The sequence below is a fragment of the Hymenobacter sp. R533113 genome (assembly GCF_056835965.1).
This window is the reverse complement of sequence record NZ_JAKWBD010000013.1, coordinates 1313962-1429304: the sequence shown is the minus strand read 5'-3', so window position 1 is coordinate 1429304 and position 115343 is coordinate 1313962. Positions and strand designations below refer to the sequence as shown.

The 115343-nt window shown below is 56.1% G+C and carries 107 protein-coding genes and 4 pseudogenes (2 of these 111 only partly in view); 55 read left to right on the top strand and 56 right to left on the bottom strand.

Annotated features, from left to right (window positions below; genetic code table 11):
• The 3 genes and pseudogenes from MKZ35_RS15560 to MKZ35_RS15550 form a co-directional block, all read right to left on the bottom strand.
• Positions 1-784, bottom strand: a pseudogene (locus tag MKZ35_RS15560) (DUF1800 domain-containing protein) (it extends 688 nt beyond the left edge of the window).
• Between the two features lie 503 nt (positions 785-1287).
• Complete coding sequence (locus MKZ35_RS15555; protein ID WP_482514129.1) at positions 1288-2445, bottom strand: S1C family serine protease; 1158 nt, start codon at positions 2443-2445, stop codon at positions 1288-1290.
• Positions 2429-3073 (bottom strand): RNA polymerase sigma factor, encoded by a 645-nt coding sequence (locus MKZ35_RS15550; protein ID WP_482514128.1) that lies wholly within the window; start codon positions 3071-3073, stop codon positions 2429-2431. The genes MKZ35_RS15555 and MKZ35_RS15550 overlap by 17 nt, the downstream gene beginning before the upstream one ends.
• A 132-nt stretch (positions 3074-3205) precedes the next feature.
• Between MKZ35_RS15550 and MKZ35_RS15545 the strand changes: the two genes are divergently transcribed.
• Positions 3206-3436 carry a hypothetical protein gene (locus tag MKZ35_RS15545; RefSeq protein WP_482514127.1) on the top strand — a complete coding sequence of 77 codons (231 nt, stop codon included), beginning with the start codon at positions 3206-3208 and terminating at the stop codon, positions 3434-3436.
• Positions 3437-4162: 726 nt separating this feature from the next.
• Here the strand turns inward: MKZ35_RS15545 and MKZ35_RS15540 are convergent.
• From MKZ35_RS15540 to MKZ35_RS15515, 6 genes are all read right to left on the bottom strand, one after another.
• A complete protein-coding gene (locus MKZ35_RS15540; protein ID WP_482514126.1) occupies positions 4163-5983 on the bottom strand; it encodes a hypothetical protein in 1821 nt (606 codons plus the stop codon).
• Between the two features lie 3 nt (positions 5984-5986).
• Positions 5987-8266 (bottom strand): hypothetical protein, encoded by a 2280-nt coding sequence (locus MKZ35_RS15535; RefSeq protein ID WP_482514125.1) that lies wholly within the window; start codon positions 8264-8266, stop codon positions 5987-5989.
• Positions 8263-9837, bottom strand: coding sequence for a BatA domain-containing protein (locus tag MKZ35_RS15530; protein WP_482514124.1), 1575 nt, complete (start codon positions 9835-9837; stop codon positions 8263-8265). The genes MKZ35_RS15535 and MKZ35_RS15530 overlap by 4 nt, the downstream gene beginning before the upstream one ends.
• Before the next feature lie 212 nt (positions 9838-10049).
• Positions 10050-10925: a DUF58 domain-containing protein gene (locus MKZ35_RS15525; RefSeq protein WP_482514123.1), complete on the bottom strand. Its 876-nt coding sequence runs from the start codon at positions 10923-10925 to the stop codon at positions 10050-10052.
• Positions 10926-11166: 241 nt separating this feature from the next.
• Positions 11167-12144, bottom strand: a complete 978-nt coding sequence (locus MKZ35_RS15520) for an AAA family ATPase (RefSeq protein ID WP_482514122.1) — start codon at positions 12142-12144, stop codon at positions 11167-11169.
• Between the two features lie 88 nt (positions 12145-12232).
• On the bottom strand, positions 12233-12856 hold the full coding sequence (locus tag MKZ35_RS15515; RefSeq protein ID WP_482514121.1) for a DUF4159 domain-containing protein: 624 nt from the start codon (positions 12854-12856) through the stop codon (positions 12233-12235).
• Positions 12857-13102: 246 nt separating this feature from the next.
• On the opposite strand from MKZ35_RS15515, the gene MKZ35_RS15510 reads away from it, so the two are divergent.
• Positions 13103-13747: a porin family protein gene (locus MKZ35_RS15510; protein ID WP_482514120.1), complete on the top strand. Its 645-nt coding sequence runs from the start codon at positions 13103-13105 to the stop codon at positions 13745-13747.
• 78 nt (positions 13748-13825) lie between these two features.
• On the top strand, positions 13826-14485 hold the full coding sequence (locus MKZ35_RS15505; protein ID WP_482514119.1) for a porin family protein: 660 nt from the start codon (positions 13826-13828) through the stop codon (positions 14483-14485).
• 76 nt (positions 14486-14561) lie between these two features.
• Here the strand turns inward: MKZ35_RS15505 and MKZ35_RS15500 are convergent, their stop codons facing one another.
• From MKZ35_RS15500 to MKZ35_RS15470, 7 genes and pseudogenes are all read right to left on the bottom strand, one after another.
• Positions 14562-15887 (bottom strand): TldD/PmbA family protein, encoded by a 1326-nt coding sequence (locus MKZ35_RS15500; RefSeq protein ID WP_482514118.1) that lies wholly within the window; start codon positions 15885-15887, stop codon positions 14562-14564.
• Between the two features lie 191 nt (positions 15888-16078).
• Positions 16079-17731 (bottom strand): TldD/PmbA family protein, encoded by a 1653-nt coding sequence (locus tag MKZ35_RS15495; protein ID WP_482514117.1) that lies wholly within the window; start codon positions 17729-17731, stop codon positions 16079-16081.
• Positions 17732-17747: 16 nt separating this feature from the next.
• On the bottom strand, positions 17748-18194 hold the full coding sequence (locus tag MKZ35_RS15490) for a DUF6896 domain-containing protein (RefSeq protein WP_482514116.1): 447 nt from the start codon (positions 18192-18194) through the stop codon (positions 17748-17750).
• 203 nt (positions 18195-18397) lie between these two features.
• Positions 18398-19734 (bottom strand): annotated as a pseudogene (locus MKZ35_RS15485) (TldD/PmbA family protein).
• Between the two features lie 217 nt (positions 19735-19951).
• Entirely contained in the window at positions 19952-21604 is a 1653-nt protein-coding gene (locus MKZ35_RS15480) for a TldD/PmbA family protein (RefSeq protein ID WP_482514115.1), read from the bottom strand.
• A 263-nt stretch (positions 21605-21867) separates the two neighbouring features.
• On the bottom strand, positions 21868-22899 hold the full coding sequence (locus MKZ35_RS15475) for a 5-methylcytosine restriction system specificity protein McrC (RefSeq protein WP_482514114.1): 1032 nt from the start codon (positions 22897-22899) through the stop codon (positions 21868-21870).
• A gap of 319 nt (positions 22900-23218) precedes the next feature.
• Positions 23219-24421, bottom strand: coding sequence for an McrB family protein (locus tag MKZ35_RS15470; protein WP_482514113.1), 1203 nt, complete (start codon positions 24419-24421; stop codon positions 23219-23221).
• A 372-nt stretch (positions 24422-24793) separates the two neighbouring features.
• Between MKZ35_RS15470 and MKZ35_RS15465 the strand changes: the two genes are divergently transcribed.
• From MKZ35_RS15465 to MKZ35_RS15455, 3 genes are all read left to right on the top strand, one after another.
• Positions 24794-26893: a M1 family metallopeptidase gene (locus tag MKZ35_RS15465; RefSeq protein WP_482514112.1), complete on the top strand. Its 2100-nt coding sequence runs from the start codon at positions 24794-24796 to the stop codon at positions 26891-26893.
• Complete coding sequence (locus MKZ35_RS15460; protein WP_482514111.1) at positions 26857-27282, top strand: hypothetical protein; 426 nt, start codon at positions 26857-26859, stop codon at positions 27280-27282. The genes MKZ35_RS15465 and MKZ35_RS15460 overlap by 37 nt, the downstream gene beginning before the upstream one ends.
• A 247-nt stretch (positions 27283-27529) precedes the next feature.
• Complete coding sequence (locus MKZ35_RS15455) at positions 27530-27907, top strand: hypothetical protein (protein WP_482514110.1); 378 nt, start codon at positions 27530-27532, stop codon at positions 27905-27907.
• 164 nt (positions 27908-28071) lie between these two features.
• Here MKZ35_RS15455 and MKZ35_RS15450 read toward each other — a convergent pair whose 3' ends face one another.
• The gene (locus tag MKZ35_RS15450) at positions 28072-29289 is read right to left on the bottom strand and encodes an alpha/beta hydrolase family protein (RefSeq protein ID WP_482514109.1); all 1218 of its coding nucleotides are present in this window, start codon (positions 29287-29289) and stop codon (positions 28072-28074) included.
• Positions 29290-29509: 220 nt separating this feature from the next.
• On the opposite strand from MKZ35_RS15450, the gene MKZ35_RS15445 reads away from it, so the two are divergent.
• From MKZ35_RS15445 to MKZ35_RS15430, 4 genes are all read left to right on the top strand, one after another.
• On the top strand, positions 29510-29911 hold the full coding sequence (locus tag MKZ35_RS15445; RefSeq protein ID WP_482514108.1) for a BlaI/MecI/CopY family transcriptional regulator: 402 nt from the start codon (positions 29510-29512) through the stop codon (positions 29909-29911).
• Complete coding sequence (locus MKZ35_RS15440; protein ID WP_482514107.1) at positions 29859-30929, top strand: M56 family metallopeptidase; 1071 nt, start codon at positions 29859-29861, stop codon at positions 30927-30929. Before MKZ35_RS15445 ends, MKZ35_RS15440 begins: the two co-directional genes overlap by 53 nt.
• Before the next feature lie 5 nt (positions 30930-30934).
• The gene (locus MKZ35_RS15435) at positions 30935-31246 is read left to right on the top strand and encodes an energy transducer TonB (RefSeq protein ID WP_482514106.1); all 312 of its coding nucleotides are present in this window, start codon (positions 30935-30937) and stop codon (positions 31244-31246) included.
• Between the two features lie 194 nt (positions 31247-31440).
• Positions 31441-32448, top strand: coding sequence for a hypothetical protein (locus MKZ35_RS15430; RefSeq protein WP_482514105.1), 1008 nt, complete (start codon positions 31441-31443; stop codon positions 32446-32448).
• Positions 32449-32639: 191 nt separating this feature from the next.
• On the opposite strand, the gene MKZ35_RS15425 is transcribed toward MKZ35_RS15430, so the two are convergent.
• A complete protein-coding gene (locus MKZ35_RS15425) occupies positions 32640-34211 on the bottom strand; it encodes a DHA2 family efflux MFS transporter permease subunit (protein ID WP_482514104.1) in 1572 nt (523 codons plus the stop codon).
• An 85-nt stretch (positions 34212-34296) separates the two neighbouring features.
• Here MKZ35_RS15425 and MKZ35_RS15420 point away from each other — a divergent pair, with 85 nt between their 5' ends.
• Positions 34297-34671: a four helix bundle protein gene (locus tag MKZ35_RS15420; protein ID WP_482514103.1), complete on the top strand. Its 375-nt coding sequence runs from the start codon at positions 34297-34299 to the stop codon at positions 34669-34671.
• A gap of 115 nt (positions 34672-34786) precedes the next feature.
• On the opposite strand, the gene MKZ35_RS15415 is transcribed toward MKZ35_RS15420, so the two are convergent.
• From MKZ35_RS15415 to MKZ35_RS15400, 4 genes are all read right to left on the bottom strand, one after another.
• Positions 34787-35896: an HlyD family secretion protein gene (locus MKZ35_RS15415; protein ID WP_482514102.1), complete on the bottom strand. Its 1110-nt coding sequence runs from the start codon at positions 35894-35896 to the stop codon at positions 34787-34789.
• 82 nt (positions 35897-35978) lie between these two features.
• A complete protein-coding gene (locus tag MKZ35_RS15410) occupies positions 35979-36401 on the bottom strand; it encodes a universal stress protein (protein WP_482514101.1) in 423 nt (140 codons plus the stop codon).
• Between the two features lie 106 nt (positions 36402-36507).
• A complete protein-coding gene (locus tag MKZ35_RS15405) occupies positions 36508-37551 on the bottom strand; it encodes a TolC family protein (RefSeq protein ID WP_482514100.1) in 1044 nt (347 codons plus the stop codon).
• Positions 37451-37834, bottom strand: a complete 384-nt coding sequence (locus tag MKZ35_RS15400) for a hypothetical protein (RefSeq protein ID WP_482514099.1) — start codon at positions 37832-37834, stop codon at positions 37451-37453. Before MKZ35_RS15400 ends, MKZ35_RS15405 begins: the two co-directional genes overlap by 101 nt.
• A gap of 215 nt (positions 37835-38049) precedes the next feature.
• On the opposite strand from MKZ35_RS15400, the gene MKZ35_RS15395 reads away from it, so the two are divergent.
• From MKZ35_RS15395 to pulA, 3 genes are all read left to right on the top strand, one after another.
• Positions 38050-40137, top strand: a complete 2088-nt coding sequence (locus tag MKZ35_RS15395) for a sigma-54-dependent Fis family transcriptional regulator (protein WP_482514098.1) — start codon at positions 38050-38052, stop codon at positions 40135-40137.
• Between the two features lie 100 nt (positions 40138-40237).
• The gene (locus tag MKZ35_RS15390) at positions 40238-40360 is read left to right on the top strand and encodes a hypothetical protein (protein WP_482514097.1); all 123 of its coding nucleotides are present in this window, start codon (positions 40238-40240) and stop codon (positions 40358-40360) included.
• A gap of 219 nt (positions 40361-40579) precedes the next feature.
• The gene (gene pulA, locus MKZ35_RS15385) at positions 40580-42604 is read left to right on the top strand and encodes a type I pullulanase (RefSeq protein WP_482514096.1); all 2025 of its coding nucleotides are present in this window, start codon (positions 40580-40582) and stop codon (positions 42602-42604) included.
• Positions 42605-42628: 24 nt separating this feature from the next.
• On the opposite strand, the gene MKZ35_RS15380 is transcribed toward pulA, so the two are convergent.
• From MKZ35_RS15380 to ruvX, 6 genes are all read right to left on the bottom strand, one after another.
• Complete coding sequence (locus MKZ35_RS15380) at positions 42629-43231, bottom strand: pentapeptide repeat-containing protein (RefSeq protein WP_482514095.1); 603 nt, start codon at positions 43229-43231, stop codon at positions 42629-42631.
• A 25-nt stretch (positions 43232-43256) separates the two neighbouring features.
• Positions 43257-45578, bottom strand: coding sequence for a patatin-like phospholipase family protein (locus tag MKZ35_RS15375; protein ID WP_482514094.1), 2322 nt, complete (start codon positions 45576-45578; stop codon positions 43257-43259).
• Between the two features lie 93 nt (positions 45579-45671).
• A complete protein-coding gene (locus tag MKZ35_RS15370; RefSeq protein ID WP_482514093.1) occupies positions 45672-46043 on the bottom strand; it encodes a DMT family protein in 372 nt (123 codons plus the stop codon).
• Between the two features lie 22 nt (positions 46044-46065).
• Entirely contained in the window at positions 46066-47034 is a 969-nt protein-coding gene (locus tag MKZ35_RS15365; protein ID WP_482514092.1) for a zinc dependent phospholipase C family protein, read from the bottom strand.
• 118 nt (positions 47035-47152) lie between these two features.
• The gene (locus MKZ35_RS15360) at positions 47153-47776 is read right to left on the bottom strand and encodes a peptide deformylase (protein ID WP_482514091.1); all 624 of its coding nucleotides are present in this window, start codon (positions 47774-47776) and stop codon (positions 47153-47155) included.
• Positions 47773-48183 (bottom strand): Holliday junction resolvase RuvX, encoded by a 411-nt coding sequence (gene ruvX / locus MKZ35_RS15355; protein WP_084445095.1) that lies wholly within the window; start codon positions 48181-48183, stop codon positions 47773-47775. The genes MKZ35_RS15360 and ruvX overlap by 4 nt, the downstream gene beginning before the upstream one ends.
• A 367-nt stretch (positions 48184-48550) precedes the next feature.
• Between ruvX and MKZ35_RS15350 the strand changes: the two genes are divergently transcribed.
• Together MKZ35_RS15350 and MKZ35_RS15345 are read left to right on the top strand one after the other, a co-directional pair.
• Complete coding sequence (locus MKZ35_RS15350) at positions 48551-50233, top strand: S41 family peptidase (RefSeq protein WP_482514090.1); 1683 nt, start codon at positions 48551-48553, stop codon at positions 50231-50233.
• 185 nt (positions 50234-50418) lie between these two features.
• Entirely contained in the window at positions 50419-51093 is a 675-nt protein-coding gene (locus MKZ35_RS15345; RefSeq protein ID WP_482514089.1) for a HEAT repeat domain-containing protein, read from the top strand.
• A 129-nt stretch (positions 51094-51222) separates the two neighbouring features.
• Here the strand turns inward: MKZ35_RS15345 and MKZ35_RS15340 are convergent, their stop codons facing one another.
• Together MKZ35_RS15340 and MKZ35_RS15335 are read right to left on the bottom strand one after the other, a co-directional pair.
• A complete protein-coding gene (locus tag MKZ35_RS15340; RefSeq protein WP_482514088.1) occupies positions 51223-51390 on the bottom strand; it encodes a hypothetical protein in 168 nt (55 codons plus the stop codon).
• Positions 51381-52238 (bottom strand): transglutaminase-like domain-containing protein, encoded by an 858-nt coding sequence (locus MKZ35_RS15335; RefSeq protein ID WP_482514087.1) that lies wholly within the window; start codon positions 52236-52238, stop codon positions 51381-51383. The genes MKZ35_RS15340 and MKZ35_RS15335 overlap by 10 nt, the downstream gene beginning before the upstream one ends.
• 263 nt (positions 52239-52501) lie before the next feature.
• On the opposite strand from MKZ35_RS15335, the gene MKZ35_RS15330 reads away from it, so the two are divergent.
• Both MKZ35_RS15330 and MKZ35_RS15325 read left to right on the top strand, forming a co-directional pair.
• A complete protein-coding gene (locus MKZ35_RS15330; protein WP_482514086.1) occupies positions 52502-53704 on the top strand; it encodes a homogentisate 1,2-dioxygenase in 1203 nt (400 codons plus the stop codon).
• Between the two features lie 63 nt (positions 53705-53767).
• Complete coding sequence (locus MKZ35_RS15325; RefSeq protein WP_482514085.1) at positions 53768-54292, top strand: hypothetical protein; 525 nt, start codon at positions 53768-53770, stop codon at positions 54290-54292.
• 184 nt (positions 54293-54476) lie between these two features.
• Here MKZ35_RS15325 and MKZ35_RS15320 read toward each other — a convergent pair whose 3' ends face one another.
• Both MKZ35_RS15320 and MKZ35_RS15315 read right to left on the bottom strand, forming a co-directional pair.
• The gene (locus MKZ35_RS15320) at positions 54477-54965 is read right to left on the bottom strand and encodes a hypothetical protein (protein ID WP_482514084.1); all 489 of its coding nucleotides are present in this window, start codon (positions 54963-54965) and stop codon (positions 54477-54479) included.
• A 308-nt stretch (positions 54966-55273) separates the two neighbouring features.
• Entirely contained in the window at positions 55274-56833 is a 1560-nt protein-coding gene (locus tag MKZ35_RS15315) for a hydroxymethylglutaryl-CoA reductase (RefSeq protein WP_482514083.1), read from the bottom strand.
• A 390-nt stretch (positions 56834-57223) separates the two neighbouring features.
• Between MKZ35_RS15315 and MKZ35_RS15310 the strand changes: the two genes are divergently transcribed.
• From MKZ35_RS15310 to MKZ35_RS15270, 9 genes are all read left to right on the top strand, one after another.
• The gene (locus MKZ35_RS15310) at positions 57224-57913 is read left to right on the top strand and encodes a hypothetical protein (RefSeq protein WP_482514082.1); all 690 of its coding nucleotides are present in this window, start codon (positions 57224-57226) and stop codon (positions 57911-57913) included.
• A 366-nt stretch (positions 57914-58279) separates the two neighbouring features.
• Complete coding sequence (locus tag MKZ35_RS15305) at positions 58280-59578, top strand: hypothetical protein (protein WP_482514081.1); 1299 nt, start codon at positions 58280-58282, stop codon at positions 59576-59578.
• A gap of 63 nt (positions 59579-59641) precedes the next feature.
• On the top strand, positions 59642-59887 hold the full coding sequence (locus tag MKZ35_RS15300; RefSeq protein WP_482514080.1) for a T9SS type A sorting domain-containing protein: 246 nt from the start codon (positions 59642-59644) through the stop codon (positions 59885-59887).
• A gap of 108 nt (positions 59888-59995) precedes the next feature.
• Complete coding sequence (locus MKZ35_RS15295) at positions 59996-60514, top strand: hypothetical protein (protein WP_482514079.1); 519 nt, start codon at positions 59996-59998, stop codon at positions 60512-60514.
• A 597-nt stretch (positions 60515-61111) separates the two neighbouring features.
• Positions 61112-62104, top strand: coding sequence for a hypothetical protein (locus tag MKZ35_RS15290; RefSeq protein WP_482514078.1), 993 nt, complete (start codon positions 61112-61114; stop codon positions 62102-62104).
• Between the two features lie 43 nt (positions 62105-62147).
• Positions 62148-62681, top strand: a complete 534-nt coding sequence (locus tag MKZ35_RS15285; RefSeq protein WP_482511684.1) for a helix-turn-helix domain-containing protein — start codon at positions 62148-62150, stop codon at positions 62679-62681.
• Entirely contained in the window at positions 62599-63033 is a 435-nt protein-coding gene (locus tag MKZ35_RS15280) for a transposase family protein (protein ID WP_482511683.1), read from the top strand. Before MKZ35_RS15285 ends, MKZ35_RS15280 begins: the two co-directional genes overlap by 83 nt.
• Before the next feature lie 69 nt (positions 63034-63102).
• Positions 63103-63465: a hypothetical protein gene (locus MKZ35_RS15275; protein WP_482514077.1), complete on the top strand. Its 363-nt coding sequence runs from the start codon at positions 63103-63105 to the stop codon at positions 63463-63465.
• A gap of 11 nt (positions 63466-63476) precedes the next feature.
• A complete protein-coding gene (locus MKZ35_RS15270) occupies positions 63477-63776 on the top strand; it encodes a hypothetical protein (RefSeq protein WP_482514076.1) in 300 nt (99 codons plus the stop codon).
• A 174-nt stretch (positions 63777-63950) separates the two neighbouring features.
• Here the strand turns inward: MKZ35_RS15270 and MKZ35_RS15265 are convergent, their stop codons facing one another.
• Complete coding sequence (locus MKZ35_RS15265; RefSeq protein ID WP_482514075.1) at positions 63951-64742, bottom strand: WG repeat-containing protein; 792 nt, start codon at positions 64740-64742, stop codon at positions 63951-63953.
• A 127-nt stretch (positions 64743-64869) separates the two neighbouring features.
• Between MKZ35_RS15265 and MKZ35_RS15260 the strand changes: the two genes are divergently transcribed.
• Together MKZ35_RS15260 and MKZ35_RS15255 are read left to right on the top strand one after the other, a co-directional pair.
• Positions 64870-66189: an amidohydrolase gene (locus MKZ35_RS15260; RefSeq protein WP_482514074.1), complete on the top strand. Its 1320-nt coding sequence runs from the start codon at positions 64870-64872 to the stop codon at positions 66187-66189.
• A gap of 367 nt (positions 66190-66556) precedes the next feature.
• A complete protein-coding gene (locus MKZ35_RS15255) occupies positions 66557-67438 on the top strand; it encodes an ATP-grasp domain-containing protein (protein WP_482514073.1) in 882 nt (293 codons plus the stop codon).
• 131 nt (positions 67439-67569) lie between these two features.
• Here MKZ35_RS15255 and MKZ35_RS15250 read toward each other — a convergent pair whose 3' ends face one another.
• Positions 67570-68367, bottom strand: a complete 798-nt coding sequence (locus MKZ35_RS15250; RefSeq protein WP_482514072.1) for an SDR family oxidoreductase — start codon at positions 68365-68367, stop codon at positions 67570-67572.
• Between the two features lie 270 nt (positions 68368-68637).
• Between MKZ35_RS15250 and MKZ35_RS15245 the strand changes: the two genes are divergently transcribed.
• On the top strand, positions 68638-71106 hold the full coding sequence (locus MKZ35_RS15245; protein WP_482514071.1) for a M4 family metallopeptidase: 2469 nt from the start codon (positions 68638-68640) through the stop codon (positions 71104-71106).
• Between the two features lie 97 nt (positions 71107-71203).
• Here the strand turns inward: MKZ35_RS15245 and MKZ35_RS15240 are convergent, their stop codons facing one another.
• Positions 71204-71935 (bottom strand): hypothetical protein, encoded by a 732-nt coding sequence (locus MKZ35_RS15240; RefSeq protein WP_482514070.1) that lies wholly within the window; start codon positions 71933-71935, stop codon positions 71204-71206.
• A 79-nt stretch (positions 71936-72014) separates the two neighbouring features.
• On the bottom strand, positions 72015-72734 hold the full coding sequence (locus MKZ35_RS15235; protein ID WP_482514069.1) for a tetratricopeptide repeat protein: 720 nt from the start codon (positions 72732-72734) through the stop codon (positions 72015-72017).
• Positions 72735-73056: 322 nt separating this feature from the next.
• Here MKZ35_RS15235 and MKZ35_RS15230 point away from each other — a divergent pair, with 322 nt between their 5' ends.
• Positions 73057-73989, top strand: coding sequence for an alpha/beta hydrolase (locus MKZ35_RS15230; protein WP_482514068.1), 933 nt, complete (start codon positions 73057-73059; stop codon positions 73987-73989).
• Positions 73990-74170: 181 nt separating this feature from the next.
• The gene (locus tag MKZ35_RS15225; RefSeq protein WP_482514067.1) at positions 74171-74815 is read left to right on the top strand and encodes a hypothetical protein; all 645 of its coding nucleotides are present in this window, start codon (positions 74171-74173) and stop codon (positions 74813-74815) included.
• A gap of 25 nt (positions 74816-74840) precedes the next feature.
• On the opposite strand, the gene MKZ35_RS15220 is transcribed toward MKZ35_RS15225, so the two are convergent.
• Together MKZ35_RS15220 and MKZ35_RS15215 are read right to left on the bottom strand one after the other, a co-directional pair.
• Positions 74841-76064: an amine oxidase gene (locus tag MKZ35_RS15220; RefSeq protein WP_482514066.1), complete on the bottom strand. Its 1224-nt coding sequence runs from the start codon at positions 76062-76064 to the stop codon at positions 74841-74843.
• Positions 76065-76128: 64 nt separating this feature from the next.
• Positions 76129-77064 carry a cation diffusion facilitator family transporter gene (locus MKZ35_RS15215; RefSeq protein WP_482514065.1) on the bottom strand — a complete coding sequence of 312 codons (936 nt, stop codon included), beginning with the start codon at positions 77062-77064 and terminating at the stop codon, positions 76129-76131.
• Between the two features lie 239 nt (positions 77065-77303).
• Here MKZ35_RS15215 and MKZ35_RS15210 point away from each other — a divergent pair, with 239 nt between their 5' ends.
• Positions 77304-78662: an APC family permease gene (locus MKZ35_RS15210; protein WP_482514064.1), complete on the top strand. Its 1359-nt coding sequence runs from the start codon at positions 77304-77306 to the stop codon at positions 78660-78662.
• Positions 78663-78820: 158 nt separating this feature from the next.
• Here the strand turns inward: MKZ35_RS15210 and hemB are convergent, their stop codons facing one another.
• The 3 genes and pseudogenes from hemB to rocD all read right to left on the bottom strand — a co-directional run bounded on the left by hemB (position 78821) and on the right by rocD (position 81814).
• Complete coding sequence (hemB, locus tag MKZ35_RS15205; RefSeq protein WP_482514063.1) at positions 78821-79813, bottom strand: porphobilinogen synthase; 993 nt, start codon at positions 79811-79813, stop codon at positions 78821-78823.
• A 145-nt stretch (positions 79814-79958) separates the two neighbouring features.
• The gene (locus tag MKZ35_RS15200; protein WP_482514062.1) at positions 79959-80339 is read right to left on the bottom strand and encodes a hypothetical protein; all 381 of its coding nucleotides are present in this window, start codon (positions 80337-80339) and stop codon (positions 79959-79961) included.
• Positions 80340-80570: 231 nt separating this feature from the next.
• A pseudogene (gene rocD, locus MKZ35_RS15195) lies at positions 80571-81814 on the bottom strand (ornithine--oxo-acid transaminase).
• 215 nt (positions 81815-82029) lie between these two features.
• Here rocD and MKZ35_RS15190 point away from each other — a divergent pair.
• Entirely contained in the window at positions 82030-82929 is a 900-nt protein-coding gene (locus MKZ35_RS15190) for an LEA/WHy family protein (RefSeq protein ID WP_482514061.1), read from the top strand.
• A 13-nt stretch (positions 82930-82942) separates the two neighbouring features.
• Here the strand turns inward: MKZ35_RS15190 and MKZ35_RS15185 are convergent, their stop codons facing one another.
• Both MKZ35_RS15185 and MKZ35_RS15180 read right to left on the bottom strand, forming a co-directional pair.
• Positions 82943-83434: a hypothetical protein gene (locus MKZ35_RS15185; protein ID WP_482514060.1), complete on the bottom strand. Its 492-nt coding sequence runs from the start codon at positions 83432-83434 to the stop codon at positions 82943-82945.
• Positions 83413-84429, bottom strand: coding sequence for a DUF6056 family protein (locus MKZ35_RS15180; RefSeq protein WP_482514059.1), 1017 nt, complete (start codon positions 84427-84429; stop codon positions 83413-83415). Before MKZ35_RS15180 ends, MKZ35_RS15185 begins: the two co-directional genes overlap by 22 nt.
• A gap of 130 nt (positions 84430-84559) precedes the next feature.
• Between MKZ35_RS15180 and MKZ35_RS15175 the strand changes: the two genes are divergently transcribed.
• From MKZ35_RS15175 to rimO, 7 genes are all read left to right on the top strand, one after another.
• Positions 84560-84742 (top strand): C1orf53 family protein, encoded by a 183-nt coding sequence (locus tag MKZ35_RS15175; RefSeq protein ID WP_482514058.1) that lies wholly within the window; start codon positions 84560-84562, stop codon positions 84740-84742.
• A 97-nt stretch (positions 84743-84839) separates the two neighbouring features.
• Positions 84840-85079 (top strand): 50S ribosomal protein L28, encoded by a 240-nt coding sequence (gene rpmB / locus MKZ35_RS15170; protein WP_084445221.1) that lies wholly within the window; start codon positions 84840-84842, stop codon positions 85077-85079.
• A gap of 96 nt (positions 85080-85175) precedes the next feature.
• Positions 85176-86834, top strand: coding sequence for an aminopeptidase P N-terminal domain-containing protein (locus MKZ35_RS15165; RefSeq protein WP_482514057.1), 1659 nt, complete (start codon positions 85176-85178; stop codon positions 86832-86834).
• A gap of 243 nt (positions 86835-87077) precedes the next feature.
• The gene (gene rpmG / locus MKZ35_RS15160) at positions 87078-87260 is read left to right on the top strand and encodes a 50S ribosomal protein L33 (RefSeq protein ID WP_084445215.1); all 183 of its coding nucleotides are present in this window, start codon (positions 87078-87080) and stop codon (positions 87258-87260) included.
• Between the two features lie 8 nt (positions 87261-87268).
• On the top strand, positions 87269-87430 hold the full coding sequence (locus MKZ35_RS15155) for a DUF4295 domain-containing protein (RefSeq protein ID WP_133271382.1): 162 nt from the start codon (positions 87269-87271) through the stop codon (positions 87428-87430).
• Between the two features lie 181 nt (positions 87431-87611).
• A complete protein-coding gene (gene ftsY / locus MKZ35_RS15150) occupies positions 87612-88589 on the top strand; it encodes a signal recognition particle-docking protein FtsY (RefSeq protein ID WP_482514767.1) in 978 nt (325 codons plus the stop codon).
• A gap of 278 nt (positions 88590-88867) precedes the next feature.
• Entirely contained in the window at positions 88868-90184 is a 1317-nt protein-coding gene (gene rimO, locus MKZ35_RS15145; RefSeq protein ID WP_482514056.1) for a 30S ribosomal protein S12 methylthiotransferase RimO, read from the top strand.
• A gap of 140 nt (positions 90185-90324) precedes the next feature.
• Here the strand turns inward: rimO and MKZ35_RS15140 are convergent, their stop codons facing one another.
• The gene (locus MKZ35_RS15140; RefSeq protein ID WP_482514055.1) at positions 90325-91503 is read right to left on the bottom strand and encodes an acyltransferase family protein; all 1179 of its coding nucleotides are present in this window, start codon (positions 91501-91503) and stop codon (positions 90325-90327) included.
• Positions 91504-91831: 328 nt separating this feature from the next.
• Between MKZ35_RS15140 and bshC the strand changes: the two genes are divergently transcribed.
• Positions 91832-93277 (top strand): bacillithiol biosynthesis cysteine-adding enzyme BshC, encoded by a 1446-nt coding sequence (gene bshC, locus MKZ35_RS15135; RefSeq protein ID WP_482514054.1) that lies wholly within the window; start codon positions 91832-91834, stop codon positions 93275-93277.
• Positions 93278-93331: 54 nt separating this feature from the next.
• On the top strand, positions 93332-93907 hold the full coding sequence (locus tag MKZ35_RS15130; protein ID WP_482514053.1) for a 5-formyltetrahydrofolate cyclo-ligase: 576 nt from the start codon (positions 93332-93334) through the stop codon (positions 93905-93907).
• Here MKZ35_RS15130 and MKZ35_RS15125 read toward each other — a convergent pair.
• The 4 genes from MKZ35_RS15125 to mnmC2 all read right to left on the bottom strand — a co-directional run bounded on the left by MKZ35_RS15125 (position 93904) and on the right by mnmC2 (position 97188).
• Entirely contained in the window at positions 93904-94476 is a 573-nt protein-coding gene (locus MKZ35_RS15125) for a GDYXXLXY domain-containing protein (RefSeq protein ID WP_482514052.1), read from the bottom strand. The genes MKZ35_RS15130 and MKZ35_RS15125 overlap by 4 nt on opposite strands.
• Positions 94477-94494: 18 nt before the next feature.
• Positions 94495-95700 carry a DUF2157 domain-containing protein gene (locus tag MKZ35_RS15120; protein ID WP_482514051.1) on the bottom strand — a complete coding sequence of 402 codons (1206 nt, stop codon included), beginning with the start codon at positions 95698-95700 and terminating at the stop codon, positions 94495-94497.
• Between the two features lie 73 nt (positions 95701-95773).
• Positions 95774-96460, bottom strand: a complete 687-nt coding sequence (locus MKZ35_RS15115; RefSeq protein WP_482514050.1) for an HNH endonuclease — start codon at positions 96458-96460, stop codon at positions 95774-95776.
• 29 nt (positions 96461-96489) lie between these two features.
• Positions 96490-97188: a tRNA (5-methylaminomethyl-2-thiouridine)(34)-methyltransferase MnmC2 gene (mnmC2, locus tag MKZ35_RS15110; RefSeq protein ID WP_482514049.1), complete on the bottom strand. Its 699-nt coding sequence runs from the start codon at positions 97186-97188 to the stop codon at positions 96490-96492.
• Positions 97189-97215: 27 nt separating this feature from the next.
• Here mnmC2 and MKZ35_RS15105 point away from each other — a divergent pair, with 27 nt between their 5' ends.
• Entirely contained in the window at positions 97216-97638 is a 423-nt protein-coding gene (locus MKZ35_RS15105; RefSeq protein WP_482514048.1) for a thioesterase family protein, read from the top strand.
• Between the two features lie 163 nt (positions 97639-97801).
• Here the strand turns inward: MKZ35_RS15105 and MKZ35_RS15100 are convergent, their stop codons facing one another.
• On the bottom strand, positions 97802-97999 hold the full coding sequence (locus MKZ35_RS15100) for a type II toxin-antitoxin system PemK/MazF family toxin (RefSeq protein ID WP_482514047.1): 198 nt from the start codon (positions 97997-97999) through the stop codon (positions 97802-97804).
• A complete protein-coding gene (locus MKZ35_RS15095; RefSeq protein ID WP_482514046.1) occupies positions 97996-98265 on the bottom strand; it encodes a hypothetical protein in 270 nt (89 codons plus the stop codon). Before MKZ35_RS15095 ends, MKZ35_RS15100 begins: the two co-directional genes overlap by 4 nt.
• Positions 98266-98361: 96 nt before the next feature.
• Between MKZ35_RS15095 and rlmN the strand changes: the two genes are divergently transcribed.
• Positions 98362-99429, top strand: a complete 1068-nt coding sequence (rlmN, locus tag MKZ35_RS15090) for a dual-specificity RNA methyltransferase RlmN (RefSeq protein WP_482514045.1) — start codon at positions 98362-98364, stop codon at positions 99427-99429.
• Between the two features lie 182 nt (positions 99430-99611).
• Here the strand turns inward: rlmN and MKZ35_RS15085 are convergent, their stop codons facing one another.
• Complete coding sequence (locus MKZ35_RS15085; protein ID WP_482514044.1) at positions 99612-100769, bottom strand: hypothetical protein; 1158 nt, start codon at positions 100767-100769, stop codon at positions 99612-99614.
• Positions 100770-100853: 84 nt separating this feature from the next.
• Positions 100854-101819, bottom strand: a complete 966-nt coding sequence (locus tag MKZ35_RS15080; protein WP_482514043.1) for a YihY/virulence factor BrkB family protein — start codon at positions 101817-101819, stop codon at positions 100854-100856.
• 188 nt (positions 101820-102007) lie between these two features.
• On the opposite strand from MKZ35_RS15080, the gene MKZ35_RS15075 reads away from it, so the two are divergent.
• Positions 102008-102244, top strand: coding sequence for a hypothetical protein (locus MKZ35_RS15075; RefSeq protein ID WP_482514042.1), 237 nt, complete (start codon positions 102008-102010; stop codon positions 102242-102244).
• A 74-nt stretch (positions 102245-102318) separates the two neighbouring features.
• Complete coding sequence (locus MKZ35_RS15070) at positions 102319-102837, top strand: hypothetical protein (protein WP_482514041.1); 519 nt, start codon at positions 102319-102321, stop codon at positions 102835-102837.
• An 85-nt stretch (positions 102838-102922) separates the two neighbouring features.
• Here MKZ35_RS15070 and MKZ35_RS15065 read toward each other — a convergent pair.
• Both MKZ35_RS15065 and MKZ35_RS15060 read right to left on the bottom strand, forming a co-directional pair.
• Positions 102923-103653: pseudogene (locus MKZ35_RS15065) on the bottom strand (DUF3891 family protein).
• A gap of 161 nt (positions 103654-103814) precedes the next feature.
• Positions 103815-104798 carry an NAD-dependent epimerase/dehydratase family protein gene (locus MKZ35_RS15060; RefSeq protein WP_482514040.1) on the bottom strand — a complete coding sequence of 328 codons (984 nt, stop codon included), beginning with the start codon at positions 104796-104798 and terminating at the stop codon, positions 103815-103817.
• Positions 104799-104978: 180 nt separating this feature from the next.
• Here MKZ35_RS15060 and MKZ35_RS15055 point away from each other — a divergent pair, with 180 nt between their 5' ends.
• The 8 genes from MKZ35_RS15055 (at position 104979) to MKZ35_RS15020 (ending at position 114413) form a co-directional block, all read left to right on the top strand.
• Positions 104979-105323, top strand: coding sequence for a patatin-like phospholipase family protein (locus tag MKZ35_RS15055; protein ID WP_482514039.1), 345 nt, complete (start codon positions 104979-104981; stop codon positions 105321-105323).
• Positions 105320-106063, top strand: coding sequence for a patatin-like phospholipase family protein (locus MKZ35_RS15050; RefSeq protein WP_482514766.1), 744 nt, complete (start codon positions 105320-105322; stop codon positions 106061-106063). The genes MKZ35_RS15055 and MKZ35_RS15050 overlap by 4 nt, the downstream gene beginning before the upstream one ends.
• Positions 106064-106120: 57 nt before the next feature.
• Positions 106121-107368 carry a glycine C-acetyltransferase gene (gene kbl, locus MKZ35_RS15045; protein WP_482514038.1) on the top strand — a complete coding sequence of 416 codons (1248 nt, stop codon included), beginning with the start codon at positions 106121-106123 and terminating at the stop codon, positions 107366-107368.
• 357 nt (positions 107369-107725) lie between these two features.
• Positions 107726-109015: a cation:proton antiporter gene (locus MKZ35_RS15040; RefSeq protein WP_482514037.1), complete on the top strand. Its 1290-nt coding sequence runs from the start codon at positions 107726-107728 to the stop codon at positions 109013-109015.
• A 343-nt stretch (positions 109016-109358) separates the two neighbouring features.
• Positions 109359-111455 (top strand): FecR domain-containing protein, encoded by a 2097-nt coding sequence (locus tag MKZ35_RS15035; RefSeq protein ID WP_482514036.1) that lies wholly within the window; start codon positions 109359-109361, stop codon positions 111453-111455.
• Complete coding sequence (locus MKZ35_RS15030) at positions 111337-113025, top strand: TonB-dependent receptor plug domain-containing protein (protein WP_482514765.1); 1689 nt, start codon at positions 111337-111339, stop codon at positions 113023-113025. Before MKZ35_RS15035 ends, MKZ35_RS15030 begins: the two co-directional genes overlap by 119 nt.
• Before the next feature lie 51 nt (positions 113026-113076).
• Entirely contained in the window at positions 113077-114087 is a 1011-nt protein-coding gene (locus tag MKZ35_RS15025; RefSeq protein WP_482514035.1) for a DUF4249 family protein, read from the top strand.
• A 50-nt stretch (positions 114088-114137) separates the two neighbouring features.
• Entirely contained in the window at positions 114138-114413 is a 276-nt protein-coding gene (locus MKZ35_RS15020; RefSeq protein WP_482514034.1) for an acyl carrier protein, read from the top strand.
• A 76-nt stretch (positions 114414-114489) separates the two neighbouring features.
• Here the strand turns inward: MKZ35_RS15020 and cdaA are convergent, their stop codons facing one another.
• A complete protein-coding gene (gene cdaA, locus MKZ35_RS15015; protein WP_482514033.1) occupies positions 114490-115332 on the bottom strand; it encodes a diadenylate cyclase CdaA in 843 nt (280 codons plus the stop codon).
• Positions 115329-115343 carry the 3' portion of a dihydropteroate synthase gene (gene folP / locus MKZ35_RS15010; RefSeq protein ID WP_482514764.1) on the bottom strand. The gene runs 546 nt beyond the window's last position, so 15 of the gene's 561 nt are visible here — the last part of the coding sequence; its start codon lies off the right edge, out of view; the stop codon is at positions 115329-115331. The genes cdaA and folP overlap by 4 nt, the downstream gene beginning before the upstream one ends.

Here is a 115343-nt window from a genome sequence, read left to right as displayed (position 1 = left end):
TGACCAGCTCCTCCGTCGACGCATCGATAACGTAATACACAAACCACCGGTAGAGGGCCCGGCAAAGGTTGCGCGCCGTTTCGGGCTGACTAAAGATCATGTCAATCAGCGTCTTGTACTCCTGGTCGCCCCCAGTGGTGATGCTACGATTCCCGAAGGCCGCCGAGAACTGTTTCGTACCCGTATCATGGCGGCTGGCCGTATAATAACCCGCTAGCGTGCCGGCATTATCACGCCAACCGGTGAGCACCCGGGCGGCGGCTTTCACGTCATCTTCGGTGTAGTTGGTGTAGTTGCCGGGGCCGATGAGCGGGCCTTTGCCCACGGTGAAAAGCTCCAGCAGCTCGCGGCCGTAGTTTTCATTGGGGGCCGCTGCCGTGCTCTGGTTGCCATTGAGGTAGCGCAGCATAGCCGGCGTTACTGTCACATCCTTGATAAGCTGTTTGCTATTGCCAAGGGCCTGTTGGCGAAGCAGAGCCGTGTACAGGTAGCCATAACGCGCATCATTGATATCACTTAGCTCAACAACGAGGCGATTGTGCCAGAACAGCGTCATCTTTTCCGTGAGAGAAGTGCCCTGCCCTACAAGTTGGCCCATCCACCACGACCGTAGCGAGGTGCGCCGTACGCCTTCCACTGCCTGATCAAAGGGTTTTGTTACCCAGGTTTCGCCCAGGGCCACACTGGTGTCGGTGGCGGCTACATTCAGCGGCGGGACAGGGGCGGGAGCAGGGGCAAGCAAGTCGCTTACTACCTGTAGCAAGCCCCGCCCGGTTGCCGCCATTATTTCGGTTCGTGTAGGTCCGAATAAGGTGCGGCGCAGCAAATGGGCTGCCTGTACTTCCGTCCACGGGCCGCTGTAAGTGCTAAGGCCAGTGGTGGTTGTAAGGGCAGGCGCAGGTAGCTTTTTGTTGGCGTATGGGCTGATCTGCTCCTCATCGCCAAGTACAGACAGGCAATTTGGCGAGGGTGCCACGGGTGCTGCTGGCGAAGTGGGAGCAGCTAGGACCCGCGCATTCTTTTCAAGAAAAGATCTTCGATTCATAGTAGCGCGAGGAAGTGGGAAAGAAGATCATAACACCTTTAAAAATAGCTGGTTATTATCATCTTTCCTAGCACATTCATTCGCGGATATTCGTGGGGTGGAGCCCGAAATAACGTATGCTGGTAGCAGCTAAACGTAAAAGCTGTTGGCAATGCAGCCGCTTCATCTTACTCAACTGAGCAGTAAAAAAGCCCCCTAGAATAATTTCTGGGGGGCTTTTTAATAAGTGAACTAAGTAATTCCTATTCGTAGACCTTTACTACGAACACAAAATCCTGGAGCTTACGCAGCTGCTGCGGACGGGTGTTGCCGGTCAATTGATTGAAACGAGGTAAGTTATACGGCTGCGCAGGCTTGGCCGTAGCCAGCGAATCGACCAGGCGCATCAGGTACGACGACTTGGTGGCGAAGGCGGCGCTTTGCACGTCCATCTGCCGCCCACTGATTATACCGATCAGGTTGCCGCGGTCATCGAGCAGCGGTCCACCGCTGTTGCCTGGGTTCACGGGAATAGAAATCTGATAAAAGCCGGTGTCACCTTCGAAACCCGAGCGGGCACTCAGCGAGCCATCATTAAACACCAGATCCTCACGCGGATAACCTAACGTGTATACTCTTTCGCCCAGCTCGGCCAGGCCGCGCTTGAATGAGTAAGGTAGGCGGCCAAAGCCCGTGAACTTGGGGTCGGTGATGCGTAGAATAGCTAAGTCGTGGGCTACGTCGGAGAAAACGGGCTCCGCGCGGAAGCGCTGCCGGTCGCGGCTCTCAATCAGCACGGAGTCAGCCCCCTGAATCACATGGTAGCTGGTTACCAGGTAGCCGTCGGTGGTGAGGGCGAAGCCCGTACCGCTGAATTTGCCCGGATTCGTTTCCTCGCTGGGGCGCGGCTCATCTCTTTGGGTAAGCGCTTTATTCATCGCGCGCTGGGTGCGCTTGATGCGCTCTACCTCCCGGCGCAGGACTGTGTAGCCGTATAGGGAAGGCTTTTGCTGGGCCGTGCGCCACATTTCCAGGCCGAGCAAAGTGGCAAATACGGCCAGCACCGCAACTGATGCGGCCACGGCAATGGTAGCGCGGTGCCCACTCCAGAACTCCCGCAAGTGCTGCTCGGTGCGCGAAATGCGCATGGTTGGCATAGTGGGGTGGCCGGTTTCAATAACGGCTTCGGTGGCTTCCTTTTCCGCGTCGAGGGCGGCCTGCATAGCGCGTAGCTTGCGGCGCGTCTTCAGGCGCTGCCCGTAGCCATGCAGCGTACCCGCTAGCTCGTCGAAATCAGCGAGCTGCTGGGCCAAATCGGGCTCGGCGGCCAGGCGCCGCTTCAGGGTAGCTTGCTCATCCGGAGCCAGTTGTCCGCTCCGGTAAGCATCAAATAAAGCGTAATAATCAGCTTCCGTTTTCATAGGGCAGAGCGAGCTTCCAGAACTGGAAACCAAGCGCAGTTTTAAAAGATTCTTCCTCCTTATAGTGAGTGAAAAACAACTTTTTTAGCCGCACCAGGCACTTATATTTTTGATTTTTGGCGTTGTCGGCGTTGGTATAGCCGAACTCAGCCGTGAGTTGCTGCATGGATTTCTCCTGCAGGTAAAAACCTTCAAGCAGCGACCGGCAAGGCTCTCCCAAGTGGTTGAGGGCTTCGGCCATGGTAGCGAAGCGCTGATTGCGCTCCTCCGCCTGATCTACATCCTCCTCCGCACCGGTTTCGAGGTAAGGCTCGTGGTCTTCGAGACGTCCGCTGAAGCGGTTTTTCTCAGCTAACCGTTTGAGCCATAGCCGGCGGCATACCGCGTAGAGGTAGGTTTTGATCTGGCAGCTGAGCTCCAATGAGCCTTCGCGCACCTTTTCATAAAACACCATTACGCCCTCCTGATACACGTCCTTGGCTTCGTCCTCGGTGCCGCTGTTTTGCAGCACCAGGTGCGAAATCATGGGCAGATGCAGGCGGTATAGTTGTGCCAATGCCCGGTCGTCGCCGGTCTGAATGGCGGCCACGAACTCTTCATCAGTGTAGGAAGGTTGACCCTTACCCATTCGCTTTGGTCTTTAATACAAAGAGGAGAACTTGGTAACCCTCCCCAAATTTATTTTCTGCCGCTGGGTTACCTTTTGGCTGAATGGGTATGAAGGACGTTTTTTAGACAATTTTTCAAACCTAACACCAAAATGAAGAACTTCCTGAAAGTATCTGCCCTGGCTTTTGTATTCGCTGCTGCCCTGACTTCTTGCGAGTCGAAGCCTGCTGAGACTACTGAAACCACTACTACCGAGATGAGCACCGAGACTACCACTCCTGCCATGGGCGATTCTACTTCGATGATGGCTGACTCTTCGGCTATGGCAGCTCCTGCTGACGGCACCTCGACTTCGACTACCACTACCACGACTCAAGAGTAAAAGTACGCAGCTACCGGCATAAACCGATTAGTTGCCAAACGGCCCGGCCTCTTATTCAGGGAAGCCGGGCCGTTTTTTTTATGGGATTTATATCAAAGTCATGCTTCTGGTATTACACTGAAAAAATACAAATTAATATTGCATTTTTTCAGTGTAATATAAACTTTGAAATTTTATACAAGTAGATGATTGTACGTTAGCGATAATTACTCGTACCGTTGATTCGCTTCTAAATCCATTTAACCTGTTTCATCTGCTCCGCCTGCGTCACAAGCTTGTATTATCATCGACGATAATGAGATCAATCGCCTTACGCTGGAGCATTTTGTAGAGCTGCACGATCAGTTGACCTTAGTAGCCTCCCTGGCCGATGGTACGCAGGCCTTATTGTTTTTCCGGGCAGGGGGGCACGCGGATGTTATTCTCCTAGCTAACCCAAGTTGCGCAGTAGCCGCGCAGCGGCGCCAAGTTTGTAGCCTCGATGCTGGACTAGTGCGGCAGCGCCGCGTAGTGGTGCCAGGAACAGCAGGCGGTTGCTGGCACCACTACGCAGCACTTGGATCTGCTTCCCTGTCCGTTCTACAAACCTGGCGCCGCTACGCGGCTACTCTGCAACTTGGGTTAGCTACTATGTTTAAGCACTTTTTTGGTTTAAAGCACATCTTGTGACCTTCAGTGCCAAGCAACCTATGAGCTGATACCCGCGCAGCTATAAGCTGCTTTCTGTTACAGCTTTTCCTCCAGCCACAAAAAGCCAGCGCCGAGCAAAAACAAACCGAAAAACCAAGCTGCCGGCCACGGTTGACTAAAGGTTTCAGGCGTGGCTGTATCAGCAGATGATAGGTTAGCCAGCCACGCTTGCGCCGCCTGCTGGCGTAATTCAATTTCGGGACCGAGCCAGTTTTGCCCCCCAAACACATAAAATGAATGTGCTGCCTTACTGGCCAGCGTCACGCGGTGCCACCCTGCGGAGTCGGGCCAAAACTGACCAGTGCTCCACTCCGGCAGGCGCGTATCCTGGCGCAGGGCAAGGCGCGTGGGCGTGCCCGCTGCGCCTTGCACGGTGGGCGCGGTGGCAGGAAAAGCGGCCGACGTTAGCTGTACTTCCACCAGGGTGTTGGAACGGGGCCAAGGTGTGGTAACGCGCCAAGCAGCAGCAGCTGGTTCGGGCCGGGCTACGGCAGTGAGCAGCCGGCTCCAGTAGGCATTGTACGTCAGCGAATCATTCTGTAGGGCCCAGCGAAAGGTTTCGGGCAGCAACGATACTACCATAGCTCCCATCCCTACCCGCTGAGAAGCTACCACTGCTTGTCCCTGACCCGTTGTTACAATCGGCCGCAAGTGGGCAGAGGGCCGCAACGTCGCCGGTACCGTGGCCGTGGTACGGCTAGTGGCACCCGGCCACTGCACAGGCTGAGGTCGGGCGGAAGCTGCCGTAGCCACGGGTAAAATGCTAAAGGCAGCGCGGGCGGGCATAAGGCGCGGCAACGGAGCCGCATCAGCTAACAGGATCAGGCCCGTCCCATCGGTGCGCAACGCGGTGGTAAGCTGCCGGATTTCGCCGCCTGAAAGAGCAGCAATTGTACCCACATCGGCTATGATAGCATCATAGCGGGCCAGCAGGGCGGGCGTAAGCCGGGAAATATCGTGGGCGGGCTGGTTGAGAAACTCGGTTTGCGTCAGGCCGCGGCTGATGCCCACGCGCAATGCCACCGCGTGCTGACGGGTGCCAAGCTGGTTTTTCAGGAATTTAAATTCAAAAGATGGTGTGTTGGCCAGCAGCAACACCCGCAGGGCGCGGGTGGAAACTACCTCCACGGGTACGGGCTCGGAGGCCAAAATTTGCCCCCCACGCCGCGCTACCAGCTCATACGCGGCCAAGCCAGCTGCTTTCGGTACGTAACTCAGCCGAAAAGCCCCCCGGCCACTAGTCAAGCGCACCGAGTCGCGCGGCGCACCTACCGCCCGCAGGTGCACCCACGTTGGCGTAGCATTACCAGTGCTGGGGGGCAGATTTTCGAAGAAGCCTGCTACCTGCACCGGCTGGCCCAGCTCCACGCGGGGCGTCCAGTTGGCCGTCCGGAAACCAGCTCGGGCGGGTGGTGCATGCCGAATCAGGCGGACCGGACCGAGCATAGGTAGGTCGGCAGCCGGCAAGCCCTGACCCAGCACGTGCAGGCGCCGCAGGTTAGGCTGTTGCTCTCTGATCTGTAGAAGATTAGCTGGTGTTACCGTGTCGGCTCCGGCTACGGAAGTGGTACGCCATAGGCGGGTGGCTGGCCCCAGGCGGCGCAGTAAGGCCCGTAGCGTATCAGGCTGGAAGCCTTCGGTAAGCAAAATGGTTTCGTGCTGCGAGCCAGCTACGCTGCGGGTGGGCGGAAAGGCGGTAAACCACAGCCCCGCCCCGGCTAGCATTCCTGCCAGCAAGCGTAGCACAAGACGCTGCCGGTTAGGCCGCCGCAGGGTGCTCCAGGTCAAGCCGATTACCAGCAGCACACAGAGCGCAAGCAGCGCGTAATAAAGAAGCGTGGGGGGAATTTTAAACAAAACTTACCGGCTTAATTCCTGAAAATACCGCTGAGCCAGCGGGTTAGCGGTCGGCACCCGCGTGGGCGCGGCCGCCGGAGCGGGCAGCAAGCCGGTAAGCGCCCGCTCCACCGACGGCACCAGCTCAACACGCAGTGGCCGCTTGGCACGTACGTCGGCTACCAAGCCGCGCAGGTCGCGCAGGGCAGTGAGGTAGGCGCCAGGCCGTTGCAGGGCGGCTTGGGCTAAAGCTTGCCCGGCCCGCTCCAGCACCGGCGCGTCGCCGGGCTTCACCCTCTGACCCCGGCGGGCAGTGCCCAGCCAGCGCAGGGCGTCGCGCACCACAGGTTGATTGTCCTGGGGGGCAATTTTCTGCTCCTTGCGCGGGGCGGCGGCGTTGCCCATCTCGCCGGTCAGGCGCAGGGTAGCCTCGGGCAATATGGGTGGCGTAAATCCTGATTTCTTGACGTAGGCGCGGGTTTGCTGCTGCACTTGCTTGAGCAAGCGCAGGGCGCGGTACTCGTAGGGCAACGCTTCCTTCAGCCGACTGGTACGCAGGCGTAGCTCGGCTTCCCACATTTGGGCCAGCACCCCGCGCAGCTTGGCCTTCACCTCGGGCTCCAGAAAATCGGCCGTTTCGCTGTCGTCGTGCAGGTGCATGTAGGGCTCCATGAGGGCGGCCGTGGCGGCCTCGCCGGGTACATCTCGGGCGGAAGGAAACTTGTCGCCGCTGTGGTCGTGGCCGTCGTCGGCCGTGTGTACTTCTTCTTTTTCTTTACTATCCTCTTGTTCGGCGGTGGCGGGGTTATCCTGTTCGGCTGCGGGTGGGCGGGTGGCCGTTTCGCCGATGCCCTGCTCAAACTCTTCGCCCAGAAACTTGCCGTAGCGCATGCGCAGAATTTTCTGGTCGAAGCCTAGGTTGTTGCCGCGCTCTGCCACAGTAGTGGCCGACAAACGCGGCTGCTCGGCTATCAGCTTTTCGGTGTCGATAATAATCTGGCGCTGGCTGCGGAAGTAAGCCGGCACCACATTCACACCCATCGCCAAATCGGAAGTGCCATCAACTACGGCCGTGTCTTCCCACTGCACCAAATAGGTGTCGGAGCGGGTGCTGCCGCGGGCGTTGTCCCAGGCCTGCACGTAGAAGTACACCTCGTCGCCGTAGGTGAGCCCGAGCTTGGGCAAGCTGAGCGTATGAGTGGTCGTGGCTTGCGCAGGCTGGCCGCGCAAGGGCCCGCTGAGGTCGGTGACCGTCTCCGTAAACTTTACGGCTTCCCCTTGGCCCTGGGCCACCGTAGCCACCAGTCGGGCCCGGCTCAAGCCGTAATCATCGCGCAAAGCAATACGCACCGCGATTTGCGGCTTGTCGCCAAACTCAATGAGGGTGTAAGGCTTGGGGCTCTGAATCTGGATGACGGGCGCCTGGTTGGGTTGCACGTCGATGGCATAATCATCAGACGCCTTACCCGCGAAGCGCACGCGGTACAGCACGGAAGCGGTCAGCGTTTGCTCGGCCACATAGGTGTTCGCCTGCCCTGGCACGGCCCGAAAAGCCACCCGCCGCGCCCCGAGCTCTAGTTGCGGCGGAGCATCAGCGGCCCGGTTTACGCGCACCGTCCAACGCACTTTGGAACCACTAGGACAGCGGAAAGAGGCCATAGCCACCGACGTAGCGGGCTGCCGCGTGTAGGCGGGCGGCGTCACGTTGATGCGGGTATTGGTAACGCGCGGTGCGGCCTGAGCCACCGGATTGATTTTTTCTTCGGGAAAATTGAGCGCTACGGCCGGGGCTGCGGCGGCCACCGTGGCGTCAGAAGTTGGCTTCAGCCACCAAGCCAAGCCGGCCAGCATCAGCAGCAAACCCACCCAGCCCAGCGCCGGCCGAAAATCGACAGGCAGCAAAGGTTTCTCAGTGCTTTGTAGTCCTTCCAACCGGCGACTTACCCGCTGCTGCTGAAGGCTTTCCAGCAGGTTCAGGGACGATGATTCGCGCAACAGCAAACCCGTGCTGTCTTCTAACTCCGGAAACCGCCGATCGAGGCGCCGGGCTACGGGTGTCAGATCGGAATGCCAGTAGCGCCGCAGTTGGATGAGGACCAAGGCTACTAAAAGTAGGGCTGCTCCGCCCACAACCCAACTGGGCAAGGGCCAGAAGCGGGCCAATACCACCAGCAAAATGCCCCCCGCCAGCACGGGCAGCAGCAAGGCTCCCGTGCGGCGCAAAGCGTAGCGACGCCACTCCGCCCGAAGGGCGGGCGAGGTAGCCACGGAGGGCGCTACGGCAGTTTGGGTTGAAGGTGTCATACGGGAGAAACAGGGGTTGAAACCGGACGACGTTGCGCCAACAGGCGTTCCAAGCCAAAAAGCAGTCCGGCCAGCAGCACGGCCCAGGGCCGCAAATCGGTGAACGTATCCGCCGCCGGCTTAGCCGCTTTCTGGGGGGCATTTTTGGCTGCGGCTGGCTTTGGCTGAATAGCTGCCTGCACCTGAGCGGGCGCAACCGTCCGGTAATCATAACGAGCTATGGCCAGTGCGGGCGTAGCTGGTTCCAACAATTCCAGAAGCAGCGCCGGCAGCGCCGGGCTATCCGCCAATCCACTCCAGGTTGGGTTTAGGCGCGTGTGCAGTCGGTAAAGCTGCCCGCCGCCCGCCGCCCGCCATGATAACACCGCCCGGCCCTCGCCATCGGCCCAAACCACCGTGCTGTGGGGCAAAATAGCAGTCGTATCCCGGCGCAAAACTGGGATAAGCGCGTCGGCTCCGGCGGTGCCAAACGAGGCGGCTGCTGCCGCGCCCGGCCCCGGAGCTTGTTGCCACCACACCAAGCCCTTCGTCACGCGCGATTTCCACGCAGCCGGCATGGGCGCATCACTCAGCCAAAACACCCAATCCAGGGAGTCGGTAAGGGCGGGTGCCGCGGCTGAAACGGTAATAACGGGGGACACCGGCAGGCCACTTCCCGCCGCCCGCAACGCCGCCGCTAGGTAGCGCGCATCCTCGGCCTGATCGGCGACATAATATATTCTTAGCCGCTGGGCCGCCTGCACGGGCGTCGCAGCAGTATCCACAGCTAGTCGTATCACGGGCTGCCTGGCTTGGCGATTTGCGTAGCGAAGCGCTGGCAAGCCGGGTACCGTCAGATGCCCGTCAGCGGCGGGCCGCGCCACAGTAGTGGCCCGAAACGTGGTTTTTTCCTCGTCGCTGCGCCCGATGAGCAGCCGCAGTTTATCGGGTCCGCTGCTAACGGCCGACTGCACCCAGGCACTGGAATCAGGAGTAGGGATGAGCTGCCAGGTAAGGTTGGGGGGCAAATTGGGTCGGCTACCTTGCAGATCGGCTAGCCGAGCGGGAGTCAGCAAGTGAACTGGGCGCTCGGGAAAGCGTTGCGCCGCCTGCGCCGCTCGGGCCCACAAAAAGCCTGATTCGGTGGCCGCCGCAGAATCAGCGGCGACTGGATTAGCCAGCAGAGCGGCCCATTCTTCTTCAGTAATTACTGGCAAGCCTGATGTCAAACGACTCAGCACGTAGCCTTTATGCCGCAACGAGTCGATTAGCGGGCGTACCGTGGGAAGGTTGGTTGAAGTCAATAAATCGGGGCTCACTAGCACCTGCCCGCGCGCAGGTGGAGCGGGCCGCTGCCACACGGGCCCCGCCAAAGCCACCGCCAGCACTGCCACCACGGCCGCCCGCAACAGCAGCAACAGTAGCTGCTCCAGCTTCAGGCTGCGCAGGCGCCGATTAGCGGAAGCCGCCAGCCACCGCACGCTGCCCACCTGCACCGTACGGCCCGGTCGCCGGTTCCAGAGGTGGATGGCCAGGGGCACCAGCAGCCCCAGTAAAGCCAGCAACGCAGATGGAGTGAGAAGAGTGAACAAAGCGGAGGTAAGAATTAGTGATTAGAAACCGAGTTGAACGTCATGCAGAGCGCAGCGAAGCATCTCGCCAGCGGTAGTGGGATTACTACTCTGGCATCAGCACGCGAGATGCTTCGCTCCGCTCTGCATGACGTTCTTGTTAATTTGAGTTAAAAAAGAAGATGATAGCATTTGAAATTATAGAGTAGTCAAGCAAAACGCCCCCAGCGTCATCACATCTGTGCTTCCCGGCGGTGCAAAAACTCACGCAGCGCCTGATCCAGCGGGTCGGCGGTGCTGAGCTGATGATAGTCGAAGCCGTGGCGCCGAGCCGACTGGGCCGTGGCGCGCAGCCATTGTTGATGGTTTTGTTGATACGCCGCCCGTTGCTGGTCGGCGTCGAGCTGGAGAATCTGGCCGGTTTCGAGGTCTTCGAAGGTGATAGAACCGCGGTAGGAAAACGTTAGCTCATTATTGGCCACCAAGTGCAGCACCAGCACTTCCCCGGCTACGGCTTGCAGGCGGGTAAGCAGGCTTTCCATCTCAGCTTCTTCCTCATACAAATCGCTTACAAACACCGTGAGGGCCCGCTGCCGTCGGGCCGTGAGCGGAGCCAGCATAGCCGTAGACGGAAAAAGCCCCCCAGCCTCGGTTTTTTCCAGCAAATGATACAGCCGCAGCAGCTGCCGCGATTCGGCTCTGGGGGGCAAATGCTGCACTCCTTCGGGCCGCAACACGCTCAGTGCCACAGCATCACCCTGATTGGTGGCCAGATATGCCATGCTGGCCAGCACTAGCCGCGCGTAGTCCAGCTTAGTCAGGCCGTTGTCGTCGCGGTGGTTCATGCTGGCACTGGCATCGAGCAGCAGATGCACCATCAGGCTCGTTTCCACCTCCGACTCGCGGATGTAGTAGCGGTCGGAGCGGGCGGCCAGTCGCCAGTCGAGGCGGCGCAGATCGTCGCCGGGCTGGTAGGGGCGATACTGGCTAAACTCCATCCCTACGCCCCGCCGCCGGCTCCGGTGATGACCGGCCAGAAAGCCTTCGGCTGCCTGTTTGGCGGCCAGCGGTAGGTTGCGCAAAGCGTGAAGGGTTTCAGGAGCCAGCATCTTTTAGAAGTGAGAGGTGAGAGAGCGTGTCATGCTGAGGAATCGAAGCATCTCTACTGGTTAGTAACTGATGTTACGCAGCAACTGCATCCATTAGTCGGTAAGGCTGTTTCTGAGCGTAGCAAAAGCCGCTTTTTGAAGCGCAGCAGCAAGTCGTGCGTAACATGAGTTAGTAATCAACACCGGTGTAACGAAGTGGTAGAGATGCTTCGACAGGCTCAGCATGACATGCTCTCTTACCCTACACTGCCACCGCTTTCAGCAATTCAGCCACGGCATCATCCGCCGTGATGTTCTCGGCTTCTGCGTTGAAATTCAATAGCACCCGGTGCCGCAGCACCGGTGGCGCCAGCGTCCGCAAATCGTCCAGCGTCACGGCGAAGCGGCCTTGTAGCAAGGCCCGAGCTTTGGCGCACAAAATCAGCGCCTGCCCGGCCCGCGGACCCGCGCCCCAACGCCCGTAATCCTTGATAAACTTCACCTCCGTAGTTGCCGGCCGCGTGGCGCGCACCAAGCGGTTCACAAAATCAAGCAACTCCGGGCTCAAACTGACCTGCCGAACGAGCTGCTGCAACTGCCGAATATCGGCGCTGCCCAGCACGGGCTTCACCTCGGGCCGTGCCGTGCCCGTGGTGCCGCTGAGTACGGCTAGTTCCTCTTGCTCCGAAGGGTAGCCAATGCGCACATACAGCAGGAAGCGGTCGAGCTGGGCTTCGGGCAATGGATAAGTACCAGCCTGCTCAATAGGGTTTTGAGTAGCCAGCAGAAAGAAGGGCTTGGGCAAAGCGTGCTCCTGGCCGGCGTAGGTTACGTGGCCTTCCTGCATGGCTTCGAGCAAGGCCGCCTGCGTCTTGGGCGGCGTCCGGTTTATCTCGTCGGCCAGGACTAGGCTGGCGAAAATTGGTCCTTCGTTAAACTTAAACGAGCGGTGCCCCGTGCCGTGGTCCTCCTCCAGTACCTCGGTGCCCAGAATATCAGTAGGCATCAAATCGGGGGTGAACTGAATGCGCCGGAACGACATATCGGTGGCGGCGGCTAAGGTGCGCACCAGCAGCGTTTTGGCCAGGCCCGGCACGCCTTCCAGCAGGGCGTGGCCGCCGGCCAGCAGCGCCACGAGTACCTCATCGAGCACTTCGCTTTGGCCTACAATGACTTTGGCAATTTCTTCTTTAAGCGGTGGTAGTTTGGCGAGCAGGCGGTGTACTTCTTGTTCGGTCATGCAGGGAGAAGTTTCTAGGATGTTCAGGCGTCATTTCCCGCAGTGTTTCGCAGTGTTTGGCGCAGTGTCTCGCAGTGTTCTTTCAGGGTTAAGCGGTCAGCGCATACATCAGGATGTTGACGCCAAACTTGGTGTTGTCTTCGGCCAGCCAGCGCTTGTTGCGGTAGTCGTAGTCCCACTCGCAGCCGTAGTCTTTGTTGGAGTACAGCACGCCCACGCGGCCGTTGATTTCCACCGCTTTCAGATAGTCGTGAACCAGGTCGTCGCCCCAGCCGTTGAGCTCGAACGAGGTGGGCGGCGGCCCGTCTTTAAAGGTGAAAAACGACTTATAAATTGGGTGGGTCTTCGGGATTTTCTTGAGTGCGCCGGCCCCAAAGCATTGGCGCATCTGCTCCTCGAAGGAGCGGGCAAAGAGTCCGTCGATGTCATGGTTGCAGTCGTCCACGAATACGAAGCCGCCGTTGCGCACGTACTGCGTGAAGTTCTGCTTTTCAGCCGCCGAAAACTGCACCAGCCGGTGGCCCGACAGGTAGCAGAAAGGGTAGCTAAATAGATCGGGGCTGTCGAGGGCCACTACTTTCTCTTTCTGATTAACGGGCACCGTAGTATACTGAATCAGCGAGTGAAGCAGATTGGTGGGCATTCTCTCATCCACAGAATCCCAGTCGCCGGAACGGTATTGAAGTCGTACGAAGGTAAACGGAGCGGGCATACAAGCTGATAGGCGACGAAAAAGAGACGGCGCAAGGCCAACAAAGTTGCCTGGGGGCAAATTCTCCTCGGAAAATACGGGCTTCTACCGACTCGCACAGCTACCCGCAAACTAAACGAGGTTAAAATACGTTTTCGATTTTGGCCTAATTAATGCAAACTAATCACCTATAAATAACACACTGCTCTTGGCAATAGACTACTACTATCCTACGTATTACTCATCTAATCTAACTTGCAACTTCCTATGAAACGCACTGTCCTATTGTTGTTTAGCTTCCTTTGCCTGGCGCTCAGCGCGCAGGCCCAACTTGGTTTGAAAGGCGGTATCAACCGCGCTGTGCTCAGCGGCAACGTCGGCGATAATGCCGAGTATCAAACTTCGTATCACGCCGGTATTTTTTATGAGGCCAAGATCCTCGGCCCGATTTCGTTGCAGCCCGAATTGCTGTATTCAATGCAGGGCGCCCAGGCCCGCAGCCTTATCCGCAACCAATCATTGGAGGAGTTTGACACCAAACTGCACTACCTCACGTTGCCGGTCCTGCTGAAAGCGACCATCGGCCCCGTATTCGTGGAGGCCGGCCCGCAGTTCAGCTACCTGGTGTCATCGCAGGATGAAGGCCGCACGCAGGTAGACCTAACCAGCTCCGGCCCCAGAGAATACCTTGACTTTAACCGCAACAACAGCGGCGACTACAAAAAAGGTGACCTGGGCGTAGCGCTCGGGGCCGGCATCAAGCTGCCGCTGGGCTTCGCCGTGGGTGGCCGCTTCACCACCAGCCTCAATAACATCGGCGACTACCGCAACATCAGCGGCGTCAACGACCCGGAGCTGAAGAATCGGGTGTTTCAGGCCTATGTGAGCTTTCAGCTGGGCAGAGACAATTAAGCATAGACAAGAAGGGAGCAGAATCCGCGGCATTTACTTTGCTTACTGGGTATTTTGCTCCTTTCTTGTCTATACTTTATGAAAAAAAATCTTCTCGTATTAGCCTCAATGCTAGGTAGCGTGGTAGCTGCTCAAGCACAAACAGGGGTTCATTTTGGTGCTAAGTCCGGCCCGAGTCTTTCTGTTATAAGCGGCAGTCTCAATCAGGCATCGGAGTACAAAGTAGGCTTTCAGGCGGGTGGGGTAATGCGGTGGCGCCCCTCAACCCGGGTTGCTATTCAACCAGAGCTGGTATTTTCTCAACAAGGTGCTAACCACCGCTTTCCGGCTGGTCCGGTTACGCTCGAAAGCAAAACCAAGCTATCGTACTTAAACCTACCGGTGCTGGTGAAAGTCTATATGGGCAACGTGATCAACGTCCAGGTAGGGCCCCAGTTCGGAATGTTGTTGGCGGCCCGGCATAAGGGCCAAGTATCTTATTATTCCGGATCCAACGGGGAGGGCTTCGTTACTGAAAACAGGGATGTCAAAGCGGACTATAAAGGTGATTTTGGTTTGTGTGGAGGCTTGGGCGCTGACCTGAAAAACGGCCTGCTACTAACGGCCCGCCTCAGTTATGGACTGACTGATATTAATAATAACGCTGCTGACAAGCAATTGCGTAAGCAATTTGGCATTGACGGCCTGTATAATCGGGTGTTTGAGTTTTCAGCAGGCTACGTTTTTGGGACTAAATAATAGTTCGCGTAGCCACCTCACAAAAAAGCCCCCCAGAACTGGTCTGGGGGGCTTTTTTGCATTAATAATCTGAATTCTACACCGCGTCGGAGAGGCTGGTAAAGGTGAAGTCGCGAATCTTGAGTGGCGGCACCAAATTGCCCCCCAGGCGTTGGGGCTTGCCAATGGCCTCAATATTATTCAGCATAATAATGGGCGACTCATTGAAGCGGAAGTTCTTCACCGGATGCTTGATCTTGCCATTCTCGATGTAGAACGTGCCGTCGCGCGTCAGGCCGGTATAGAGCAAAGTTTGTGGATCCACGTCGCGGATGTACCAGAGCCGCGTTACCAGAATGCCCTTTTCGGTGCTTTTGATCATGTCCTGCACCGTTTGGGTGCCGCCTTCCATGATGAATCCACTGGGGAAAGCCGTGGCGGGCACGTTGTTTTTCTGGGCCCAGAAGCGCGAGTAGTACATGTTCTTCATCACGCCCTTCTCAATCCAGGTCATACGCTTCACCGGCAACCCGTTGCCATCAAACACGCTGCCCGGCGCTTCCGCGTTCAGCGGGTCGGAGTAGATGGTTACGCGCTCATCGAACAGCTTCTGACCCAACTTGTTGCCACCGCCTTTTTTGCTCAAAAAGCTACGGCCTTCGTCGGCCGAGCGGGCATCGAGCGAGTACATCAGGTTGTTAAGCAGGCCTTCGTCGGAAACCAAGGCGGCGGGCTCCAGAATCACGGTGTACTTGCCCGGCTCAATGGCTTTAGCATTCACCGAGCCAGCCGCTTTATCGGCCGCAATTTTGGTGAGGACTTTGGCATCGAGCTTGTTGGCGTCGGTGAAATCGGCCACCGCGTAGCCGGAACCGGTGCCGTCCGGTGTGCGGACTGTGATGGAGAAATCAAGGTTCGTGTCCTGCTGATACGCTTCCAGCCCTTTGCTATTACGCATGGCCAGAAAGCTGGCGCCATCCTCCAGGTAGCCCGCCGCCGTGAGCTTGCGCTCCTGGCATAAGGCAATGCTGTCGGCGGCGGCTTTAGCCCGGAAGTCGGGCGTGATGCTGGCGGTGCTTTGAGCAAAAGCCACGGGCGTGAGATACTGCTGCGGACCCAGCAGCGGCACATAATCAGGGTCTTCGGGGGCCAATCGGGCAATTTCTTCGGCCCGCTGCACACAGCGGCGCAGCGTGGCTTCGTCGAACTCATTGCAGGTGGCCACGCCCGAGCGTTTGCCAAAACCTGACTCTACTACCAGCGACACGTTGTCGGTGGCCCCGGCGGTACTCACGTTGTTACGGGCGTAGCGGATGTTGCCGCTGCTGCGTCCGCGCAACGAAACACTACACTCGTCGGCCTTGCTATAGCTCAGAACTTTCTTGAGAATGGTCTGAGCTTCGTCTTTAGAGAGAATGGGCATTGCTGTCTTGATAATTTCGTGTGAGAATAGTAGCACGTTCAGCGAGTGGCCTCACCCCTAGCCCCTCTCCTAGGGGAGAGGGGGACTAAATTTTAAAACTAGCTTTCTAGAAAAAGTAGGTAGAAGAACTAATATCTAGTCTCCCTCTCCCTTAGGAGAGGGGCTAGGGGTGAGGCCACTCGTTGAGGCTTTTACCCAATCTTGCGAGCCGTATTAATCACGTTTACGCCGTTGAAGCGCGTGGTTGAGCTGCCGTGGCTCACGGCGCTGCTCTGCGAGGGCTGACCTTTGCCGTCGTTGAAGAAGCCCGAGAAGCGGTAATCCGACTCGTCGCAGATGGCGGCGCAGGAGTTCCAGAACTCCAGGGTGTTGGTCTGGTAAGCCACGTCTTCCAACATACCCGTGATTTTACCTTTGTCAATCTCGTAGAACACTTGGCCCCCAAACTGGGAGTTGTAGCGCTGCTGGTCGATGGAGAAAGAGCCGTGGCCGGCAATGTAAATGCCTTTGTCCACGCCTTTTACCATGTCGTCCACGCTCAACTTCGCCTTGCCTGGTTGCAGGCTCACGTTGGGCATGCGCTGGAACTGCACATCGCTCCACGACTGCGCGTAGCAGCACCCATCCGACTCATTCTGCCCCACCATCGCGGCCTGGTCGCGAATCTTCTGGTAGTCGATGAGCATACCTTCTTTAATAAGGTCCCACTTCTTGGTCTTCACACCTTCGTCGTCGAAACCCACGGCGCCGAGCGAGTTAACCTGCTGTTTATCAGCCACAATGTTGACAAGCTTGGAGCCATAGGGCTGCTTTTTAGCCTTCCATTCCAGGGTAGCGAATGAAGTACCAGCGTAGTTGGCTTCGTAGCCCAGCACGCGGTCCAGTTCGGTGGGGTGACCTACGCTTTCGTGAATAGTCAGGCCCAGGTGATGGGGGTCTAGCACGAGGTCGTATTTGCCCGGCGTCACCGACTTGGCAGTCAGCTTTTGCTTCACCTGCTTGGTAGCGGCGGTGGCATCTTCGAGGATGTCGTAGCTGTTTTTGTATCCTACTAAACCAGAACCACTGGGGCCGGCTACTTTATCAGCGGCTTTCGGCGTGAGGTATTCGTAGCCCATTCCCATCGGGGCGCTGAGCGCCTGGCGGCTGCGGAATTTACCCGAGGCGCGGTCAATAGCCGTTACGCTAAAGGTTGGCCAGATGCGGTGAATGTCCTGGTCGATGTAGGAGCCATCAGTCGAGGCAAAGTACTTCTGCTCATTCACTTGGAACAAAGCTGAGTTCACGAAGCTGGCGCCGTTGTCCAGGGCCTTCGCATTGGCACCTAACAGCAGATCTACTTTTTGGGCAATCGGCACCTCAAAGGCGTTCTGCTGAATCGGCGTTTTCCAACTCACTTCACCGTGGCCTTTCACTGGCGCTAGCTTCACCTGCTCTTTCTGCACTTTGGAGTTGGCTTTGGCAATCTGTACCGCTAGCTGCGCGGCTTTCGCTAGGCCCGCTTCGCTGACGGTATTGGTGGCGGCAAAGCCCCACGTACCATTAGCCAGCACGCGCACACCCGCGCCGTAGCTTTCGGTGCTGACAATATTCTGAACCTGCTTTTCACGGGTGAAAATGCCTTGATTCAGGGAGCGGCCAATGCGCACATCAGCATAGGAAGCACCGGCTGATTTAGCGGCATTGAGCGCGGCATCGGCCAGGCGCTTTTTCAGGGCTACGTCGGCGGCGGGCACCAACAATTGCTCGGGCGTCACCAAATTGCCCCCCAGGCCGGGGAAGCTGGGCAGGAACAGGGCGCCGGCCGCTAAGCTGGACAGCCCCACAAAATCGCGTCGTTTCATGAAGTAAAATTTGAGATCAAACAGTTTGGCGAATTTTATTAACTGTATATTCGTGTGTATCAATAGCTTCTTCGTATTTACTAATAATCTTATTTTTCTCTAATGACAAAAGTGTTTCATAAAAGAATATTTCATTCCTAAGGTCTGAGCTGTCTGGTAAAAAGCTTTCTATAAATAGAAAAAGTTTGAAAGCCTGAAAACCTTTGTATTCGTAATTACTGAAACTATAATCGAATTCAATGATTAATTCTTCGAAATCGAATCTGCAGCCTTGACCATGAAATCTATAGCTAAACTCATGATTTTCGATCTTAACTGAGTCGATGGCAGGAACCTTTCCGGCTCTCTTTGCTAATAGGGGAGACTCTATTAAAGCAAAACTTCTCTGCAATAGATTATTTAAATATTTTATCGTTGTCTCGTATTTAACTATTATGCTGAATAAACATTTTAAGTTTTCCATATCAATAAAATAAATAAGAGCGAATTCTAATAGTGAAATTAGTAGAACTCACTCTTATTTAATTATTCGGCGGTGGTCTAAAGCGTGGTGATAAGCCTAATGCATGACCAACTGAAAAAGGCGCTGAACAAGCTATTCAAGCTCCTTTTGATTCAACCTGAAACGGCACCATCACCACGCTTTAGACCACCGCCAATTATTCATTATACAGCATCTGACAAGCTGGTAAAGGTGAAGTCACGAATCTTCAGCGGCGGCACCAAATTGCCCCCCACGCGCTGGGGCTTACCGATGGCCTCCAGGTTGTTGAGCATAATAATGGGCGACTCATTGAAGCGGAAGTTTTTCACCGGATGCTTGATCTTGCCGTTCTCTATGTAGAAGGTACCGTCGCGCGTCAGGCCCGTGTACAAGAGCGTTTGCGGATCAACGGGGCGGATGTACCACAGGCGCGTTACCAGGATACCTTTTTCAGTACCCTTAATCATGTCCTGCACCGACTGCGTACCGCCTTCCATAATCCAGCCGCCGGGGCGAGGAATATCGGGCACGCCGGATTTCTGGGCCCAGAAGCGGGAGGTGTAGAGGTTCTTTACTACGCCCTTCTCAATCCAGGTCATTTTCTGCTGCGGACGGCCATCACCGGAGAAGGTAAGCGTCGGAATCTCAGCGTTCAGTGGGTCGGAATAGATGGTGACGCGCTCATCGAACAGCTTTTCGCCTTTTTTATTTCCTCCCCCTTTTTGCTCAGGAAAGAGCGGCCTTCGTCGGCGTTCCGTGCGTCGAGGGCACCCATTAGCGCCGCCAGCAGGGAAGCATCAGTGTTGGCCACCAACGCGGCGGGTTCCAGAATAACGGTATACTTGCCGGGCTCAATGGCTTTGGCACCTACCGAGGCAGCTGCTTTATCGGCGGCAATCTGGGTGAGGCGGGCGGCGTCGAACTTGCTCGCGTCATTGTAATCGGCGGTGGCGTAGCCCGAGCCGGTGCCGTCAGGCGTGCGTACCGTTACGGAGTACTCCAGGTTGGTGAGCTGCTGGTAGGCTTCGAGTCCTTTGCTGTTGCGCTTGGCAATGAAGCCAGCCTCATCATTCAGAAAGCCCGCCGAGCTTAATTTCTTCTGCTCGCACAGCTTCATGCTGGCCGCCGTTTGCTGGGCGCGGTAGTCGGGGGTAATGTTGGCGGTAGCCGCCGCAAACGCCGCGGGCGAAGGAACCAGGTATTTCTGGGCGCCGAGGAATGGCACGTACTCGGGGCTCTCAGGTGCTAAGCGGGCAATTTCTTCGGCCCGCTGCACGCAGCGGCGTAGCGTAGCATCATCAAACTCATTGCAGGTAGCGACGCCCGAGCGCTTGCCGAAGCGTGACTCTACGGCTAGCGACACGTTATCAACGGCACCGGCGGTCGAAATGGCGTTGCGCGCCGAGCGTACGTTGCCGCCCGTAGAACCGTTGAGCGTGACTTCGCACTCGTCGGCTTTGCTGTAGCTCAGCACCTTAGTCAGGATTGCCTGAGCTTCTTCTTTGGAAAGTATGGCCATTAGTTGGTATGGATGTACTGATTTTTGAAGTGTGGATTTTGCCCCCTAATGATTGCCTCAACCCCTAGCCCCTTCTCCAAGGGGAGAAGGGGGACTAGCTTCTAATCTTTCTAGCAAATTAGTACTGACTAGTAGGGTAGTTTCTCCTAAATCTAGTCCCCTTCTCTTCTGGACTCTGCGCTTAAAGCAGATGCGGGGCTAGGGGTTGAGGCAAACGTTACCCAATCTTGCGGGCTGTATTAATTACATTGACACCATTAAAGCGCGTGGTGGAGCTGCCGTGGCTAACGGCTGACACCTGCGAGGGCTGCCCTTTGCCATCGAAGAACGAACCGAACAAACGGTAGTCCGACTCGTCGCAGATGGCGGCGCAGCTGTTCCAGAACTCCAGGGTGTTGGTCTGGTAAGCCACGTCTTCCAGCATGCCGTCAATCTTGCCCTTATTGATGGCATAGAACACCGTGCCGCCAAACTGAGAATTGTAGCGCTGCTGATCGATGGAGAAGGAACCACGGCCGGCGATATAAATGCCTTTGTCCACGTTCTTAATCATCTCATCGACCGAAAGCTTGGCTTTGCCGGGCTGCAAGCTCACATTCGGCATACGCTGAAACTGCACCGAATCCCAGGAGTCGGCGTAGCAGCAGCCATCCGACTCGTTCTGGCCTACCATAGCGGCCTGGTCGCGAATCTTCTGGTAGTCTACCAGCACGCCATCCTTGATGATGTCCCACTTCTTCGTTTTCACGCCTTCGTCGTCATATCCGACGGCACCTAATGAGCCGGGCTGTAACTTATCAGCCACAATGTTGACGAGCTTCGAGCCGTAGGGCTGCTTTTTGGCTTTCCAGTCGAGTGTCGCGAAGCTGGTGCCCGCATAGTTGGCTTCGTAGCCCAGCACGCGGTCGAGCTCGGTGGGGTGACCCACGCTTTCGTGAATGGTCAGGCCCAAATGATTCGGGTCGAGCACGAGGTCGTACTTGCCCGGCACCACCGATTTAGCGGTGATTTTCTCCTTGGCTTGCTTGGCCGCCAGGGTGGCATCCTCCAGGATGTCGTAGCTGTCTTTGTAGCCGATGAGGCCAGTGCCCGCAGGGCCCGCAATCTTGCCGGCGGCCTTGGGGGTCATGTACTCGTAGCCCATGCCCATGGGGGCACTTAGCGCCTGCCGCGTCCGGAATTTGCCCGAAGCACGGTCGATGGCCGTCACATCAAACGTGGGCCAGATGCGGTGTACATCCTGATCGATGTAGGAGCCATCAGTGGAGGCGAAATATTTCTGCTCGTTAATTTGGAAAAGAGCGGAGTTGACGAAGTTAGCACCGTTGTCTAGTGCTTTGGCGTTGGCCGCGAGCAAGAGGTCTACTTTCTGGGCAATCGGCACCTCAAAGGCATTCTGCTGAATTGGGGTCTTCCAGCTCACTTCACCGTGGCCTTTCATTGGTGCTAGCTTCACCTGCTCTTTCTGCACTTTGGAGTTGGCTTTAGCAATCTGCACCGCGAGCTGCGCGGCTTTGGCCAGGCCCGCTTCGGTCACCGTGTTCGTGGCCGCGAAGCCCCAGGTGCCATTAGAAAGTACCCGCACGCCGGCGCCAAAACTCTCGCCGCTGGCAATGTTTTGGACCTGCTTTTCGCGGGTGAAAATGCTTTGGTTTAGATACCGGCCAATGCGTACATCAGCATAGGAAGCCCCCGCCGACTTGGCGGCATTCAGGGCCGCATCAGCCAAGCGCTTGTTCACTACGGCATCCATAACTGATTCAAGCAAACGCTCTGGGCTAACCAAAGTGCCGCCAAAACCAGGGAAGTTGGGAAGGAACACAGCCCCTGCCGCCAGGGCCGAGAGTCCTACAAAATCACGTCTTTTCAAGAGGGTAAGGTTTTGGGAAGGTGAGTGGAAAGTTAAGTTTAGAGAGAAATTGGGAGAAACTCAATTTTAAGGACGAAGAATGCCCCCAGGGATGCACGGAAAATAAAACGTTTGCAGGGCGTGGTGACCATCATACACCAAGCTGCTTTTGTCATCTGTCATCCTGACGAAGGAAGGACCTGATCACGGCAGAACAAATCGTTCAACTGCGGTAAGGTCCTTCCTTCGTCAGGATGACAGACGATATGACAGGGCTTTGAATCTCACTCAATCAACTTCAACAAATCAGCGGCAATACCCGGCCAGGGCTGGTTCAGGTCCAGGGTTACGACGCGGACGGGGTGGCCGCCGAGCGTATAGCGCAGGTCCACTTCGCGGGTGGCGGCGGGGTAGAGCAGAATGCCCTCCAACAGCTGGGTGGGGGGCGAAATTTGGTTCTGCAAATACGCGTACAACTGATAGAGGTGGGGCGAAATGAGGCGCTGCCGGTCGTAGCGCGGCCGTAGGGCGGCGCGGTAGTATTTGGTGTCGAGGATGATTTTGCGGTCGGGTGCCTCCAGCGTGGTGTCGGTAATCATGGCGGGCAGCAGGCTCAGATCCTCAGGCTCGTCAGCAGCAGCTTGCCAACTGATGGTTTCCGACAGCACCCGATACCGGCGCTGCTCGAGGCGGTAGAAGTTGCGCACAAAGGCTTCAAAAAGCTGCGCCATCAGCCGCTCATCATGCCGGAAATCAACGAAGCGGGTGCGGCCATCAGCGGCCGGCTCGGGAAGAGCACTGCGGTACAATAATTCGCACACATTCAGCAGCAAGGCTTCATGACCAGTAGGGCGGGTGCGGCGCACGGCCCGCAACGCATGACTACTAAGCGGCGTGGGGGGCAAATCGGGAGAAAAATGCCACCGCACGGCGCGTAGCTCCTGGCGCAAAGCCGCAGGGACCTGCCGCGACCGACTCAGCTGCTCTACTGCCCCGAGCAGCAGCCGAAGAAACGGCGTATCAGCTCCCAACTCATCATAAGCACACACTGCCCGCCCCCGCCGCAGCAAGTCACGCGACAGGGAAGCATCCAGCAGCACCCGCCCCCGCAGCTCGCCCAGCTCCTCTTCCCGCTCGGTATACGCCTGCCGCAGCCCCTGCCGCAACAGCCGTCGCGTGCCCGTGAGCAGCACATGGCTCAGTAGCTCCAGCGGCCGATGAAACGTCGTGGCTTCCGAGGCTAGCCACTCCTCTTGCTCCGGCAAGCGGTTCCAGGCGTAGCAAAGCAGATAATACAGGTTCTGGATGGGAATCATAGATGTGGGCCTCACCCCCGGCTCCCTCTCCCAAGGGAGAGGGGAGCCAAGCGCTCGGCCTACGCGGCTGCGTCGGCTAGCGCCTCCGCAACCGCTACCGTTTTAAGTGAAGGATAAACCGTATTTAACTTGGTAGCAGTTGCGGAGGCGCGAGCCGACGTAGCTGCGTAGAACTATTCGTTTAGCTCCCCTCTCCCCGAGGAGAGGGGCCGGGGGTGAGGCTACCGCAGCAAGCGCTTTTTATGAGCCGCCGCTTTTGCGGGCTGGTCTAACCAGTATTCATCCAGCAGCGGCGCGATTTCCTGCTCCAGAATGAGGGTTAGCCAAGAATCGGCGGCAGCGGAGTCGGCGGGGGCTGGCAGAAATAGCTGTGCCCTAGCTGAAAATCTTCGCCTAAGTCGGGGTCGTCGCTGATGGCTTGGTTTAGCTCAGTGAGCCGCGCTACCAGCCGCGCTGTGACTGCGGCCGGCACACCTTTTTGTGCCAAAAAACCTTGCAGGAGAGCGCCAAACTCCGGCTGCATTTTCACGAACGCAAATCGGCGCCGCAGGGCATAATCGAGCGGGGCCAGAGAGCGGTCAGCGGTGTTCATGGTGCCAATGACGTAGAGATTGTCGGGCACGAAAAATCGGGCTGCGTCGGGAGGCGAGTAGGGGAGGCGCACGGCGTTGGCCGGGCCGCGTTTATCGGCTTCCAGCAAGAGCAGCAGCTCGCCAAAAATCCGACTCAGATTGCCTCGATTAATTTCGTCGATTAGCAGGAAATAGGGTTTGGCCGGCTCGGTGGCGGCGCGCTGGCATACTTCCAGAAGCACGCCCGCCGTCAGCCGAAAGGTGCCCTGCGCATCGGGCCGAAATCCCTGTACAAAATCCTCGTAGCTGTAGCTGGGGTGAAACTGCACCAGCTCCACGCGGCCCGCATCGGTGGCGCCCAGTTCCAGCCAAGCCAGGCGGCGGGCCAGAAAGGTTTTACCTGTGCCGGGCGGACCGTGCAGAATCAGGTTGCGCCGGCGCCGCAAAGCCGCCAGCGTGTCATCCAGCATTTTCTCCGACACAAACAGCTCCTGCAAGGCCGCGGCGCGGTCGTAGGGCGCGCTGGGGGGCATTTTGTAGTGGGCGGCGGGCTCGTGTACTTCCAGCTTGTGCACCTTCGCCTTTTCAATGGGCGTCGAGTCGCTGGGCCGACCGGTGTACAGGTCCTGCATAGCCTGCTGGGCCGCCACGTCATTATCCAGAGGAGAGTTGGCCAGGCTAGGGCGCTTGGTGGCGACCGTAAAATCGAGGTGCTCCAGCAAGCCGTTGGTGGGGCCGCCGGCGGGCAAGGGCCAGTTGGCATCGGTCTGGCCGGTGGCCAGGCGGTAGGCCAGCTGCGCCACGGGCCGGGGCGGGTAGCGTCGGCCCCGATACACGAGGTCGTAGACGGTGCTGGGGGGCAGATTCAGCCCTTGCCGGTCGATGTGCCGGAGGGCGCGCAGCACATGGTCGCGGGTGAGCTGAGAAGGGTCGAAAGAAGGGGCAGGCATCCGGTTTGTAAGGTAGGCGCAAAACGGATACGAGGCTACAAAGGGTTTCGGGGTAGCAGGTAAAACTACCCGATGAAGTGCCTGCAAGCTTGAGTAATTTGTAGGATAATTAGATTAAGTAAAAATATAAGAAGTAAAAGGCAATCAACTTTTAGGTAACTAGCACAACAATAGAAATTAAGAAATATTATAAACCACCTGTAGTAGATCTGCGTGTCGAACGGGCCAAAGCATTTGAGTTACTGAGGCAAGTCAATATTCCCCAATTGACCATGCTTGAGACGCTGCGTCCGACTGCAAGGGTTCAATACTTCTTTCTTTACCTCCCCTGGATACCACCTTTTTTCAGCCTTATTCCCTTCTTTCCATTTCATGAAAAAACAGTACGCTACCGCAGCAGCCCTGCTGCTCACGGCCGTTGCCTTGGCCCAAACGCCTGCCCCTTCGCCACAAGCCGCCGCGCCCGCCGCTTATCAGGAAACGGCCCCCAAAATCAACGCTCTGGTTCACACTAAGCTCGACCTGCAATTTGACTACAAAAAGCGCTACGCCTACGGCAAAGCCTGGCTGACGCTGAAGCCCTACGCCTACGCTACCGATTCCCTGCGCCTTGATGCCAAAGGCATGGATATCAAGACCGTAGCCTTGATAAATGGCAGCAATCAGCAGCCGCTCAAATACACCTACGCCGACGGGCAAAACCTGCGCATTAACCTCGGCAAAACGGTAGCGCCCGGCACCGACTACACCGTCTATATTGAGTACACGGCCAAGCCCGATGAGCTGAAAACCAAAGGCAGCGCCGCCATTACCGATGCCAAAGGCCTGTACTTCATCAACCCCGACAGCGCCGTGGCCGGCAAGCCCGTGCAGATATGGACCCAGGGCGAGACCGAAGCTTCTTCGGTGTGGTTTCCAACCATCGATCGGCCCAATCAGAAAACGACCTCGGAAATCAGTCTGACCGTGCCCAGTAAGTACGTGACGCTGAGCAACGGCGCGCTCGTGAATCAGAAGCCGGCCGGTGCGGGTTTGCGCACCGATACCTGGAAAATGGAGCAGCCCCACGCGCCTTACCTGTTTATGCTGGCCGTCGGCGACTTTAAGATCTATAAGGACAAGTGGCAGGGCAAAGACGTGGACTACTATCTGGAGCCTAAATTTGCCCCCTATGCCAAGCAGATTTTTGGCGACACGCCCGAGATGATGGAGTTTTTCTCCCAGAAGCTCGGCGTGGCGTATCCGTGGAATAAGTACGCCCAGATTGTGGTGCGTGACTACGTGAGCGGAGCCATGGAAAATACCACCGCCACCCTGCACGGCGACTACGTGCAGCAGACGCCCCGGCAGATGCTCGACCGCGACTACACCTACATCCCCGGCCAGTCGGTGATTGCCCACGAGCTGTTTCACCAATGGTTCGGCGACTACGTGACGGCCGAAAGCTGGAGCAACCTGACCGTAAACGAGTCGTTTGCCGACTTCAGCGAAGGCCTCTGGGCCGAACACAAGTACGGGCAGGACGCGGCCGACGCCCACCGGTCCAACGCGCTGCGCCGCTACCTCAGTAGCCCCCGCGACGCGGCCAAGCCGCTCGCCCGCTTTTATTATGACGACAAAGAGGAAATGTTCGACCTGGTGTCGTACCAGAAGGGCGGGGTCATCCTACAAATGCTGCGCACCCACCTGGGCGACGCGGTGTTTTTCGCCGGTTTGAAGCAGTATCTGACCCAAAACGCGCTCGGCACCGGCGAAGCCCACCAGCTGCGGCTGGCCTTAGAAAACGCGTCGGGCCAGGATCTGAACTGGTTTTTCAACCAGTGGTATTTCGCGCCCGGCCACCCCGTCGTGACCATCGACTATGCCTGGGACGCGGCCCGCAAGATGCAGACCGTGACGGTGAAGCAAACCCAGCCGGGCACGCCGTTTATCCTGCCCATGGCCGTTGATTTGTACGTGGGGGGCAAAACTCTGCGCCGCGACGTGGTGCTGCGCCAGACCACCGAAACCCTGGAGTTCCCCACGGCCACCCAGCCCGACTTGGTGAACGTGGACGCTAACAAGGTGATGGTGTGGCAGAAAACCGACAACAAACCGTTGGCCGCCTTCGCCTACCAGTACAAAAATGCCCCCCGGTTCGTGGATCGGTACGAAGCTGTCGTTGCGGCGCAGGCCAAGCCTACCGAGGCTGCGGCCCGCGGCATACTGCTGGCCGGCCTGAACGATAAGTCCCCCGGCCTGCGCGCGCAGGTTATCGGCTCGCTGAACCTCGAAGACGCGGCCCTGCGCAAAGCCGCCGCGCCCACGCTGCGCAAGCTGGCTACCTCGGACAAGGAAGCGGTGGTGCGGGGGTGGCCCTACGGAACCTGGGCAAGCTCAAGGAAAAGCGCGATGAAAAGCTGTTTGCCCAGCAGCTCAAAAGTGAGTCGTACGCCGTGCAGGGGGCCGCGCTGCGGGCCCTGGCGGAAGTAAACCCGGCCCAGGCAATAACACAGGCCAAAGCGTTTGAAACGGACAATATGGGCTTACTCACTTCGGCTATCATGGAAGTGTACGGCCAGCATGGCGGCGCGGCGCAGTGGCCTTACGTTCGCAACCAATTCGATACGGGCAGTGTGCAAACCAAAGCCACAATCCTGCGCGGTATGGTCGCCATGCTGGCCCGCCTCGATGAGCCCGCGCCGTTTAACGAAGGTCTCGACCGCATCAAAGCCTTTACCATCCAGAACAAAAGCCGGGGCATCGACAAAGTTATAATTCCTTTGCTCCAAGCAGCAAAAGACAAAAAAACCGGCCCCAATGCCGCTCAGGCTAAGCAGGCGGTAGAAAAGGCCGTGCAGGAAATTGAGCAGGCGAAGTAAACAGGCATGCTAAATTTAAAAGGCGGTCATGCTGAGCGGAGTCGAAGCATCTCTACTGCTTCGTTGCAATGCTATATATTAGTAACCAGTAGAGATGCTTCGGCAAGCGGACGCCAGATCCAGCATGACAATATCATTGCACACAAGATGCTTCGCCACCGCTCTACGTGACCGTCAAAATGGATGGTTTCGTTTATCGTACGCCAGAGCTCTTCTAAGTACTTTGGCTCCCCTCAACCACTATTCTATGACTAGCTCACTCAAGCTGTTTCTGCTGATTCTCATCGTAGCTGCTGTCGCCCAACTAGTGCTGCCCTGGTGGAGCATTACGCCGGTGGCCTTTGCGCTGGCGCTGGGGCTGGGCCGCAGGAGCTGGGGGGCTTTTTGGGCGGGTTTTGCTGGGGTTGGACTGGGCTGGCTGGTGCTGGCAAGCTGGCTGAACCTGCAGAACGAAGGCCACCTCAGCCACCGCGTAGCGGAGCTGATTCCGCTGGGCGGCAGCGGCTGGCTGCTGGTGCTGGTGACGGCCGTGCTGGGCGGGCTGGTTGGCGGACTCGCTGCCCTGGCGGGAGTTTGGCTGCGCCAGGCATTATCAGCCAGGAGCAGCCAAGCGTCTTCAACCTAATCCTTTAGTCTCAGCCACAGATAAATAACGCGCTCCAAAAAAGCCCCCCGGCCTCTCTGTTAAGAAAGACCGGGGGCTTTTTTGGTGTGAATACATCAAAGGCAGGCCTGCTGGAACCACCCGTTAAAGCGACGTTGCTCTGCCGCCCGCCAAGCGGAAGCCGATCAGTTAATCTCCTGAAACTCCCCAAAAAAAGCCAGCGCCTCCAGCGTGTATTGGGGCACGGAAGAAAAGTGGTTGCCGTCTTGGATGGGGCGCAGCTCTACCTGCGTAGCGCCGCGGGCGCGCATGGCCTTGTAGGCGTTTTCGGAGTTGAAAAAGGGCACGTAATCATCGGCGGTACCGTGGAAAAGCGCCAGCGGGGCACGCGGCCGCCAATCGTAGATGTCGTTGGCGCGGAAGGCAGCCGTGATGGGCTGATCGGTTTTGTTGAGGACGCCCGCCCGGAAAGGCTCCGTGAATAGCTCCCTGGCCTGTTCGGGCACTTTCGCAAACGGATTGGCATGCAGCTGCGTGGCCCAGGGCTCCTGAAAATAACCGGCGTACGGCCGGTTGATGTTATACACCCGGTTATAGGTGTCCAATACCCAGACGTAGGAGCTAAGGAAGTTCAGCGGCTGATCAGACTTCAAAATATAGTCGGCGAAGGCTGACTTATTGTATGCTCCCGCGCCGGGCGCGCTGGCCGTCACCGTAAACTCAGAGGCGTGCTGCTCCTCAATCAGCTTGTGCAACGCCAGCGTAGCAAAGCCGCCTTCGGAGTAGCCCAGCAGAAAGTTTTTATCGTTTAGTCGAATCTTTTCTTGCTCACAAAACTCCCGCGTGGCCCGCAGCATATCCAGCGAGGCCGACGCCAACGAAGCCGCGTGCTCATAGGGGTGGGGCAAATTCTTGGAAGCGCCATACCCGATATAGTCGGGTGCCACCACCAGGTAGCCGGAGGAAGCCAGCACCGATATAGCCGTCCAGACTTCCCCGCCGGAGCGGTAGTAGGAGGGCGCCCGCGCTTCGTCTTTGGGCGAAATAGTGCCGTGCTGATAGCTCAGCAGTGGCAGCGGCTGCGAAGCCACCGGTACTAGCACCGCGCCCGAGGCCGTCACGGGCTGGCCGTCGGTATTAGGCGTGGTGTACGTCAGCTTATATACCCGAATCGAATACTTGGTCAGGGCACTGACGATAGGCAGATCGGGTACGCGGCCCGCCAATGTACTCGGGGTGTACTCCCCAATCAGGGTGCTGCTCAGCAGGCGGTTGCCGGCAACCGGGCTAATGGGCGCAGCTGGGGCAGCGGGCGCTACGGTTAGCACCGTCTGCTCTTTGGTGCAGCTCAAGCCGGGCGCCACCAGTAGGCTCAGCCAGAAAAGGAAAGTGAAATAGGGCAAGAGACGGCTATTAATTTTCAAGGACATTAGGAAGGTATTGGGTCAATCTGCCTTCATAACACCATTCTGCTCAAAAGATTTCGTGCCGCCGTTGAGAAAAGCGATATGCTCACTGAGCCAGGTTTTTCGGGTGAAAGCAAGAAGAAAGCATATTCACCTAATAAATTAGTTGTTTAACTAAAAAATTAGTTTTATATTTATTTCAACAAAAAAGCTCCCCATGCAAACCTTCCCTGAACTAACCCGCGCCGAGGAGCAAGTGATGCAGGTGCTTTGGCAGCGCGGTCCGTCCTTCGTGAAAGAGGTAGTGGCCGAAATGCCGGCGCCGCCACCCGCCTACAACACCGTTTCGACTATCATCCGCATTCTGGAGCAGAAAGGATTTGTGGGTCACGAAGCCTTTGGCCGTACGCACCGCTACCAGGCGTTGGTCGCTCAGGATGAATACCGGCGCTTCTCGCTGCGCAAGCTGCTGGGGGGCTATTTTGGCAACTCCTTTCCGCAGCTGGTGTCCTTCTTTGCGAAGGACGAAAACCTCGACGCCGCGCAGCTCGATGAGTTGCTCCGCCATGCTGCCCAACCTCCAACTCCCGATTCCGATGAACCCAATCAGCCTGCTTAAGTGGATGATGCTCAGTACGGTACTGCTGGGCGTGTGGTGGCTCTGCTACCGGATAGTCTTGCGCCGTGAGCGCAGCTTTGGCTACAATCGGGTGTTTCTGGTGCTGGGGCCGCTGTTGGCGGCGAGCTTGCCGCTGCTTCCCATAAGTTGGCCAAGCGTCTGGGGGGCAAATTCAGGCACGCTACTACCGGGTATAGCAACCGTGCTGCTGCCGACCGCCCAAGTAGGCGGACTCAGTAGCGACGCCAGGCTCGACTGGTCGCAGTGGGTGCTGCTTGGTTACGCAGGCGGTGCGCTGGCCGTGTCGGCGCGGCTGTTTTTTGGGCTGGTCAAGCTGTGGCTGACTACGCGCTTTCTGCCCCGCGAAAAACAGGCCGGCTACACGCTGGTGCACACGCACGGTCTGCTGCCAACCAGCTCGTTTGGGCGAGTCGTGTTTTGGGACGAGACCTTACCGCTCAGCAACGTGGAAGCCCAACAGGTGCTGCGCCACGAGTTGGCCCATGTGCGGCAAGGCCACACCTATGATAGGTTGCTGCTGGAAGTGCTACGCGCCGTGCTCTGGTTCAATCCATTCGTGCACCTGTGCGCCCGCGCCCTGACCCTTACCCACGAGTACCTGGCCGACGCGGCGGCGCTGAGCCCCGCTTCTTCCTTCTCTAAAACTGCTTCACCTTCTCATTCTTACACCCACCTACTGGCCCGGCAAGTGGCCACCCGCCTCGGGTTCTCCATTCCGTTTGCGCACTCCTTTTCTCATTCCCAAACCTTACGTCGCATTGCCATGATTCACCGAACTTCCCCCATCCGCCGCTGGAAACAGTGGCTCGTGCTGCCGCTGGTGGCTTTATTAACGTTTACCGTCGCTTGTGAGCGAACCACCGAGTCGGTTGCCCCGGCCACTCGTGCTTCTGCGCAAAATGTGCAGGTGCCACCGCCCCTCCGCCCCCACGGCTTGCACCCGATGCTGAGCCTGCACCGCCACTACCTCCAGCTGATAGGCTTTATACCTATGTAGAAGAAATGCCGCTGTTTCCCACGGGCAAAAACGATGATATCACGACTTTTCTGCTGAGCAAGCTTCAGTATCCAGCCGAAGCCGTGCGCAACAAGGTGGAGGGCAATGTTTTTGTTGCTTTTACAGTAGGTAGTGACGGACGAGTAAGAGATGCTGCCATCATGAAGGGTATCGGCGCAGGTTGTGACGAAGCCGCATTGGCTGCTGTGCGACAACTGCCACAATTTACCCCTGGGAAAAAGGATGGACAGCCCGTTGATATACGGTTTACAGTGCCCATTAAGTTTGCACTGAATGCTGCTGCAAAAAGCAAATAATTAGCTGGTCTAGCCGAATTTGGGAGTAGCCATCTTCGGCGCTTCAAGGCCTATTGCAAGGGGAAACCGCTTGAAAAGCTCCGAATTTTGTCGGGGCCTTTCTGCGTTTGGGGCAACAGTAACTGCCCGAAATGGCCTACCTTGCAGGTAGTTTTGGCCTTCTAATCAAGCTTTATTCAGTGTTGTTACCTTTTTTGCCGCGTCACGCCGTAGTGGCCGCCTCCTTAAGCCTCTTTTCTCTCTCCACCTTGCCCGGCTGCGGTACGCGCACCGACGGAGAAGCTACCGCCGCCAAAGCTTCCGTTGAGGCCGCCAAACCAGTTCCCGTCGACTCGGCGGCGCTGAAGCTGGCTGCCATGCGCAGCGACTCGCTCAAGGCCGACTCCATTGTAAAAGCCAATGGGCAGCTGCCGGGGGCTATTTTGCCCGGCAAGCGCATCGTGGCGTTTTATGGCAACATCCGGGCGAAAGGCATGGGTATTCTGGGCCGCGAGCCGAAGGATCAGATGTTCCGCAAGTTTGACAAAGTGCTGGCTGAGTGGCAGGCCGCTGACCCCAGCATTCCGGTGCAGGCCGCCATTCACAACGTAACCATCACGGCCCAGGCCGCGGCTGGCAAAGATGGTAAATACCGTCTGATGAACTCCAAAGCCACTATTGAGGAGGTTATCCAATGGGGCAAGGAACACAACTGCATTGTGTTTCTGGACGTGCAGGTGGGCCTGAGCAACCTGGAAAATGAGCTGCACAAGCTGGAGCCCTACCTGAAAGACCCGATCGTGCACCTGGGCATCGACCCGGAGTTTGCCATGGAGACCAAAGGCGTGAAGCCGGGCCGCAAAATCGGCACCTTCGACGCGAAGGACGTGAACTACGCCGTGAAGTTTCTGGCCCGCATCGTGAGCGAGAACAAATTGCCCCCCAAGGTGCTCACCGTGCACCGCTTCACCCAGGGCATGATTACGAACTACAAAAACATCAAGACCGACCCGCGCGTGCAGATCGTGATGCACATGGACGGCTGGGGCGACCCAACTTTGAAGGAAGATTCCTACAAGGCGTACATTCAGAAAGAGCCCGTGCAATACACCGGTTTCAAGCTCTTCTACGAGTACGACATTAAGCCCAAAAACTCCCACCTAATGACGCCCAAAGAGGTATTGGCCCTCACGCCCAAGCCGCTGTACATTCAGTATCAGTAGGCAAGTGGTGAGTGGTGAGTGGTGAGATGGTGAGTTTGCCGTTCACATTGACACAATAAAAAAGCCCCCCAGAAAGATCTGGGGGGCTTTTTTGTATGAGCGCAAATAGAAAACTCACCACTCACCACTCACCACTCACTACTCACTACTCACTACTCACTACTCACTACTCACCACTCACTATTTCACCACTAATGGGCCGCATTCAGGTCGACGGCTTCACCGGGACGGTTGCGTTTGATCATGAACATCAATGGCAGGCACAGCAGGAAGAAAGCGCCAATCAGTAGGAAAGTCTGGGCATAGGTGATGATGGCCGTTTGCTTCATCAGTGCGCCTTCCAGGGCGGCGTAGGCTTGCTGCTGAGCCTGCATGAGGCTGGCGCCCTTGGCCATGAAGCTCCCTATCAGGCCTTGCAGACGCTGCTGGGTTTCGGGGTCGTAGAGGGAAATATTAGGCAGCAGCGACACGCGGTTCTGGAACATGGTGCGTTCCAGATACGTGCCCACCAGCGCCACTCCAAACGAGCCGCCGAGTTGACGAATCATGCCCGTAAGACCCGCTGCCTGCCCGGCATCTTTCCCGCTAATACCCGACAGCGACATCGTGGTGATGGGCAAAAACAGTAGCGCCAGCCCGAAACCCCGCAGCATAAGGGGCCAGAAAAAGTCGCTTTCGCCGGCCAGCGGCGTGATGCGCATGCTCATCCAGTAAGAGAAGATAAAGAAGCTGGTGAAGCCCACCGGCAGAATGTACTTATGCGGTATGCCGCCCTGAATCATCTTGCCCACCACCGGCATCATAAAGCCTGAAAGCAAAGCACCCGGCAACAGCAAATAGCCCGTTTGGGCGGCCGTAAAGCCTAGAATGCGCTGGCAGAAAATCGGGAAGATGAACACCGATGCAAACAGCCCAAAGCCTAGAATAAAGGACAGAAAAGCGCCAATGGCCAGGTTGCGGCTGCGCGTGAGCACCCGCAGGTCTACGATGGGCTGCTTGGCCGTTAATTCTCGCCAAATGAAGCCGACCACCCCCACCACGGCCAGCACGGTGAACGTGACGATATACAGGCTCTCAAACCAGTCCTCAGTTTCGCCCTGCTCCAGCACGAGCTGCAAGGAGCCCACGCCCAGTATCAGCAGGAAAATACCGGACCAGTCAATCTCGCGCAGCGGCCGCGGAATAGCATTTTTAATGCGCTCGGGGTCGCGAATAAACAGCACCGTGAAGATGGAGGCAAAAATGCCCACCGGCACGTTCACGTAGAAAATCCAGGGCCAGTCGTAGTTATCCACGATATAGCCGCCCAGCGTGGGGCCGATGGTGGGGCCAATAATAACGCCCATCCCAAATATCGCCTGGCCCAGCGCCAGCTGCTTGGGCGGGAAAGTATCAATCAGAATAGCCTGGGAAGTAGCCATGAGGGCCCCACCGCCAACGCCCTGAATAAAGCGAAAGGCCACCAGCTCCCAGATGTTGGTGCTCTGCCCGCATGCTACAGAAGCCAGCGTAAACAGCACCACGGAGAACAGGTAGTAGTTTTTGCGGCCAAACTGCTCGGCCAGAAAGCCCGTCATCGGAATCACGATAACGTTGGCAATGCCGTAGGAGGCCACCACCCAGCTCACTTCCTGCTGCGTGGCCGAGAGATTGCCCATCATCTGGGTGAGAGCCACGTTCACGATGCTGGTATCAATCAGCTCCAGCAAGACGCAGAGGACTACGGTCACGACGATAATCCACTTGGTAAATCCGGTTTCCATGAGGGAAAGGTGAAATAGTGAGATGGTGAAATGGTGAGTTTGATGTTCTTACTTAGTGTAAGAAATCGTACTACATTATTCACTTATGGAAGAGAGGTTGATACCCAACGTGCCATTTAATGAAACGTACCGTGTGCGTACCAAAGTGGCTTCATTACGCGTCATTCGGTTGTTTCAGCAGCTTCCCCGCACGGGCGAGGCAGGTGTATTGGGCAAGCAGTTGTTGCGTTCTGCCACGTCGGTGGCGGCTAACTTTCGTGCAGCTTGCCGAGGACGCTCACCGGCCGAGTGGTATGCCAAGCTTTGCATTTGCGTAGAGGAAGCCGATGAGACACTATTCTGGCTTGAGCTTCTCGGAGACGCCGATATTATGCCTAAAACCCGCTTAAGCACCTTAGAGCAAGAGTATACAGAAATCCTATCTGTACTAGCCACCGCCCGCAAGAAGGCGAAGAGGTGAGTGTTATAGAGGTGAAATAGTGAGATGGTGAAATGGTGAGTTTGACGTTCAGGCGGCGCAAATAACACAAGGACTGCACTAGCCAGAACGTCAAACTCACCATTTCACCATCTCACTATTTCACCGCGACAGTGGTCGTCACGCTCATGCCGGCCCGCAGGGGGTGTTGCGGATCAACTTTGTCGAGGACGATTTTGACTGGTACGCGCTGGGTTACTTTCACGAAGTTGCCGCTGGCGTTGTCGGGGGGCAAAAGGGCGAAGCGGGCGCCCGTAGCGGCCGAGAGCGACTGGATATGGCCTTCAAACTCCTGATTGGGGTAGGCGTCAACTTCTACGGCTACCTTCTGGCCCTCGCGCATATTCTCCAACTGGGTTTCCTTAAAGTTGGCAATAACCCAGGTGTTGCCGCTGGCTACCAGGCCCATGAGTTGCTGACCGGGCGATACTACCTGGCCGGGCTGCACGCCCTTCTTACTCACGATACCGTCGCCGGGGGCGGTGATGGTAGTATAGCTGAGTTGCAATTTGGCATTGTCGAGGTCGGCTTGGCGCTGTTTTACTACGGCTTCGGCCACGGCAATCTGCTGCTGGGCGGCTGCTACCTGCTGGCGCGCTACCTGCACCTGGTCGGTAGCTATGGTGCGCTGGGCGCTGGTCGCCTTTAAGTTAGCCTGCACGGCATCGTATTCACTCTGCGGAATAATATCCTGCTGGCGCAGGAAGGTGCTGCGCTGCAAGTCTTTCTGCAAGCGGGCGCGGTTGGCCTCGCTCACGCCAATCGTCGATTGGGCGGTGCGCACATTGGCCTGGGCCGTGCCCACGCCGGCGCGGGCGGCCACTACGTTGGCCTGGGCTGCCGCTAGGGCAGCCTCAGCCGCATTTACGCGCTGCTGATAGTCGGCTTGGTCTAAGGTAATGAGCACATCACCCTTTTTCACCAACTGGTTGTCCTGCACTTTCACTTCGAGCACCGGCCCGCCCACACGGGGCAGAATGGGGTACACGTCGCCTTCTACCTGGGCATCGTCGGTTTCTTCGTGGGCTTGGCCAAATTGGTAGTGCTGCCAGCCAAAATAGCCCCCCACAAGGAGGACCAGGGCCAGAATAATGAGAATGATAGGACGCTTCGAACGGCCTTCCGGGGCCTCAGTTTCCGGCGTATAGGCTGGATCGAGATGAGGAGCCGGGGCTTCGGCCGGAGCTTGTTGAACGGGAGTTGCCATATAAATTACGTGGTTGTGCGTGGTTAATGTTAGGAGGAAGACCGCTGGGGGGCATTTTTAGCAACCTTCTTTATAAATGCTGTTAAGCCGATTGGCGAAGTTTTTCAGCGGGCCGACATTTCATCAGCAACGTGGCGCAGGGCGCCGTGCGCACCACCGACTCGGCCGTATTGCCCATCAGAAACCGCGTGAGCCCCGTTTGGCCGTGCGCCCCGATAACAATCATGTCGGTAGGACGCCGCTGGGCTTCGGCGATTATTTCCTGGGCGGCGCTGCCGTGTAAGAGGACGGTGCTTACCTGTGCACCAGCCACTTTTGCCGCCGCATGATGATGAGCCAGCTGGGCAGCAATGTCAAGGTCAGATACCGCCGTGGCCAAAGTCGGCTGCGGCTCCAGCACGTGCAGTAGTCGCAGCTCTGCTCCCATACCGGCCGCCAGCGCCGCCGCATACGCCACCAGACGCTCCGTAGCCGCCGAAAAATCAATTGGGCAAAGAATGGTCATGGGAGGTGAGATAGTGAAATAGTGAGATAGTGAGTTTGCTGTTCTGGTTGTTATCGTTCTCATGTGGTCCGCGCCGTCAACACATCAAACTCACCATTTCACCATCTCACCAAATCTGCTCACCCGTGGCGCGCTTGAGCTGATATCGACCGAGAGTATAGTTGTAGATAGCCTGCAAACGAGCCAGCCGAGCCTGCGCCAGGGAGGTTTCCGCGTCGAGCACATCGAGGTTGGAGCCTACGCCGTAGCGGTAGCGCGACTGGGCCCGCGTAAAAGCATCAGTAGCCTGATTGATCTGCTGCAAGGCATTGTCGTGGCGCGCCGCGCTGGATTCCAGGTTATTCAATGCCTGCCGCACGTCAGCCCTGATTTGCGCCTGCGTATCCTGGGTGCGCGCCTGTGCCCCCCGAATGCCCGCCAGTGCTTCCACGCGCTGATTCTTATTTTTATTGCCGTCATATATCGGCACTGAGAGCTGCACCACGCCTACCGAGTTCGGCCGAATCTGGTCGAGGTTGGGCAGGTAGCCGTTTTTAACGCCCAATTGCCCCCCAATCCCCAATATGGGCTTATTGCTGTGCTCAATGAGTTTGAGGTTGAGGCTGGCTGTATTTTCCGCGTCGCGGGCCAGCTTTATTTCAGGGCGGCTTTCACTGGCCTGAACCAGGGCTGCTTGCACATTCACGGCTTGGGGTTGATAAGTAAAGGCGCCGCGCACAGGTACATTCTCGTACTCGGGCTTGTGCAGAAGGCGGGCTAGCTGCACCTGTTGGTTGCGGAGCTGGTTTTGCAGATCGATCTTCGTGTTCTGGGCCTGCGTGATGCGCACCTGCGTAGTCGTCACGTCGAAGCGAGTACTCACGCCCCCTTCCACGCGCTTTTCCATTTCGCGCTGATGCTGCTGCAAGGAAGCAATCTGAGCATCCTGCACCTTAATGCTTTCGCGCACAAACAGGATATTGTAGTACACCTGCGCCGCCGAGTACGCCAGGTCGCGGCGCGTCATGTTTACTTGGTCGGCTGCCAGCACCCGGCGGCTTTCGGCCAGATTATACGTTGCATCCTTCTTGCCGAAGTCCAGAATGCCGTACTGCAGCGTGATGTGAGCGTCGTAATTGTTGTTGGGAGCAAGCTGGAACTCCGGGTGCATCGGGGGCAAGCTGAAGCTTAACTACCGGGTCGATGCGCGTGTAGGTGGCGGTGCCCGTCACCTGGGGCAGAAAACCGCCACGCGCCTGCGTCACGCGGCTGGTGGCGGCGTTCACTTCTTCTTCCAAACTGGTAATGGCCGGATTCGCGTCCAGCACCGCGCGGATTGTACCCTCCAGCGCCAACGAATCAGCAATAACGGGGGTTTGAGCGTGGGCCGCGCCAACTGTCAGTAATAGCCCAAATGCTACAAGTAGAGCGGTAAAGGTTAGTCGAGAAAGCATGGTTATAGTAACTGTTGTTACACCAAGCATTACTAACCTTGTGCCAGACGATTAAAATTGTTTTAATGTATTTGAAAGTGCCCTCTATTCGGTTTAAACAAAGAAAAAACAACCATTCAATGGGTTTGTTTAACTCGGTAGATTCTGCAAAATTCCTCATATTTCAGAATATCCTATTTATCGTTCCTGATATTTAAGGATTACCCGCCGCTAGCATGCCCGACCAGGACGATTCACTTCTACTCTATATCAATGACGCAATTGCGACTACTCGGGATAAAGACGCGTTGTTTCGGAGCGTAACCGAGAAGCTCCGGCTAATTTTTCCCTTCGATGCCATTACCATTCTGACGCTCGATGCGGAGCATCAGTACCGCCGCGTTTTCCTGCGCGACTACCTCGGGGAAGTGCAGCTGCCTGAGCTAACGGAGCATAAACCCAGGCAGATGCCCATCGAGAATACCCCGATTGAGGAGTTCATTCGTCGCCCGCACTTGCAGCAGTTCGACTTGCAGGAGCTACTGGCACGGTACGCCGATTTTCAGCCTTTTGAAGCCCTTTTAGCTAATCAAATGCGCTACCTGACGGTAGTGCCTTTGCGCACGAGCGGACAGCTGGTAGGACTACTGTCTTTGGTAGCCCGCCGCCGCCCCGACTTTGCACCTTCCGACACTGCTCTGCTGGAAAAAATCGGCAGTCTGGTGGCCGTGGCCGTTACCAATGTGCTGGCCTTCGAGGATATTGCACGCCGGCAGCAGGAAACGGCTATGCAGCTGGCCCTGAATAATGCCTTGCTCAGCATTAAGGAAAGAGGGAAGCTGTTTCGCACCATCGCTACGGAAATAAACCGCGTCGTGCCCTGCGACTATTTTGGGGTGCGCGTACGGCTGTTGAGCTCGCCGGGCCGAGCCTTCGCCGAGTTCGGTAAGACTGCCGATGGCACCTTCACTGCCCTGGAGGAAACCCGCTGGGATGACCTGCCAAATGCCGAAACCGCTCGCCAAGCCGCCGCCGAGCTGTTTTCGCGGCCCGGATTATACGTGGGGGGCAATTTTGAGGCGCTAGCGGAGCGCTACGACCTGATGCGCTACATCCGGGATCAGCGGGGAACCCGGTCGGTGCTGTACGCGCCCCTGGATGTCAATGATGAGCAGACCGCTACCCTTATTTTATCAAGTAAACAGCCTCTGGCTTTCACCGAGGAAACCCTGGCTTTGATACTCAATTTGGTGCCTCAAATCAGGCTGGCGGTGCAGAACGTGTTTGCTTTTGAGCAGATTGAGGCCTTGCGCACGCAATTAGAACGGGAGAAAACCTACCTGCTTGACGAGATTAATACCACGGGCAAGTTTGAGGACTTCGTGGGCGCCAGTGCCGTGATGCAGCAGGTGCAGGTGCGCATTACGCAGGTGGCGCCTACTGCCACTACGGTGTTGGTAACGGGCGAAACGGGCACTGGCAAGGAACTGGTTGCCCGCGCCATTCACAACCTGTCGCCCCGCAAGGAGCGCGCGCTTATCAAGCTGAACTGTGCTGCTCTGCCGGCTCAATTGATTGAGAGTGAATTGTTTGGTCACGAGAAAGGCGCTTTTACCGGCGCCCACGACCGGCGCATCGGCAAGTTTGAGCTAGCCGACGGCGGCACCATTTTTCTGGATGAGATAGGTGAACTTCCTCTTGATTTGCAGGCTAAGCTGCTGCGGGTGCTGCAGGAAAAAGAGTTTGAGCGCATCGGGGGCCGGCGCGTAATTCAAACGGACGCCCGCGTTATTGCGGCCACCAACCGGGTACTGGAAGACGAAGTAGCCGCCGGCCGCTTCCGCCCCGATTTGTACTATCGCCTCAACGTGTTTCCCGTACGTCTGCCCGCCCTGCGCGAGCGCCCCGAGGATATTGAGCCCCTCGTTCGTCATTTCCTGGACCGGATTAGTCGGGAACTGGCTAAGCCCGTGCGCGGCCTGCGGGAGCGGGATTTGCGGGCGCTGCGCCAATATACCTGGCCTGGCAACGTGCGGGAGCTGGAGCACGTGCTGGAGCAAGCCGTTATCGTGTCGCAGGGGACATTTCTGGAGTTTGCGGGCTTCTCAGCTACCAGAGCACCGGCAGCGGCTAAGGCCGAAACGGCGCCGCTCAAAACGCTGAAAGACCAGGAGCGCGACCATATTCTGGCGAGCTTGCAGCGCACGGGCGGGCGGGTGAGCGGGCCCAATGGCGCGGCCGTTCTACTGGATATCAACCCCAAAACCCTGGAGGCTCGCATGAAAAAGCTGGGCATCCGGCGGATGGTAGGCGTGGAGGAGTAAGGAATTGGAGGGGATAATAATAAGGCAGAAAAATCCGGACCTCAGCGCCGCTTTTCCCGTACACGGGCTCATCTGTTCACGCTCATTATTCCCCTATTATATGGCAACCACCACCACCACGCCCAAGCATACTGATCCGGCTACGAAAAACAAGGAAAAGAAAAACGAGGAAGTCGTGCAGGATCGGCCCGACGGCAAGAAAAAGAAAACCCAGCAGAAGTAACGCTGCTGCTCCCCAATAGCCCGGTGCGCACGTAGCGACCGGGCTATTTTGTGTCCCAGCCGACGTTAACTGTCTGGCAATTTGCCCAATTCGCCCCCGGCGGCGCTGCGTACTACCGCTGAAAATGCCGGTCCGGCTGGCCAAGAATACAAGAACCGCGTGGCCTGCTTAGCTTGCCGTTCCGCCGTTGTTTGTTCGCTCCGCTCTCCTTGTGCTTGTATGAAATCTGCCTGGTTACTGCCCGTGCTGCTTTTGCTGACTACCTGTACCCTTAAGCCGGCCACTACCAGCAAGCCCGCGCCCGCGCTGCCTGACTTCACCAGTTATCCAGTGTACTACGGGCCGGATCTGGGGCTTACGTTTCAAGCGGGCCGCGCCACTTTGCGGGTGTGGGCGCCTACGGCTGAGACTCTGCACCTTAAGCTCTACACGGCTGGCACCGGTGGCGCGTCGGTAGCCGACTTCGCTATGCAGAAAGCTGAAGCTGGCACCTGGACGTACACGCTGCCGGCCCAGCCCGCTGGTCGTTTTTATGTGGTTCAGGCCACTATTGGGGGGCAAAAAATGGCCGAAGTACCCGACCCGTACGTGCACGCCGTGGGTCTGAACGGGCAGCGCGGTGCCCTGCTCGATCCAGCTACGGTGAACCCATTGGGCTGGCCCGACGATCGTCGGCCCACGCTGGCTAAGCCTACCGATGTAATCATCGGGGAGCTGCACCTGCGCGATATTTCCATGCACCCCGAGTCGGGCATAGAGCACAAAGGCAAGTACATGGGCTTGGCCGAAGGCAATACGCGCGGCCCCAGCGGCGTCAGTACCGGCCTCGACCATCTCACCGAGCTGGGCATTAGCCATGTGCACGTGCTGCCGACCAACGACTTTGCCTCCATCGACGAAAGCAAGCTCAGTGAAAACCGCTACAACTGGGGCTACGAACCCCTGCACTTTTCGGTGCCCGAAGGCACTTATGCTTCTGACCCTGCCGACCCGGCCGCTCGTATCCGGGAGTTCAAGCAAGTAGTGCTGGCCCTGCACCGGCGCGGCTTACGCCTGGTGCTGGATGTGGTGTACAACCACACCACCGACGCCGCCCGCACCAGCTTCGAGCAACTCGTGCCCGGCTATTATTACCGACACAACGCCGATGGCAGCTACTCCAACGCCACCGCCTGCGGCAACGAAATAGCCTCCGAGCGGCCCATGGTGCGCAAGCTCATTGTGGAGTCGGTGGCGTACTGGGCCCGCGAATACCACGCTGATGGGTTTCGGTTTGACTTGATGGGGGTGCTGGACTTGGAAACTATGCGGGCCGTGCGCGTGTCCCTCGATCAGCAGGATCATAGCATTCTGGTGTACGGCGAAGGCTGGGCGGCCGGCGCTAGCCCCTTGCCTGAGGCGGACCGAGCGGTGAAAGCTAATGTGCAGCGTCTGGACCGTATTGCCGCCTTCAGCGACGAGCTGCGCGACGGGGTACGCGGGCACTACGCACGGCGCGAGGAACCGGGCTTTGCCAGTGGGCAGCCGGGGCTGGAGGAGAGCGTGAAATTCGGTATCGTGGCCGCCACCGAGCACCCGCAGATTGATTACTCGAAGGTCAACTACAGCAAAGCGCCCTGGGCCGTTTCACCCGCTCAAACCATCAACTACGTGGCCTGTCACGACGACCAGCTGCTTTGGGACAAGCTAAAATCTTCCAACCCCGGCGCGACGGAAGCGGAGCTGATTCAACGGAATATCCTCAGCAACACGATTGTATTTACTTCGCAAGGCATTCCCTTCCTGCCTATCGGCGACGAGTTTTTGCGCACCAAAGGCGGCTCCCACAACTCCTTCAATCAACCCGACAGCGTCAACCAAATTGATTGGAACCGCAAAGTTCGTTACGCCCAAGTGTACGCTTTTTACCAGCAACTGCTGGCCTTACGCCGCGCCCACCCGGCCTTCCGCCTGCCCACCCGCGAGCTGATTCAGCAGCACCTGGAGTTTCTGCCCAATGTTCCCCCCGGCACCATTGCCTACCGCCTCCGCGACCACGCCGGCGGCGACGAGTGGCGCAATATTGTGGTGGCCTTCAATGGCAACCGCACGGCCGCATCGGTCATGGTGCCAGCCGGTAGTTATACTGTAGTGTTGCGCGGCCACCAGCTCGTGCCAGCGGGCATCGAAAAATTGCCCCCCAACCGCACCCCGTTTGCGTTGCAGCTGCCCCCCAGCACGGCTATACTATTGGTAGAAAAGTAAGCACGTTTGGGGAGCATGCCAGCACTACACCACTTGTATACCGTGCTTGCTCAGCAGGCCGGGCAAGCCTTCTAGGCTGAAGCGCGCCTTTTTTACATTGTTTATATTGGGGTCGATGACGAACCCGGAAGCGGTAGTAAAATCGGCTGCCGTGAGCTGGGTTTGCTCGAATAGCGCCCCAGTCAGGTTGCACTCCTGAAAGGTAGCTTCCGTAAGGTCGGTGTAGCCAAAATCTGCCTCCGTCAGGATGCAGTGAGCGAAGCGGGTGCCGCGCATGCGCTTGCCGTGAAAAGAAGTATAGGGCAGTTGGCAGTGCGCAAACTCTACCTCAAAGCCCAAGTCCCGGCAAGCCGAAAACTGGAGGCCCGACAGCTTACACTCGCTGAACAGTACATTTTGCAGCCCCGTGCCCGCGAGCGTGGCCAACGACAGATTGCACCGCTCAAACTGACAGTCGATAAAACGCTTGTTGGTCAGATCGAGGCTTGAAAAATCGCAGCTCACAAACTGGCATTGCTCCAGCTCTTGGTGGGGGGCAATTTCGGCGGCCGTCCAGCGCTCAAATATATTTTCGGCTGGAAAACTGAGCGGCTTGCGGGACGTCGCGGTGCTACGGCGGGCTTTCATACAGAAGATAAAATTAGCGCGGCCCTTAGTCTAAGGATCGGCCGTGGAACAGCAAGTACCCGATGTGGCCGAACACGCCAAAGCGCTTAGCCGAATCGTCATAATAAATACCGTGCAGAGCCAACGGTCCTACCGGCGTTTGGTAGACGAAGCCGGTACTAGCTGTCAGACGAGGACGGTCGAAGCCAGAAAGCTGCTGAGCCCGCTGGCCTTCGGTGTCACGTAAGGGCTGGAAATTAAGGTGGGCAAAAACCTCGGAACGCCACTCCAACTTGCTGGCCAGCAGACTTTGAGAGAAGCGTAAGCCCGCGGCGGCGTAGCGCGGCGACCGGTAGTTATCCAGAAACAACGTGCGCGAATCGACCAAAGGAGCAAATACCGGAGAAGTAGTGACCGACGACCGGTAGTTGGCGAAGCGCGCCTGCCCGCTGAGCACGACTTCGCCAAAATAGCCCCACACTTTCTTTTTGCTCGGGAGGGTAAAGTATTTCTCGGTAGTAGCCGAAAACTGGAGCCATTGGTGGTCGTCGCGGTACTCGCCCTCAAATACGGACGTAGAGCCCGGCGCGTAAATTTCGGTGCCGCGCACGCCGCGTATGCTAGCCAAGGCTCGCCGCCCCGCCGTAGGATACTGCTTGCGATTCAAGGAGTTGCGGCTGTAGCGCAGGGCCGCCGTCAGGCCCCGGAAGCTGGTCCGGTCCAGCACGTCGCTGGAGGATACTTCTCGCGTATTGGCGTAGTTATCCTGATTGCCAAAATAGCCGGCCTCTATCGACACGCGGCTACGGTAGCGCGGACTAATGCCCATCTGTACGCCCACGGCCAGGTCGCTTTGCTCAATCAGGGTGTTTTGGATATCGCGCCCCAGCAGCCCGCCAGCTTGCTGGTAGTTCCAGTTGTTATACGTCACACTGGGTTCCACAAAGAAGGGCAGCTTCTCGGGAATACTTATTCGTAAACGGCCCTGGGCCGCGTTATAAAACCGCCCCAAGTTGGCATTCGCGGCCGCCGAATAAAGGTATTTGGTTAGCCAACGATATTCTAAGCCCACGTAAATGTTGTCCACGGCGCGCGTGGCCAGCACGAAGCCCGCTTCGGCTGAGAGGTTATTATTCTGGCGGGCATCGATGTTGAATACATACCCCTGCTGCTCCTTGTCGTAGCGAATGCGGGGGTAGATATTGCGAAAAAAGTCGTCGGCGGCTAGGCGGTAATAGCCTTCCTCAATTTCGTCGATAGTATAGCTGCGGCCCTCGCGGCGGAAAAAGCGGCTCACATAGGTGTTCTGCTTTTCGGCTAAGCCCTGCACTACTACGCGTTTGAAGACCGGGCCGGGAGCCGAGTTCTGAAATTCGGTGCGCCGGTTGGCCAGTGCCAGCGTATCAATGCGGCGCGGAATACGACTCAATAGCTGCGTCAATTTGTCCTGGGTAGCTTTTTCGCCAAGCTCAATCAGCTCACGCACCTTATCGAAGTCGGTGCCGCCGTAGCCTTCCAGCGCCGGCTGAATAAAGACGCCACTAGGCCCTACCGCCAGCGTATCGGCTACATCAGCCCCCAGAAAAACGATGGAGCCTAGCAGCAGCTCATCGTCCTTTTCAAAGGGATATTTCTTGTAGGCTACGTCGCCCACGTTCACCCCTATGATTATGTCCGGTTTAAACTCGGCCCGCATCACATCGGTAGGGAAGTTATTGTAAATGCCCCCGTCAAACAGGTAGCGGCCGTCGGGGTTGCGGATGGGCCGAAACACCAATGGCACAGTCATCGAATTGCGCACGGCATCGGCCAGTGAGCCGCTTTCCTGTACTACCTGCCGGCGCGTAAATACTTCAGCCGCCAGACAGCGGAAGGGAATAAAGAGGTTGTCGAAATCATAGTTGGCCGCCGCTGCGGCTGGAGCCAGAAACTTAGCCAGCGCGAAGTTGAGGTTGACGTCGTTGATCAAATTGGGCGAAATCCGCGTGTTCAGCGACGAATCAATGGCTACTCCCACGCGCAGGGCGGCCGGTGAGGCGTCGGCGTTCAGGTAGTTGAAGCTCTTGTCCTGCAATTGCTCGCCCGAAACCCAGTACTGAAAGTCGGGCTGCGTTACAATCTCCTCAATCTCGGCAGGGGAGTAGCCGGCCGCATACATGGCGCCCACCACCGAGCCCATACTCGTGCCGATGATATAATCAATCGGTATCTTGTTCTTTTCCAACACTTTAAGCACCCCCACATGCGCCAGGCCTTTGGCGCCACCACCACTCAGCACGAGACCTACTTTTTGGGCCTGAACTGGTGCGGCAGGCCAGCCAACTGCCCCAACCAGCAGGCTAAGGAAAAGAAACCAAGTAAACTTCATAGAAACGAACACCACAAAAAGCCCCCCAGAAACGGTGGGCCTAAACTGGACAGTAAGGCTGGGGAACAAATTAGCGGTTTCCGGCCGCGCAAATCACCATTTGCGAAAAATGACATACACGGCCGCCACCAGCAGCCCGAAACCAACCACGTGATTCCAGGCTAGCTTGTCCGTTTTGAAAACATACACGGCACATAGCGCAAAAACGCTCAACGAAATAACTTCCTGAATGACTTTGAGCTGAAACAGGTTGAATGGTCCGCCATTTTCCACAAACCCAATACGATTGGCGGGCACCTGAAACACGTACTCAAAAAACGCCAAGCCCCAGCTCACCAGAATCACGCCTACCAGCCCCAGCCCGTGCAGCCAGGTTATCTTTTTGAACTGCAAGTGACCGTACCAGGCAAACGTCATGAAGAGGTTGGAAACGGTGAGCAGCAGAATAGTGTAGAGGGCTTTCATAAATGGTGGGTCGGTTGCCGCATTAGTCCTCGTGCCCCGGAATACTGCGCTGGGGGGCGTTTTTCAGCTTTGCGCTTTCCTTATCCAGGCGGCGCTGCTCGGCGGCGGAAATGCTGGGGGGCAAATTAGCTAGATCGGGCTGGCCGGCATTTACCCAGCAAGTGTACCAGAAAGCGCCTACCAGCTGCACCGCCCGGCGCATTTGGCGTTCTACCTGTCCGTGCAGACGCTCGTGGTAAGCGCGGCTGAAGTCGCGCGAGTACACGCGCACGGCTCCCTGGGCACCGCGCTCTTCGAAGCCGTATTTACGGTCGTCAGGAAAGCGAGCTGTCAATTCTTGCTCAAAGCGCAGTACCGAGTCCACGGCCGCGTTGGACCGCTGCACGGCTTCCCAAATGCTGAAAGTCGGATTATCGAGGTAAGGCGCCGGGCCAGTGAAGAAATCGTAGTTGGCGCTCAATAACTCCGGCAAGCGGCTTTCCCATAGCCCATGGATACCGCGTTGGCCAGTCAGTTGGCCATTATAGTTGCGCGTGGTGTGCAGCGGTACGCAGGCATCGGCCACGTAGTGACCCAGATCAGCAGAAAGATGCAGAATCCGGTCGGCGTCGCGAGTACGAAAGGCCTCGGTAAGCTGTAGCTGCATCCGAGCCACGTGCCAGGGCACAATACCATGGCGCTGCAGCGTATCCTCGCCGTGGCGGGCTACCGCATCGGCCCAGCTGCGGGGCAGGCGCACTAAAGCGCTGTCGCCGTAGGCGTCTACGTCTAGAAAGTGGCGCGCGGCTTCTCCCGGCACCACGGCCCGGCGCTGGTCGGGCCGGGTGGCGTGGTCGGTGAGGTAATCGATATGCTTTTTATAAAACCCCAGCAGCTCGGTAGGCAGCGTAAACACAGCCAAGCGATTGATAAGCCGATGCCCGAAGAAGCCCCACGCCCGCGGCTGTAAGGGCAGCAGCAGCAGCAACAGAAGCAGCGGGAGTTTCTTCATTGATATGGATTGGGGATTAGAGAGCTAAGCAATTTGCTCAAAGAGGTATGGGAAAAATTCACCAAATTTTCCCATACCTCTTTGAGTTCGGACAAACCTTCCCATACCAGTTTTTCTTCTACCGCCGTCCCTGCCCCGCAAACCGCAGCCGGTAATCGGCCTTCACGTCGCCTTTACTGATGCGGGTAAGCTTGCCCTTCAGCAGTTGCTTCTTAAAGCCAGACAGATGATCGGTGAACAGGATGCCTTCCAGATGGTCGTACTCGTGCTGAATAACGCGGGCCGTCATGCCGGAGAAGGCTTCCTCACGCACCACGTGGTTCTCATCCTCGTAGCGGAGCACAATATTGGCCGGCCGAAACACCATCTCCCGCACGCCCGGAATGCTCAGGCAACCTTCCTCGAAACCCCATTCTTCGCCGGTTTCGCTTACCATCACCGGGTTAATGAATGCACGCTTCACCGCCTGATCCTGGGGGGCATTTTCGGGGGCTGGTGCGGCTTCCAACGCTTCTTCATCATCCTCGTCCTCATCATCCAGCATTGGAGCCGAGTCGATAACGAATAAGCGTACGCTGCGCCCAATCTGAGGAGCAGCCAAGCCGACGCCACGCGCATGATACATGGTATCAAACATATCGCCAATGAGCTGCTTCAGCTCTTGGGCATCAATATCTACTGCTATGTCCTTGGCAGGCGTTTTCAGTACTGGGTCGCCAAAGGCAACGATGGGGTAAATCATCGGGAGTTAAGGAAAGATTGTAAAATAAGCGTGGCGCTTACGCGGTCGACGGTGGCTTTGTCGCGGCGGTCTTTCTTAGAAAGCCCCCCAGCCAGCATCGCCGCGTGGGCCATGCGCGAAGTGTAGCGCTCGTCGAGTTCGTGCACCGGCACGGTCGGCAGCTCGCGACGCAAACGCCGCACCAAACCAACCACGGCGCTGGTCACATCCGTTGGCTCATTAAGCAAGGTGCGCGGCATCCCTACTACGATGGCCGCCAACGGCTCGCGTTGGTGATATGCCTGCACATAAGCCAACAGGTCTTGGCTATGGATGGTTTCGAGGGGCGTGGCAATGAGTTGCAAGGGGTCGGTCACGGCCAGCCCCACGCGCTTATTGCCGTAGTCAATGGCAAGAATTCGGCTCATCGCTCCAAGGTAAAACAGAGGGCGTGCAGTAACCCTGCTACCCGCCCCAAAGATAAGGCCCCCGTATCTATTGCCCGACGTACTAGCACGATTTAAGCTGATACCAGCGAAAATCATTAATTATTTTTATTGAAATTATTATATAGTGTGTAGGCTGTATATAATGTCAGTAGCGAGCTTAAATACATCTTATCTACATTGTTATGTTATAAATATGTCTTACAAAATATAAAATTGTACTGTTATTTGAAAATAGTGAATGCTTAATAGTAGGCATGGTTTTCTCGTAATAGTTTTAATAGATTTGGAATGTTGCCTTGTCGCTAACCGTAGTTTATAGTCAAAACTTCTACTCCTCCAGCCTTTTATGAACGCTAAGTCGAACACTGCTTCGACGCCTGCCCCGGAGCTTGCTCCAACGTCGGCGCCCCGTGCTTCCCGCTTCCAGGTGCGGCAGCCATGGCTTTTAGCGTTGGTGCTGGCGGGCGGTATGCTGGTAGGGGCCAATCCATTCAAACCATCCGGTCAAAACCCAGACAGCACTTCCCGCGGCTACCTGAAGTTCAAAGAAATTCTGAGCTACGTAGACCGTGACTACGTCGATTCAGTCGATGCCGAAGCGCTATCTGACTACGCCATTGGCCGTATGCTGGAGCGCCTCGATCCGCACTCGATATTTATTCCCGCAAAAGACCAACCTCAGGCTTCCGCTTTTCTACAAAGTGATTTTGACGGCGTAGGCGTAGAGTTTAATATTTTTCAGGACACGGTAACGGTAATAGCTTCGCTGGGTGGCGGCCCGGCGGAGCATGCTGGTCTTCGCCCCGGCGACCAGCTGCTGGCCGTGAATGGTGAGGCTGTGTCGGGGGTGCATATGACTACCGAGCAGATGTACAACAAGCTGCGCGGACCGCGTGCCAGCCGCGTGCAACTCCAGCTTCAGCGTCGTGGCTCGCCTAAGCTCCTGAACGTGACAGTAACCCGCGAGCGGGTACCCAATAGCTCGGTGGAGGTGGCTTATATGGTTGATAACCAGACGGGCTATATCAAAGTGAGCCGGTTTGCCAACAATACTTACGAAGAATTCAAGCAGGCGCTTGGTGACCTGCGCCGCCAGGGAATGTCGCGCTTGGTATTGGACCTACGGGGCAACCCCGGTGGCTACCTCGACCGTGCCACCAAAATGGCGGATGAGTTTATTGCCGGCACCCGCAAAATCGTGTATACCGACGGTAAAGGCGACCAATACGACACCCAAACCTATTCCCGCGTACTGGGCGAGTTCGAAGAAGGCCCCTTGGTAGTGCTAGTAGACGAAGGCAGCGCCTCGGCCGCCGAGGTAGTAGCTGGTGCTTTGCAAGACCATGATCGCGCCTTGCTGGTTGGTCGTCGCACCTTTGGTAAAGGCCTAGTGCAGCAGCCTATTGCCTTAAATGATGGCTCAGAGCTGCGCCTGACTATTGCCCGCTATTACACGCCTTCGGGCCGCTCCATTCAGAAATCCTACAAAGGTGGACACGCCGAGTATGAGCAGGAACTAGCTAAGCGCCAGCGCCAGGGTGAATATTTCCACGCCGACAGCATTCACTTTGCCGATTCCCTGCGGTATCGTACGATGCACGGCCGCACCGTGTACGGTGGCGGCGGTATCATGCCCGACTTATTTGTGCCTCGCGATACTGTGGCTTTCTCCAAGTATTTCCGTCGTTTGCAAAGCCGCAATCTGGTGCGTGAGTACGCGCTGAAGTTTTACCAGGATCATCAGCCCGAGCTGGAAGGTCTTCGCTTTGAGCAATTCAATGCCTCCTTTCGCATTACGGATACGCAGCTCCAAGCCTTGAGTGCTTTAGCGGCCCGTGCGGGCTTAGCAGCCGATGCGGCTGGCTTGCGCCGCGCTGCCCCGCTGCTGCGCACACAGCTCAAGGCGCACATTGCGCGGAGTGCTTACGGCAAAAACGCCTATTACACAGTGTTGGCCGAGCAAGACATAGAGTTTCAACAGGCCTTGCGCGCTATTGATACGAGTACGGCCCAGCTTACGGGCAACTGAGCATAGTTCTTGCCTATCACAGGTTTCCGTCACTTAGCGAGGTGGAGAACAGATAGGTGATTAACAATTCAATTGATTGATTAATAGGTGATTGTTGTTAAGCCTCCAACACCTGCTTAGGCTGTTTTTTTGGTGGAAAGCCCCGCCGTTACGGTAGACGCAAGTAACCTTTTTTCGGTAAACGAATGAGCGACGCATACAAAGATTTACAGCAGGCTTTGGAGCAATTCTGGAGCTATATGGCGCGGCGGCAAGGGGGAACCGTGTTGGTGGAGGAGTTGAAGCTAAACTTCTGGGACGACGACCACGATACCATGGAGCGCCGGCGCTGCCGCAGCGACCTGCATCGGGCCACCATATCCGAGATTGAAAAGCAAAATGGCGGCTGGGGCAATGTCAGCGGCATAGATCTGCTGCTGGAAGCCATTACGGCTGACTATCTGCACGAAGATGTTCTCTATGAATGCCTCGAAACACTGAAGCCCGCCCGTCGCACTATTCTGCTGGAGCGCGGCTTGCTTTCACCGCTATATCATACGCGGTATCTGGCCGCCGAGCATGTAGCGCACTATATCATTCCGCACCGCACGGAGCTGATGGAGTTCCTCATCTGCCACGACGAGCATAAGCTGGTCAGCCGGTATGCGCTCAATACGTTGTCGGACCTGCACCCTGCGAAGGCGGTAGAGTACGCTTTGCCGCGCCTCACCGATGACGACGCGTACATGCGCTTAGCTAGCGTACTGGCGCTACAAGCAGCGGGGCACAGCCTGCCAGCTGAGCTGGTAGCCGCCCTGCGCACCGATTCCAATGAGTATGTCCGCGAGGCCGCTACTGAGTTGGTAGTAGCAAAACAGTAACCTCTTATCTATTTCTATTTGCTAGAACGCTACTATATCTGAGTGCTTACGAATGAAAACGCCGGTCGCCTCCTGAAGTAGGAGATGACCGGCGTTTTGTTATGTATAGCTGGCTAAAGCCAAAAAGGGCTACTTACGCTTGCTGGGGGGCAAATTTAGATCTTGATAATAGAAGTGTTGCTCTAAGCTAGTAAAGGGCTGGCCATCGACTTCGGCATAGGGATACACAAAATAGTTGAGAGGCGCACCTTGCTGGCGGGGGGCCAGCGTAAGGTCGCGGCCACGGGTCAGCTCCACCCGGTTCTCATCGTGAGCCCCAAAAAGTAAGTTCGCTGCGCCGGGTTTTTGGCTGCTTCCGACGCGTCGATGGGTACCCAGCCGGTTTCAGCAGTATAAAACTCCGACCAGCAGTGATATCCTTTAACCTCGCCTATGCCGCGTTCGGGTGGCAGCGGAAAGCCGATGCTGAAGCGCGCTGGAATGCCCAGGGCACGACAGTAGCCAATAAATACTGCATGAAAGTCGGTGCAGTTGCCACGGCGCGCATCGCAGGCGTAGTAAATGTCGCCGCGTCCCCAGCCCTGACCGGTTTTGTCGTACTTAACGGTAGAAACTACGTGATTATAAATAGCTTGTGCCTTCTCGAGGTCAGTGCGCGCATCAGCTTTCATTATTACCTCGTTAGCCCACTGCTTGATCTTGTTATCCAGCGGCACCAGGCGGTCGGATTGTAGCCAGCGGGCCATATTTGGGTCCGGCGCTTCGGTGATCTTGCCAGCAACAGCAGCCGACTTAGGCGCCACAACCGGATTCAAATGCTCGCGCCGCGCCGCCTGAAAACGCACCGACACGGTGAAAGGCTCGACCGATGGATTCTTTACCTTCAGATGCAGCATCTGGTTATTATACTGCGCCTTCACTACCTCGTACGGATGCGGAGATTCTATCTTTAGTTCGCTAATGGTCTGCGACTTATCCGAATGCGGCACGGGTAGCCACAGATCAATGGCGTTTGCCGTGGGGGGCAAATCACGAACGGTCGTCTTATATTCGAAGGCAAACGTGCGTACGCGGACCGGCTGGGGGGCTTTTTTGGGCGCTGGCTCCGTCCACCGGCTTGTGTTGGGCGTAAACGCGGTAATCAAAAACAGCAAAGCAAGTGGCCCAATCCGTTTAGGCGAGAGGAAAGCACTAATCACAACTAGAGGCATTTTTACTACAAACTCCGGCTCTAAATAAAAAGTTGGCGAGCAGCAGCTTATGAATGAAGTAGATACGAACGGCAGTACCCGCCTGCAAAGGTAAGGTGCCAGCGCGGGGCGAGCTTCGTGCGTAGCGTTTTTAGGGGAATTTGCCGACCTTCCAGCTCGTATTTCCAAGCAATCCTACCCTTGCTTTCTCAACTTCTATGGCTTACTACCACCGCCTCGGCCAGATTCCGCGCAAGCGTCACACCCAGTTCCGTCAGCCCGACGGGTCGCTTTATGCCGAGCAGCTCGTGGGCACGCTCGGCTTCCACGGTGTCTCTTCGCTGCTTTACCATATCCATCCGCCCACCCAGATAAAGGAGGTCGGCGAGCCTGTACCTTACAGCGAAAAGCTGTTGAAGGACAGGGCCTTGCAGCCCAGTCACCTGCGTACCCTGGCCCAAACCACCACTGGCGGCGACTACCTCCAGGCCCGCCAGACGTTGCTGGGCAATGCCGATGTGATGCTCAGCATCTGCAACCCTACGGAGCGGCGGATGCAGTATTACTACAAAAATGCCCTAGCCGACGAGGTGATTTTCGTGCACGAGGGCCGGGGCGAGCTGTGGAGCCAGCTGGGTAAAGTCAGCTTCGAGCCCGGTGACTACGTGGTGGTGCCGCGCACGATTATTCATCAGTTTCATTTCGAAGAAGGGCCAGTGCGGTTGCTCATTATCGAGTCGTTCAGCCCCATTGAAACGTGCCGGCGCTACCGCAATCATTTCGGGCAGTTGCTGGAGCACTCGCCCTATTGCGAGCGGGATATGCGTCCGCCCACTGAGTTAATTGTGGAAGATGAGCCCGGCGAATACCGCGTGCAGGTGAAGAAGGAAGGCTACTTACACCAGCTCACCTACGCGCACTCGCCTTTCGATGTCGTGGGTTGGGACGGCTACTTCTTTCCCTATGCCTTCTCCATCCACGATTTTGAGCCGATTACGGGCCGCATTCATCAGCCCCCGCCCGTACACCAGACGTTTGAAGCGCACAACTTCGTCATCTGCTCCTTCGTGCCACGCCTGTTCGATTATCACCCCCTGAGCATACCGGCGCCCTACAACCATTCCAACGTAGACTCCGACGAGGTGCTCTACTACGTGGCCGGTAACTTCATGTCGCGCAAAGGTGTTGATCTGGCGTCGTTTACGGTGCACCCCAGCGGACTTCCCCACGGCCCGCACCCCGGTACGGTAGAAGCCAGCATCGGCAAAAAAGAAACCCACGAGCTAGCGGTAATGGTGGATACTTTTCGCCCCATGTACCTCACCGAAACGGCCCTGCAATACGTGGATGATAAGTACCCGATGAGTTGGAACCCGGATTTTAAGCACGAGATGCCCCGCGCCGCGGATATGATGGATTAAAGATTTTTATCGGGCGAAACCGATTGGCCGAGTTGTTGCGTAATTGCGGCAAAAGCCAAACAAATGAAAAAAATACTGTTTCTCATTCCGCTCGCGCTCCTGTTTTTAACCGTTGGCTGCGAGAAAATCGACCAACTCCTTACTTTCTACATCGAAGACACCCAGAATATTAAGGTCGCTGGCAACTCGATTATTGGGTTAATTCCTGTCGCGCCGGTAGCCGTCACGACCCGTTCGGAGGAGCGCTTCAAAAATGAGGATACGCGCGCCGATTTGGTAAAAGATGTCAGCCTAAACAAGCTCACGCTCACTATTACCGATCCTAATAATGAGAATTTCGACTTTTTGGAAAGCGTAACTCTCTATATCAGCACTGATCAGAACGACCGAGTAGCGCTGGCTTCGCTGAGTCCGGTACCAACGGGGCAGAAGGCTATCAACTTGAAGCCAAGCGGCGCCAAACTGGATAAGTACCTCAAAGCATCCGGCTACACCCTTACTACAGAAGCCCGCGTCAAGCGCGCCGTCGCTCAGGATATCACCATGCGCGCCGATTCTCGCTTCCAAGTAACTGCTGATCCGCTGTAAAGTAGCATACACAGCGAATCACATACAAAAAGCCCCCGGAATTATTCCGGGGGCTTTTGTATGTGATTCGCGTAAGTCGCTGACGCTAAACTGCCTTATTGTATTCGATGACTAGTTACACCGCATGGCAAATCCAGGAGGACGATGTTGTGAGCCAATGCCTGGTTAACTAATTGATCTATATTTATTTAACTAACGTCTGATAGTGCTCCACCATCTTCGCTACGTTGGGTAGCTGCTCATAGCTCAGGTTGTTCTGGGTGGCGTATGCTTCTATCTGGGGGGCTTTTTCGTTGAACAAGCGTAGCACAGCTTTCTTGGTCAGAATCAATGGCTCAACTCGCTCCTGACCCGCGCGCAAAACATAGGGCCGCGTACTGCGCAGGTATTGTGCGGCGCGTGTCTCAACGCCTAGCGCTTCGTTGCGGGAGGCCGGCCGCTCGGCTACTTCGTGAAGCAGAAACAAGCGCACGGGACCTTGATTGAGCGACTCGAAAAAGTTTTTGCCGCTATAAGTTGCTGATCGATACGATTGAACTTCAAAGACTTGCCCAGTCTTACCTGCCGGCCCCAGAATGAAGCCGCGAACACTGGCGGCGGGTACTACCCGAATACCTCCTTCTGCGGTTGGGTCCTGCACCTCTACCAGTCGCATCGCCATATTGAAGCGCATCGCTGGTATAGCTAACGCTTGATCATTCGAGAGCAACAGCGTGCCCGCTTTCCAATCAGGAGTGTAGTAGGCCTGGTCGGGGGTGAGCTTGCTTTGATCAACAAGGCGGCGGTACTCAAAGGGGTATAAGAGCCCCCCGTCAGCCGCCCCATCTCGCTCATGGTTACGGCTTGGTTTTGCGCGGCGCTCATACCACTCAGCGACAAGCTCAAAAACGTTATCAGGCCTATTGTTTTTAGCATTTGATCGAGTAAATATAGAGTGTTAAGTAAGTGCAAACGGCTTATAATCAGGACTAATAATGAGGTCTAGCGGTTGCGCCCGTACTGCTCGTGGCTGCTTACCCAGTCGCTGCTCGAAATGGCCGCGCCCAGGCTTAGCTCGCCGGCCAGCACCACGCCGGCCACGATTTCGGCAAACTTATTTACCGTGCCCCGGCCCACGCAGCCCAGCATGCGCAGGCATTCATTCTGAGTAGCCAGGCCCGTGCCGCCGCCGTGCGTCGCCACAATAAGGGACGGAATGGTAATATTCATGTATAAGTCGCCCTCCTTCGTTACCTCCGTATAGAGCACGCCCGCCGACGATTCCGACACATTGGCTACATCCTGACCAGTGGCGATGAACATGGCCGTAATGCCGTTGGCCGAGTGCGCGCCGTTGTTGTTAGCCCCCGAAATAAAGGCCCCCACGTTGCTCACCTGCCCGTGGTAGGCCAGCTGCTCGGGCGTCACGCGCATGCGCTGCTGCAAGATGTCGCGCTTCACCACGGCCTCGGCCACTACACGCTTGCCGCGGGTACGCATCACGTTTATCTGGGAGGCTTTTTTGTCGGTGGCGAAGTTGGATTCGAGGTAGAAGTGGCGGATGGCGGGGCCTTTGTAGTTTTCCAGAATCCAGGAGCAAGCGGCGAAGGTGGCGCGCCCCACCATGTTCTGCCCCGCCGCGTCGCCGGTGCTGTAGTTGAAGCGTAGGTAAGCAAACTTGGTGGCCAGATACGTATCAATGTACTGGAGCTTGGCTATGCGGGAGGTGCTTTCGGCCTGCTGGCGAATGGAGTCGATTTCGGCCTCCACCCATTTGCTAAAGTCGCGGGCCCCGCGGGCGTCATCGAACACGAAAACGGGAGCCCGCTGCATGGCGTCGCCGATGACGGTGCACTTCACGCCCCCGCACAGGTTGAGCACTTGAATACCGCGGTTGTAGCTCGCTACCAGCGTGCCTTCCGTGGTAGCCATCGGGATGAGAAAGTCGCCCTGGGCGTGTTCGCCGTGCACGGTCAGCGGCCCGGCCAGACCCACCGGAATCTGGGCTACGCCCACGAAATGCTCGCAGTTGCCTTGCAGCATGTGGGGGTCGAAGGAGTAGTGCTTCAGGTGCTCGAACTCCTGGCCGGTGTACTCCTGCGCGAAGCGCTGCCGCTCCTGAATAGCAGCTTCGGCGTAGTCGTCGGCATCCTGGCGCGGAATGCGGGTGCGGTTAGCTGATTGATTGACGATGCTGTCTTCTACCTCCACATGCAGGTCGCCAAATGGATCGGCCGCGAACTGCACCTGCACTCCGTGGAGGCCCTCAGACAAAGTAGAAGTAGTCAGGTAAAAGGTGATGCTGTGGCCCACCAGAAACTCCAGTCCGCCGGGCGTGCGGCTCAGCACATCGGGCGCGGGCCGAATGTCGCCGTCGCCCAGGTCCAGGGCAATATGGTCGGGGGTGATGCGCTCCCCATCAATCTGCACGTAGTCGAGGCGAGTGAAGCGAACCGTGTCGAGGCGGTTCTTGATGCTGAAAGCCACGCCGTTGGGCGTGTTGCGCAGGCTGCCACGCGTGTAGAGCAGCTTGAGCAGCAGTGGACTGGGCGTAAAGATCATAAGCCGGGAGAGGTGGGGTTAGGAGTGTTGGCTTATAAGGTGCGAATTTTTCGGGAATACGAGCTACAAAGCTGCTTATCTCAGCTGGCGAAAAGAATCAGCGACTGAAGAAAAAGTCGGCATATCACAAAATGCTATGTATTTAAGTATTTAATATAATATATATTAATGTCAAATACTTGATTATCAACTGTATAATTTGTTGGAGGGGGTGGAATAAGATCATTTTATTGGTGAAAAACGGCTGTCACAAAACAGAGAGAATCTTCCTGGCGGCAAGTCGTAAAGAATAGTACTATTGCTATGGAAGTGAGCCTTAATACTGCTGCTACTCGGTGCTACGTTAGCTTCGTGGCAAATCCACCTCTCACTTTTTATCATTCTCACATCATGTATAAGCTTCTCTCTCTACCGCTCGCGCTTTCCTTATCATTCGGAATTGCCGCCGCGCAAACCCCGGACTCTGCCACTTATAAACACCAACTCGGCCTGACGGCCAGCCCCCAACTGGATAAGTTTTTCACCGCTAACCGCAGCCTGCCGCTGGGCCTTATTTACAAGAGGCAAGTGAAGCCCAACCAAGCGCTACGGGTGCGGCTGGTGGGCCAGTATAGCCGCCGAGATACAACGGATTTTGCCTACATCAATAAAGGTACGGGCGAACGGTTCTGGCAACTGGATGCCTTTGTGGGATACGAATGGCAACGTCCGCTTGGCCGGCGGTTCGCGTGGTCCTACGGAGCCGAAGTAGGCACTGGCTGGAGCCGTCGCACCAGCCTGTTTAATTCTAGTAACGTGGACGCCGAAGGGCCACTTTTAGCCGAAGGGTCATTTGTCACTAAAACCTGGCAGGTAATGGGCCGACCCTTCCTAGGAGTGCAGTTTAGCTTATCGTCCAGGGTGGAGATATTTGCTGAAAGCGCCGTGTCGGCCATTTATCAGCAGCGACGGGATAATGGGAATAGCATAGTGAGTCGTAACGGACTAGTATCGAATACTGGAAACAGCTACTTCACTCGGAATTCACTTCGGCTGTATTGGCAGCCAATACAGCTTATTGGAACCTCATTTAATTTTTAACTTTTTAACTTCATCTACTTCAATATGCACAAACTACTACTCCCGCGCCTCAGTGCATTGCTGCTCATAGTTTTTGGCTTACTAGCTAAAACCGCTACAGGACAGACGATGGTCATAAGCGATCCAACATCAGGACAGCCTGCCTGTCCAGGAATCCCTATCACTTATGACGTAGTCCCGATAACCAGTAACACTACCGTGTCTGGTTGCCGTTTTGAATGGACTATTCAAGGTGGAAGAGTGTTTGGTACTACGCAAACAATAAGCTACGATAAGACAGTAATGGTTGTGTGGGATAATATCCCCACCACTAGTTCCAACCCGAAAAATTTATCCGTAAAAGTTACCGATTGTAGTACAACAAGTTTGATAAATACTTATCGCAAAAACAATATTGTCGTTCGCTCGTTGAGCACGACTACCCCAGGGGCCATCGTGCTCAGCGGCGGTGTGTCGCCCACTAGCATCGCCTTTGGCAGCACTAGCACCGCGACCTTTACCATTCCTCAGGTGGCTTTTCCCCAGCCCGGTGATGCTAGTAATTTTCCGCCCCCGCCCATCTTCGCTGATGCCTACGAATGGACGATTCCGGCGGGTTGGGTTTTCCTGGCTACCGGTCAGCAATCCACGGGTGCTCCCGTTTTACTAACTGGCTTCAACTACAATACCATCCAGGTGCGGCCCTCGGCCAATGGTACGGGCGGTACAGTGCAGGTGCGAGCCACCGATTATAACTGCGGCGAAATGCGCAGCCGGCCCCGCCTGGCCAGCCTCCCGCAAACCCTGAACATAACCCGCCCATTGCCCACACTGCGTATTGTCAGCGGGGCGCCTGCTACGCTAAGCTGCGGCGACCGGACGAGCTATCAGTTTCGGGCCGAGACAACCCCTGCCTCAACTCCTTGCCCCGTAGCATCTTATCAGTGGTCGGTAACACCGGGCAGCGGCTGGCAGATTCTCAATGCTACGACGGCCACGCCCACCATCATTCCCAGCGGGGGCACGAATGCCGTTGTGTCCTTGGCGGCGAAATACGTATGTAGTGGCGCTACGGCCGACTTAACGGCCACTCCCATTAGCTTTCAGGTTAGTCGCGTCGCCACGCCCGTCTTCACGGCCCCACAGCTGGAGAATGGTGCCTATGGCTTGTGTGACCCTACCACCTTTACGGTGGCCGCGGGTGCTGAGCGCTACGAGTGGAGCACCAGCTGGGGCGCACCGGTTACGGCTACTACCAACTCGGTCGTGATTGCGCCGCCGGCCGGAGTTATTGGCACGGGGAAGGTATACGTAGTAGCCAAAAAACCCAGCCTGGGCTGTACCGAGAGTGAGCGAGCAGAGCTGCCGGTTTTTTATGGGGTGCCGCCTACGCCTACCCAATTTATTTTTCGCGGGGAGACTACCCAATTTCTCTGCCCCGACCCCAATGTTCCAGGCAACAGCATTCCCTGCCCCGGCACTGCCTTCTCAGCCTGCACGTATGAAACCGTTCGACTCGCGCCGGCCATCGAATACGGCACCGAGATTAAAGCCTGGGAATGGCAGCTCTCCAACGCGACGACTTTTAGCAGCCCGAACGCGGTAGGAACCTTCTTTATAAATATGCCTGCTACTCAGTACCAGAATGTTACGTTGCGATTGCGGGTAAGAAACAACTGTGGCTAGAGCGAGTGGGGCACAGTCGTTATTACCAGTCGCAACTGCGACGGCGGCGAAGAGCCCTACCGCGTGGGTCTGCTGCCGGCCTACCCCAACCCGGCCGACGAGCAGCTAACAGTGCCCCTGACCGAGGGCCAGGCCAAACAGCAAGGACAGGTGCGCCTGTATTCAGCTAAGGGCAAGCTCGTGCGCCACGCCCCGGCCCAGGGTGCGGCTGTTGTCTTCGACGTGCTAGACTTGCCCAATGGCCTGTATCAGCTGGAAACACCGGGCGAAAAAGCCCCCCAGCACCAGCAGATTCAAATTCAGCATTAACTTTCGGGCGTAGCTACGGGCCGTGCGTATCTTGGTGGGGCTTGCCAGCTTCAGCAGGTACGTACGGCCGTTTCGCCTTCTCCTTCTCTTTATTCCGTCCACTTTATTATGAGTTCAACACCCCGCTTTCTGTTGGCTGTCTGCCTGGCTGCTGTATCTCTGACGGCCTGTGAAAAAGAAGAGCGGCCAGCGTTTCCTTATGTTCCTCCGGTTTCCGTTTCGGAAGAGTATAAGCACCTGACCAGCCGTTCGTGGCAGGTAGTCAGTGATTCTGCCATCATCAGTGATGCCATGGGCAACAAAACAATTATCGACTATTTCGCTCTGCGTGAGCCTTGTAGTCTGGATGACGAGTGGCAGTTCAAAAAAAACAACGCATTCGAAGTTGCCTTCGGTCCTACCCGCTGCGAGTCGGAGCAGGAGCCGCAATTAGCAGTTAGTACTGGTAGCTGGCGCCTTTCCAGCGACAGAAAAGTCATCCACTTTAATGAGGGCCTTCTGGAGGTGCGTGGTCCAGCGTACGAAAGGCAGGTGCTTAAGATTACCGCTACCAGCTTGATTTTGAAGTCTACCAGAAAGGATGGAGACTATGCCTATGAGTACCGAACGACCTTTAAAGCCCTTTGAGGTGGCTAGTTATCAGTCTGAATCCAGCTATAAGTGCCAAGATGCCGGGAGCCCCGCCGCCTATGAGGTGGCGGGGCTTTTGTATACTAATCTCCCGCACAGGTCACTCGGCGCACCCGTCGTCGCTCGGCTGTGCCGAGTGACCCCTGCGCTCCAGCAGCTGCGCGGTAACGCGTTGGCAGTCGTTGAAACAGGTGCTCAAACGACGCGGGACGCTCGCGGCGCAGCGGCTTCGGCGTAGGGGTCACTCGGCGCAACCAAGCGACGGCGATAAGTAAATATTCTGTGAACAGAAGAACATCAGGAAGTCACAAAATCGATACTATTTAGGAACTTATATGAAAGTGTGCTTGATCAACCGCTTGATTGTCAGTAGTAAAATTTATGGGGGGTGTGAAATAAGGCTAGTTTATTGGCAGAAAACGGCTGTCACAAAACACAGAGAATCTTCCTGGCGGATATTATAAAAACATAATACTCTTGCTATGGAAAGACACTTATAGTAGAAAATGAGTGCCTTTTCTAATTAGCAACAATAGCAGTTGCTTGATATAATTCATAAACTATTCTCTTTCACATCAAGTAATCTTTCTCCTTATGAGAATTATCAAAGTCATTCTCCCCCTTTTGTTAATAATATTATTGTCTTGTAGAAAGGAGACAGAAATCCCAGTTCCCGCACCAAATAGATCTGCACAAAGTAGAGTAGAACTATCTACGACTATTCAGGAAGCTAAGCGCTGGTTTGAAGAGGAATTTGAACCTAATAATGCTTTGGTGCGCCAGAGTGAAATAGCATCTTCATCGCTTAAGAAAGTACCCCAATGGGAAAAAGCGACGATAACTAAGAAGCAGGGTACGTCTTATATATATGTACCCCTCCGCAATGATACAGGACACAAAGTAGCTAGAGGCGAACGACGCCAATTGCTTATTTTTAATAATAAGGAAGGTAAAAAAGTTGTGCAAGTCAGGGTCTTGATTGCAAACCAAGCATACCTTCTTGAAAACAAAGGCCAAATTAGCACCAAAGATTTCACTGGGTTAGCCTTGGTGTATGACTGGTACGGCAATTATCTCTATGGGATAAATTACAAAGATGCTGTATCGGTAGGCTCGGTTACTAAACAAGTTGCATCAGTAAAGAATGCTAAAGTAGTAAGTACGTTAGACGGTAATCCTTGTACTCTTATTACCATCATTTGGTATTCACAAGCCTGCGTAAATGACGTATGCAATGCGCCAACCGAGGTTTACCGAGAGTATTATAATATTTGTGGGCCTCCTGATAGTACTGGTGACGGTGGCGAAAGCTCTGGTGACATAGGTGGAGGAGGTGGCACCAAGGGTTGTGGGGATGCTATTATATGCCCTGACGGCGGCACAAACCCTGGTTTAGAAAAGACAGAAGTATTAATTTTTACGGAGGCTCCGGCTCCACCTGACGTAACAGAATATAATTGCGATCAACTTAGAAACACGCACCCTGATGATCCTATACAGCGAGGAAATGTTGGTACTATTCAAGATTTTGTAAATGCTAATAATGGCTTAACCCGGTCTCAAGTCATTAGATTTTTTATTATTTGATAATCAGTAGCTTGTGGGCATTAACAGTTCTTTTCATTTTTGTATGGCTTTCAGCATCTACCACAACCTGCGAACGGACAACCAATACAAAGCGGCAACCGGGCTAACTCAAGTTCAGTTCGACCAGCTTTACGAGCTATTCGCGCCTTTTTATGAACCCAAAATTCCGCAACCCTACCTAAAATCAAACCCGGTTTTAACCGATACACGCGAAGCCTTATTTTTTATTCTGCACTACTATAAAGCCTATCCCACGCTGCATAATATGGCCATCTACTTCGGCTTTTCTGAATTTGCGGTGAGCCAGTATTTAGAGCGACTAAAACCGTGTTTAAAAGCAGCTTTGCAAGCACAAGGCCTGACACAACGCGTTTTATTTACCAAGCAGACGCAATTTGACGACCTCTTCGCGGGTATCGACGATTTAGTCATTGACGTAACCGAAGTTCCGATTGAACGGGCTGCTAATCAGCAGCTTCAGGAGGAATTTTATAGTGGTAAAAAAAAGGCACACCCTGAAATGGTTGCTCATCTGCTCGCTCAGCGGCCGGCTGTTGTGGATCAGCAAAGCCTATAGTGGCCGAACGCATGACTTCACTATTTTCAAAGAAATTTTCGCACATATAACCTTAAAAAACTATCGGATTCATGTGGATGCAGGCTTTGTGGGTATTAAAAAATTTATTAACTGCAAGTATGTTTTTATTCCTTTTAAGGCGCGAAAAAATCATCCACTCACGCCACTCGAACGTCTTATTAATCAGGTGTTGGCTCCACTTCGCGTCGTGGTGGAGAATGTCATTGCACGACTCAAATCGTTTTTCGTGCTTCGTACAACCAACCGGATGAGAAAAAAGGAAAAGCTAACCGATGCCTTCGCTTTGTGCGCCGAAGTAGCACATTTCAAGAATATCTGCTCAATCTGCTGATTATCAAATAATAAAAACTCTATTGAACAACGTGGATATGATCGTATGCTGCTGATTTTGAACTTAGCTATGGGTCCTAATATGCGTTATATTCGAGATCCTTTAAACCCTGATATAATTATTGATTTGCGTCATATGTTAGCAGTAGCGTATTATGGTCCTGTAGCAGGTAATAGTAACGAGGTTTTTCAAGGAACACGAGAGTATATTCCAGGACAAAATCCCAATCCAAGTGCTTGGGATCACCAAGACTATTTTTCTAATAAACTTGGATATGATTTTTATCGTATATACGGCTCCTCCTTTGCTTCAGAGCCAAGCACATTTGTTAGGCTATTGCAAGAGTTTTTAACTGGTTCCCGATCTCCCGCCGGGAACGAATATAGGGATCGTAACACTGATCCAGGTTTAATAAACCAACGTTGTCCCTAAACCATTGTATGATGAAAAAGATACTAATTTTTGGTTTTACTCTTTTTGGTTTTATTATTTTACTTATCGTGTATTTACTTACATTAAGTCCCAAGACTAGAAATGGAGCGATAAATGAAAACAATTCATATAAAGTGAAAAAGGGAATGAATATGAAGGAAGTCATTGCCATTATGGGACTTGATTTGAAAATAATAAAGCGAGATAGTTTTATTATTTATCAATATGAGGCTCGACCATTCGCATCAGACCCTGTTTCAATTGGTTTTGGAAAAGATAGCCTTGTTGAAATTGTAAATCATGGATATTAATTCAATGCTAGATTATCCCCGCCGTCGCTCGGCTGTGCCGAGTGACCCCTGCGCTCCAGCAGCTGCGCGGTAACGCGTTGGCGGTCGTTGAAATAGTGCGGGACGCTCGCAGCACAGCCGCTCCGGCATAGGCGTCACTCGGCGTAGCCCAGCAACTGCGCTGTCGTAAAGATTTCACTCCTCAAAAAACTCCCGCCCCCGCATATCAATATACCCCGTCTGCCCGGTCTCCGTGAGTACGCGGGCGGTGCCGGCCACGAAGGGCTGGGCCTCGCGATACTGGGGTTTCACCAGTAGCTTGCCGTCAGCATCGAGGTAGCCGAAGCGGCCGGCTTGCTCAATAATAGGAAAGGCGTAGGCGTTGGCGGGCGTGGCCTGGATGGCGTCGTATTCCGGGGGCAATACCAGTTTGCCTTTCTGGTTGATGACGCCCCATTTTGCCCCCCGGCGCACGAACAGCAGGCCGTTGTAGCTGTCCCGGATTTCGTCGTACTCGGCGGGCACTACGGCGTGGCCCACGCTGAAGCGGAAGCCGACTTTGCCGTTACGGCGCACGAGGTCGCCTTGCTCCAGGAAATCGGTTTCGGGTACAGAGTCAGGAGCAGAGGCGAGACGGTTGCCGGAGCGGTCTAGCTGGAAGGTTTCACCGTGTAGCTCTACGGTGGCGCGGGCGTGGTGGAAGTTGTCGGCGCGGGTGAAGTGCAGGGGCGTGAGGGCAGTGCCGTCGGGGGTAATGTAGCCGAAATTTGCCCCCCGGCGCACCCAGGCAATATCGTCGATGAAGGGGCCGGCATCGTCGTAGCGCAGGGGCAGCACGAGGCGGCGGTGCTGGTCGGCGTAGCCCCAGAGGCTGCCGCGGCGGAAGGGCACGAGGCGACTGGGGGGCATTTGGGCCAGGGCGGGAGCCAGCAGCAGCCCGACCACCAGGAGCAGGGCGCACGAGGCCGCAAGGCGGGGAGCTTTCAAGAGCCGAAGAAGGGAGAGGGCAGGCATCAGCCGCGCAAAGATAAGAATGCAGGGAGTACTGCACTTTGCCTGGTGTTACGTTCGCATTGTACCTTGTGTGCCTATTCTTTCGCTAACTCTTTTCAGTATGAAGTCTATTTATTCGGCTCTGGCTGCGGCAACGCTGTTTGCTGGAATTTCTGCGGCGCCAGCCTCGGCCCAGAATGCCGCCCTCAACGCCCGCATTGCCAAACTAGCCCAGCAACAGGAAGCCCAGGTAATAGCCTGGCGCCGCGACTTTCATGAGCACCCCGAGCTGGGCAACCAAGAGAAGCGCACCGCCGAGATTGTAGCCGCTCACCTCAAAAAGCTGGGTCTGGAAGTGCAAACCGGCGTGGCCCGCACCGGCGTAATTGGTATTCTAAAAGGCGGCAAGCCCGGCCCCGTGGTAGCGCTGCGCGCCGACATGGACGCCCTGCCCGTGACCGAAAACAACGAGCTTACCTTTCGCTCCAAAGCCACCACCACCTACAACGGCCAGCAGGTAGGCGTAATGCACGCCTGCGGCCACGACTCGCACGTGGCCATGCTACTGGGCGCAGCAGAGGTATTAAGCCAGGTGAAAAAAGATTTGCCCGGCACCGTGAAATTCATCTTCCAGCCCGCCGAGGAGGGCTCGTTGCCCGGTGAGGAAGGCGGGGCTAAACTCATGGTAAAGGAAGGTGTGCTCGATAACCCCAAAGTAGACGCCATTTTTGGCGTACACGTCAACGCCCAGACCGAAGTAGGCACGCTCAAGTACCGCCCGGCCGGCACGATGGCCAGCTCCGACGTTTTTACCATTAAGGTAAAGGGCAAGTCGGCCCACGGCGCGTATCCGTGGCTGAGCGTGGACCCGATAGTGACCTCAGCCCAGATTATAACCGGGTTGCAAACCATTATCAGCCGCCAAACGGAGCTGACCGAGGATGCCGCCGTCATTACGGTGGGCATGGTACACGGTGGGGTGCGCAACAATATCATCCCAGAGCAAGTGGAGCTGACCGGCACCATCCGCACCCTGAATAAGGAAATGCAAACCAAAATCTGGGCTGACATTCGCCGCACGGCCACCAACATTGCCGAAAGCGCCGGCGCCACGGCCGAAGTAGACATCGTGAACTATGCTCCCGTAACCTACAACGACCCGCGCCTGACGGAACGCATGTTGCCCACGCTGCGCACGGCGGCTGGGGCTGCGGATAAGGTAATACTGCAAAAGGCCGTAACCGGGGCCGAAGACTTCGCCTATTTCCAGGAGAAAGTGCCCGGCGTGTTCGTGTTTGTGGGCGCTATGAGCAAGGGTACTGATCCGGCTACTACTGCGCCTCACCACACCCCCGGCTTCCGCCTGGATGAAAGCGGCTTCACGCTGGGAGTCAAGACGCTGGCAATGCTGGCCTCGGATTATTTGACGATGAAGAAGTAGGCGGTCAAATAGTAACAGAACGTCATGCAGAGCCTCGCACGACCTCAAACATCCCATTACCAACATCGAGTTAAATAGTAACAGAACGTCATGCAGAGCAAAGTGAAGCATCTCGCGCGCAGTTGTTGTGGTGCTACCCTTTTAATCAAAAGAACGTCATGCTGAGCGGAGTCGAAGCATCTCTCCCGCTTCGTTGAAAATGCATTGTTCAGTAACCAGTAGAGATGCTTCGACAAGCGGACGCCAGATCCAGCATGACCGCCTTTCTTGGTGCCACGACCGCACGCGAGATGCTTCGTGCCCCAGCATGACGGTCTAGTGGCGTGACCTCCACTCTGTACTATCTCCAAACAAAAGAAATAAGACATTGAACATTGCTTTAGTAACCTACGAGCCCGTAGGCAAATACACTGGTGCCGGCGTTGAGCAGGAAGATGCCTTGCTCACAAGCCAGCTGGAAAGCTGCGGCCATCGTGTGACGGCCGAAATCTGGAGTAACCCGGCCGTTGACTGGCGCAGCTATGAGGTAATCATGCTGAAGTCGCCGTGGGACTATTTCGACCGCATAACCGAGTTTTACGCGTGGCTCGACGAGTTGGAGCGCCTCGCAGTCCGTGTACTCAACCCAGTAGCGACGGTGCGTTGGAATTCCGATAAGAAGTATCTGCTGGATATGCAGGCCGCCGGTGTGCGCATTGTGCCCACGCGCTGGCTGCCGCGCGGCTCGCGCTTCGTACCCGAAACGTTGTTTGCGGAGCTGCAAACGGAGCGGCTGATCGTAAAGCCCGCTATTAGCGGAGGCGCCAAGAATACCTTCTCGTTGCGGCCCGTCGAAGCGGCTACGCAGACGCCAGAGCTGGATATATTGCTGGCCGGGGAAGATTTTCTGGCCCAACCTTTCCTTCCCCAGATTCAAACGGAGGGCGAATGGTCGTTGATTTATCTGGGGGGCAAATTCAGCCACTGCGTGCTCAAAACGCCAAAACAGGGCGACTTCCGGGTGCAACACTACCTCGGCGGAGGCGTAGAGCCTCGCCAGGCGCCCGCTCACCTGCTCCGCACCGCCAATGATATTGTGGCCCGCTTTGCCCAAGGCTGTCTTTATGCCCGCGTCGATGGGGTAGAGGTAGAAGGTGATTTCCTGCTTATGGAACTGGAGCTGATTGAGCCCTTCCTGTACCTGGACGCCGACGAAAAAGCCCCCCAGCGCTACGAAGAAGGCCTGCGGGCACTGCTTGCTGCTATGTAGCGCGAACTTTTAGTTCGCGTATCGTTGAGCGGCTCACGGGGAATTTTAACAGCGTTGTTCAAACTAAGCAACGATACGCGAACTAAAAGTTCGCGCTACATAGGATTCTCTACACCAACCTTTTCGACTTTTCAAAAGCTAAACCCATTCACGGCAAACCCGCCGTCTACGCTCAGGCATTGGCCGGTGATATAGCTGGCGGCGGGCAGGCATAGAAACGCTATGGCCGCCCCGGTTTCTTCCGGCTCACCGATGCGCTTCATGGGCGTGCGGGCCAACACCTGCTGCAAAAACTCGTCGTCGCTGAGCACGCCCGCTACGAGTGGCGTGCGGATGTACCAGGGCGCAATGGCATTGACGCGAATACCATCGGTGGCCCATTCCACGGCTAGGTTGCGGGTAAGCTGGATGATGGCCGCTTTAGTCATGCCGTAGATAGAGCCCGTGCGCACATGCATCAGCCCCGCCACCGACGACACATTCACAATGCTGGCCTTTCCGGCGGCTTGTAGCAGCGGAAAAGACCCCTGGCACATCCCAAACACCGATTCGAGGTTAGTAGCCATGATGTGCTGGTACTCTTCGGGTGTGTACTCGGCGGTGCGTTTGCGAATGTTGGTGCCCACATTATTTACCAGAATATGCAGCTGCGGCCACCGCTGGCTTACTTCAGCCAGCAGCGCCGTCCGCCCGGCGGCCGTGCTTACGTCGGCAGAAATAGCGTGCGCGTCGAGGCCACGGGCGCGCCACTGACTTACCTGGTTGCTCAGATCGTCGGGGTTGCGGGCTACGGCTACCACTGTAGCGCCGAAGCTCAGCAGCTCCTCGGCGGCTGCCGCGCCGAGGCCTTTGGAAGCACCCGTAACAAGAGCAAGCTGACCAGTAAGCCGCCAACGGTTATTGAAAGTAGAAGGATTTGAAGCCGGCATTTTGATTATAGCAGGATTATAGGAAAAAGGCAAGGGAATCAGAAGTCACAAATGAGTGACTTTTTAGGCTGAATGCAAGCAGCGACAGTCGTTAAATAGCCAGAAAAACCACTTTTGAGGCTCAAAAAGCAATTTCTGTTTTCTATATAGCCACGTCACTTTTCGGGATTTATTAGGTGGTGGATGAGTGGTCAGAACTGTAATTTGAGGCATAAACCGATTGCAGTTGGCTGCGCTCCATTCTCTTTTCCACCACCAAACTCCTTTTTAATGGCTAACAAATACTCTGTTGCCGCTCTGCTATTGCTGGGTGGCATTTCTTCCGCTTACGCACAAGGGCAGGATCTGACTCGCGTGAAACACAAAGAAGTAGGCGAAAAGGGCACGCCTACGCTTATTCAGTTTCGGCTGGAGGGCAAAGCTTATCAGATGAGCGAAGCCCGCAAGGCCTTGGCCGAACAGCTCAATCTGACCGCCGACGACCAGTTTCAGAGCGCCAAAATAGAGGCCGACCCAGAGGGCTTTGTGCACGAAAAATTTAACCAGTATTACAAGGGTATTAAAGTAGAGCACGCCGAGTACACCGTACATGCCCGCCAGGGTACGGTAGAAAGTATGACGGGCAGCTTTGAGCGGGTGCAGAATGTAAAAACTGCCCCTAAAGTGAATGAGAATGCCGCCCTGCAGCGGGCTCTACGCTTTGTGGGGGGCAAAAAGTATATGTGGGAAGATGCCGGGGAAGAAGCTACCCTGAAAGAGCAGGAAAACAACCCACGGGCTAGCTACAAGCCTGAGGGCGAATTAGTTATTGTAGCCAATACTCAGGCAGCGCCGGGCAGCCCGGCGTTTGAGCAGCCCACACTGGCCTGGAAATTCAATATCTACTCTCAGCAGCCAGTAAGCCGGGCCTATATCTACGTTGATGCCGAAACAGGCGACGTAGTAGCGAAGGACGCCATCATCAAGCACGCGGCGGCTACGGGCACCTTTGCCACGCGCTACAGCGGCACCAAAACCAGTGCGACGGAAAGCATCAATGGCAGCTTCCGCCTGCGCGAGCTGACGCGCGGCTCAGGTATCGAAACCTACAACTGCAAAAAGGGCAACAGCTACACGACTGCCGTCGACTTCACGGATGCCGACAACGGCTGGACGGAGTACGCCAACGCCAACTTCGACAACGCGGCCCTCGACGCGCATTACGGTGCGCAGAGCACGTACGACTACTTCAAGAATATTCACGCCCGCAATAGCTACAACAACGCGGGGGCCAAAATCAAGAGCTACGTTCACTTCGATGACACGCCCGGCGACGGCAAAGGCTACGAAAACGCCTACTGGAATGGCTCGGTGATGACCTACGGCGACGGCGACACTCGCTTCGACCCATTGACCTCGCTCGACGTGGCGGCGCACGAAATCGGCCACGCCGTATGCTCCAGCACGGCTAACCTGACCTATTCGTATGAGTCGGGCGCCCTGAACGAAGGCTTCTCCGACATCTGGGGAGCGGCCGTGGAGTATTATAAAGACCCCAATAAAGCTACCTGGCTCATCGGTGAGGACATCGACAAAGTGCGGCCTGCGCTGCGCTCGATGAGCAATCCGAACGCCGAAGGTCAGCCCGACACCTACAAAGGCACCAACTGGTACGCCGGCACCGGCGACAACGGTGGAGTGCACACCAATAGCGGCGTGCTCAACCACTGGTTTTATCGGCTGGCCGTGGGCGGCAGTGGCACCAATAACATCGGCAGCAGCTTCAGCGTAACGGGTATCGGCATTGATGCGGCGGCCAAAATCGCGTATCGGACCGAGAGTGTATATCTCACCGCTTCAAGCAACTACGCGGCGGCTCGCACCTATTCTATTCAATCGGCTACTGACTTGTATGGTGCCGGCTCGGCGCAGGTAATTGCTACTACCAATGCCTGGTACGCGGTGGGCGTAGGCGCGGCTTATAGCGGCGGCACTACTCCGCCTCCACCCACGGGCGTAACATATTGTGCTTCTAAAGGCACTAATAACGCCTACGAGTGGATTGACCTGGTGAACCTGGGCACCATCAATCGTACTTCCGCGAAGGAAACGGGTGGCTATTACAATGGCACGGCCACGAGTACCAGCGTAGCCGCGGGTTCATCGCAAACCATCCGATTTAGCGCCGCCTTCGCCTCCACCGCTTACACCGAATACTGGAAGGTGTTTATCGACTGGAACCAGGACGGCGACTTTTCGGATGCCGGCGAAACGGTAGTAAGTGGTACTTCTGCCAGCGCGGCTACGCTCAGCGGCACTTTCACGGTACCCACTACCGCCAAAAGCGGCAGCACCCGCATGCGGGTTTCGCTAAGTGATGCGTCGCAGACCAGCTGCAGCACGCTCAGCTATGGGGAAGTAGAAGACTACACCATCAATGTAACCGGCGGTGCCGCCCTCACCAGCAACGCAGTAGCCATCAGCAATACGAGCAGCAACGCCATGCTTGGCAGCGACAACCTGATAGGCGCTGCGGTAGGCGTTTATCCGAACCCCGCTACCGCTGTGCTGCGCGTGACCTTGCCCAATAATACCTCAGCCGTATCGGCGCAGGTAACGGATATGCAGGGCCGTACCATAAAAGGCACCCAGCTCACGAGCAATGGCGAGCTGAACGTGACTCAACTAGCGAAAGGCATGTATATGCTGAGCGTCAGCGACGGGCAGAAAACTTTCCGTCAGCGCTTTGTGAAGCAGTAAACTTTCGGGCAGGGCAAAAAAGCCCCCCACAATACAAAAGGCCCGTCGTGCGACGGGCCTTTTGTATTGTGGGGGGCTTTTCAAATTGGAAAGGAACCTAACGAAGAGAGTACTCGATCTTCAGCTCTACCGTGCCGTACCCGTCATTCTTGGCTGAATTGCCGCGCCGGCTTACGTCGTCGAGCAGATCGGTGCTGGTGAAGTTATACGCGGCTTCGGCCGTGGCGCTGAAGTCGCGGGAGAGGCGGAACGTGAGGCCGCCGCCCACGGGCGCAATCACGGCTACGTTGGGATAGCCGGTGCTTTCGGGAGGTAAAAAGCCAAATTCGTTTACTGGCCGGCCGCTGCCGTTATAGGTTTTGGGGTTATACATCGCCAGGCCTACGCCCGCCTTCACATAGGGCTTGATAATGGCCGCCGGACCGCGGGGCGAGGCAAACTGCGACTCATCGCCAAACAGCTCGTAGCGCAGGAAAGTAGTCAGCGAGCCGTTGCGGCCCCGAAAAGCCAGATTACGCTCGGGCAGTTGGTCGGTGGCCCCAATCTGGAAGTACGACACCTCGCCACCCACCAGCAAGCGCGGACGCAGCAGATACAGCCCGCCCAGGCTGATGCTGGCTCCCGGCAGGTTCTGCGACAAACCGCCCAGGTCGCCGGAGTAGAGGGCAACGCCCCCGCCCACCGTCACGCGGAACGGACCCCGATAATAGGGTCGGGCCTGGCTACTGAAATAGCGGCGGCGTTGGCCGGGCCCTTGAGCAGCGGCGATGTAAGAAGAGGCTAAAGACCAGAACAGCAAAGAGCTGAGGAAGAACAAACGAAGTTTCACAGGCAAAGACGTAGTTGAAAGTAGCCGCGACATACGCGAATATTTACCAGACCGTTGCCTAACGTCGGCGCCCCCTGCTTTATTTGAATTTGCCCGTGGGGTCAGGCTGCTTGGCCAGCAGCTCGCCAATAAAACCGAAGTCGAAGCCGGCCATACTCAGGCCCTGGCCTTTGTGCACCGCCTCCCAGGCCTTGGTGTAGTCTTCCTGGAAATAATAGCCCCGCGCCATTTGCTGCCAGCCCACGGCATTATTTGGGTCGATGGTAACGGCTTTCTGCAGGTACTCCATACCCGTAGTCAGGTCTTTTTTCTTTTTGGTTTGCTCGTAGCGAATAAGATAGCTGGCGCCTAAGTCGCTGAGCACAAGTCCATCGGCCGGATTCACCGCCAAAGCCTGCGAAAGCAGCTTGATAGACTCGTCGGGAGTGGGGTTGCGGCTGGCCACCACGCCCAGACCGCGGTAGGCATCGGCGTTTTTCTGATCGAGCAGCCACGCCAGGTTGAAGCGGTACGTAGCCGTGTCGGGCTGGTTTTCGCTTAAGTACTCAAAGCCTTTGGTGGAGAAAAATTTGCTGGCCTCGGCACGCGAAGGGAAGCTGCGGTCAATATCGGCCAGGAAGTTTGGGCCCATTACCTGTTCGGCCTGGGCCGTGGTAATGCCGCCAAACAACGGCAGCAAGCGGTTGGCCTTACTGATAGAGGTAGTAGTGGCTTTTTCTTTTTTGTTTTTGCGCTGGGCCAGCGTGGGTGTGGCACCAAAAGCCAGCAGCAGTGCTGCCAGTACCAGAATATTTTTCATGCAATAGGGTAGAAAGAGAAACACTCAAAAAAGCCCCCCAGCATCACACTACCAGCCGGGCTTTCGTACAAATATAACGCCCTCAGCTCAAGGATAGTCTATGGATGCTGGCGTAGGTGGCGGTAGCCTTTGGCTCTCTATTGGTAAGCTCAAAGTTGAAATTCTGCCATTAGCCAACCAATGCCGGTTAGGCCGTGAGGTGGCTGGGGGCTTTTTTGGAAGTTCTGCCTACGCTGCCAAACCAGTAAGCAACTCAACGAGTATATGCGGGCTACCCAAGGACTTTTCTGCCGCAGAGGTGCCCACTACTTATTCTCTTTAGATGCCTTTTTCCCGTTTGCTGGCGCTGCCGGCCCTGCTTGTACTGCTGTTTTTGATAACTGGAGCCAACGAATACGCCGTGGCTCGTCCCAGCCGCCGCACCCAGGATATTGCCTACGTGGCCGCCACCGACGCCGGCTTCAGCACCGAGCGCCACCGCCTCGATGTGTATGCCCCGCGGCGCAAGGCCGCGACGGGCCAGCCAGTGGTAGTCTTTATTCATGGGGGCGGCTGGGACAGTGGCAGCAAAGATATTTACACCTTCATTGGGCGGCGCCTGGCGAAGCAGGGCGTAGTTGCCGTCATTATCAACTACCGCCTCTCGCCCGAGGTGCAGGTGCCCGCTATGGCCGAGGATTGTGCCCGCGCCGTGCGCTGGACCCAGCAGCACATTGCCGGGTACGGCGGTGACCCCCAGCGCATTTTCCTCATGGGCCACTCGGCCGGGGCGGGGCTGGCTGCTCTCATCGCTACCGACAACCGCTACTTTGCCCGGTTGGGGCTGCCGCAAAACCCCGTGCGCGGCGTCATCCTCAACGACCCCGCCGGCCTCGATATGTATGACTATCTACTCAAGAAGCAGTATGCCGGCGACGAGCAGTACCTCACCGCCTTTGGCCGCGACCCAGCGGGCTGGAAAGCGGTGTCGGCGCTGTATCACCTCACAGCGGCCAGTCCGCCCTTCCTCACCTTTGTGGGGGGCAAAACGTATCCGTCCATTGCAGGTAGCAGCCAGAAGTTTCGGAGCCGGCTGACGGAGCTGGGCGTGCAGCCCCAATTTACGGTGCTGCCCGGCAAACGGCACATTCCTATGGTGTTGCAGCTATACTGGCAGCACAACGTAATTTATCAGCAGTTGCTGCCGTTTGTAGGCTGCCAGGGAATAAATGAAAGCAGTTTCATGGGAAAAAGGATTTCAAAATCCAAGAAATAAAGAAAATTTTTAGCGAAAAAATTAATTAAAAACGAGACAGTGCCGTAAACGGATATCGCAAATCTTTAAAATACTAAAAATCCCTTTATCGCTATAAACCAGGTAGATGAAAAACAAGGAGCAAAAGCTTATATCATCTGCGGAATTGAACCGGGTGCGGATTCTGAGCCGCTATAAGCTTTTGTCTACGTTATCTGAGAGCTTATTTGACGACCTGATATGCCTGACAGCCGCCGTGTTTGATGTGCCGGTAGTGCTGGTTTCCTTGGCGGCGGCAGAAACCGAAGAGCTGACCGCTACCTATAAGGCATTTGGCTGGAATGCCAGCGGCGAGGAAGATTTGGGCACCGTGGCCATACGCCGGAGCGAAACCGCCTTAATCGAAGAAATAACCCCCAAAGCGCTGGAATTGGCCAACCCTTTCGTAACCCGTGCGCTCAACTTTCGGTTTTATGCCGCTACCTCTCTCAAAGGCCCCAACGGAGAAAGCATAGGCAGCTTATGCGTGGTTGGCCGTCTGTCCCGCACATTTTCGCCCATCGAGCGCGACTTATTAAGCAATATATCAGCCCTGGTAGTTCGGCTCCTCGACCTGCGCCGGATACTCAGTCCCGACAGTACCGTTTTTGCAGCCATGTGGAACAATATCTATGCGGCCAGTACTGAGCCGCTGCATCGTATTCTGGCCCTGACGGAACGTCTGCAACAGCAGGAAGACCTGGAAACAATTACGGCTGTTATCCAGCGGAAGCTGATCTGCAAAGACGCCATTTTGATGGCAGGTATCGCTAATCAGCATATTAACAGCTTGTTGGAGAACCAATAATCTGCCTGTGATAAGTTGCCGCTTATCAGGTAAGAGATGCAGCCACACGATTGGGTCGCTTGGCGCTTCTGGCTGAAGCCAGCACTTCAGCTATTTGAGTCTGGGCACGCAGCAGCTCCTCAGCATAGGGCTGATAAAGTACCCGCTCGGGTGGTCCGTCGGGCAGTAGCTTCGCATCCCAGAGGCCGGATTGGTGCCAGTTATCCTGAAAATCCCAGTCGGGCCGGTCGATGATGGGGTAGAGGCAAACGCCCCACAGCGGGATTCCGTTACGTAAAGTCGCCGCGCATTCCCTGGCCAAATGATTCATCCATGTGGGCCGGTCGAGGCCCGGATGGCTGGTTTCAGTAATCACTATCGGGCGCTGATAGCGCTCATAAGCCATTTGTAAAAGCTTGTGCAAAGGTCTCCAGCGCGGGTTGGGGGGCATATCGTTCCAGCCGAGCGTTTCGCGGGGCCCTAGCTGCCACTGGTTGTCGTAGTAGAAGTTAAAGCCCAGAATATCCAGAAAATCGGGGGAGCCGCCCAGCTCCGGGCACAGGCGGCCCGCCAGCATATCTACTGATTGAAACTGATTGTTCGTAAACTCAATAGCTCGGTTGCGCTCAGTTCGGCTGGCGCCAATCCGGGGCACAATGTTAATCAGCGGCTCGGTAGTGAGAATACGAATGCTGGGGTCGGCCTCGCGCAGGGCGGCTGTGCCTTCAATGTAAGCGCGCATCAATCCATACTTTACTTCCCAGCCCTGACCAACGCAATATGGGGAAGTACCGCGCACGTCGCCGCCCAGCCACGACATAAAGCTGACCTCGTTGATAGGCGTGACGATGAGCACATCATCGGGGCGCTGACTGCGGTAAAACTCCACGAAGGCCCGGCAAAGCGCCGCGAAGCGGCGGGCAAACAGCGGGTGCAGGGGCGTCAGATCGTCGGGGTAGCCGAAGTGGCAGAGGTCCCAAATTTGTTGAATGCCAAGGCGCTTCCCGGTCGCCAGCATGGCAGCCACCGTGCTCCAGTCGTAGTGGTAGGGCGTGCGCTCCACCTGGCTCCACCGGATACCTTCCCGCACCGTGCGAATACCAAACGGGTTCAGAGCCTGGTAGTCCTCATCCAGCTTCTGGAAATGACCGGTAAGATGCAGGAAATCAACGCGGTGACCAAAGGCATTCAGCTGGTCAGTACATTCGTAGCCACCCATCCAAAACGACTGAAAAGGATTCTGGGGGGCATTTTTATGGGGTTGATGCATAGGTGCTTGGTGGTTAGGACGAAACCGGCAGTTGTGGAGGCTTTTTGCCGACCCCAGCTGCCCGCTAAACCGAAGCTTTGTGAGTAACGTCGGTAATAGATTTGGCTTCTATAAAGATGCGCTTAAACTCGGGGTGCTGAGCTTTAATACTGTCCTGAAGTCGCACAATGGCCTTTTCTACTTCTATTGAGGAGAGATTGTCACGAAAATCGATGTCGAGCGCCAGCACCACGTCGCGCGGCCCGAGGTGCAGGGTAAGCGGCCGACGAATCTGCTCCACGGCTGGGTCCTGCCGGGCCAACTGCTCTAAGGTGGTAATCGTTTCATCGTCTACGCCCTCACCCACAAGCAAGCCTTTTGTCTTGTAGATCAGGAAGATAGCAACTGCTACCAGCATAATGCCGATCAGAATGGAGGCGGCTCCATCCAGGTAAGGATTATTGAGCAAATGACCAAAATAAACGCCAACCAAGGCAATGACCAAGCCCAGTAAAGCGGCCAGATCCTCAATCAGAATAGCAAATACTGCTGGGTCTTTGCTGCGCCCAATACTGGCCCAAAAAGGTGCGTCGCCCCGCTCGCGGTTAAAGGCCTTGAAGGCTAAGAAGCAGGATATTAGCTCAAAAATGATGGCCAAACCGAGCACCCAGTAGTTCCAGGTGGGGTCGGAGAGAGGCGAGGGGTCCTGAATGTGGGTAATGCCCTCATAAAACGACATGCCGCCCCCAATGGCAAATACCAGCACGGCCACAATAAGCGCCCAAAAATACAACTCTTTGGAGCGCCCAAAGGGGTGGCGCGCGTCAGCCGGCTTTTGGGCTTGATTTACCCCCAGCAAAATAAGTCCGCCGTTGCCACTGTCGACCAGCGAGTGAATGCCCTCCGAGAGCATCGCCGAGCTGCCCGTAAAGTAGGCCGCTACGAATTTGGAGATGGCAATGGCGATGTTGGCCCCAATAGCCCCGTAAATAGCAGTTTTCGATTCGGCGTTATTGCCCATAGGAAAGCACAAGTCAAAGAAGTTCACAGCTACGCAGACTAGGGCGCAGAGGTTGATAAGCAGGCAGGAGATGGCCTATACGTAGGCCGCAAGTAAGCCGGTCAGTGGTTAAAAAAGCCCCCCAGAGGTCCAAAACCGAAACAAGTTTAACTATTGGCCGAACATTCCGCTTTTGTCCGACTTTTACGGCGCTGGTTAGCTTATCTATCTCCTGTCCGGACTTCTCCTCTTCTAAACAAATGCCTGAACTCGACTCAGCAAAGCCGCCTGCTCTTCGCCGCGACTTGGGACTGGTGCAAGCCACCGCCCTGAACATGATTGACATGGTGGGCATTGGGCCGTTTGTGGTGCTGCCGCTGGTCATGCACCTGATGGGGCCGTACTTTCTGCTGGCCTGGATGGTGGGCGCAGCTTTGGCGGTTGTTGATGGCATGGTGTGGGCCGAGCTGGGCGCCGCCTACCCCGAGGCCGGCGGCAGCTACCGCTTTCTCAAGCTGGCCTATGGTGAGGCCAAATGGGGCCGATTGATGTCGTTTTTGTACGTGTGGCAAACCCTGGTGCAGGCGCCGCTGGTGGTGGCGTCGGGGGCTATTGGCTTCGCCCAATACTTCGGCTACTTAGTGCCCCTCACCGAGTGGTGGCAGCCCAAACTGGTGAGCGGGACCGTGGTGCTGGTGCTCATTGCCCTGCTCTACCGCCGCATCGATGATATTGGACGCCTGGGCGTGCTGCTGTGGGTAGGCGTGCTGGGCCTCATGGGCTGGCTGATCTTCGGCGGCCTGACTCATGCAAATCATACGGTGGCCTGGCTGCCGGTGGGGGGCATTTCGGAGCTGCCGGGCCTGCTGTTTTCGGTAGCGCTGGGACAAGCGGCCGTGAAAACCATTTATAGCTACCTGGGCTACTACAACGTGTGCCACCTGGGGGGCGAAATTCGCAACCCGGAGCGTGTTATTCCGCGCAGCATCTTCCTGAGTATTGTGGGTATTGCGGTCTTGTACCTGCTCCTGAACTGGAGCGTAGGTACGGTCATTCCCTGGCAGCAGGCGCAGCACTCCGAGTTCATCGTGAGCACCTTCGTCGAGACGATTTATGGCAGCACGGCTGCTAAGCTGGCCACGGCGCTGGTGCTGTGGGTGGCGTTTGCCTCGCTGTTTGCCGTGCTGCTGGGCTACTCGCGCATCCCGTACGCCGCCGCCGCCGATGGGGAGTTTCTGCCGGTGTTTGCCAAGGTGCATCCTACCAAGCAGTTTCCGCACGTTTCTCTGTTGGTGCTGGGTGGAGTGGGCTTTGTGTTTAGCCTGCTGTTCCGCCTGGGCGAAGTCATTACCGCTATTCTGGCCATGCGTATTCTGGTGCAATTTGTGGGGCAAGCCGTCGGCTTAGTAGTGCTTCGCCGCCGGCGCGGCACATCCGGCCTGCCTTTCCGAATGCCGCTTTATCCCTTACCCGTCATCATAGCCGTGGCTGTTTGGCTACTGATTTTCTGGAGCACGGGCCCCGCGTTTATGCTGTCGGGCCTGACGGTGATTGGCGCGGGTGTGGTCGTGTTTTTGCTCTGGAGCCGTAGGCTGGGAAGATGGCCGTTTGAGCAGTAAATGACCTTCCCTCCTGCTGGCACGCGTCGCAGATGTGCGCTAGCAGGAGGGAAGGTCATGCAGAGCAAAGCGAAGCATCTCGCGTGTTTAGTGGGAGTACTAACTCAGATAAACACGCGAGATGCTTCGCTTTGCTCTGCATGACGTGCGGGGGGCAGTTACCCGCGCCGCAGCACCTGCGCTGCTTCCTTGGCAAAATAAGTCAGGATGGCGTCGGCGCCGGCGCGCTTGATGCTGAGCAGCACTTCCATCATGGTGCGCTCACCGTCGATCCAGCCGTTTTGGGCGGCGGCTTTCACCATAGCGTACTCCCCCGATACATTGTAGGCCGTGACGGGCAGGGTAGTCGCATTGCGCACTTCCCGGATAATATCGAGGTAGCTCAGGGCGGGCTTAATCATCACCATATCGGCGCCTTCCTGCTCGTCGAGAGCCAGCTCGCGTAGAGCTTCGCGGCGGTTAGCGGGGTTCATCTGGTAGGTTTTCTTGTCGCCTTTTTTCGGGGCTGAACCCAGCGCGTCGCGGAACGGGCCGTAGAAAGCCGAGGCGTACTTGGCGGTGTAGCTCATAATGCTCACCTGCTGGAAAGCATTGCGGTCGAGCACATCGCGGATGAAGGCCACGCGGCCGTCCATCATATCAGAAGGGCCGATGATGTCGGCGCCGGCGCGGGCCTGAGCCAGGGCCATTTGGCCGAGCACTTCCAGGGAGGCATCATTCAGAATCTCGCCGCTTTCGGCATCTACAATACCATCATGGCCGTCGGAGCTGTACGGGTCCATGGCCACATCGGTCATGAGCACCACCTCAGGGAAGTGACGCTTGATGTCGGCCACGGTGCGCAGGTACAGGCCGTCGGGGTTGGCGCTTTCGCGGGCCAGGCGGTCCTTCAGCTCCTCGTTAATCTGCGGAAACGGGGCAAACGCTTTAATGCCCAGCTCCACACAGGCGCCAATCTCATCAATGATACGGTCGGCGGAGTAGCGAAAAATGCCCGGCATGGACTTCACCTCCACCAGCTGATTCTGGCCTTCGGTGAGGAAGAGAGGATAGATAAAATCGTGGGTGGTGAGGTTGGTTTCCTGCACCAACTCGCGAATGACTTCCGACTTGCGGTTACGCCGGGGGCGGTGCGTGGGGAGAAGCGCCATAGGTTGTTTTCAGTGATAAGACGGGACAGAACAACTGCCGCAAAGGTAAGGTTGCCGGTAGGTTAAAGTGAATTTGCCCCCCAGCCGCCAAAACAGGAAAGTAAAACCAGCAGACGGGCTACTACAGAAAAGCGTTTCGCTTAGGCTACAGGTTAAAAAACTCCTGAAAGATCTCCTTCCACGCGTGCGGACCGCCAATGCCCAGGATCAGAAAATAATCTCCCAGCAGCACAATCAGTGCGCCCACGCCGAGGCCCAGCCAACCCCCCAGGAGTAAACCAGTTACCACGCCGCCAACTATTAAGCCCGCGCCCAGCACAAGATGAAACGTGTCTCGGTTGGCGGTTTGCTGGTATTTCGACGCTGCCGAGTGCCTGGATTTAAGGGGAAAAGCAGCGGGTGAGGCTTTACTTATCTGCCTGCGAATAGCCGGCTTTCTGCCAGCAGGCTTGCTGTCGGAGCTGGATGAAAATGCTGGAACACCCGGTAGCTCAGCTACCCGGACTCTGTGCGCTGCTTCAGCCACAATAGGCACGCTGTCTGTCGATACACCAGCAGAAGCTACAGCTTTTGACTCTATGCTTGCGGTGGTTGATTGGAAATTGAAGACTGCTTTTTCGCTGCGGCAACTAAGGAATGGCAATAGCAAAAATCCCCCCAGAGGCGCCAAGGTCTCAAATTCATGAGTCGAAAATTAAAAAATAAGCGGACTCCTCAGCTTGGAGAAGTCCGCTTACGAAGAGCAAAAAGGAAGAGCTTAGAAGGCCAGTAGCACCGACTCGATCAGGTCGCAGGCTTCGTGCAACTGCTCTTCGGTGATAACCAGCGGGGGGCAAATCGGATAATGTCGCCGTGGGTGGGCTTGGCTAGCAGGCCGCGCTCCATCAGCGTCACGCACACATCCCAGGCGGTGCGGCCATCGTCGGTGGGCTTGATAATCACGGCGTTGAGCAGGCCTCTGCCACGTACTAGCTCCACTACATCGGGGCGCTTTTGCTGTACTTGGCGCATCCGCTCACGGAATATTTCGCCCAGCACGCGCGCATTCTCGACCAGGTTCTCATCCCGAATTACATCTAAAGAAGCCCGCATGACGGCGCAGGCCAGCGGGTTTCCACCGAAAGTAGAGCCGTGCTGCCCCGGCTGAATCGTGAGCATCACCGCATCCTGCGCCAGCACCGCCGACACCGGCATAGCGCCGCCTGATAAGGCTTTACCCAGAATCAGAATATCGGCGTGCACGCCCTCATAGTAGCTGGCCAGCCACTCGCCGGTGCGGCCCAGGCCAGTCTGAATTTCGTCGGCAATGAAGAGGACATTATGCGCTTTGCACAACGCTTGCGCCTTCGCCAGATATCCTTCGGAAGGCACCACCACGCCCGCTTCGCCCTGAATGGGCTCCACCATGAAGGCACACACCTGATGATCTTTTAGCGCTTCTTCCAGCGCCTCCAGGTCGTCGTAGGGTACTACCTCGTAGCCAGGGTTGTAGGGGCCAAAGCCGCCGGTGCTGTCGGGGTCGGTGCTGAAGGAGATGATGCCGGTGGTGCGGCCGTGAAAGTTGTGCTCGGCCACGATAATACGCGCCTGGTTTGGAGTAATGCCTTTCTCCTGGTATCCCCACTTGCGGGCCAGTTTCAGGGCCGTTTCCACGGCCTCGGCCCCGGAGTTCATCAGCAGAGCTTTATCGTAGTTGAACAGCTCACACAGCTGCTTTTCTGCAGGGCCGAGCTGATCGTTGAAGAAGGCTCGGGAGGTGAGCGTGAGGCGCTGGGCTTGCTCTATCATGGCTCCTACGATGCGGGGGTGGCAGTGGCCCTGATTTACGGCCGAGTAGGCCGATAAAAAGTCGAGATACTGCTTGCCTTCCACGTCCCAGAGGTGCACGCCTTCGCCCCGGCTCAACACCACCGGCAAGGGATGATAGTTGTGGGCGCCGTAGCGGTCTTCGAGGTTCATAAACTCCTGACTGCGGTGGGCGGTGGCGGGGGTGGTTTCCATAAGCGAAGCAGAATTGGGGTAAAGCGGGAATAATTTCCAGACTCGAAATTACGCAAAAACGCCGGGAAGGCTGCTGGGGGGCATTTTTAGGAAGCTCAACCGTAACAACGAGAGTGCATATTCCCGTACTGCTAACAGCGGACGCATAAGTCAGTGTACTATTCCGATCAGCAATAAGCTCGACGCTAACTGATTATTATTTAATCCTTTGTGTAATGGCCTCCCCATCTTTCTCGCGCCGCCATCCGGTGCTAACGGTATTGTTAGTCTTGTTACTATTGCTGGTACTAGGACTTGGCATCACGTATGTGGCTACCGATAAAGGCAAAAAACTGCTGCCCACGCTGGCTAACGCCTCTATGCAGATGGGCAATATCACGCCCGACTCATTGAAGGCCACAATGGCCGTGGAGCTGCGCAACAATGTGCCCGTGACCATGCGCGTGGACAGCTTCAGCTACATTACCCGCCTCGACGGTGAGTTGCTGGCCCAAGGCTCGCAGGACGAGCCTACGGTAGTGAAATCGCAGGGAATGAGCAAAATAGAGGTGCCCGTAAATGTTGACCTGAGCAAGGTGGCCGCTAAGGTGAAAGCGATGCAGCAAGACTGCGTAGACGTGCAGATGACCATGATTCTCTATACTCGTCTGCCCGTGGTAGGTGCCGAGCGTATCCCCGTGACGGTCAGCAAGAAAGTGTACATACCCAAACTGCCCAAGGTAGAAGTAGCCGACGTGGATATCACCGATATGGGCCTCAAGAATGGGGAAGCCGTGGTGCGTCTGCGCATCACCAATTACAATCCATTTCCGGTCACCATCAAGCAAGTTACCTACCGTTTCCGCGTTGGAGGCGACGATCTGGACGTGCGCGGGGTAGAGGAAAAGGACGTTACGTTCAATAAAAAGGGCACCGAGATTATGCCGATTCGGGTGACGTTTCAGCCCAAAAAGATGCCGAAAGTGGCGTTTAAAACACTATTCAGGGCTGAGAAAACGGACTATAAACTGGATGGCAAAGTGATTTTTGCCGCCGGCAAACAAAATCCGAAGGACGTGAATATGAATTTTGCCAGCACCGGTACACTCAAGGATTTGAAGAATATTCCGAAGTAAAAACCCCCAGCCTTTAGTGATAATGAAAATCAGGGTGGGCTTTGGGCAGTAGTTTCTTGTCGACAGCGATGCTCTTTACATCAAAATACAGGGCGGTTTCGGAATTGATGTAATGGCCGGGTTCGGTCGTCAGTTCCCACTCAGTTATCAGTACCCGGTACGGCCTGACGCCCATAATCGGTTTCACGACCACATATTCAACCCCTTTCGACCACGCTGCCCGTAGTTGCGCCTCGCGGGCCAGAAGCTGCTGGTCGTAGGCGGGCGCGCTTAGTATCAGCTCCTGCCAGGCTCGCCGGGGAATGCCCACCCAGCTGAAAACGCTGATATATACTGCTGGCCCCCAACGCAATAGCCAGCCGGGTAATTGCCAGGCCACCGGGCGCGCTTGATAAGCCAGCTCAGCCCAGATAGCTAACATACCGGTTGGAAACAGAAACAGCAACAAGCCATTTATGGCGCGGTCTGGCGGCATCTGCTTCATCACGCCAATAAATAAAAGCATGCTAAGCCCATAGCTTGCCAGCATAAAAAAGCCCCCCAGTACCATGGCAACCGAATAGTCGTGCTTAGCCAGCCTTGTCGTTGCCAGTAGGTAGCCGTGGGTAGCCAAAGGAGCATAGGTAGCAGCGATTTAAAAGCCAAGCCGCGTCGCACGAGTAGACGAAACATGGTACCTGGGGTGTCGGGCACGGCCGCTAGCAGCTGCCACACCAGATTTTGTCCGTTAGGATCTTTGCTGTACCCTTCGAACTGCATGCGCACGTAGTTTCCGGGGGCTACCACGGTGACTGTGGCCACCGCTATCGTCAGTAGCAATAGGCCGCCCCACCACCGTACTTGGGGCCATTGACGGCGGTACCAATTAACGGCTAGTAATAGTGTCAGAACCAGCAGCAGATGCAGCATCGTCATTTCGTTAGCCGCCGCTGCTGCTATGGCGCAGATGACCGCTACCACTTGCCAGCCATGCCGGCTCCAGGCTTTGGTCGTTTGCCGGGCTCGTTCGGAGGCAATAAACACGAGCAACAACGTGAGCCCGGCGACGTGATACACTATCGAGCCCGTAAACCAATAGATGGCCGAGTACGGGTCGGGAATCATATGCAGGTAAAATAGCAGGAAAATAGCTGCTGCCAACGCCGCCTGCGTGCGCGGTATTCGCCGTTGGCTAAGCGTGCGCAGACCCAGAAAAATAGTGCCTAATGTGGCCAGCAAAGTGAGGGCGGGCATCCAGCGGAACCCATCGTACCAGCCGTAGACCAATGGATTAGCAGCGGTAACAAACAGGGAGGAAGAAAAGCGACCGGTCCAGCGCAGATACAGCTCAATTTGCTGGGCCCAGAGTCCGGTAGTGCGCACATTAGCAGCGTTATAGTAATCATCCATGAACGGATGATTGTAGTAGCTTAAAAGTAGAAATGGGACTACCGCTGCCGTCGTTACCAGCACAAGTACTAGCAGAGGAAGGCGAGAAAAGGGCCGGGAAGGGATGGCCATATGGAAGCGCAGGTGTTACTTAAAGCTAATTGGGCAGGCGAAGCTCTTGGTGCCAACCGCCTCCATTTAAAGTGGGCAAGATACAACAAGCGAACCGTCGTACTTTTGCCTCCTAGCTTGTCATCAGTTCATGCCCGCAACTCCGCAACCCCTCGAACCCGGCGACTTTTACTACACGCCCGAAGGCTATCTGGTGTTCACAGAGCAATACCACCGACGGCGGGGCAGCTGCTGCAAAAACGTCTGCCGGCACTGCCCGTGGAGCTATGGCCGCGAGAAAAAAACGCCCCCCAGCGGCCCCGAGGGCAGCTAACACGCTATTTTTCAACGGGCCAGTTTGTCGGTGTCGGACTTTTACCGATATTTGCGTCCCTTTTTCCAGTACTGAAACCTCTTAAGTTCCTGATATCATGGCCCGAGTTTGTGATCTAACCGGCAAGCGTACCCGCGTAGGCAACAACGTGTCGCACGCCAACAACAAGACGAAGCGCAAGTTTTACCCCAACCTGCAGAAGAAGCGCTTCTACATTCCCGAGGAAGATTCCTGGGTGACCCTGAAAGTAGCGACCAGCACTATCCGCACCATCAACAAGAATGGCATCATGGCCACCTTGAAGAAGGCGAAGGAAAAAGGCTTCATCGTTTACTAAGGTTTTTTCGGCAGTTTTAGGAGCCGAGAGACGCGCCGGGCGAACTGCCCGGCCCCGACGCAACGTTGGGGCGCTATCCGCCGTCTTTCCCCCATTATGCTCCTATTTTTGTTGAAAAATGCCCCCCGGCTGGTCCGTGTCGCTTGCGTAGCGACGCTGCTGGCGAGTTTCGTACCAGAGGTGAGCGCCCAGCGCGCCGCTGGCCCCGACCGCCCTGCCGATTTTATGGACCCCGCCTTTCACCGGCAACGGAGAGAGCTGCTGCGACAAAAGCTGCCAGCTCGCTCCGTTGCCGTTTTGTTTGCGGCCCCCGTCCGCAACCGGGCCAACGACGTAGACTTTCAGTACCACCAGAACCCCGACCTCTTCTACCTCACCGGCTACGACGAGCCCGACGCCGTGCTACTGCTGTTCAAGGAGCCCCAGAACATTGGGGGGCAAAGTGGCGTGACCGAAGCCCTGTACGTGCAGCCCCGCGACCCCAAGGCCGAACAGTGGACGGGCCGCCGCCTCGGCACCGAGGGTACCAAGCAGCAGCTCAAGCTGCAATACGTAGAGGACAACAAGGAATTTGCCAACGCGAAGTTGCCCTGGAGCAGCTTCGAGCAAGTGCTGTTCCTGGATCAGCCCCAGGATGCCCGCGACGATGCCGCTAATCCCGGCGACGTATACAGCCTCATCCAAACCTTCCGTCAGGGGGCAAATTTCCCCGCCGACTACAATGCCAGCCGCAAAGAAGCGTATGATCTGATCCGCAAGTATGCTGGTACGCCCGCCGCCGCTAACCTGGGGCCTTACCTCACTAATCTAACGCAAGAGCAGCCCCAACTGGCCTCTGACCGTTATTTGCAAGCCTACCTGAAAGCCACCACCGACGACACGCGCAAGCAGGCCGTGGCTGCCCTGCCCGCCTCCCGCTTCGATGGCTCGGCCTTGTCGGCGTTGCTGGATGACATGCGCGAGGTGAAAACGCCGGAGGAGATGAAGCACCTGCGCCGGGCCATCCAGATTTCGGCCGTGGGCCAGCAGGAGGTGATGAAGGCGATGAAGCCGGATATGACTGAGATGGAAGTGCAGGGCCTGCACGAGTATGTGTACAAAAAGTACGGCGCCGAGTTTGAGGGCTACCCCAGCATTGTGGGGGCCGGCAACAACGCCTGCGTGCTCCACTACACCGTCAATGACAAGCCTCGCCTTGGTAATGAGCTGATTCTGATGGACTGCGGCGCCGAGTACCACGGTTACACCGCCGACGTAACCCGCACCATTCCGGCCACTGGCAAGTTCACCACCGAGCAGCGCCAGATTTACGAGTTGGTGCTGGCGGCACAACAATCCGGCTTCGAGCAGTGCAAGCCCGGCAACGCCTTCCAGGCACCCGATGAAGCCGCCCGAAAAGTTGTTGCCGAGGGCTTAATCAAGCTGGGTATCATCAAAGATGCCAAGGAAGCTCGCCGCTATTTCCCCCACGGTACGTCGCACTACTTAGGCCTCGATGTCCACGACCGAGGTACCTACGGACCCTTGCGCAATGGTAATGTTATTACTGTTGAGCCGGGTATTTATATTCCCGCCGACAGCCCCTGCGACAAAAAGTGGTGGAACATCGGCGTCCGCATTGAGGATGATGTGCTGGTAACGGACAAAGGCTGGGAGAATCTTTCCAAAGATGCCCCCCGCACGGTAGCCGATATTGAAGCCCTGATGGCCAAACCAAGTGCTCTGGACGATTTTAAGCTCCCGGCGCTGAAATAACACTAAGCTCCCGCTTGGGGAATCACTGCATGTAACGCGAAGTGGTGCTTCGCTCGTTGAACAATGCCGCCGGGGGGCTTTTTTGGTGATCTGTGCAGCTAAACAACGCAAGGCGAAGCACCACTTCGCGTTACATATATCTCCGGCTCAAGTAAAAAGTAAGAATTACATTGCCCTGACCGTTTGGTAATTCCGCAAAGGCTTGTACCTTTGCAGTCCTTAATCCAAAAAACCCCAGTCGAGATGGCTAAGAAAGGAAACCGGGTGCAGGTAATCCTGGAGTGCACCGAGCACAAGAACTCGGGCCAGCCAGGCACCTCGCGCTATATCACTACGAAGAATCGTAAGAACACTCCCGAGCGCATTGAATTGAAGAAATTCAACTCTGTCCTGCGGAAGATGACCGTTCACAAGGAAATTAAGTAAGCTGAGCAATGGCTAAGAAAGTAGTAGCAACCCTGAAAGTAGCGGGCGGAAAAGACTGGGCTAAAGTCATTCGTGCCGTGAAGTCGCCAAAAACCGGCGCTTACACCTTCCGCGAGGAAATGGTGCTCGTAGACAAAGTGCAGGAGTATTTGGCCTCCGGGACCAAGTAATTCGACGCCTTTGTGGCGTTCCTGTAGTAAGTGAAGAAGTCCCGCCAGCAGTGGGACTTTTTTGCGTTGTAGCACGAAGCTCCAGCCTCGTGCGTCGTTGCCCAATTAGTTTAGCTAGCTTGTGGTAACTATTTGCATGCAACGATACGCGAAGCTGGAGCTTCGCGCTACTTCCTCACCCATGGGACTTTTCGACTTTTTCAAAAAGGATAAAGAAAGCAAGGAGCAGCAGGAGTCGCTGGACAAAGGGCTGGAAAAGTCTAAAGCCAGCTTCTTCGACCAGCTCAGCAAGGCGGTTGTTGGCAAGAGCAAGGTAGACGAAGAGGTTCTCGACGATCTGGAGGGTGTACTGGTGCACGCCGACGTGGGCATTGATACGACCGTCAAGGTCATTAAGCGCATTGAGGACCGCGTGGCCCGCGACAAGTTCGTGAGTACCAGTGAGCTGGACCGCATTCTGCGCGAAGAAATTGCCGAGCTGCTCTCCGAAAACAACTCCGGCAGCGCCACCCTCGACCGGCCCGACACGGGTGCGTATACCGGGCCCTTCGTAATCATGGTGGTGGGCGTAAATGGTGTGGGCAAAACCACCACCATTGGCAAATTGGCCCACCGCTTCCACTCGGCCGGCAAAAAAGTGGTGCTGGGCGCCGCCGATACGTTTCGGGCCGCCGCCGTGGACCAGCTCATCGTGTGGGGGCAGCGCGTGGGCGTACCCGTCATTTCGCACGGTATGAACACCGACCCGGCTTCCGTAGCCTACGATGCCGTGCAGAAAGGCCTGGAAATGCAGGCCGACGTAGTCATTATCGATACGGCCGGCCGCCTGCACAACAAGGTGAACCTGATGAACGAGCTAAGCAAGATCAAGCGCGTGATGCAAAAGGTGATTCCCGATGCGCCCCACGAAGTGCTGCTGGTACTCGATGGCAGCACTGGTCAAAACGCTTTTCTGCAAGCCAAAGAATTCACGCGCGCTACGGAAGTTTCAGCGCTAGCTATTACCAAGCTCGATGGCACCGCAAAGGGTGGCGTGGTTATCGGTATTTCCGACCAATTCAATATCCCGGTGCGCTATATTGGGGTGGGGGAGAAGATGACGGATTTGCAGCTGTTTGACCGGCATACCTTTGTAAATTCGCTGTTTTCGAAGAAGTAAGCTGAAGTGTAAAAAAGCCCCCCAATCCGCATGGCCGGCGCTGGGGGGCTTTTTTACGCTTCACAGAGAAGGTGACGCCGCTGGGCCTCCTGCTCAGGAGTTAGCTACTGGCTAAAGCGCCAAACGAGGCGAAGTAGCTACACAGACGAATGAACGTTCAGTCTAGGAAAAGGCGTTGGCTCATGCGTACCTTTGCGCTCCCATTTTCGCGGCGAGCTGCTGGGGGCAATTCATTCAGGATTAGGCTCTTTAGTCTGCTTACTGCTTACTCTATTTTTATGAAAGTAAAAGGCACTCGGGCCAATAAAGTAAACGTCATTACGCTGGGCTGCTCCAAGAATGTAGTGGACTCGGAAGTGCTTATGGGCCAGCTCCGGGCCAACCAGTTCGATGTAACGCACGAGGCAGTTACTAGTGATGCCAACATTGTGATTATCAACACTTGCGGCTTTATTGATAACGCCAAGCAGGAAAGCATCGACACCATTCTGCGCTACGCTGACGAGAAAGAAGCGGGCCGCTTGGAGAAGCTCTACGTGACGGGCTGCCTGTCGCAGCGCTACAAGGCGGACTTGGAGGTAGAAATACCGCAGGTAGACGCCTACTTCGGGACGCTGGAGCTGCCACAGCTGCTCAAGACCCTGGAGGCTGACTATATGCACGAGCTGATAGGTGAGCGGCTGATTACGACGCCTTCGCACTACGCTTACTTCAAGATTGCCGAGGGATGTAACCGGCCCTGCTCGTTCTGCGCCATCCCACTGATGCGCGGCAAGCACGTGGATCGGCCGATGGAGGACCTGGTACGCGAAGCAAAGCGACTAGCTTCCATGGGCACGAAAGAGTTGATTCTTATTGCTCAGGATTTGACTTATTATGGCTTGCAGGCTTATGGCGAACGTAAGCTGGCTGACTTGCTCCGCAACCTGTCCGATGTAAACGGCATCGACTGGATTCGGCTGCAATATGCTTACCCTTCGCAGTTTCCGCTGGATGCTCTGGATGTAATGGCCGAGCGCTCCAATATCTGTAAGTACCTGGATATGCCCTTGCAGCATATTTCGGATAACATGCTGAAAACTATGCGTCGGGGCATCAGCAAGCGCCGCACCATAGAGCTGGTAGATACGATGCGCCAGCGCGTGCCGGGCATTGCGCTCCGCACGACGCTTATTGCGGGCCACCCCGGCGAAACGGAACAGGATTTTGAGGAGCTGTACGACTTCGTGGAGCGCACCCGCTTCGACCGGTTGGGCATTTTTACCTATTCGCACGAAGAAAATACCCATTCGCACTCTCTGGCTGATGATGTGCCTGCGGAGCTAAAGCAAGAGCGCGCCGACCAGATTATGGAGTTGCAGCAAGGAGTTTCGATGGAGCTGAACGAGCAGAAAGTTGGCCAGACCTATAAGGTGCTGTTCGACCGTAAGGAAAGCGGCTACTTTGTGGGCCGTACTGAATTCGACTCTCCCGAAGTAGATAACGAGGTACTGGTAGCGGCTACTCCTGATACCCACGTTCGCTTAGGCGACTTCGCACCCGTGCTTATCCACGACGCTTCGGACTTCGACCTATACGGCACGCTGGTTCGCTAAGACGGACCGACGACCCGTAGAAAAAAGCCCCCCAGAGCAAGTCGAAACTTGTTCTGGGGGCTTTTTTCTGCATGCAATAGAGTAGAAGCGGCGGTATTACAACATTGAAAAAAGCCCCCCGCATCCGTGAAAGCGCTTGGCTATTTCTCCCCCGCTACCGACGCGGGTGCCAGTATAGGCTCGGCGGCAGACGGAATAGCCGTAGCAGTGCGTGAGCGGCCCTTCAGCCGGAGGAAGGGCGTTTCGAAGTAGCGGTAGCTGACCCAGGCCATAGCGGCACTGATAAGCAAGGCTACGGCAGAATACACAAACACGAAGCTCAGGTTTTCGGGGCCGGGCCAGAAACGGCGTACGCCTATCAGCGCTATTTGCAGGCCGATAGGGTGGAGGCAGTAAAAACCGTAAGTGAAAGTGCCCCAATAAGTAAAGAGGCGGTTGCGGCTCATTTTGTAAAACGACTGAGTAGCATAGTTTTGCTCCAGAATAACGAATACAAAGAACAGCGCTAACACCACGCGCCGCCCAGTAAGCAGCACGGGGCCGGTAAGCAAGTGCTCTTGCCCGAGGATGAGGGAAAGGCCTGCTACGTAGCCCAAAACGATAGCAAGCCGGGACCAGGAGCTTACCCACTCCCGAAAGTTGGGCCGGTGAAAAGCAAGCCACGCCGCGCCCCCACCCATTACCAGATCAGACAGTACGGAGAACGTGTGCTGGTAGAGCACATCGCCGTCGGAGCGGTAGAGGTAGCGGAACGCCAGCGAAGAGGCGATGAGTAGAAAAAACAACGCTGGCCGGGCCCGACGGAAAAGCAAAAGCAGGAGCGGCCAGAACAAATAAAACTGTTCCTCAATAGCCACCGACCACAGCACGCTCAGGTTGAAGGCGGTAGCATCGGCGCCATCGTGAAACAGCGCCATATTAGCCAGAAAAGTAAGATAGTAGAAGGGGCTGGCCACCTCCTCCCAATCCTGCCCGCTCTTGATTTTCAGCCAGGGCATTACCAAAAAGCCGAATGCTACGCAGGCGTAATAGAGCGGCCAAATACGCACAATGCGGCGGCGATAGAAAGCCGGAATGTCGTAGCGGCCCCAGTTGCGCTCCTCCTCAAGCAGCAGATAGGTGATGAGAAAGCCCGACAGCACAAAGAAGAAATTGACGCCTACATGGCCCGTGCTCAGCGCGTTGAGCCCATAGCGGTAGGCCGCCGTCGACTGCACTTCGGGGCTGGGAAGATTGATGAAGCTATGGATCAAGAACACGGCCAGACACGCCACCGTCCGTAAGCCGTCGAGGTTGGGAAAGTAAGGACGTGGAAACATGCAACGGGACGAAATGGGAAAAGACGAGGCTAATTTACTGAAGGCCGAATACAGCGTGTATATACATTTAGGAATAAAATAGCTGGTGTTTCGGGACGCTTGTAACCAAATTCGGGGAAGCGGCACGGACAACTACGGAAATAGCCCGTTACTTTGTTGGGCTTGGCTGGTTAAACCAGTTTATCAGTACCTCAACTATGCACGCGACCTTCCTCCCTTACGCCGCTACCGGTGCTTTTTCTGCTTTAGTTACCGATTATCTGGCCCAGCACGCGGCGCTAAAGCCTTTTATCACCGCTTCCCGACTTTAGAGGCCTTTGGGGGGCAAGTGGAGGAGAAGCAAGCCAGCTATTCGGCTGATAGTCGGGCACGGCTGGTGGCTAGTCTGCGCGAGCAATACCAAGGCGAGAATTTGCCCCCCAGCGTGGCGGCTAATCTTGATTTGCTGGCCCAACCTACCACTTTTACCGTTACTACGGGGCACCAACTCAACCTCTTTACAGGGCCGTTATACTTCATTTATAAGCTTATAACTGCCGTAAAGCTGAGCCAGCAGCTGAAAGAAGCGTATCCGCAGCACGACTTTGTGCCGGTATACTGGATGGCCACCGAAGACCACGACTTCGCCGAAATCAACCACTTTAGCTTGTTTGGGAAGCACTACGAGTGGCAAACCGATAAAGAAGGTGGTCCGGTTGGCCGGATGGCGCTTGCTGGCCTGGAGGAACAAGTGCTCAGTCAGTTATCGGCGGATGTGCCAGCCGCTTTTACGGAAGCCTACCGGACCTCGGCTACCCTGGCCGGAGCTACGCGCAAGCTCGTAGCGGAGCTGTTCGGTGACATGGGGTTAGTTTGTCTGGACGCTGACGCGCCCGCCCTGAAGCAAGCATTAGTGCCGGTACTGGAGCAGGAAATAAGTGCGCAGGCGTCATTCAAAGCGGTGCAAACCACGAATGAGCAGCTCACTGCCGCTGGCTACAAGCCGCAGGTGTATGCCCGCCCGCTCAACTTATTTTTTCTGACCGACGAAGGCAAGCGGGAGCGCATAGAGCCCGATGGCGACGAGCTGGTAGTGCGCAACACCAATCTGCGCTATCAGCCCGAAGAACTGCTGACCCTCGCCCGCCAGCAGCCCGAATGCTTCAGCCCCAATGTGGTGCTGCGGCCCCTGTATCAGGAAATGCTGCTGCCTAACCTGTGCTACATCGGCGGCGGCGCGGAGGTGGCATACTGGTTCCAGCTGAAGCAGGTGTTTGCTGATAACAAGGTGCCGTTTCCGGTCCTTTTGCTGCGCAATTCGGGCCTGTATATAAGCAAGCCCAATGTGGGGAAGCTACGCAAGCTGGGACTGACGGCCGCCGATTTATTTCAACCGCTACCGGAGTTGAAAAAGCAGGTCGGCAGCACGTTGGGACAGGAAGAAGTTAGCTTGAAAGCCCAACAAGAAGCGCTGGGGGGCATTTTTAAAGAAATAACCGACCTCGCGCAGCGCCTCGACCCTACGCTTGTAAAAACGGTGGCTGCCGAGGCTCAAAAGGCGGCAGCCGGCATTGGCAACTTAGAAAAGCGCCTCAGCAAAGCCGCCGAAAGCAAGCACGAAATCGTCTTTACACAGCTTACAGCGTTAAAAGACAAGCTTTTCCCTAATGGCGACCTGCAAGAGCGCGTGGATAACGTGCTCAGCATTCTCATCAACAATCCTGAGTTCATGCAGCAGTTACTCGCTGCCTTCGAGCCGCTGGCGCTGGAGTTTACAGTACTAGAGGAAGAGTAAAGAGAGGAATACTAGAGCCCGCTTACTCTTGTCTGAGCAGCTATTTACTTGCTTATGCTGAAAGCAGACATCCGTCTTACGTTCTTAGCTCGCCGCCGGGCGCTGTCCGCCGCCGAAGTGCAACGGCGGAGTGCCTTGCTCACTCAGCAGTTTTTCAGCGGTTTTTCCGTGGCTGAGTGGCGTTGGCTGCATCTGTTTCTGCCTATTTCGCAGCAGAACGAGCCCGATACCTGGCTTATCATTCATCGAATCTGGGCAGAGTTTCCGGGCTTACAACTGGCCGTGCCCGTGGTGCAGGGCGATAGCTCCACTTTGCGCCACTATCAGTTTACAGCTAAGACGCGGCTGGCTGCAAACCGGTGGGGAATACCGGAACCTGAAGACGCTGAAGAAATGCCCCCCACCGTCTTCGATGCCGTGTTGGTACCGCTGCTAGCTTGCGACTTAGCCGGCAACCGGGTGGGGTATGGCAAGGGTTTCTACGACCGTTTTCTTACGCACTGCCGACCTGATGCGCAGCGTATTGGCCTGTCACTTGAGCCGCCTATTGCCCGGATTACGGACGTAGACCGCAATGACCAGACCCTGACGGCTTGTATTACGCCTGACCAGGTGTGGCACTTTGGCTAAGGGCGAACGGTGGTGCTATCCGAGGAGACTATTTCTACGCCACTAATACGAGCTTGGCCCCAGGGCGCAATACTGATGTTAACCAGCAAGGGCTTGCGGGCTCCGCGGCGCTCTATCTCCTGGCCGGTGCCCTCGGGTACATAGTAGCGCTCGAGGTTGTAGCGAATGCGCAGGTTGCGGCGCCAGCCGTCGGCTACCCAGCCGCGCAGCACCACCTGGTCGGTGGGGACATCGGGTTTTTTAGCATACACGCGCACCGCTTCGTAAGCCTCGCCAGCGGGCCGAAGCACCACGTATACTGGGTCGCCGCGGCGAGGGTGTGGGCCGGGCTCACGCCATAAAGCTGTGGGTAATTGACTGATAGTGTAGTTCAGGGTAACATAGTCGCCGTAGAGCAAATCACGCGGGTCGATGGGCGTAGTACGGAGTCTGATGGTGCGACCATAAGCCGTGGTGGCATAGCCTGCCGCCGCTACGGCTACTATAAACAGCACTTGCGCTGCTATGACCAACAGCAACAGCCGCCGCCGTTGGGCCAAGGGTAGCTGATCGGATAAGAGCGAGAACATAGATGTGTTTTGAGAAAATCAACCGCGGCTGCTGGCGCGGGCATTGCGCCGCCGCAGGTACCAGCTCAAGCCCAGCAAGAGTACGCCACCGCAGAGGAAAAACAAGGACTTGTCCATGAAGGCCCAGGTCAGCTTGAAGTAAGCCACCATGGTGGTCAGGATAAATAGAATGGTCCCCAGGGTTATGCGGTCGGGGTTTTGTTCGGCGTGGGCCCGCCATAGCACTGCCCCTGAGTAGGCATACAGTACCACCAGGGAGGCCACGGCCAGCGGTAGCCCACCCGACAGGTAGAAGCCCGGCAATAGCAGCAGCCAATCGGTAGCGCTGCCCATCCGGTTCCGTGTCCGCTTACCGGCCAGCGACACGGCCAGCACCACCAAGAGCGCCGCTACGTAAGCCAGTAACGGCGGACGAAGCATACCCGCATAGCTGCCTACTTCCCCGTATAGCGCCAGCCCCAGCATAAATAGATACGCCGTAATCAGGGACGGGCCTTGCAGAGCACGGCCGGCGGGGCGGTCAGTTTGCCAGTCGCCAGCGGCATAAATGAGCATGGCGGGCACGAAAAACCAGGTGATTTTGGCGTGTAAGTGAGCAATTAGTAAACCCGTTTGCCAAAGCAAGCCGCTGGCCAGTACTCCACCTAGTAATACGTCGGGGCGGCGCCACCAGTAGTAGCCTAGTCCGCCCGCCGTAAGCACCGCCGCCGCGTAGCTGAATGCTCCCAGTTGGCCGGTGGTGTAGCCCTGCACCACGCCCCCAATCACGACGGTAAGCACAAACAGAAACCGGCTGCGGTACAGATAAGTAAGAAGCGTGCCTGCCACGGCCCAGGCCACGAGTCCGGTCACATCGTAGCCGATCAGCTGGTACATCTGCCCGGTCAGAATGATGGCCGCGCCGAAGAGAATCAGGCCCAGCCCAACCAGGCCCATGCCCACCGAGCTATTACCGCGCCGCAGGAAAAATTCGCCCGTAGCATAAGCGCCCAAAAAGCCCCCCAGCAGCAGCGTGATGCGCAGCCACTCGGGCAGGCCCTGCCAGTTGGCGGCCACTAAGCTCAAGGCACTCAGCCCCACCAGTAGGCTACCCAGCAGCGGCAGCAAGCCGATAGCCCGCGCATCCTCCGGGTATAACTCCAGCAACTGCCGATGCTGCTCGGGACTGATAATGCCCTGCTTTACCCATTCCGGCCCATCAGTTTCAAGGAGTTTGCGGCTCATAGAGACTGCAACTTAGGGAGGGAGGAATGGAAGAGATAAGTACAAAGTACTCCATTCCAGTATCCTTGTAAATTCATCTTAGTAACAATTTTAAATCCTCAATAGATGATACTTGGCCTGACCTCCTATGCAGAATTGCATGGCAGTTAGGACAAACAGGTCGTAAATCTTTTACTGGGTCCACTTGATGATTCCCCTTAATATTTGCTAGCGGAGTAAGGTGATGAATGTGTATGAAGTTTTTGCCTATTTCACCATATCGATCCTCAAAATTAAAATTGCAAACACAACAAGAAAAACCATAATAATCAATACAAGCTCTTCTTGCCTTGTGATTTCTCTCATATTTTGTTTGTATTACTTGGATTACTTCTCCTTCCGTATAAACTTGTGGAATAGGGTTAGAGGCATTCACAAGGGGCGGGGAATGCTGCCTTACTCCAAATTTATGTTGAGAAGCAGGATAAATTTCCCATATCCCGTGCTTCTCTGGGTCATACTTTATTATTTTTTTATTTTCATCTTCAAAGCAGAAATCATATTGATTCTCTGGACTTGTCAGTCTTGGCTTGTTAGCGCCATGCCAATTTACTCTGGATGGACTGTTTACTGTTAAAAGGTGAGTTTGACAATTTATAGTTATTGGGTTTTGCCCAGGCCATTTATTATTAATGTAAATTTCTATTTCTGATTTTTCTATCTGGTTTTCACTGTTCTCAACAGCTTCTTTTACCATTTGCCATACAGAAAGCTTCTTCATATAAAATACTTTAAAAGTTTTGCGTTTTGCTATGCCTTTCCGGCCCGCGTCATCTCGCGCTTGCCGGGCGGCCCCGGAATCTTCTCTACCACCCAGCCTGTCGCTTTCAGGCTACGCCGGAAGCTGCCTTTGGCGCAGTAGCTCGTTAAAATGCCCCCCGGTGCCGTGGCCGCGAACAGCTGACTGAACACGGTATCCGTCCACATGTCGGGTTGCTTTTCGGGGGCGAAGGCATCAAAGTAGATAACATCGTAATGCGCTGCGGGTAGCTGGAAATCCTGCAACGCGGCGTGGAGCTTTCGTAGGGTAAAACGGGGCGTAATTCGCACTTCTTCATCCCAGGGCACAGCGTGGAGCTGGTAGTGAAACTCCTGCAGCTCAGGGTTTAGTATGTACCGCTCTATGCCCAGATCGGCAACGACTGCTGGCGGAAGTGGATATTTTTCCAGTGTATCGTAGTGGATCGATTGGGGGGCAAGTAGGCTTCGCTGTAGTGTGAGCAAGGCATTCAAGCCGGTGCCAAACCCGATTTCCAGTATCTGAATTTGCCCCCCGGAAGCTGCTAGCGTCAGCTCCAGGCCCGCTGCTAAGTACACGTGCTGAGCCTCCTGCACAGCGCCGTGGGTGGAGTGATAGTGCTCATCCAGCGCCGGCACGTAAAGCGTGCTGGAGCCATCATGTGTCATTCTGACTTCTACCTTTGGCTCCTCATTCGGTTCAATACGCATACTCCTGAACTCTTTATTATTCGTGAAATGGCCCGCGTAAAAGTAGCCTTACCCGCCGCATTCCCGCTTACCGTTCAGATACCAGTCCGTATCACCGACCTCAACTACGGCGCCCACCTCGGCAACGATGCCCTGCTCAGCATCCTGCACGAGGCCCGCGTGCAGTTTCTGCAGCATTGCCAGCTGCCCGAATTCGACCCCGCTACCAAAACCGGCCTCATCATGACCGATGTGGCCATAGAGTACAAAGGCGAAGGCTTCCACGGCGACGTGCTGCATATTCAGCTAGCCGCTACCGATTTGCATCAGTATGGCTTCGATGTGGTGTATTGGGTTAAAAATCAGGATGGTAAAGAAATAGCCCGCGCCAAAACCGGGATGTTGTGCTTTGACTATAACACGCGCAAGCTCCAGCGGCTGACTGAGGAGGTGGCAGCGCGGCTGCAATGATAGTATAAGGTCTATTGCAACCAAGTAGACAAAGACTCAGGTGCCCCCAACTGAAACCCTTGTCTCAAGCATTCGTCAAGTGCCGCCAGCTCAGTGGATGATAGTTCGCCAAGCTTACCATCAACCATACTAGCATCAAGGGTAGCTAGCTTCACGACTCGCACTAAAGAAGGTTTTTTAAGTGATTTAGCGAAGAGGGCTGTAACAGCACATCATAGGATTGCTGGTGCGTAAGAATAGAAGTAACGAAGGCAACTGTTGCGTCGGGTGCCTCAACCGCAACTACTACAGCGGGACGTTGCTTGCGGCCTTGCAGATTAGTGAAAGGGAATTGCACTAAAATAACGTCTCCCTTTTTCATTTATAACGCTCAATCAAATCATCGTCGGTGTATAAGTCCGGCTCATCGTGCAGAAAATCAAATGCTTTACTATGCTGCACAACGCTCGCCAAATCGGAGCGAAGTTCCCCCGCTGTTTCAGCCGCATCATGCTGATCACCGTTAGGTAGCTCCGGATGGCTTTTTTGAGCTAAAAAAGCGGCAAAATCGCGCACCGATACTACTTGCTGCTTGGGTAAAAGCTCTAATAACCGCCGTACTTCTTCTATAATCTGCTGCTGACTCATGGCTCAGGAAATTTGGCTGCGAAACCAAAATACGCATTTCAGGCCAATAGTTCGCTTACTGGAACCCAAGCGCCTGATAGGTTGTATCTTTGCCCTATGATATCCTTGCCCGTACTTACCAAGCGCGACATTCGCAAACTCACTCCTGACGAGCTCAAAGCCTTTATGCTGGAGCACAGCGAAAAGCCTTTTCGGGCCAAGCAGGTGCTGGAGTGGCTCTGGAAAAATACGGCCTCCTCGTTCGAGGAGATGAACAATATCAGCCTGTCCACGCGTGAGCTGCTGGCTCAGCACTTCGTCATCAACGGCGTAACGGTGCAAAATCAGCAGCTTTCCACCGACGGCACCATCAAATCGGCGTTCCGGCTGCACGATGGCAACATTGTGGAAGGTGTGCTCATTCCGCACGATACCCGCATGACGGCCTGTATCAGCTCGCAGGTGGGCTGCTCGCTGACCTGTAAGTTTTGCGCCACCGGCTACATGGAGCGCAAGCGCAACCTCGACGCGGCCGAAATCTACGATCAGGTAGTGCGCATCCGGGAGCAGTGCGAAAGCCAGTACGGCACGCCGCTCACCAACATCGTGTACATGGGCATGGGTGAGCCGCTGCTGAACTACGCCAACGTGGTGAAAAGCGTGGAGCGCATCACCGCCCCCGATGGCCTGAACATGGCCCCGCGCCGCATCACCATCAGCACGGCCGGCATCGCCAAGATGATCAAGAAGCTGGCCGACGACGACGTGAAAGCCAATCTGGCCCTGAGTCTGCACGCGCCCAACGATACTAAGCGCAACGAAATCATGCCTATTAACGAAGCCAACTCCCTGGCGGCGTTGAAAGAGGCGTTACAGTATTACCACCAGAAAACCGGCCGCAAAGTCACCTACGAGTACATTGTATTCGAGAACTTTAATGACACGCTGGAAGATGCCGCCGAGCTGTTTACCATCAGCAAGTGGCTGCCCTGCAAGGTGAACCTGATTGAGTACAACCCCATTGAAAACGCCAGCTACCAGAACGCCGAAGCCGACAAAATCACCGCCTTCCACAAGTTCCTGGCCGACCGCGGCGTCCAAACCAACATTCGTCGCTCGCGCGGCAAAGACATCGACGCAGCCTGCGGGCAGCTAGCCGTAAAGGAGAAGCCGGTAGCAGCTTAATTTACAAGAAGGGAAAAGCCCCCCAGAACTGTTCTGGGGGCTTTTTCTTGTCTGGCAGGATTGCACACTATTGAGGAGTATTCAGAAGCAAGAGCGTTTTATGACACTCGCGCATCATAGAATTAGTGAGTTTGGTGCTCAAGAAGGTTATAGCGGATGTCCTTTGCAGGAAGGAAGGCCTGCTATTTAACCTTGCCAAACCGATACGTAACTTCTAAATAAGCGGGCACAACTATTCCGTCTTCGCCATCGGTACCATACAAAACCCCGAGGCTGCCGCTCAGCCGGGCGGCAGCCATCCGCAGGCCCGCCAAGCCACCGAAGCCACCATCGACAATATACGTCTCATTGAGGAGCGATACCCGCCGCGACACTCTGGTTGCCCCTCCAATTACCAATACCGGGCTGCTTTCGACTTCACCGTCGGCGAATAAGTAGCCCAGCCCAAGCGTAGCGTTGTCGTCGGCGGTTCCGTAGCTGGCCAGTCCGTAGCCAATGCCGCCGGTCTCGCCAAAGACACTGGCAAACAGGACGCCCGCCCCGACGCTGAACTTCTCCGTCACGGCAAAGCCAGCTTTGGGCGTCACGGCCAGAATATTCAGACCCGCGCCCGGAACCAACCCCACTAGCCCGCCGATGGCTATGTTGTTAGTAATGCCGTAGTTGGCTCCCACAAAGAAAATATTAATGTCCTGTACATACCCCTCGCCTTGCCGCAGAGTACGGGCGGTGGGCGCGAAAAACATGCGGGTGCCATTGCCTACGGGTTCCCAGCCCTTTCCGGCCTGGTCGGAAGTCAGCGGCTGCATGCTTTTTATATTTGCCTGCTGCACCGTGATGCGCCCTACGTCCGTGGTCTGAAACTCGAACTCCCCGGCCCGCTGGGCTACGAGTCGGCCTATAAAGGAAGTGCCCGTGCGAAGCTCCACGGAGTACATCTGCCCCAACGAGTCCGGCGTTATCATTCCTCTTGCGGTCAAGCCAGGGTTGACACTCAGCATCTTCTGGCGTTCTTCGATGCTGGCGCGCACGGCCCGGAAGTCATTGATGGTAAAAGGGCGTTGCTTGATGCTGCCGTCAAGCATGGTAGCTTGAAGCGTAATCGTGCTATCGGGCGTTAGACGTTGGATGAAGCGGGCCTCGCGAAAGTCCTCGAACGAGTAGAACGGGAACAGCCCGTAGGTAATCTTCTCCTGACGGTCAATAGATTCTCCTACGATCGGACTCACCGTCAGTACCCTGATTTGGGGCGTAGCAGGCTGCTGAGCAACTACAGTTTGAGGCGCAAAAAAGCCCCCCAGAACCAGCAGAACTAATAGAAGGCTATACAGTGGTTTCATGCAAACGAGTACGTGAGGGCAGTGCCGTAAACGTACTTGTTTGCGCTAATATTTAAATACTACTACGTCCGAATAATCAGCCTTTTATTTCCGCCAGCTGCCTTGCGCCCGAGGGCGGCCCGTGCTGATTTCCTCCTTCGATTCGCCTATCGGCACTTCGCGTACTTCAATGCGTACCGCGTGGGCCTTAGGCTGTACTTTCTGCCCAAAGGCATCGGCAAACTCCTGGGTAAACTCGGCCCCGAAAAAGATAATGAGCGACGAATAGTTCACCCACAGCAGCAGAATAATAACCGAGCCCGCGGCTCCATAAGCCGAAGCTGGCTCAGCCTGTGCGATGTAGAAGGCAATCAGGAATTTACCCAATACGAACAAGCAAGCCGTGATAAAAGCGCCAATCCACACATCGCGCCACCGAATAATGGCATCGGGCAGAAAGCGGTAAATCAGGGCAAACAGGGAGGTGGTAATGGCCAGGGACAAAGCCAGATCGAGCAGACGGATGAAGAACACGGCCACGCCGGGTAGGAGCTGCTGCAGATAATCGGTGAAGGTGGTGAGCACCGCGCTGACGACGAAGGAGATAAGCAGCAGCAGGGCCACACTTAGAATTAAGCCAAACGACAGCAAACGGTCGCGGACAAACTGCCAGATACCGTTGCGGGGCTTCACCTTCAGGTTCCAGATATCGTTGATGCTTTCCTGCAGGGTAACGAAGAAGGTGGTGGCAGCGAAAATTAGCGTAGCAATACCAATCAGCGACGATAAACCGCCCTGCTGCTGCTGGTTGAACTTGTTGATAGAATCCTGAATGAACTTAGCTTCCTCGACACCTACTACGCCTCTGATTTGCTGAAAAAGCTGCCCCGTAATTGCTTCCGGCCCAAGCACCGCGCTGGCTGAGGTGATAACGATAAGCAACAAAGGAGGCAACGAAAAAATGGTGTAGTACGACAGCGCCGCCGCGTGGCGGAACGAGTTGTTCTGTATAAATTCGCCAGCCGTAGATTTGAGAATGCCAACGATGTCGGAAAGGCGATATGGTGTCATAGCTGAGGAAAAGCGAAGGAAAGGCTTTAAGTACTGGCTACTAGTACGGGCTAGTACGGCCGTGCGTTCGGCTGAGGCTTTCGTACGACTACGTATTCGCGCTTCGCGTATAGAAGCGCCCGCCCCACAGCCATTGAGCAAAGCTCAACGCTAAGTCGGTATTTTTCTCATTTCCTATCTTCTTGATAATGAAGGTTTCTGCTTCTTTTTTGCGTGCCATTAGCATCGGCTTGGCAGTTAGTTTTGTGCTTTACATGATGAGCTGCCAGCGAATTCGCGAAGTAGCTACCATCAGCGCTACGCCCGCCTATCCGCCCGGCCAGGGCTTCGACCTGGCGGGCTCCGACCCCCGCGCTATTGCCATTGCCGATACGGTGATGGCGCGCATGGGGGCTTTCAGAACTGGCAGAATACCCGCTATCTAGCCTGGAGCTTTTTTCGCGGCCAATACCAGATCTGGGACAAATACACCGGTGATTTTCACTGGGAGCAGGACAGCTTGGTGGCCAACTACAACCTGCTCACGCGCACGGGCAAGGCCTACAAAGGTGGCAAGGAAATAACGGATACGCCTGGTGGCCAGGAGCTATTGGAAAAAATGTATCCGGTTTGGGTCAATAACTCGTGGTGGCTGATTATGCCCTTCAAGCTCAAAGACTCGGGTGTGACGCTGACCTACCGCGGCCTGAGCACCACCTTCGAAAACGAGCCCGCCGATATTCTGCAAATGACGTTCAAAGACGTAGGCGTAACGCCCGAAAACCGCTACGAGATTCGGGTGTTGCGCAGCAGTGGCCTCGTGCAGGAGTGGTCGTATTTTTCCAAGGCCGATGACCCCCAGCCGGCCTTTCGTCGTCGCTGGAGTAACTACGCCCAGCACGGCAACATCCTGCTGGCCTCCGACCGCAGCGACCCCACCAAACCTGCTCGCATCGCTGATATAGCCGTTCGCCAGGCTGTGCCCGCTGGCACTATGGAAAGCCCCGTGCCGGTAGCCAAGCTGCAAAGCTCACTGTAGGAGGTGAAATAATGAGTGGTGAAATGGTGAGTTGACGTTCTGACGGCACAGACGGCATGATGATCTGAACGTCCAACTCATTATCTCACTGTCTCGCCAGCTCCCAGCGTAGCGTTTCTATGGGCGCTTGCTTGAGGTGGGTGGCCAGCTCGGCATCGTCTTTAAATTGTAGCTGGGCCAACATACTGGCTTCTACGCCCACCGTGAAGCGGTCTGTGGCAAAGGGCCAGGGCGTTATTACTACGGGGCCGTCGGGGCTGGGGCGGGCTACATCGTAGCGCTGCCCGTCGGGGCCGTGGCTGATTTCGAGGGCGCGGCCCATTTCGGGCAGTTCGTGGCGACACAGAATCAGGGAGAGCCGGTCGCACCACTGCATGAGGTCGTAGGCTTGCTGGGTTTCGGGTTTGCTGATGTTCAAGGCTTTGCGCCAGCGCTGCTGATCGGCTTTCTGCGCATCAAGAAAGGTGTCCAGCTCCTTTTTTGCCCCCTGAGCGATTCGTACAGAAAGCTAAGGTGCATGCTGGTGAGCAAGCTGCGCCACTGGCCCTGAAACCGTGCGGCCCGCAGTACGCCGGTGGCCTGCTCCAGGGAGAAGTCCTGCATCGTAAAATCGGCGGGCGCGCCAGTGGGGGTAAGGCCATAATGCCCATCCCAGGAGCGCTGCTCATCATCGTGCTGGGCCACGGCGGCCAGCAGGCCTACCCAGCGGTCGGTAGGGCCGAAGGGCGGCCAGTGCCAAGCTAGCTGCGCCGCCAGCAACGCGTGCGACTGCTGGTAGATAACCTGCCAGCCGTGGGTAGTGTAATTAACAATCATTTTCTAGCGTCAGGTTCTGGCAGAGGTACGCGAAGGCTGCGCGGAGGTTGGCTTTGCATTCTACGACTTCAGCGAAAACTTCTGCGTCTTCTGCGGGAAATACCGTTAGCACAAAAAAAGCCCCCCAGAAATTTTCTGGGGGGCTTTTTTGAGAAACCAATCTAGCGGCTCACCGTTACCGGCGCCTCTGCCTCATGCAAATGCAGAAGCATATCAGCCGTCATTTTATCTAAGTCAAACTTGGGCTGCCAGCCCCAATCCTGGCGGGCGCGGGAGTCGTCGATGCTGGCGGGCCAGGAATCGGCAATCTGCTGGCGCGAATCGGGCTGGTAGGTTACCTCAAAATCCGGCTCGTGGCGCTGGATAGCGGCCGTGATTTCGGCAGGCGAAAAGCTCATCGCGCCCAGGTTATAGGAAGAGCGAATTTTGATTTGCTCGGCCGGCGCGTGCATCAAGTCCAGGGTGGCTTTGAGCGCGTCGGGCATATACATCATGGGCAGGTAGGTATTCTCTTGCAGGAAACACTCGTAGGGTTGGTTGGCTACGGCTTTGTGGTAGATGTCCACGGCGTAGTCGGTGGTGCCGCCGCCGGGCAGGGTTTTGTAGCTGATCAGGCCAGGGTAGCGCAGGGAGCGCACGTCGAGGCCGTGGTTTTTGTGGTACCACTCGCACCACTGCTCCCCGGCCAGCTTGCTGATGCCGTACACCGTGCTGGGGTTCATAATGGTAAGCTGGGGAGTGTTTTGGCGGGGCGTATCCGGCCCGAACACGGCAATGGAGCTCGGCCAGTACACCTGGGCCACTTTATACTTTACGGCCAGGTCCAACACGTTCAGCAAGCCGTCCATGTTCAGACGCCAGCCAAACTCTGGGTTTTTCTCGGCTGTGGCCGACAGCAGCGCCGCCAGGTGATAAATCTGCTTGGGGCGGTATTGCTCAATAATGGCTTCGAGGCGGGGGCGGTCGAGCACATCGAGTAGCTCGAAGGGGCCGGCTTCTTGTAGCTCTGGCTGCTGGGGCAAGCGCACGTCGGCGGCAATTACGTGGTCGGCGGCGTAGCGTTGGCGCAGAGCGTGGGTAAGCTCAAAGCCGAGCTGTCCGCAGGCACCAATAACGAGAATGGTATCGCTGGGGGTGTTTTCCATGCTGAGAAAAAGGAAATGTGGGTTGGGTGGGGCTACAAAGATACCGGGTCGACCGGTTATGCCGGTATACCGGCCCGCCGGCACTCGCTCCGCAACTCCCGTGCCCAGCAGGTACACGCTGCGCTTAATGAGGAATTAGGAAGGAAGAATGAGTAATTTCGACCTTGTTGCTTGCTGACTATGGCTTATTTCCTCTTCGTTAAGTGCCGCCTGCTATTGGCTTTCTGTTGCAGTATTGTTGGCTTGGCCCAAGGTCAATCGGAGGCGCCCGTTACTTACCGCAATCTGGTGATGGAAGGCGGCGGCATCCGGGGCATTGCGTACGGGGGCGCGTTGGCGGAGCTGGAAAAACAAGGCGTGCTGGCCGGTATTCAGCGGGTGGGCGGCACGTCGGCGGGCGCTATTCAGGCGGCATTGCTGGCCGTGGGGTATTCACCCCAGGAAATCATTGAGGTGGTGAACAATACGCCCGTGCAGCGCCTCAACGATGGACGCCTCATTTTTTTGGGGGCAGCACGCGCCTGATTAAGCAATACGGCTGGTACCGCGGCGACCAGTTCACGAAGTATCTCAGCGACTTAGTGGCCCGCAAAACCCAAAACCCTGACCTCACCCTGGGTCAGCTGCACGAGCTTGCTCAGCAAGGCAAGGGCCGCGACCTGTACGTAACCGGCACCAACCTCACCAGCCAGCGCACCAACGTATTCAGCTACGAAACGCACCCCCGCCTGCGCGTAGCCGACGCCGTGCGCATCAGCATGAGCATTCCGCTGTACTTCCGGGCCGTGCTGCTCGATGAGCAGGGTCAGGTGGTGCGCAAGCCGGCCAAAGATCAGAAAGTGAATGTGTTAGTCGATGGTGGCCTGCTGGCCAATTATCCGCTCAACTTATTCGACCACGCCCGGTATTTGCCCCCCGGCACTACCGCGCCAGCCGCTGGGGGGCAATTTGTGAATCCCGAAACGCTGGGCCTGCGCCTCGACCGCGCCGAGCAGATTGCCTACGATACCCTGCCCGACGGCCGCCGCCAACTCGCACCCTACGACATCCACGATTTTGGCAGCTACATGGGCGCCTTCTACACGCTGGCCATCGAAAACCTGAACGCCACCGCCACCACCGACTGGCCCCGCACCGTAAGCATCAATACCTTAGGGTTTAATCCCAAAATCAAGCAGGTGTCGGCGGCGCAAAAGCAGTCGCTGATGGAAAGCGGCCGGCAGGGCGTGCAAGACTTTTTCGCTCGTTCGCAAGCCAAAAAATAACGAAAATTGCCCCCCACAGTTCTCGTTACGTATTCGACAATCATTTTCCCCAACTATATGTATACCACCCTCCAGCCCGACCTCGAAAACCAGTTGGCCGAGATAAAAGCCAACGGCCTGTTTAAGAAAGAGCGCATTATTACCTCGCCTCAGGGCGCTACCATCGAAACCAACGAGGCCGGGGAAGTGCTGAACTTCTGCGCCAACAACTACCTGGGTCTGTCATCGCACCCCGAGGTAGTTGAAGCGGCCAAAGCGGCCATCGATTCGCACGGCTACGGCCTGTCATCGGTGCGCTTCATCTGCGGCACTCAGGATATTCACAAAGAGCTGGAGCGCAAGCTGGCCGAGTTTCTGGGCACCGAGGACACGATTCTATACGCGGCGGCTTTTGACGCCAACGGCGGCGTATTCGAGCCTTTATTCAACGAGCAGGACGCCATTATTTCCGACGCTCTGAACCATGCTTCCATCATTGATGGGGTGCGCCTGTGCAAAGCTCAGCGCTACCGCTACACTCACAACGACATGCAGGACCTGGAGAAGCAGCTTCAGGACGCCCAGCAGAAAGGCAGCCGCCACCGCATCATTGTCACGGACGGCTCCTTCAGCATGGACGGCACCATTGCGCGCCTCGACCAGATCTGCGACCTCGCCGATAAGTACCAAGCGTTGGTAATGGTCGATGAATGCCACTCGACGGGCTTTTTGGGCAAAACCGGCCGCGGCACCCACGAGCTGCGCGGCGTGATGGGCCGCGTGGATATTATTACGGGCACGCTGGGCAAAGCGCTGGGCGGCGCCATGGGCGGCTTCACGACGGGCCGCAAGGAAATCATTGAGATGCTGCGTCAGCGTAGCCGGCCCTATCTGTTTTCAAACACGCTGGCACCGGCCATCGTAGGCGCTTCGTTGCGCGTGCTGGAGCTGCTGAATGAAAGCACCGAGCTGCGCGACCGGCTGGAAGCAAACACGACGTATTTCCGCGAAAAAATGACCGCTGCCGGCTTCGATATCAAGCCCGGCGAGCACCCCATCGTGCCCGTCATGCTCTACGACGCCAAGCTGGCCCAGGAATTTGCAGCCAAAATGCTGGATAAGGGCATCTATGTTATCGGTTTCTACTACCCCGTCGTGCCCCAGGGCCAGGCCCGGATTCGGGTGCAGCTTTCCGCTGCTCATACGCGCGAACATCTGGACAAGGCCATTGCCGCCTTCATTGAAGTTGGGCAGGAGCTAGGGACGCTGAAGGACCGCAGCGCCGCCCAGCCCGAAGCCGGTCAGGTAGTGACGAACACACCGTAGTTGCTCACAGTTTAAGTAATGAAGATGTTTAGGAGGTCCCAAAAAGCCACCAGAACGTCATGCTGAGCGGAGTCGAAGCATCTCTACCGAATAGTAATCTCAATCGTTGCTCAACGAAGCGGGAGATATGCTTCGACAAGCGGACGCCAGATGCAGCATGACAAAGACGAATTTTTAAACAGTTTAACCAAAAAAAGCCCCCGGAGATTGTCTGGGGGGCTTTTTTGCGCTTGAGTAATGCGTGGTAGTGGGGTTGCCGTTTGATACAACTATTCTGGTTATGAAGACACAATAAGCTTTTTTTGCGGTTTTACGTAAGCCGCCTTCTGTAGTCCGTGCCTCGTACTTGCTCCTCCTATGTCTTTTTACAATATCGCCCTGGTTCTGGTCGGCGTAGCCATTTTGGGCGTGGCTTGGTTGCCTTCTCTGCTGGAGAAATACCCGCTCTCTTACCCTATTCTATACATTGCTTTAGGCATGGGAGTGTTTATGCTGCCCACCGACCTGCCAACTGCCGACCCCCTGGAGCACCAGAAATTGGTGACCCATCTGTCGGAGCTGTGCGTCATCATTGCCCTGACCGGCACGGGCCTCAAGATAGACCGGCCGTTTTCGTTCAATACCTGGCGCGTGCCTATTAAGCTGGTGCTGGTGTTAATGATTCTGACTATTGCCGGCATCACGTTGGCGGGCATGACCCTGGCCGGCTTAGCACTTCCCTCAGCCGTGCTACTAGCCGCCGCGCTGGCCCCCACCGACCCCGTGCTGGCCGGCGATGTGCAGGTAGGCGACCCCGGCGAGGGCCGAGAAGATAACGTCCGCTTTTCCCTCACTGGCGAGGCCGGGCTTAACGATGGGCTGGCGTTTCCGTTCGTGTATCTGGCTCTGGCGCTGCTGCCCGCCGCCCTGCCCCTGGCCGACCGGATGATTCATTGGGTGTGGCTGGATTTGCTTTACCGGGTAGGGGCCGGCGTACTGCTGGGATGGTTATCGGGTGAGCTGTTGGCTTACCTGATCTTCAACCTGCCCAAGCGCCTTAGTTTAAGACCAAGTGCGTATGGCTTTGTGGCGTTGGCCGTAACGCTTACCAGCTACGGTGTTACGGAGCTGCTGCACGGCTATGGCTTCCTGGCTGTGTTTGTTGCTTCCATTACCCTCCGTGGCCGCGAGCGTAAACACGAGTATCACAAGCAGATGCACGCCTTCACCGACCAGATGGAGCGGCTGCTGATTGTAATCATCCTGATCCTGTTTGGGGGCGCTATCATGCAGGGGCTGTTGGCGCCGCTAACTTGGTCCGGAGCGCTGCTTGGCTTGCTACTGGTCCTAGTCCTGCGGCCTTTGGGCGGCCTGCTGACGCTGGTAGGATCAAAAAGGGTAAATACGGCTGAGCGCAGCGTGATTTCTTTCTTCGGAATCCGGGGCATTGGCTCCATCTTCTACTTGTCCTTTGCCTTGGAGAAGGCCGAGTTTCCTCAAGCCCGCTTGCTCTGGGCTATACTAGGCTTCACCATGCTGGTATCCATTGTATTGCATGGCATATTGGCCACGCCCGTCATGAACTGGCTGGACCGCCGCCACGGCCGGAAAATAGCGGCCGAAATAAGCGAAAGCAAAGAAGTAGAAACGGCCACCGCTGCGCAATAATCAGGTGAAAAGTCGTTGCCTCGGCATACAAGCACAGCGGTCTGTACCTTTGCCAATCTCTTCCGTAACGACTTTCGTATCTGAGCAGGTTTAGAGTGCTGCAAGACACGGCCACGGGCTCCACTTGCAAATGGCAGCTGTTTTTTGGAAGCTTTACCATACTTCCCCTTAGTGCTGCCCGCTTCGTACCCATTCCCCGCTGCTGTCAGACGCCGTTGATTATCTGGATGAGGAAATACTTTTTAAGCTCCGGCAGGGTAATGAGCAGGCATTTGAATCGATCTTTAAGCGATATCACGTAGAGCTGTTTCGCTTCGCCCTGAAGCACGTCCGCCTGCCTTCCTTGGCCGAGGATATCGTGCAGGATGTGCTGCTCTATTTGTGGGAGCGCCGGCAGGAACTGACTGTCACTACTTCGCTTAAGGCTTGCCTGATGGCCGCCGTGAAGCACCGCGCGCTGGATTCCCAGCTTCCTTCCTTTAGCTTATCCCTGGTCATGAAGAACGAGGCAAACTGGGACCTGCTGGCTAAATACATGGCCGGCGAATGCACCGAAGCTGAGCAGCAGCAGGTTGCGGAGTGGCAGCAGGCCGATAAGCGCAATCAGCAGCTGTTTGAGCATCTGGCGCGGGTGTGGGAACAGTCGCCCCAGGAATATGCGCACGCCCAGCCCGATTCGCAGGCGCTCTGGCAACGTCTGCAGGCTGGTATGCGGCGTGAGCAGCAGCCTTTCGTGGCGGTTCATACTACCGAGCCCGAATCCAACACTTCCTCGACGCGGACGTTGGTGCCCCAGTGGCAGCAGTGGGGAATGCGCATTGCTGCTTCCATCCTCCTTATCCTAGGGCTCGGTACGGGAGCGTATTACTGGCAGCACCAACCCGCCGCTTTCATCACGCAGCAAACCCAAACCCAGCAGCAAAAAGTCCTGACCCTGCCCGACGGGACGAAGGTGTGGCTCAACGAAGGCAGCAAGCTCTCATACCCTGCCGCGTTTGCAGACCAGCGTCGGGAGGTGACGCTGGAAGGGGAGGCTTATTTTGAAGTAACCCATCTGCGCCAGAATCAACCCTTCGTAATACAAGCCAACGGAACCGAGACGACGGTGCTGGGCACCTCTTTTAACGTGGAAGCTTATGCCACCGCTGGGGTGAGTGTGAGCGTAGTAGCTGGGCGGGTGAAGCTGGCCCACGCTGGCCAGGATGCCTTGCTCACGAAGGGCTGGACGGGCGTTTATGACCCAGCCAGCCAGCAAGTACGGCGCGACTCGACCAGCAATCTGAACTTCCTGGCCTGGAAAACCGGCGTGCTAGCTTTCCGCAATACCCCCGTGCAGGAAGCAGTAGCCACCCTGGCTGAGCATTACCACCGCGACATCCGCCTGCAGGACCCAGCGCTGGGCAACTGTCACTTCACGGGCACGTTTGAGCGGCAGCCTTTCGATAAAGGTAATTCAAACCCTGAGCCTCACCTTCGATGTGCAGGCCGCTACCCAAGCCGGCGCAACTACCCTGCAAGGGGGCAGCTGTCAGTAGGATACCAGCTTTCTATCCATATTCTTCATTTCCCTTATTTCATGTTTACTACCACTACCGCAGTGGGCAGGCTGCTCCGCCTTGTCTTTTTGGTGGGGTGCTGGACCAGCCTGACGGGGCTTTGCCAAGCCCAGTCCACGACCTCGCCTTTAGCGCAGCCAATTCGTCTGAGCAATCCCAATGGCACTCTGGGCAGCGTGCTGGCCGAAATCAGCCAGCAAACCCGCCTCACCTTCGGCTACAGCGACGACGTGGTAGTAGCTGCCACGCTGGTAAAAGCTCCCCAGGGAGCCCAGTCGGTTAAGAGTGTCCTGGATGCTGTATTAACGGCTAACGCCCTCACGTACACCTTGCTGGACCGGCAAATCATCATCCGTAAGAAACCCGCGGCCAGGTCCGGTAGAGTCACGTTCAGCGGGTATGTGCGCGACGCGGCGACGGGCGAAAACCTGATTGGGGTAGCCGTGGTGCAGCCGGGCACGGGCCAAGGTACGGCCACCAACACCTACGGCTTCTACTCGCTCACGCTGCCCGCCGCCGATTCGGTAGCGCTGCTGGTATCTTACCTGAGCTACGAGCAGATTCGCTGGACTTCAGCGGCCACCAGCAGCGTGACGCATAATTTCAACCTGAAGGCGGTAAGCAACGAGCTGGCGGGCGTGGAAGTAGTAGGCAGCCGGGAGGAGAAATTAGCCCAAAGTACCCGCATGGGCACCATCAACGTTCCGGTAACGCTATGGGGGGCGTTTGTCGTCGGTGCTGGATATTTCCATGAAAGAGGGCAACATGCAGGAGTTTCACGGGGAAGGCGCCATTGGCCTGGTTGCTTCCAAGCTCACCCTGGAAGGACCCATCAAGAAAGACGTGGCCTCCTTTATCGTCTCCGGCCGGCGTACTTACATTGATATTCTGGCCCGCCCGCTTATCAACGCCCAGTTTAGGACGGAGCCGGGGCAGAAAGGCACGCTAGGCTACTATTTCTACGACCTGAATGGTAAGCTCAACTGGAAAGTAAGCAGCCGCGACCGGCTTTATTTGAGCGCCTATACTGGTTCGGATGAGTTCTACGTCCGCCTCACGCAGACAGAAGGGGAAGAAACCAAGCGAAACAACTCGGACCTGGGCTGGGGCAACGTTACGGCGGCCCTTCGCTGGAATCGGGTGCTCAACGACCAGCTATTTGTCAACACCCATTTCACCTACAGTCAGTACCAGCTCAATGTGGGGGTGGAGGAACAAAGTCGCTACCGCGCCAACAATGGGCTGCGCACCGATCAGTTTAGCCTGCGCTACCTCTCCAATATCCGCGACTTCAGCCTTAAGTCGGACTTTGAGTACGCCCCCAATCCCAACCACTACGTGCGCTTTGGGGGGCAATTTATCCGCCACGCCTTTCGGCCGGGAGCTTTGCAGAGCAACAACAACACCGGGGACATCAGCAGTCAAATCAAAGCAGTAAGCAAACAGCAGGGGGACGAAGTCGGCCTTTACGTGGAAGACGACTACCGCCTGAGCGAGCGGCTGAAGGGAAATGCCGGGCTGCGGCTCAATGGGTTTTCCATCGACCACACCTTTTACCTCTCTGTTGAGCCGCGGGTAGCCGCCCGCTACCTGCTCACCGAAGACTGGTCGCTGAAAGCGTCCTACGCCCGCACTACCCAATACATTCACCTGCTCACGAACAGCGGCATCGGCCTGCCCACTGATTTGTGGGTGCCGGCCACGGCCCGCATCAAGCCCCAGCAAGCGCAGCAGCTTAGCCTGGGCGCGGCCCGCACCTTGCGCTTTAAGGATGAGGAATACGAGCTGAGCTTCGAGAGCTATTACAAGCCCATGCGCAACCTGATTGAATACCAGGAGGGGGCTAATTTCCTGGGCACTACCGATACTAATTGGGAGGAAAAGGTGACCAGCGGCAACGGCTGGGCCTACGGGGGTGAAGTATTTGTGCAGAAGAAGACGGGGCGCACGACGGGCTGGCTGGGCTACACGCTGGCCTGGAGCACGCGCCGATTTCCCGAGCTCAATCAGGGACGCCTCTTCCCCTACAAGTACGACCGCCGCCACGATGCTTCCTTGGTTATTACCCACAAGCTGCGCGACAACCTAACGCTGTCGGGCTCCTGGGTATATGGTACCGGCAATGCCACCACCCTGGCGCAGGGCCGCTTTGCCCTGGGCAACAACCCCAACTCGCTGTTCGGCACTTACCAGGACTACGGCGACCGTAACTCCTACCGCATGGCCGCTTGCCACCGCCTCGACCTCGACCTGAGTAAAACCAAAAAGAAGCGCTGGGGAGAAGTGGTAAACAGCTTCTCGCTCTACAATGCCTACAGCCGCCGCAACCCCTATTATCTCTACCTCAGCCAAGGGCAATTCGACGGGAACGGGAATGTAACCGAGGACCCTGCCTACAAGCAAATTTCGGTGTTTCCCATCATTCCCTCCTTCAGCAAAAGCTTTAAGTTCTAAGGGTAGAACTGGCCGCTTCCTTCTCTGCTCGACGTATTCGAACCGTATTACATGAACTTGTTCCAACTCAAACACCGCCCCTTGCTGGTGCTGGCTGCCTTAAGCAGGCTGACAAGCGGCTGCGAAACTTCGGTGGAAATTCCGGCGCCCGCCCATACGCCCCGGCCGGCTCTGTTTTATCTGCTGCGCAACGAGCCAACCCCCGATACGCTCTTCAAACGGACTGAAGGCTGGCTCTATGCCAGTGCTAGCCAACCAATTTTCAGCGGGCAGCGTGAGCTGGGCCGTGCCGATGCTACCGTGACCATCATGAACCAGGCGGGGGCTACGGTGGAAGCGTTTCGGCCCGCCACACTCGCCAACAGCGGCTTTTTTAACGGTCCGGGCTATTACCGCCCCGTGCGCAGAATGCGCCCGGTACCGGGCCAGACCTATACCCTCCGGGCTACCCTACCAGGGCTGGAGCCTGTGGAAAGTACGCTGACTATGCCCTTTCCCACCACTATCGTAGACGCCAGCCTTACGCCGCGTCCCCCGCTGCCTGGATTGGGCTCCAGTAGCGTCACCCCGGCCCGCCTGTCGGTAACGATTCAAGACAATGCCGCCACTACCGATTATTACTTAGCCACGGCCCGGCTCGTGGATGCCCAGGGCCGCTATGGCTCCTGGCGGCCCGTCGACCTCGACATTACGAGCCGGGAGAATACCATCGAGGTGGGCCGCTTCCAGCTGTCCCGCTCGTTCTCGGACGATTACGATATCTCGCCCTACGCCGACACCAACATCAACGGGCAGCCATTCTCCTTCACCTCCAACGTGCAATACAGTACAGAATTCTGTGCGAACGCCTCCGACAGCCCCTGCCCGACGCCGGTCTATATGGAGGTGACTATAAGTACGCTTACCCCCGATGCCTACCGCTTTTTGCTGGCCAAGCGCCGCTACGTCGATACATCGGGTAATCCATTTGCCGAGCCGGTCCAGCTATTCTCCAATATAAAGTCTGGTTTCGGCGTGTTTAGCGGTGCCACCGAAGTTAAGTACCGCATTCTGCTGCCTTAAATCCAGGGTTCTTTCACTCCAGCGACGAGAGCCATTTGCTTCCTTTTGTTATGCTTTATTCGCTTACCCGTGCAGCGGTAGCCCAACAGGTGCTGCACATTATTCGCCAACGTAAAGGCGTGCGGTCAGGCCGCCTGCGCCGGGGTAGCAGCCTGCGCCAGGAGTTAGGATTCGACCTAGTCGACATTGTCGATATTATCCTGGAGCTGGAACGCTACTTCCACATCACCATCCCCGACGAAGTGCCGCTCGCCCGTGTGGAGGACTTGGTGCTGTATGTCGCAGCGCATGCGCCCACTACGCGTCAGGTCGCTCAGCTACGCTAATTACGAAGGGCGGCTGCCTGCGGGAGCAAGCTATGGGTGCCAAGAGCTACTGTAGCCTTGGGTGTACGCTGACTGATCAGGCTGCTACTTCCGTCGCGGCTGAAGCGGCTGAAGCAGGAGTTTTGGCGGCCATGTCGAACAGCATCTCGTTCAACCTGGCGCGCAAATCGGAGGAGGACAGATTGCGAAATACCTCCCCGGCGCGTACCAGCGAAATCTGACCGGTTTCTTCGCTTACCACTAATACCACGCTATCCGTCACTTCCGAGAGGCCAATGGCGGCGCGGTGACGCAAACCCAGGGAAGCCGGCACATCGGGGTTTTCGCTGACGGGCAGAATGCAGCGGGCCGCCTTGATGCGGTTGTTGGCAATGATAACCGCACCGTCGTGCAACGGGCTGGTTTTGTTGAAGATGCTCATCAGCAAGCGTTTACTGACAGTGGCGTCAATCAGGTCACCGGATTCGGCGTAGAACTTCAGCTCTGAGGTCATGGTGAAGGCAATGAGGGCACCGGTGTTTTTGCCCGCCAGGCTTTTGGCCGCCTCTATAAACGGTGTAATACTCATGCGCTCAGCAGCTTGGTCGCTGCGGCGCCAGGGAAATACGCGTACTCTGTCGAAGGCCGTTGCTTTGCCAATGGTGAGCAGAAAGCGCCTGATTTCCTGCTGAAACAGGATAATACCAGCCAGCACGCCCACGCTCATAAATTGACCTAAAATACTGGTCAGCAGCTCCATGCCAGCGGCCTTCACCACCAGATAAAGCAGGTAAATGGACATGAAGCCCAGGAAAACCTTCAGTGCCACGCTTCCCGTCAGCAGCTTGTACAGCTGATAAAACAATACCGTGACCAGCAAGACGTCAATCACGTCTATCCAGCCGATGCGCAGGAAGCCGACGGAGAAGGAGCCAATCACGGGGAAGAGGG

Excerpts from the sequence above, each read along its gene's own strand:
- rlmN (WP_482514045.1), top strand. The coding sequence starts at position 98,362 with ATGATATCCTTGCCCGTACTTACCAAGCGCGACATTCGCAAACTCACT.
- MKZ35_RS15375 (WP_482514094.1), bottom strand. The coding sequence starts at position 45,578 with ATGAAGTTTACTTGGTTTCTTTTCCTTAGCCTGCTGGTTGGGGCAGTT.
- MKZ35_RS15155 (WP_133271382.1), top strand. The coding sequence starts at position 87,269 with ATGGCTAAGAAAGTAGTAGCAACCCTGAAAGTAGCGGGCGGAAAAGAC.
- MKZ35_RS15060 (WP_482514040.1), bottom strand. The coding sequence starts at position 104,798 with ATGGAAAACACCCCCAGCGATACCATTCTCGTTATTGGTGCCTGCGGA.
- MKZ35_RS15100 (WP_482514047.1), bottom strand. The coding sequence starts at position 97,999 with ATGAAAAAGGGAGACGTTATTTTAGTGCAATTCCCTTTCACTAATCTG.
- ftsY (WP_482514767.1), top strand. The coding sequence starts at position 87,612 with ATGGGACTTTTCGACTTTTTCAAAAAGGATAAAGAAAGCAAGGAGCAG.
- MKZ35_RS15285 (WP_482511684.1), top strand. The coding sequence starts at position 62,148 with ATGGCTTTCAGCATCTACCACAACCTGCGAACGGACAACCAATACAAA.
- MKZ35_RS15055 (WP_482514039.1), top strand. The coding sequence starts at position 104,979 with ATGGCTTATTTCCTCTTCGTTAAGTGCCGCCTGCTATTGGCTTTCTGT.
- MKZ35_RS15400 (WP_482514099.1), bottom strand. The coding sequence starts at position 37,834 with ATGCTTTCTCGACTAACCTTTACCGCTCTACTTGTAGCATTTGGGCTA.
- MKZ35_RS15500 (WP_482514118.1), bottom strand. The coding sequence starts at position 15,887 with ATGCCCATTCTCTCTAAAGACGAAGCTCAGACCATTCTCAAGAAAGTT.
- MKZ35_RS15360 (WP_482514091.1), bottom strand. The coding sequence starts at position 47,776 with ATGATTTACCCCATCGTTGCCTTTGGCGACCCAGTACTGAAAACGCCT.
- rimO (WP_482514056.1), top strand. The coding sequence starts at position 88,868 with ATGAAAGTAAAAGGCACTCGGGCCAATAAAGTAAACGTCATTACGCTG.
- MKZ35_RS15405 (WP_482514100.1), bottom strand. The coding sequence starts at position 37,551 with ATGCACCCGGAGTTCCAGCTTGCTCCCAACAACAATTACGACGCTCAC.
- MKZ35_RS15290 (WP_482514078.1), top strand. The coding sequence starts at position 61,112 with ATGAGAATTATCAAAGTCATTCTCCCCCTTTTGTTAATAATATTATTG.
- MKZ35_RS15330 (WP_482514086.1), top strand. The coding sequence starts at position 52,502 with ATGGCTTACTACCACCGCCTCGGCCAGATTCCGCGCAAGCGTCACACC.
- MKZ35_RS15515 (WP_482514121.1), bottom strand. The coding sequence starts at position 12,856 with ATGCCCGCTCCGTTTACCTTCGTACGACTTCAATACCGTTCCGGCGAC.
- MKZ35_RS15310 (WP_482514082.1), top strand. The coding sequence starts at position 57,224 with ATGTATAAGCTTCTCTCTCTACCGCTCGCGCTTTCCTTATCATTCGGA.
- MKZ35_RS15350 (WP_482514090.1), top strand. The coding sequence starts at position 48,551 with ATGAACGCTAAGTCGAACACTGCTTCGACGCCTGCCCCGGAGCTTGCT.
- MKZ35_RS15125 (WP_482514052.1), bottom strand. The coding sequence starts at position 94,476 with ATGTTCTCGCTCTTATCCGATCAGCTACCCTTGGCCCAACGGCGGCGG.
- MKZ35_RS15115 (WP_482514050.1), bottom strand. The coding sequence starts at position 96,460 with ATGAAGAAGCTTTCTGTATGGCAAATGGTAAAAGAAGCTGTTGAGAAC.
- MKZ35_RS15365 (WP_482514092.1), bottom strand. The coding sequence starts at position 47,034 with ATGAAGAAACTCCCGCTGCTTCTGTTGCTGCTGCTGCTGCCCTTACAG.
- MKZ35_RS15175 (WP_482514058.1), top strand. The coding sequence starts at position 84,560 with ATGCCCGCAACTCCGCAACCCCTCGAACCCGGCGACTTTTACTACACG.
- MKZ35_RS15495 (WP_482514117.1), bottom strand. The coding sequence starts at position 17,731 with ATGAAACGACGCGATTTTGTGGGGCTGTCCAGCTTAGCGGCCGGCGCC.
- MKZ35_RS15120 (WP_482514051.1), bottom strand. The coding sequence starts at position 95,700 with ATGAGCCGCAAACTCCTTGAAACTGATGGGCCGGAATGGGTAAAGCAG.
- MKZ35_RS15130 (WP_482514053.1), top strand. The coding sequence starts at position 93,332 with ATGCTGAAAGCAGACATCCGTCTTACGTTCTTAGCTCGCCGCCGGGCG.
- MKZ35_RS15510 (WP_482514120.1), top strand. The coding sequence starts at position 13,103 with ATGAAACGCACTGTCCTATTGTTGTTTAGCTTCCTTTGCCTGGCGCTC.
- MKZ35_RS15230 (WP_482514068.1), top strand. The coding sequence starts at position 73,057 with ATGCCTTTTTCCCGTTTGCTGGCGCTGCCGGCCCTGCTTGTACTGCTG.
- MKZ35_RS15190 (WP_482514061.1), top strand. The coding sequence starts at position 82,030 with ATGGCCTCCCCATCTTTCTCGCGCCGCCATCCGGTGCTAACGGTATTG.
- mnmC2 (WP_482514049.1), bottom strand. The coding sequence starts at position 97,188 with ATGCGTATTGAACCGAATGAGGAGCCAAAGGTAGAAGTCAGAATGACA.
- MKZ35_RS15395 (WP_482514098.1), top strand. The coding sequence starts at position 38,050 with ATGCCCGACCAGGACGATTCACTTCTACTCTATATCAATGACGCAATT.
- MKZ35_RS15275 (WP_482514077.1), top strand. The coding sequence starts at position 63,103 with ATGGGTCCTAATATGCGTTATATTCGAGATCCTTTAAACCCTGATATA.
- MKZ35_RS15390 (WP_482514097.1), top strand. The coding sequence starts at position 40,238 with ATGGCAACCACCACCACCACGCCCAAGCATACTGATCCGGCTACGAAA.
- MKZ35_RS15420 (WP_482514103.1), top strand. The coding sequence starts at position 34,297 with ATGGAAGAGAGGTTGATACCCAACGTGCCATTTAATGAAACGTACCGT.
- MKZ35_RS15435 (WP_482514106.1), top strand. The coding sequence starts at position 30,935 with ATGCCGCTGTTTCCCACGGGCAAAAACGATGATATCACGACTTTTCTG.
- MKZ35_RS15140 (WP_482514055.1), bottom strand. The coding sequence starts at position 91,503 with ATGTTTCCACGTCCTTACTTTCCCAACCTCGACGGCTTACGGACGGTG.
- MKZ35_RS15475 (WP_482514114.1), bottom strand. The coding sequence starts at position 22,899 with ATGATTCCCATCCAGAACCTGTATTATCTGCTTTGCTACGCCTGGAAC.
- MKZ35_RS15535 (WP_482514125.1), bottom strand. The coding sequence starts at position 8,266 with ATGACACCTTCAACCCAAACTGCCGTAGCGCCCTCCGTGGCTACCTCG.
- MKZ35_RS15550 (WP_482514128.1), bottom strand. The coding sequence starts at position 3,073 with ATGGGTAAGGGTCAACCTTCCTACACTGATGAAGAGTTCGTGGCCGCC.
- MKZ35_RS15260 (WP_482514074.1), top strand. The coding sequence starts at position 64,870 with ATGAAGTCTATTTATTCGGCTCTGGCTGCGGCAACGCTGTTTGCTGGA.
- MKZ35_RS15270 (WP_482514076.1), top strand. The coding sequence starts at position 63,477 with ATGAAAAAGATACTAATTTTTGGTTTTACTCTTTTTGGTTTTATTATT.
- MKZ35_RS15410 (WP_482514101.1), bottom strand. The coding sequence starts at position 36,401 with ATGACCATTCTTTGCCCAATTGATTTTTCGGCGGCTACGGAGCGTCTG.
- MKZ35_RS15490 (WP_482514116.1), bottom strand. The coding sequence starts at position 18,194 with ATGGAAAACTTAAAATGTTTATTCAGCATAATAGTTAAATACGAGACA.
- MKZ35_RS15505 (WP_482514119.1), top strand. The coding sequence starts at position 13,826 with ATGAAAAAAAATCTTCTCGTATTAGCCTCAATGCTAGGTAGCGTGGTA.
- MKZ35_RS15075 (WP_482514042.1), top strand. The coding sequence starts at position 102,008 with ATGAAGGTTTCTGCTTCTTTTTTGCGTGCCATTAGCATCGGCTTGGCA.
- MKZ35_RS15025 (WP_482514035.1), top strand. The coding sequence starts at position 113,077 with ATGAACTTGTTCCAACTCAAACACCGCCCCTTGCTGGTGCTGGCTGCC.
- MKZ35_RS15315 (WP_482514083.1), bottom strand. The coding sequence starts at position 56,833 with ATGATCTTTACGCCCAGTCCACTGCTGCTCAAGCTGCTCTACACGCGT.
- MKZ35_RS15455 (WP_482514110.1), top strand. The coding sequence starts at position 27,530 with ATGACTAGCTCACTCAAGCTGTTTCTGCTGATTCTCATCGTAGCTGCT.
- MKZ35_RS15105 (WP_482514048.1), top strand. The coding sequence starts at position 97,216 with ATGGCCCGCGTAAAAGTAGCCTTACCCGCCGCATTCCCGCTTACCGTT.
- MKZ35_RS15250 (WP_482514072.1), bottom strand. The coding sequence starts at position 68,367 with ATGCCGGCTTCAAATCCTTCTACTTTCAATAACCGTTGGCGGCTTACT.
- MKZ35_RS15525 (WP_482514123.1), bottom strand. The coding sequence starts at position 10,925 with ATGCTGGCTCCTGAAACCCTTCACGCTTTGCGCAACCTACCGCTGGCC.
- hemB (WP_482514063.1), bottom strand. The coding sequence starts at position 79,813 with ATGGCGCTTCTCCCCACGCACCGCCCCCGGCGTAACCGCAAGTCGGAA.
- MKZ35_RS15555 (WP_482514129.1), bottom strand. The coding sequence starts at position 2,445 with ATGAAAACGGAAGCTGATTATTACGCTTTATTTGATGCTTACCGGAGC.
- MKZ35_RS15445 (WP_482514108.1), top strand. The coding sequence starts at position 29,510 with ATGCAAACCTTCCCTGAACTAACCCGCGCCGAGGAGCAAGTGATGCAG.
- MKZ35_RS15320 (WP_482514084.1), bottom strand. The coding sequence starts at position 54,965 with ATGCGCTTCAATATGGCGATGCGACTGGTAGAGGTGCAGGACCCAACC.
- MKZ35_RS15220 (WP_482514066.1), bottom strand. The coding sequence starts at position 76,064 with ATGCATCAACCCCATAAAAATGCCCCCCAGAATCCTTTTCAGTCGTTT.
- MKZ35_RS15165 (WP_482514057.1), top strand. The coding sequence starts at position 85,176 with ATGCTCCTATTTTTGTTGAAAAATGCCCCCCGGCTGGTCCGTGTCGCT.
- MKZ35_RS15210 (WP_482514064.1), top strand. The coding sequence starts at position 77,304 with ATGCCTGAACTCGACTCAGCAAAGCCGCCTGCTCTTCGCCGCGACTTG.
- MKZ35_RS15470 (WP_482514113.1), bottom strand. The coding sequence starts at position 24,421 with ATGCCTGCCCCTTCTTTCGACCCTTCTCAGCTCACCCGCGACCATGTG.
- MKZ35_RS15215 (WP_482514065.1), bottom strand. The coding sequence starts at position 77,064 with ATGGGCAATAACGCCGAATCGAAAACTGCTATTTACGGGGCTATTGGG.
- MKZ35_RS15415 (WP_482514102.1), bottom strand. The coding sequence starts at position 35,896 with ATGGCAACTCCCGTTCAACAAGCTCCGGCCGAAGCCCCGGCTCCTCAT.
- MKZ35_RS15235 (WP_482514069.1), bottom strand. The coding sequence starts at position 72,734 with ATGAAAAATATTCTGGTACTGGCAGCACTGCTGCTGGCTTTTGGTGCC.
- MKZ35_RS15185 (WP_482514060.1), bottom strand. The coding sequence starts at position 83,434 with ATGCTTTTATTTATTGGCGTGATGAAGCAGATGCCGCCAGACCGCGCC.
- MKZ35_RS15370 (WP_482514093.1), bottom strand. The coding sequence starts at position 46,043 with ATGAAAGCCCTCTACACTATTCTGCTGCTCACCGTTTCCAACCTCTTC.
- rpmB (WP_084445221.1), top strand. The coding sequence starts at position 84,840 with ATGGCCCGAGTTTGTGATCTAACCGGCAAGCGTACCCGCGTAGGCAAC.
- MKZ35_RS15245 (WP_482514071.1), top strand. The coding sequence starts at position 68,638 with ATGGCTAACAAATACTCTGTTGCCGCTCTGCTATTGCTGGGTGGCATT.
- MKZ35_RS15180 (WP_482514059.1), bottom strand. The coding sequence starts at position 84,429 with ATGGCCATCCCTTCCCGGCCCTTTTCTCGCCTTCCTCTGCTAGTACTT.
- MKZ35_RS15095 (WP_482514046.1), bottom strand. The coding sequence starts at position 98,265 with ATGAGTCAGCAGCAGATTATAGAAGAAGTACGGCGGTTATTAGAGCTT.
- MKZ35_RS15520 (WP_482514122.1), bottom strand. The coding sequence starts at position 12,144 with ATGACCGAACAAGAAGTACACCGCCTGCTCGCCAAACTACCACCGCTT.
- pulA (WP_482514096.1), top strand. The coding sequence starts at position 40,580 with ATGAAATCTGCCTGGTTACTGCCCGTGCTGCTTTTGCTGACTACCTGT.
- MKZ35_RS15040 (WP_482514037.1), top strand. The coding sequence starts at position 107,726 with ATGTCTTTTTACAATATCGCCCTGGTTCTGGTCGGCGTAGCCATTTTG.
- MKZ35_RS15545 (WP_482514127.1), top strand. The coding sequence starts at position 3,206 with ATGAAGAACTTCCTGAAAGTATCTGCCCTGGCTTTTGTATTCGCTGCT.
- MKZ35_RS15465 (WP_482514112.1), top strand. The coding sequence starts at position 24,794 with ATGAAAAAACAGTACGCTACCGCAGCAGCCCTGCTGCTCACGGCCGTT.
- MKZ35_RS15325 (WP_482514085.1), top strand. The coding sequence starts at position 53,768 with ATGAAAAAAATACTGTTTCTCATTCCGCTCGCGCTCCTGTTTTTAACC.
- ruvX (WP_084445095.1), bottom strand. The coding sequence starts at position 48,183 with ATGAGCCGAATTCTTGCCATTGACTACGGCAATAAGCGCGTGGGGCTG.
- MKZ35_RS15425 (WP_482514104.1), bottom strand. The coding sequence starts at position 34,211 with ATGGAAACCGGATTTACCAAGTGGATTATCGTCGTGACCGTAGTCCTC.
- MKZ35_RS15085 (WP_482514044.1), bottom strand. The coding sequence starts at position 100,769 with ATGAAACCACTGTATAGCCTTCTATTAGTTCTGCTGGTTCTGGGGGGC.
- MKZ35_RS15380 (WP_482514095.1), bottom strand. The coding sequence starts at position 43,231 with ATGAAAGCCCGCCGTAGCACCGCGACGTCCCGCAAGCCGCTCAGTTTT.
- rpmG (WP_084445215.1), top strand. The coding sequence starts at position 87,078 with ATGGCTAAGAAAGGAAACCGGGTGCAGGTAATCCTGGAGTGCACCGAG.
- MKZ35_RS15080 (WP_482514043.1), bottom strand. The coding sequence starts at position 101,819 with ATGACACCATATCGCCTTTCCGACATCGTTGGCATTCTCAAATCTACG.
- MKZ35_RS15440 (WP_482514107.1), top strand. The coding sequence starts at position 29,859 with ATGCTGCCCAACCTCCAACTCCCGATTCCGATGAACCCAATCAGCCTG.
- MKZ35_RS15030 (WP_482514765.1), top strand. The coding sequence starts at position 111,337 with ATGCAGGAGTTTCACGGGGAAGGCGCCATTGGCCTGGTTGCTTCCAAG.
- kbl (WP_482514038.1), top strand. The coding sequence starts at position 106,121 with ATGTATACCACCCTCCAGCCCGACCTCGAAAACCAGTTGGCCGAGATA.
- MKZ35_RS15295 (WP_482514079.1), top strand. The coding sequence starts at position 59,996 with ATGAGTTCAACACCCCGCTTTCTGTTGGCTGTCTGCCTGGCTGCTGTA.
- MKZ35_RS15020 (WP_482514034.1), top strand. The coding sequence starts at position 114,138 with ATGCTTTATTCGCTTACCCGTGCAGCGGTAGCCCAACAGGTGCTGCAC.
- MKZ35_RS15345 (WP_482514089.1), top strand. The coding sequence starts at position 50,419 with ATGAGCGACGCATACAAAGATTTACAGCAGGCTTTGGAGCAATTCTGG.